This window comes from Ruminiclostridium papyrosolvens DSM 2782 (assembly GCF_029318685.1).
GTDB classification, from domain to species: Bacteria; Bacillota; Clostridia; order Acetivibrionales; family DSM-1351; genus Ruminiclostridium; species Ruminiclostridium papyrosolvens.
On sequence record NZ_CP119677.1, the window covers coordinates 1499456 to 1587500 of the forward strand.

At 37.1% G+C, this 88045-nt stretch carries 72 protein-coding genes, 4 tRNA genes, 1 CRISPR repeat array and 1 other annotated feature (2 of these 78 cut by a window edge); of the genes, 58 read left to right on the forward strand and 18 right to left on the reverse strand.

The window, feature by feature from the left end; translation table 11 throughout:
- A protein-coding gene (locus tag P0092_RS06690) for a hypothetical protein (protein ID WP_004617377.1) crosses the window boundary here: on the forward strand, nt 1-428 show its 3' portion. 178 nt of this gene lie to the left of the window's left edge; 428 of the gene's 606 nt are visible here — the last part of the coding sequence; its start codon lies off the left edge, out of view; the stop codon is at nt 426-428.
- A 62-nt stretch (nt 429-490) separates the two neighbouring features.
- On the opposite strand, the gene P0092_RS06695 is transcribed toward P0092_RS06690, so the two are convergent.
- Nucleotides 491-573 (reverse strand) — tRNA-Leu (locus P0092_RS06695).
- 198 nt (nt 574-771) lie between these two features.
- Between P0092_RS06695 and P0092_RS06700 the strand changes: the two genes are divergently transcribed.
- The 4 genes from P0092_RS06700 to P0092_RS06715 are packed head-to-tail and all read left to right on the forward strand — an operon-like array spanning nt 772 to nt 6029.
- Nucleotides 772-1137: a hypothetical protein gene (locus tag P0092_RS06700; RefSeq protein WP_004617379.1), complete on the forward strand. Its 366-nt coding sequence runs from the start codon at nt 772-774 to the stop codon at nt 1135-1137.
- Nucleotides 1138-1180: 43 nt separating this feature from the next.
- Nucleotides 1181-2581, forward strand: a complete 1401-nt coding sequence (locus tag P0092_RS06705; RefSeq protein ID WP_004617381.1) for a hypothetical protein — start codon at nt 1181-1183, stop codon at nt 2579-2581.
- Between the two features lie 39 nt (nt 2582-2620).
- Nucleotides 2621-5239, forward strand: coding sequence for a dynamin family protein (locus P0092_RS06710; RefSeq protein ID WP_004617383.1), 2619 nt, complete (start codon nt 2621-2623; stop codon nt 5237-5239).
- Nucleotide 5240: 1 nt separating this feature from the next.
- Nucleotides 5241-6029, forward strand: a complete 789-nt coding sequence (locus P0092_RS06715) for a hypothetical protein (protein ID WP_004617385.1) — start codon at nt 5241-5243, stop codon at nt 6027-6029.
- Nucleotides 6030-6059: 30 nt separating this feature from the next.
- On the opposite strand, the gene P0092_RS06720 is transcribed toward P0092_RS06715, so the two are convergent.
- From P0092_RS06720 to P0092_RS06735, 4 genes are all read right to left on the reverse strand, one after another.
- A complete protein-coding gene (locus P0092_RS06720; RefSeq protein ID WP_004617387.1) occupies nt 6060-7232 on the reverse strand; it encodes an MFS transporter in 1173 nt (390 codons plus the stop codon).
- Nucleotides 7233-7377: 145 nt separating this feature from the next.
- Nucleotides 7378-7833 carry a TM2 domain-containing protein gene (locus tag P0092_RS06725; protein WP_004617388.1) on the reverse strand — a complete coding sequence of 152 codons (456 nt, stop codon included), beginning with the start codon at nt 7831-7833 and terminating at the stop codon, nt 7378-7380.
- Between the two features lie 77 nt (nt 7834-7910).
- Nucleotides 7911-9041: an SPFH domain-containing protein gene (locus P0092_RS06730; RefSeq protein ID WP_004617389.1), complete on the reverse strand. Its 1131-nt coding sequence runs from the start codon at nt 9039-9041 to the stop codon at nt 7911-7913.
- A gap of 125 nt (nt 9042-9166) precedes the next feature.
- Nucleotides 9167-9712, reverse strand: coding sequence for a cyclic nucleotide-binding domain-containing protein (locus P0092_RS06735; protein WP_040758315.1), 546 nt, complete (start codon nt 9710-9712; stop codon nt 9167-9169).
- A gap of 77 nt (nt 9713-9789) precedes the next feature.
- On the opposite strand from P0092_RS06735, the gene hcp reads away from it, so the two are divergent.
- Both hcp and mscL read left to right on the forward strand, forming a co-directional pair.
- Complete coding sequence (hcp, locus tag P0092_RS06740; protein ID WP_276187220.1) at nt 9790-11043, forward strand: hydroxylamine reductase; 1254 nt, start codon at nt 9790-9792, stop codon at nt 11041-11043.
- A gap of 224 nt (nt 11044-11267) precedes the next feature.
- On the forward strand, nt 11268-11687 hold the full coding sequence (gene mscL / locus P0092_RS06745) for a large-conductance mechanosensitive channel protein MscL (protein ID WP_004617390.1): 420 nt from the start codon (nt 11268-11270) through the stop codon (nt 11685-11687).
- 493 nt (nt 11688-12180) lie between these two features.
- Here the strand turns inward: mscL and P0092_RS06750 are convergent, their stop codons facing one another.
- Nucleotides 12181-13149, reverse strand: coding sequence for a CAP domain-containing protein (locus tag P0092_RS06750; RefSeq protein WP_004617392.1), 969 nt, complete (start codon nt 13147-13149; stop codon nt 12181-12183).
- A 389-nt stretch (nt 13150-13538) separates the two neighbouring features.
- Here P0092_RS06750 and P0092_RS06755 point away from each other — a divergent pair, with 389 nt between their 5' ends.
- Complete coding sequence (locus P0092_RS06755) at nt 13539-14357, forward strand: ZIP family metal transporter (RefSeq protein ID WP_004617393.1); 819 nt, start codon at nt 13539-13541, stop codon at nt 14355-14357.
- Between the two features lie 7 nt (nt 14358-14364).
- On the opposite strand, the gene P0092_RS06760 is transcribed toward P0092_RS06755, so the two are convergent.
- Nucleotides 14365-15213 carry an AraC family transcriptional regulator gene (locus P0092_RS06760; protein ID WP_004617394.1) on the reverse strand — a complete coding sequence of 283 codons (849 nt, stop codon included), beginning with the start codon at nt 15211-15213 and terminating at the stop codon, nt 14365-14367.
- 211 nt (nt 15214-15424) lie between these two features.
- Here P0092_RS06760 and P0092_RS06765 point away from each other — a divergent pair, with 211 nt between their 5' ends.
- From P0092_RS06765 to P0092_RS06775, 3 genes are all read left to right on the forward strand, one after another.
- Complete coding sequence (locus P0092_RS06765) at nt 15425-17170, forward strand: ABC transporter ATP-binding protein (protein ID WP_004617396.1); 1746 nt, start codon at nt 15425-15427, stop codon at nt 17168-17170.
- Nucleotides 17171-18949, forward strand: a complete 1779-nt coding sequence (locus P0092_RS06770) for an ABC transporter ATP-binding protein (RefSeq protein ID WP_004617401.1) — start codon at nt 17171-17173, stop codon at nt 18947-18949. It abuts the gene before it with no gap.
- An 84-nt stretch (nt 18950-19033) separates the two neighbouring features.
- Nucleotides 19034-20098 (forward strand): aldose epimerase family protein, encoded by a 1065-nt coding sequence (locus P0092_RS06775; RefSeq protein WP_004617403.1) that lies wholly within the window; start codon nt 19034-19036, stop codon nt 20096-20098.
- A gap of 54 nt (nt 20099-20152) precedes the next feature.
- On the opposite strand, the gene P0092_RS06780 is transcribed toward P0092_RS06775, so the two are convergent.
- On the reverse strand, nt 20153-20329 hold the full coding sequence (locus P0092_RS06780) for a zinc-ribbon domain-containing protein (RefSeq protein ID WP_004617411.1): 177 nt from the start codon (nt 20327-20329) through the stop codon (nt 20153-20155).
- A 342-nt stretch (nt 20330-20671) separates the two neighbouring features.
- On the opposite strand from P0092_RS06780, the gene P0092_RS06785 reads away from it, so the two are divergent.
- Nucleotides 20672-20748 (forward strand) — tRNA-His (locus P0092_RS06785).
- 43 nt (nt 20749-20791) lie between these two features.
- Here the strand turns inward: P0092_RS06785 and P0092_RS06790 are convergent.
- The 4 genes from P0092_RS06790 to P0092_RS06805 all read right to left on the reverse strand — a co-directional run bounded on the left by P0092_RS06790 (nt 20792) and on the right by P0092_RS06805 (nt 25089).
- A complete protein-coding gene (locus P0092_RS06790) occupies nt 20792-22759 on the reverse strand; it encodes an endonuclease MutS2 (RefSeq protein ID WP_004617412.1) in 1968 nt (655 codons plus the stop codon).
- A gap of 484 nt (nt 22760-23243) precedes the next feature.
- Nucleotides 23244-23319 (reverse strand) — tRNA-Lys (locus P0092_RS06795).
- A gap of 3 nt (nt 23320-23322) precedes the next feature.
- Nucleotides 23323-23399: transfer RNA gene (locus P0092_RS06800), tRNA-Gln, on the reverse strand.
- A gap of 70 nt (nt 23400-23469) precedes the next feature.
- On the reverse strand, nt 23470-25089 hold the full coding sequence (locus P0092_RS06805; protein ID WP_004617413.1) for a peptide chain release factor 3: 1620 nt from the start codon (nt 25087-25089) through the stop codon (nt 23470-23472).
- A 244-nt stretch (nt 25090-25333) separates the two neighbouring features.
- Between P0092_RS06805 and P0092_RS06810 the strand changes: the two genes are divergently transcribed.
- The 5 genes from P0092_RS06810 to P0092_RS06830 all read left to right on the forward strand — a co-directional run bounded on the left by P0092_RS06810 (nt 25334) and on the right by P0092_RS06830 (nt 31784).
- Nucleotides 25334-26992 carry a nucleoside kinase gene (locus P0092_RS06810; protein WP_004617415.1) on the forward strand — a complete coding sequence of 553 codons (1659 nt, stop codon included), beginning with the start codon at nt 25334-25336 and terminating at the stop codon, nt 26990-26992.
- Nucleotides 26993-27093: 101 nt separating this feature from the next.
- Nucleotides 27094-27417: a DRTGG domain-containing protein gene (locus tag P0092_RS06815; protein WP_004617418.1), complete on the forward strand. Its 324-nt coding sequence runs from the start codon at nt 27094-27096 to the stop codon at nt 27415-27417.
- A gap of 30 nt (nt 27418-27447) precedes the next feature.
- A complete protein-coding gene (locus tag P0092_RS06820) occupies nt 27448-28245 on the forward strand; it encodes a TrmH family RNA methyltransferase (RefSeq protein WP_004617420.1) in 798 nt (265 codons plus the stop codon).
- 93 nt (nt 28246-28338) lie between these two features.
- Nucleotides 28339-29352, forward strand: a complete 1014-nt coding sequence (locus P0092_RS06825; RefSeq protein ID WP_004617422.1) for a LacI family DNA-binding transcriptional regulator — start codon at nt 28339-28341, stop codon at nt 29350-29352.
- A 77-nt stretch (nt 29353-29429) separates the two neighbouring features.
- Nucleotides 29430-31784: a glycoside hydrolase family 94 protein gene (locus P0092_RS06830; protein WP_004617424.1), complete on the forward strand. Its 2355-nt coding sequence runs from the start codon at nt 29430-29432 to the stop codon at nt 31782-31784.
- A 35-nt stretch (nt 31785-31819) separates the two neighbouring features.
- Here the strand turns inward: P0092_RS06830 and P0092_RS06835 are convergent, their stop codons facing one another.
- From P0092_RS06835 to P0092_RS06845, 3 genes are read right to left on the reverse strand one after another with little or no spacing between them, the layout of a single operon-like run.
- Nucleotides 31820-32167: a hypothetical protein gene (locus P0092_RS06835; protein ID WP_004617426.1), complete on the reverse strand. Its 348-nt coding sequence runs from the start codon at nt 32165-32167 to the stop codon at nt 31820-31822.
- A 21-nt stretch (nt 32168-32188) separates the two neighbouring features.
- Nucleotides 32189-33133, reverse strand: coding sequence for a V-type ATP synthase subunit I domain-containing protein (locus P0092_RS06840; protein WP_004617428.1), 945 nt, complete (start codon nt 33131-33133; stop codon nt 32189-32191).
- Nucleotides 33134-33189: 56 nt separating this feature from the next.
- Nucleotides 33190-33879, reverse strand: a complete 690-nt coding sequence (locus P0092_RS06845; protein WP_276187112.1) for a hypothetical protein — start codon at nt 33877-33879, stop codon at nt 33190-33192.
- Nucleotides 33880-34052: 173 nt separating this feature from the next.
- Nucleotides 34053-34286 (forward strand) — a binding site (T-box leader).
- Between the two features lie 55 nt (nt 34287-34341).
- Here P0092_RS06845 and pheS point away from each other — a divergent pair.
- Together pheS and pheT are read left to right on the forward strand one after the other, a co-directional pair.
- The gene (pheS, locus tag P0092_RS06850) at nt 34342-35373 is read left to right on the forward strand and encodes a phenylalanine--tRNA ligase subunit alpha (RefSeq protein ID WP_004617432.1); all 1032 of its coding nucleotides are present in this window, start codon (nt 34342-34344) and stop codon (nt 35371-35373) included.
- Between the two features lie 12 nt (nt 35374-35385).
- The gene (gene pheT / locus P0092_RS06855) at nt 35386-37767 is read left to right on the forward strand and encodes a phenylalanine--tRNA ligase subunit beta (protein ID WP_004617433.1); all 2382 of its coding nucleotides are present in this window, start codon (nt 35386-35388) and stop codon (nt 37765-37767) included.
- Between the two features lie 99 nt (nt 37768-37866).
- Here pheT and P0092_RS06860 read toward each other — a convergent pair whose 3' ends face one another.
- Complete coding sequence (locus tag P0092_RS06860) at nt 37867-38094, reverse strand: alpha/beta-type small acid-soluble spore protein (RefSeq protein ID WP_004617435.1); 228 nt, start codon at nt 38092-38094, stop codon at nt 37867-37869.
- Nucleotides 38095-38312: 218 nt separating this feature from the next.
- Here P0092_RS06860 and P0092_RS06865 point away from each other — a divergent pair, with 218 nt between their 5' ends.
- The 9 genes from P0092_RS06865 to P0092_RS06905 all read left to right on the forward strand — a co-directional run bounded on the left by P0092_RS06865 (nt 38313) and on the right by P0092_RS06905 (nt 48242).
- The gene (locus P0092_RS06865; RefSeq protein ID WP_004617437.1) at nt 38313-39665 is read left to right on the forward strand and encodes a glucose-6-phosphate isomerase; all 1353 of its coding nucleotides are present in this window, start codon (nt 38313-38315) and stop codon (nt 39663-39665) included.
- 150 nt (nt 39666-39815) lie between these two features.
- The gene (locus tag P0092_RS06870; protein WP_004617439.1) at nt 39816-40400 is read left to right on the forward strand and encodes a hypothetical protein; all 585 of its coding nucleotides are present in this window, start codon (nt 39816-39818) and stop codon (nt 40398-40400) included.
- Between the two features lie 102 nt (nt 40401-40502).
- On the forward strand, nt 40503-41777 hold the full coding sequence (locus P0092_RS06875; RefSeq protein WP_004617441.1) for a bifunctional folylpolyglutamate synthase/dihydrofolate synthase: 1275 nt from the start codon (nt 40503-40505) through the stop codon (nt 41775-41777).
- Between the two features lie 32 nt (nt 41778-41809).
- Nucleotides 41810-42925: a tetratricopeptide repeat protein gene (locus tag P0092_RS06880; RefSeq protein ID WP_004617443.1), complete on the forward strand. Its 1116-nt coding sequence runs from the start codon at nt 41810-41812 to the stop codon at nt 42923-42925.
- Between the two features lie 159 nt (nt 42926-43084).
- Complete coding sequence (locus tag P0092_RS06885; RefSeq protein WP_004617445.1) at nt 43085-44170, forward strand: patatin-like phospholipase family protein; 1086 nt, start codon at nt 43085-43087, stop codon at nt 44168-44170.
- A gap of 162 nt (nt 44171-44332) precedes the next feature.
- Complete coding sequence (gene thrC / locus P0092_RS06890) at nt 44333-45856, forward strand: threonine synthase (RefSeq protein WP_004617447.1); 1524 nt, start codon at nt 44333-44335, stop codon at nt 45854-45856.
- Nucleotides 45857-45982: 126 nt separating this feature from the next.
- Nucleotides 45983-46423 carry an ACT domain-containing protein gene (locus P0092_RS06895; protein WP_276187113.1) on the forward strand — a complete coding sequence of 147 codons (441 nt, stop codon included), beginning with the start codon at nt 45983-45985 and terminating at the stop codon, nt 46421-46423.
- Between the two features lie 34 nt (nt 46424-46457).
- Nucleotides 46458-47702, forward strand: coding sequence for a homoserine dehydrogenase (locus tag P0092_RS06900; protein WP_004617452.1), 1245 nt, complete (start codon nt 46458-46460; stop codon nt 47700-47702).
- The gene (locus P0092_RS06905; protein ID WP_004617454.1) at nt 47703-48242 is read left to right on the forward strand and encodes an ECF transporter S component; all 540 of its coding nucleotides are present in this window, start codon (nt 47703-47705) and stop codon (nt 48240-48242) included.
- Nucleotides 48243-48289: 47 nt separating this feature from the next.
- Here the strand turns inward: P0092_RS06905 and P0092_RS06910 are convergent, their stop codons facing one another.
- On the reverse strand, nt 48290-49687 hold the full coding sequence (locus P0092_RS06910; protein ID WP_004617455.1) for a hypothetical protein: 1398 nt from the start codon (nt 49685-49687) through the stop codon (nt 48290-48292).
- Between the two features lie 200 nt (nt 49688-49887).
- Between P0092_RS06910 and P0092_RS06915 the strand changes: the two genes are divergently transcribed.
- From P0092_RS06915 to secA, 3 genes are all read left to right on the forward strand, one after another.
- The gene (locus P0092_RS06915; RefSeq protein WP_004617456.1) at nt 49888-50196 is read left to right on the forward strand and encodes a YerC/YecD family TrpR-related protein; all 309 of its coding nucleotides are present in this window, start codon (nt 49888-49890) and stop codon (nt 50194-50196) included.
- A complete protein-coding gene (locus tag P0092_RS06920) occupies nt 50189-50596 on the forward strand; it encodes a hypothetical protein (protein WP_004617457.1) in 408 nt (135 codons plus the stop codon). Before P0092_RS06915 ends, P0092_RS06920 begins: the two co-directional genes overlap by 8 nt.
- Before the next feature lie 90 nt (nt 50597-50686).
- A complete protein-coding gene (gene secA / locus P0092_RS06925) occupies nt 50687-53425 on the forward strand; it encodes a preprotein translocase subunit SecA (RefSeq protein WP_004617458.1) in 2739 nt (912 codons plus the stop codon).
- Nucleotides 53426-53534: 109 nt separating this feature from the next.
- On the opposite strand, the gene P0092_RS06930 is transcribed toward secA, so the two are convergent.
- Complete coding sequence (locus P0092_RS06930; RefSeq protein ID WP_004617459.1) at nt 53535-54143, reverse strand: hypothetical protein; 609 nt, start codon at nt 54141-54143, stop codon at nt 53535-53537.
- A gap of 205 nt (nt 54144-54348) precedes the next feature.
- On the opposite strand from P0092_RS06930, the gene P0092_RS06935 reads away from it, so the two are divergent.
- The 27 genes from P0092_RS06935 to P0092_RS07065 all read left to right on the forward strand — a co-directional run.
- Nucleotides 54349-57825, forward strand: a complete 3477-nt coding sequence (locus P0092_RS06935) for a DNA polymerase III subunit alpha (RefSeq protein ID WP_004617460.1) — start codon at nt 54349-54351, stop codon at nt 57823-57825.
- Between the two features lie 67 nt (nt 57826-57892).
- Nucleotides 57893-58126, forward strand: coding sequence for a trp RNA-binding attenuation protein MtrB (gene mtrB, locus P0092_RS06940; RefSeq protein WP_004617461.1), 234 nt, complete (start codon nt 57893-57895; stop codon nt 58124-58126).
- Nucleotides 58127-58146: 20 nt separating this feature from the next.
- Nucleotides 58147-58350: an LAGLIDADG family homing endonuclease gene (locus P0092_RS06945; protein ID WP_004617462.1), complete on the forward strand. Its 204-nt coding sequence runs from the start codon at nt 58147-58149 to the stop codon at nt 58348-58350.
- 111 nt (nt 58351-58461) lie between these two features.
- A complete protein-coding gene (locus P0092_RS06950; protein ID WP_004617463.1) occupies nt 58462-58887 on the forward strand; it encodes an acyl-CoA thioesterase in 426 nt (141 codons plus the stop codon).
- Nucleotides 58888-58991: 104 nt separating this feature from the next.
- Entirely contained in the window at nt 58992-59555 is a 564-nt protein-coding gene (gene pgsA, locus P0092_RS06955; RefSeq protein WP_004617464.1) for a CDP-diacylglycerol--glycerol-3-phosphate 3-phosphatidyltransferase, read from the forward strand.
- A 96-nt stretch (nt 59556-59651) separates the two neighbouring features.
- Nucleotides 59652-60530, forward strand: a complete 879-nt coding sequence (locus P0092_RS06960; protein ID WP_004617465.1) for a DUF5685 family protein — start codon at nt 59652-59654, stop codon at nt 60528-60530.
- The gene (locus P0092_RS06965) at nt 60514-61155 is read left to right on the forward strand and encodes a J domain-containing protein (protein WP_004617466.1); all 642 of its coding nucleotides are present in this window, start codon (nt 60514-60516) and stop codon (nt 61153-61155) included. The genes P0092_RS06960 and P0092_RS06965 overlap by 17 nt, the downstream gene beginning before the upstream one ends.
- A gap of 34 nt (nt 61156-61189) precedes the next feature.
- Nucleotides 61190-61705 (forward strand): hypothetical protein, encoded by a 516-nt coding sequence (locus P0092_RS06970; RefSeq protein WP_004617467.1) that lies wholly within the window; start codon nt 61190-61192, stop codon nt 61703-61705.
- Between the two features lie 125 nt (nt 61706-61830).
- On the forward strand, nt 61831-62121 hold the full coding sequence (locus P0092_RS06975) for a hypothetical protein (protein ID WP_004617468.1): 291 nt from the start codon (nt 61831-61833) through the stop codon (nt 62119-62121).
- 111 nt (nt 62122-62232) lie between these two features.
- Entirely contained in the window at nt 62233-62781 is a 549-nt protein-coding gene (locus P0092_RS06980; protein WP_004617469.1) for a helix-turn-helix domain-containing protein, read from the forward strand.
- Nucleotides 62782-62816: 35 nt separating this feature from the next.
- Nucleotides 62817-64496, forward strand: a complete 1680-nt coding sequence (locus tag P0092_RS06985) for an AMP-binding protein (RefSeq protein WP_004617470.1) — start codon at nt 62817-62819, stop codon at nt 64494-64496.
- 59 nt (nt 64497-64555) lie between these two features.
- Nucleotides 64556-66934 (forward strand): endonuclease MutS2, encoded by a 2379-nt coding sequence (locus tag P0092_RS06990; protein WP_004617471.1) that lies wholly within the window; start codon nt 64556-64558, stop codon nt 66932-66934.
- 155 nt (nt 66935-67089) lie between these two features.
- Nucleotides 67090-68907, forward strand: a complete 1818-nt coding sequence (typA, locus tag P0092_RS06995; protein ID WP_004617472.1) for a translational GTPase TypA — start codon at nt 67090-67092, stop codon at nt 68905-68907.
- A gap of 88 nt (nt 68908-68995) precedes the next feature.
- Nucleotides 68996-70270 carry an endolytic transglycosylase MltG gene (mltG, locus tag P0092_RS07000; protein ID WP_004617473.1) on the forward strand — a complete coding sequence of 425 codons (1275 nt, stop codon included), beginning with the start codon at nt 68996-68998 and terminating at the stop codon, nt 70268-70270.
- Nucleotides 70271-70298: 28 nt separating this feature from the next.
- Nucleotides 70299-71015, forward strand: a complete 717-nt coding sequence (locus tag P0092_RS07005; protein WP_004617474.1) for an O-methyltransferase — start codon at nt 70299-70301, stop codon at nt 71013-71015.
- A gap of 20 nt (nt 71016-71035) precedes the next feature.
- Nucleotides 71036-72256: a peptidase U32 family protein gene (locus P0092_RS07010; RefSeq protein WP_004617475.1), complete on the forward strand. Its 1221-nt coding sequence runs from the start codon at nt 71036-71038 to the stop codon at nt 72254-72256.
- A gap of 336 nt (nt 72257-72592) precedes the next feature.
- Nucleotides 72593-75004: a CRISPR-associated helicase/endonuclease Cas3 gene (locus tag P0092_RS07015; RefSeq protein WP_004617476.1), complete on the forward strand. Its 2412-nt coding sequence runs from the start codon at nt 72593-72595 to the stop codon at nt 75002-75004.
- 10 nt (nt 75005-75014) lie between these two features.
- Nucleotides 75015-75752, forward strand: a complete 738-nt coding sequence (cas5c, locus tag P0092_RS07020) for a type I-C CRISPR-associated protein Cas5c (protein WP_004617477.1) — start codon at nt 75015-75017, stop codon at nt 75750-75752.
- On the forward strand, nt 75730-77679 hold the full coding sequence (gene cas8c / locus P0092_RS07025; protein WP_242831720.1) for a type I-C CRISPR-associated protein Cas8c/Csd1: 1950 nt from the start codon (nt 75730-75732) through the stop codon (nt 77677-77679). Before cas5c ends, cas8c begins: the two co-directional genes overlap by 23 nt.
- Nucleotides 77680-77692: 13 nt before the next feature.
- Nucleotides 77693-78550, forward strand: coding sequence for a type I-C CRISPR-associated protein Cas7/Csd2 (gene cas7c / locus P0092_RS07030; protein ID WP_004617479.1), 858 nt, complete (start codon nt 77693-77695; stop codon nt 78548-78550).
- Entirely contained in the window at nt 78537-79217 is a 681-nt protein-coding gene (cas4, locus tag P0092_RS07035; protein WP_004617480.1) for a CRISPR-associated protein Cas4, read from the forward strand. Before cas7c ends, cas4 begins: the two co-directional genes overlap by 14 nt.
- Nucleotides 79202-80233 carry a type I-C CRISPR-associated endonuclease Cas1c gene (gene cas1c, locus P0092_RS07040; protein WP_004617481.1) on the forward strand — a complete coding sequence of 344 codons (1032 nt, stop codon included), beginning with the start codon at nt 79202-79204 and terminating at the stop codon, nt 80231-80233. The genes cas4 and cas1c overlap by 16 nt, the downstream gene beginning before the upstream one ends.
- 9 nt (nt 80234-80242) lie before the next feature.
- A complete protein-coding gene (gene cas2, locus P0092_RS07045) occupies nt 80243-80533 on the forward strand; it encodes a CRISPR-associated endonuclease Cas2 (protein ID WP_004617482.1) in 291 nt (96 codons plus the stop codon).
- A gap of 172 nt (nt 80534-80705) precedes the next feature.
- Nucleotides 80706-84526: a CRISPR direct-repeat array (repeat unit 32 nt; unit sequence GTCGCTCCTCTCGTAGGAGCGTGGATTGAAAT).
- Between the two features lie 96 nt (nt 84527-84622).
- Complete coding sequence (locus P0092_RS07050) at nt 84623-85078, forward strand: GNAT family N-acetyltransferase (RefSeq protein ID WP_004617483.1); 456 nt, start codon at nt 84623-84625, stop codon at nt 85076-85078.
- A 92-nt stretch (nt 85079-85170) separates the two neighbouring features.
- A complete protein-coding gene (locus P0092_RS07055; protein ID WP_004617484.1) occupies nt 85171-86826 on the forward strand; it encodes a peptidoglycan D,D-transpeptidase FtsI family protein in 1656 nt (551 codons plus the stop codon).
- Nucleotides 86827-86980: 154 nt separating this feature from the next.
- The gene (locus P0092_RS07060; RefSeq protein WP_004617485.1) at nt 86981-87736 is read left to right on the forward strand and encodes a threonine/serine exporter family protein; all 756 of its coding nucleotides are present in this window, start codon (nt 86981-86983) and stop codon (nt 87734-87736) included.
- Nucleotides 87737-87741: 5 nt separating this feature from the next.
- Nucleotides 87742-88045, forward strand: the 5' portion of a protein-coding gene (locus tag P0092_RS07065) for a threonine/serine exporter family protein (protein ID WP_004617486.1). It continues 134 nt past the right edge of the window; the window shows 304 of its 438 coding nt (coding positions 1-304); its start codon is at nt 87742-87744; the stop codon falls past the right edge of the window.

An 88045-nucleotide genomic window follows, 5' to 3' on the forward strand; every position in this document is an offset into this window, starting at 1 on the left:
GTGATAACATTAAAACAGAGCTTTTTTATGATATTATTTTAGAAAGAAAATTTTTTGGGCTATTATATAAATACAAAAGTTCTAATTCTTATAATAAATCTTATGATGAGCCTTTTGTAATGACCGGATCAATAGATTATAAACATAAGCGAGGATATTTTGGGTTTAAAATTAATAATGTCAATATAAAATATATATCTATAGGTGTCGATGATTTACAACGTAATATGATTAGTAAAGAAAACTTGACTTTAAATTATATTAAGTCGAAGCCGGAACGTTTTAAATACTCACATATTAATTCAAATAAATATGTTACTTTTGTATATGATAATTATGTTCAAAAAAATTTTGTAATAAGAGCTTTTAATTCTACAGGTAAATTATATATTGAAAAGTACCTAGACAGTAAGATAATGTACTTTTAAACAAAAAAGTGATGAATTTATACATAGAAAAAGGATTTCACAAATTGTGAAATCCTTTTTCGTGGTGCGGATGAAGGGACTTGAACCCCCACGGTCGCCCACTGGAACCTAAATCCAGCGCGTCTGCCAATTCCGCCACATCCGCACGAGCAGTTTTTATTATAAAGACATTTGATGGTTTTGTCAACAAAATATTAAATAAATATTTATATTAAGTCATATTGACTGACAAAAATTTAACTAAGTTACATTTATTAAAAAAAATTGAAATACATGGTACATAAATCTATTTAATTAATATATAATTAGTCTAAATAATATTTATCGATGGGAGGTAATGCAAATGACTAACGGTTTTTGGGATGGTGATGATTACGAAGACCATGACCTTCAAAGTGACACTGATTATGACACAGATGATATAGAGGATGAAGATTCAGAAGATGATGACACTGAAGATTACGATGATGACGACAGAGATTACGGCGAACATGATGAAGATAAGGAAGAGGATGCCGAAGATAATGACATGGAAGAGAATTCAGACGTGCATTCTAATCAAAGCATAATAAAACAGAAATCTTCACATAGTCCAAGTTTCCACGGATATGGAAAATGTATGCGTTATCTTTGCAACTGTCAACATTTTGAGAGCATATCCGGTAATACTTGCAGTAATTGCGGACATAACTACAGTGACCACTGGTAATTGTAATGAAATTAAGAAACTTAATATACGAGGGGGGTAAAATATGGCGTTTGGAGTAGACGATATAATTGTGCTGGTTGTATCAAGACTGGTAACCAGAGCAATTTCCTCCGTAGCACAAAAGTCATACGACTTTTTTACAGGTAAGGAGCAAAAGGATATACAGAAGAAAAAGGACGAAGCAGCCATTAGCTTTGAGAACAAAAGCAAGATACAGCTCATTGATCATCAGTTCAGGCTAACGGAAGCAAGAACGCAATTTGAAATGCGCATGGAGGAGTGGAAGCAAAAAACCTTTTATTCCAACTGCTGGCCTTTAAGAGAACCTTTTGACATGCGCTTTGCCCTTAACACGCCTTTTGAAGGTTGCAGTATTGACGGTAAAGAAGTTATTCCATGCAGGATAATCACGTCATTAAAAGATAAAGACCATCCTATTGCAAGAAATATAAACGGAAATCTGTCTTCATTTCTTATAACACATTATAATAGCGTAAGTTCTCACCCTGTTATATCAGATATAGGAAGTTGGAGAGAGGATGCACCTTCTAATGATGCCTCAATAAATTATCTGTTTTCAGGGCTTCAAGGTCAGCCGGTTCTGGTTTTTTCACCGGAATTTGTTAATGACGGACAAACAATAATTCTTAAAATATGGTCATGGGGGTTGGGCGAAAAAGTAAATCTCCCTGTGGGAATTGAGTTTGGCAGTATTAATATAAAGCCCATGTATCTGAATGCTTTATATGAAGAAACTAAAAAGAGTATGGAGCTTATACAGGAGTTGGGAATAAAACCAGAGGGATTTTATTCTGAAAAACTAATTAATAACATAAAGATTATTAAAATGCTTGAAAAGCTTAGTGAAGAGGATGAGGATAAAAAGGAAATGATTCAGCATCTGTATTCACAATTATCAGAAACCGATGAAATAAGAGATGTTGTGAAAGAGAAGATATCTAAGCAGGTATCAGGTATATTTTCCTGTTGTGCAGGGATGTATGCCGACGCATATCATCTGGTGGAGTATGGAACTGTCCCAAAACTTCCTTTGCTGGTGGGAAGTATACCGGGAGCGAATATGATACGACGTTCCATAGCAGATTTTTACATATCGTTGCTTTCGGAAATTGAGCAAATCGAAAATTACAGCAAATTATTGCCTGCCATTTATGCAGATACGGCAAATGCGCTAGCCAATATGGGTGCAACTTACGAGGAAGTTAACAATTACGTAAAGCCTTTGTTGAGCCGTGGGATAAATCTGGTTACATATGGTGATTGCAGTAACTTGTCAAAGTCAAAAATCCAAAATATCAGCAGCCTTGATGAGAGCCTTGATAAACTCTTGAGGGACAATGCAGCAAGTTTGGACAAAAGCCTTTTGGATAAGATAAATTCGGTACTAAAGTCTATACACCACCCGGCCTATCCTATACAGTGACTTGTATAAGATTTGGAAAAGAGATAAGGAGGAGCGTTAATGTACAACAGTGATAAGTTAAAGGCAACCCAGAAACTCCTGGAGGATTTGGGCAACGGGATGATAGCCCTTTTTAATGAATACAAGGAAGATTTTTTAGGAGATGAGCTGGTTACTTCACAATTCAAAAGTTTTTTTGAAGAACACAAACGTGCAATGGAAAGGATAAAAAATCCCGTGCTTTCTATTGCTACAATCGGGACTACTTCGTCGGGAAAATCAACACTTACAAATGCATTGGCAGGAAAAATGGTAGCTCCCATAGATTCCGGTGAAAAAAGTGCCGGAATTCTGGTTTTGAGAAATTCTAATAAACGGTCTCTTTACATAGAAAAAACTAAAAATTCTAAGTGGAAGACAGGCCAGATTAAGCAGGATATTTCAGACGAGGAAACATATAACATTAACAGTGATACAATGAAAACATATTTTGATAACAGAAAGAACTCTGCTCCTCCGAGGATTTACTCAAAAGGGCCTTTGCTTATAGGTTCATCGCCTGAAATGCTTAACCTTCCCGAGGATATATGTGTTGAACTTGTAGACCTTCCGGGACTGAAAAACAGCGGAGACAAGGAAAATCTGAGCGTTATACAGGAGATGCTGACAAGGTCTCTGTGCCTTGTGGCTATGGACTATAGCCACACAGATGATGAAAACCGCAAAAAGCTTCTGGGAGAACTGAAGGATATAGTGAATTTTCTGGGAGGCAGACAAGATTCCATAATTTTTTTGCTTAACAGAGTAGATTTGAGAAATGAGACAGATGTAGAACTTGATTTAAATATATCTAACCTCAAAAAAGAGATTAAAGAAGTACTAGCTTTGAAAAACGAGCCTGAGATAATACCCTTTACCGCACTGCCCCTTTTCTATGCACAGTGTGCCTGGGGGCCTGTTTCACATAAAGATAAAAACAAGGAGCCTCAATATCCCAATGATGCTCTGAAATATAACTACAAATGGTTTCTCAAAAGCCTGATGAAGGATTGCTATGATATATATGACAGCAATGCAAATAATGCTGAACTTGAAAAGTGGCTTTCCGATTTGAGGATTAATGTAAAACACGGTGAAGATTTAAGTGAAGAGGATTTAAGAAAGCTTTTAGACTATACTTACCAATGCAGTAACGGCAATCTTCTGTTTAAGAGAATACAGGAGAGGCTTAACAACAGTTTTTCCCAGTTAATTATAATGCCTGCAATATGCGAATTATTCAAAATATTCTGTGCACTACACAGTACCTTGAAAACCCTTGGGAGTATCAGAGTTACAAAATCAAAGCTGAGACTTGTAAATTATTATCTTGGTACCGTAAGACTTAAAAACGAGCTTATAGGCTGTGATAGTGAAGAAGCAGCCAATAGTATTAAAAGGGACTTGAACTCAATATCAGATGAACTGTCAGGGTACGAAAGTAAGGATATACCTGAGGAGGAGAGAAAAAGAATTGAAAAAGTCAAGTCTGAGGTTTTGTCCTTAAAGGGGGAAATAGAAATATCACCCGGGAGAATAGGTGAAAAAAAGCAGGAATTTCAGGAAAATCTTCAGGAAATAACAAGGAAGATTAACGAGGGAAAAGGAACATATGATGCAGAACAGTTTGTTAATGACCATGAAGAAATATTTGGAAGCATTGAGGATTTTTCAAATATGTTTGACTCAGTTGCACACCTCACGGATGAGCTAAGGTTGGGAATAATAGAAATTATAGGGGATTCAATTATAAATAATGATACATACGACGAAGTAATGGAAAAAATGGATTTTCTTCCTGTTGAAGTGTCCTCCCGACTTGCAAGGGCATATGATTATGTCAGCAGAATTATGCTTGGCGGACTGAGGGACAAGGAGGTAGCTAACAATCACTTTGTTATAAAATCCGTAAATAAAACCGAAGAAATTCAGAAGTATATGGAGCGTTATGATTTTTTAGACGTGGCAATGAACAGGGCGCTTTCTGCAAGAGCGGGGCTGCTTCTCCAATCGTATTCAAATGAGTTGGTGCTTCCTCTAAGAAATATGATTCAGGGACATATAGACGAAATCGCAGAAATATGCCGAAGAAAGCTGGGGATTATCGACCTTGAATTAACTGAAACAATTGAGAATATTCTTCAAGCTGTGGATATTAACGAACTGTCTTTGCCAGACGGAGTTTTTGAGTTTGCTTCAAAACCTCCCGAGGAAGATATCAGTATAGGTAAAAAAACAGAATGGAAGACACGGGTAAAGCAAGGTTCATTTTGTGGAAGCGACACCACGGAAACCTATTTGGATTTTGTCGACGTAATGGGGAATGCATATTATTTTCCTAATGGTGTAGCCTTGAAACAAAAATGGGACTATGGCTTAACCAATGCTAAAGAATTGTTCTGGAAGTATATGTTTGAATGGATGGCTCAACAGCTGAACAGTTACTCTGATGCATTTTCAGTTTCAATAAATACTCTTATAACTACAGTAAACGCAACGATAAAATCGAAAATAACCATGAGTGAGCAAAAGCATGAAGAGGAAGTGGGCAGGTGGAATAAAATTTTACTTCAGGCCAATAATGCAGCTGCGGTATCAAATGGTATTAAGGACGTTGCTGTTGACGGGAACGGAGTTTGAGATGAAAGTAGGCGATAATATTAAAGCTTGGAAAAAAGATTTTGAGACAAAATGGGATTCTTGTGAAAAACAAAAAGACCCGTTAAAATGTGCCGTAAAAATATTATCAAGTATTATTCTCTCTGAAACCGCAACAGATAAGGACAATGGAAAAGTAATAGATGCATGCACAGATTACTTCTCTGAATCGTTTGAGCCTTTATATATAAATGAAAACAAGAAAAAAGGAGGATTAAGAATGAAGGGTCTTTTTATAGCAGGTCTGGCGATAGTAGGTATATCCATGATTTTTATTTACCAAAGAAAATATAACAATGACCAGAAGAAAAATCCCCCGGAAATAGAAAGAAATGAAAAAATAGAGAAAGTTGATAATGTTTATAAACCATCCCATACACCGAATCAAAATGTATTGATACTGGTACTTAGAGCAGGTAATGAAAGTTGTTTGAATACCTTGAAAGAGAACATGCGGCTTTCAGCTGAAGTTTATGATGAGCTGTACAAGGCAACCAGATACTTATGGGTAGGAAATGCTAATCAATTTAATAACTCAAAGATAATAAATTGGTTTGACGAAAGTAACAACCAGACACAAGCAAGTAGTTTGGATGTATATCTGATTAAATTAGCATTAGAAAAAAACTACAGTGGTTTGTTGCAGTCGGCAGACGGACAGGCCAGATTGAGTGCATTTAAACAGCTGTGTCAGGATGGAGCAAAGATTGAGGAGTTTTCTCCAAGAGTTTCAAATGCTGCCTATGGTACTACCGAGGTATATGAAAAATAGGGACTTGGTGGAGGGTGTATTATTTTATGCTTACATCCTCCATACTCTCATTTTTTTCAAAAAATACAGAGCTATGATTTGTGCACAGCCTATAAACAGCAAAAAATAGTTAAGGCTTCGGTCATATTTTACAAACCACAGCAAACCTATGAGTATCAGCAGACTTACTACTCTGCCCATATTTAGAATAATCTCTTTATTGATAATATATTCAAGCCGCAAATCCTCCTGATGCTGAAGACTTATAATGTTGAAGCCGGCAGAAGAAAAAGGAACCATAAAAAAGGGCAGAAATGCAGAGTCCATTATTATAAATAACAGCAGAGTTCCGTAACTGATATTGACAACCAATCCCCATACTGCCAAAAACATTAAACCGGCCCCTGCCAGCATTGACTTTAACCTTGATTTTGGCTTAACCAGCTTTTGCTCAATCACAAAAGCTACCGATGAAATAAGTGAGCCAATAAGTGAAAAAGTACCCACAGACCATTCACTGCCTGTAGTTTTAAAAACCAGTACAAATATTAGGAAACCTATAATAACATCTCTAAAGCCCCACGTGAACAGGCCCTTTCTTAAAAAGCTCCAATCGTGAGAGTTTGTACCGATTATCTTTTTAAAGTCCATCTTCCTTCCGTAATATTCTGCTTTTAATAAAAAGGATACCAATATCAGTACTACGAATAGCAGTAATGAGATAGAAAAGACAATAGTGTAGCCCATTCCCAGGACATTTTTATTAATTATATAGGCAGAAGATATTGGTGCAACAGCACCGCAGATTCCTGCAATAGAACCATTGTAACCATTAAAGGTATCCCTGTTTTCAGTTGATGTAAAATCAAAACTCAGAACATGAAATGCAAGCCAATAAAAACCTGCGGCTACCCCGAATAATATTCCAAATATCAGTACAAAATTTGAAATTTTGTCTTGAAATAGAAGAATAAGCCCGAATAAGATAATGAAAAAAAGTATTCCCAACCTTAGTGACCAGATACCATTTTTTCTTTTGGAAAGCCATCCGGCAAAAATGAAGGTGATGGGGAGGAACATATACTGCATGAGATTATATTCTGCTAAAACTATAAAGTTTTTTGATTCTTTCCACAATAAGATATTAAGAAAAACATTTGAAATGCCCATTGCAAGTGTGAAAAGGGCACTTACGGTTAACAACAGCTTAGCCTTTTTCGACATTCAAAACCTCCCAATCAGTATTTTGAATGTTTTTATTTTATACAAATAAATTAATATAATACCGTATATTTGTATAAAAAGAAAAACGGTAATAATCTCTTAATGAGTCATTACCGTTTTTGTATGTATTAACATTTAAATAAATTTATTGAAATCTTACACGATGTTTTACTTGGAAATTATGGTCATTGGAACACAAATAAACAATACCTTCGATAAAAGCAATAAAACTTGGAATAAAGGTCCAGCAGAACAACATATAAAGTATACCTTTACCTATTTTGCCCATGTAAAACTTGTGAATTCCAAGTCCACCTAAAAATATTGCCAAAAGTCCGGCAACAATTTTGTTTTTTATTGGCCAGGAAGGATCTATGCCATTATTTATATTCTGCTGCTGAGCATATTGCTGTTGTGCAACACGCTGTTGGTATAGCAGTGCCTCGGCTGCTTGGGGGTCAAACTCCTGCTGTTTAGGAACAGGTCTCTGAGCAGCTGATGGAGCAGAATTTTGTACGGTCAAAGCTTCACCGCAATATTTACATTCTCTATCACTAAGAGCAGTTGGTGCCCCGCATTGAGGACATTCATTTTGAGCCATTTTTATACCATCCTATCTTATTTATTTAATTATACTTTTAAAAAAAATGATATATTACAAAAATTTGATCACACTAATCACAGTTTTTTACCGCATTGTGGGCAAAATTTAGTGCCTATTGGGATTTCTGTACCGCATTCACAGATCCTGCTTCCCATAGGAGTTCCACATTCAGGACAGAATTTGGGATTGCCGGTTACTAATGCTCCACAGGAAATACATTTCTTCTTTGGAGTTTCCAACGGCTTTCCACATTCACAGCAAAATTTTGATTTTGCTGAATTTTCAGCACTACAGGAGGGACATGCTAAGGTTGCAGCATCTGTGGCTGCTTTTGTATTAATGGTGTTATGCATGTCGGAACCCAGAGATGCACCTATTCCAAAACCAACACCTCCTGAAGCAAACACACCTGCTACACCTGAATTATTGCCGGCAGCTTGGTCATATACATCAAAAGAACGTTTTGTTACATAACGGTTGTCTCCCATAATTTCGAATTCAGCCTTGCTTTTTAGAATCTTGTTAATTTCTTCAAAGTCTTCATCGGGGAAATTAATGGATTTTATAATTAAGTTGATTGCAATTAATCCATATTTGGAAAATTCAGGAGAAATCATTTCAAGGGTGTAATTTGCAATATCATCCAGTCTGGCAGTAATCTCCAATGCAGATATTTTTTGATTTACAATTACATTGGCGATTATGCTTTTTATCTTCTGAATCAAGATTCCTTTGAAGAAATCTATGACATTGTCAAATTTAATAAAGTCCGCCGGATTCATTACTCCAATCAGTTCACGAAAAAAGGTTTCATAGTTATCAAGTTTTAAGCCCATCTGGCCAAAAGCACGAACTCTGAGTCTGGTATAATATTTTGGGTCAATTATTTGTACCGGATCAGATGTTCCCCAGTTGATATCTAGTTTCGTAGTAGTGTTGATATAGAAAATTTCTGCACTGAAAGGGGTTTTTCCTCCAAAAGGCAGATTAACAAAGGCTTTAAGTATTGGAAGATTTTTAGCATCAAGAGTATAAGTTCCAGGAGAAAATAAATCACAAATCTCTCCGCCTTTAACAAAAACTGCAATTTGTCCTTCACCTACAATAAGCTGTGTTCCATATACAAGATCTTCGGCCGGATGTTTATAAACAATCCAATCACGGGATCTAAGCCCGTCAAATTTTACTCTATCAATGATAGCCATTTTGGACATCACCTCACAAAATATTAGTCTTAATTATAGCATAATATACCATACAAATCAAACCCTTGAGGCTGTTAATCTGCAGGGTATACTTCAAATTCATTCTTGTCAAAATCAAGTATGTTTTATTGTTTCATTTTTGATAATTCTCTTGATAAAGCACTTCGGTTTACACACAAAAAGTCTGCAAGTTCGTCACGTGAAAAAGGAATCCTGAATCTGTTTTTCCCTGTTCTCTGCACCTGCATATAGAAATAGGCCATGAGCTTTTCACGGGTCGACCTCTGAGAGAGAATCTCTATTTTGCTATTTAGAAAAATATTTTTTTGTGCAATAAGTGAAAGCATGTTTTCAATAAGCTTGGTGTGAAAGCTGCAGGAGGAGGAACAGGTGGTAACAATCCTGCTAAAGCCGATATACATTACGGTGCAACCGGTAGTAGTGAGAACTGTTACCGGGCTTTTCGCTAACTTTGCACATGAAAAAGCCTCTCCGAACATGTCTGCCGTACCGATTTCATATACTATATTTCTGTTGCCCATTATATCTTCTTTAACAATCTGGGCAGAACCGGATAAAATTATACCTACAGAGGATACCTTATCTCCTGCCAACAGCAGTATATCATTTTTAGTATAAACCTGTTCATAGGATTCAAGGCATTTTAACATATGAAGAATACTTTCATCGCTTATATTTTGAAAAATTGCAACTTGTTAATGGAGTTGCAGCACAGGATAACTACGATATGGAAAATCTCTGGAATGCACACGAGGACATCCGTTCACTGAAATCCCTTATTTTATTCGGAATCAGAGGAATGGCTGCTTATGCCTACCATGCATTGGTTCTGGGATATTCCGATGATGAGGTTAACGCATTCTTCTACAAGGCACTAAGAGCTGTAGGCAGCGACATGGCTATTGACGAACTGCTCTCAATTGTTATGGAAACAGGAGAAGTTAATTTAAAGTGTATGGCACTTCTTGATAAGGCAAATACAGAAACCTATGGAACTCCTGTACCGACTTCCGTACCAATGACTGTTGAAAAAGGTCCATTTATTGTAATTTCAGGTCACGATCTTTATGATTTATATCTTCTTCTGGAACAAACAAAGGATAAGGGAATAAACATTTACACTCATGGTGAAATGCTTCCTGCACATGCATATCCTAAGCTTAAGGCATACCCTCATTTAAAGGGCAACTTCGGTACAGCTTGGCAGAATCAACAGAAGGAATTTGACAATCTTCCGGCTCCCGTACTGTTTACAACAAACTGTCTTATGCCTGTAAAACCAAGCTATAGTGACAGAGTATTTACAACTGAAGTAGTTGCATATCCAGAAATGGTTCATATAGGAGACGAAAAGAACTTTACTCCTGTAATAAACAAGGCGCTTGAACTTGGAGGATATAAGGAAGATACAAGATTCACAGGCATCAACGGCGGGGATACATTAACCACCGGTTTTGCCAGAGGAACAGTTCTGTCAGTAGTAGATAAGGTAATTGATGCCGTTAAGGCAGGAGCAATAAAACACTTCTTCTTGGTAGGAGGATGTGACGGTGCAAAGGTTGGAAGAAATTACTACACAGAATTTGTTAATAAAACTCCAAAGGATACCGTAATACTGACACTTGCTTGCGGAAAATACCGTTTCAATGACCTTGATATCGGTGAAATAGGCGGACTTCCAAGAATTATGGATATGGGACAATGTAATGATGCCTACAGTGCAATACAGGTGGCAGCTGCTTTGTCAAACGCTTTTGAGTGTGAAATCAATGAGTTACCTCTCTCAATGGTGCTTTCCTGGTACGAACAGAAGGCTGTCTGCATACTGCTGACTCTGCTTTCCCTGGGAATTAAGAACATTTACCTTGGGCCTACACTGCCTGCATTTGTTTCACAAAATGTACTAAATATATTAGTAGAAAAATTCAACATCAGCCCGATTTCTACTCCTGATGAGGACTTGAAAAAAATTCTCGGATAAGCTTAAAGTAAATTTTCCCGGCCTTCCTGTAGGCTTAGTGCTATTAGCTGGCCGGGATTCTCCCAATATATATAATTCTGAGGTTCAATCATTTGTGCGCTTCCAAAAGCTCATAGATGATTGGACTTTTTCTTGCTGTTTGTTTTACATATCCCACTAATTTATGTATAATTTTTGTATATACTAATGAAACTAAAATATATAAAAATTAAAAGGATGCTTGTATGAGAAAATCGAAATTCATATCTGAATTTAAAGAGTTTATATCAAGAGGAAATGTAGTGGATTTGGCTGTGGGTGTCATAATTGGTTCTGCTTTTACAGCCATAGTTAATTCCCTTGTGAATCAAATTATTATGCCTGTTATCGGATATATAATAGGGGGCATAAACTTTTCTGACTTTAAATGGACTTTAGAAGAGGCAAAGGGAGATGCACCTGAAGTAGCCGTATATTTCGGCTCGTTTATTCAGCAGATAGTTAATTTTCTCATAATTGCTTTTGTAGTTTTTATGATGGTAAAGCTTATAAATGTGCTGAAACGTAAAAAGGAAGAAGCAGTAGAAGAAATAAAGGAAGAAAAAGCTTCAAAGGAAGAAATATTGCTTACGGAAATAAGGGATTTACTTAAAAAACAATTGTAGATTTATTTCATACACATAATGAAGATTTTGTTATACTAACGTCAAAATTTATAATTATTGTAACTTGAAAGAGCCATAAATAAGTATAATAGGAAAACGGTTAGAATAAAATAATTGCTTAACTCAACTTTTTTATTAGGGGAAAATTCAATAGAATATCAATTAGTGTATTAACAATACTTAAAACTAAACCTTTTACTTACTAAGGCACTTTTTATAGGTTCCCAAATATTTATTATAAAAAATACAAGACACCCAACTATTATAGTTGCAATATTAAAGTAATAATTGTTTTTCATAATTGCTGATAAAATAAAGAAAAACATTACACAAATCATAAATACATCTTTTATGCCAAACTTTTTATTCATATTAATCCCCATTTTTTACATATATTATAACGGAATTTACTTCATAAGTATATGATTTTTATATAAAAAGAGTGCAGCCCCATGACATGGGAATGCACTCTCTCCATACTAGCATTAAATTATTATCCTATAAACTGCTGAGTCCAGTACAATCTTCCGCTGGAGTTCTTTGCTACTCCTACACCAATCTGTGTAAAGGATGCTTTAAGGATGTTTGCCCTGTGTCCGGGTGAATTCATCCAACCCTTCATTACTTGTTCAGGTGTAGTCTGTCCCATTGCAATGTTTTCGCCTGCGGTTCTGTAGCTGATACCATATTTCTTCATCATATCAAAGGGTGAACCGTAAGTCGGTGAATTGTGGTCAAAGTAGCCCAGTTTAGCCATGTCCTGTGATTTGAGGGTTGCTGTTTTATTTACCTGAGCATTCATTGTTAAAGGTTTTAAACCATTTTTTGCTCTTTCTGCATTAACGAGTTCCACAACTCTTTTCTGGAAAGCTGCATAGTCACCGCTTACAGCAGGTGTTGCAGCAGGCTTTTGAGGAGCCGGCTTGGTAGCTGATGGTTTTGAAGCAGCAGGCTTAGCTGCTGATGACCCAGACTTCAAAAATGAATTCAATGCAGACTGAATATCTGAATAATTAGTGTTTTTGGCAGTTGAATTATTACAATTCTTTGTATATGCTATTGTTTGCAGCTTATCCATAATATCTGCTGATTCGATATTATTATTGGTAGCTGTAGTCGGCTGATTATAGTTGTTTGGGGCTGTAGTTGTATCAACATTATTTTTAGTTGGGCAATTTGTTGATTTTGAAGTATTGGCGTTCACGTTGTTAACTGCTGATTTGTTAACTGCCGCTGTATTGGAGTCATTTTTACTTTGCGCCGTATTTTGTGAAACTTTAGATATAATTGACTCTAGTGCATTGGATGGTGCTTTAGTTGATTGGCTGATATTTGTTTTATCTTGTGCAGCAATACTTTCTGCTTTTGTTTTTCCAATTGCAAAACCGTTAAAAGCAAAGGCTGATGCGAATATTGCACATGCAGCTACACTTGAAATGACAATAGATGATTTTTTATTCATATCTTACCTCCATTAGTTTAGATTAATTTTACGTTCTTTCCTTCTTCTTGCCTATAATCAGCGTTCTTGCGACGTTGCTTCTGCCAAAAGAATTATCAGCGTAATATTCATCAGCCTACCGGGGTATGGACATTATGTTAACACCAGTGTCCCAATGTAACAACCCCCCAATTTCTTACAGTTAGTATTCGCATATCTGTTCATCGTAGTGGTACTTAGTCGCAGGCCTTGCACGTAATGGGATTGCCAGACAATGACTCGAGATTGAAACATTTTCAGGTTAGTTAATATTGCTATTTTATTTATTGAAATTGGACAAGGTATTGTTTACTTTTAATAAATAAGGGTATTAATATATTCGAAAAATCCACATTGAAAGGTGAGACACTATGGAATGGTTAAATAATCAAAATCCTATATTATTGGCGCTTTTTGCTACATTAGGAACTTGGGCGCTAACAGCATTGGGAGCCGCAATGGTTTTCTTTTTCAAAGAAATAAACCAACGCCTGCTTAATACAATGCTTGGTTTTGCAGCGGGTGTAATGATTGCGGCAAGCTTTTGGTCACTGCTCGCACCTGCAATTGAAATGGCAGAGAAATCATCAAATATACCTGCTTGGCTTGTTGCCGCTCTGGGCTTTCTGGGAGGTGCGGTTTTTCTTTACATGGCCGATAAGATTATTCCTCATATGCATTTAAATTCTAAAGATGGGGAAAGCGAGGGAATATCAACAAAGCTCAGGCGAAGCATACTTCTTGTATTTTCAATAACTTTACATAATATACCTGAGGGACTAGCGGTAGGAGTGGCTTTCGGGGCTGCGGCAAATGGATTTAACAATATAACTTTATTGTCTGCAATTGCTGTTGCAATGGGAATTGGAATTCAAAATTTTCCTGAGGGTGCTGCTGTGTCAATTCCATTACGACGTGAGGGTTTATCACGTACAAAGAGCTTTCTATACGGTCAGGCTTCTGGTCTTGTTGAGCCAATTGCAGGTGTTTTGGGTGCAGCACTAGTAATGTATATTCAGCCTATTCTGCCGTACGCACTTGCTTTTGCGGCGGGAGCAATGATATTTGTTGTTGTGGAAGAACTCATTCCGGAAGCTCAGAGCGGAGGCCACAAAAGCACACATATGGCCACCGCAGGCTGTATTATAGGGTTTACCGTAATGATGATACTGGATGTTGCCCTTGGATAGGCATATATCAACCGGCATTCTTCCTTTTTTCCATTGAAGGAGGAATTCCGTAGTATTTCTTATAAAGTTTGCTGAAGTAAAAGGCATCATCATAACCTACATTTCTTGCAACGGTTTTAATAGGCATATCTCCTGATATCAGCAGTTCCCGTGCTTTTGTAAGGCGAATCCTTATCAGATGATTTATTGGAGATTCACCGGTCTCCTCCTTGAATATTTTAGAAATATAAACCGGGCTCAGGTACATATTGTGAGCTATTCTATACAGAGAAATCTGCTTCATATAATTTGAGCTCAGATATTCAAGAATGTCATTTACAATATAAGTCTTTTCCGAGGTTTGAATATCAAGCCTTGTTTTTTCAGTTCTTTCCTTACTGGCAGTCATCCCCCTGTGCAACAGTGCAGTCAGTTTCATTATGCTGCTTTTAATAAACAGGTCACAGTAAGGCTCGTTTTTTTCCTGTTCGCTTAGTGTTTCATTAATACACTTGATTATTTCAGGTTGATGAAGGGGCAAACTAAAAACGGGCTGGGAGGAGGGCTCAATAAGGAAATTTTCAGGAAGTTCCTTAAACTGTAAATTGCCCAAAGCATAATTAAACTCCTCAATATTAACTCCCTCAGGAATAATCTTTTTATGTTGTACACCGGGGTTTATAATTATAATATTCCCTTTGGTTACTTCATATAATTTATCATCTATTATATATGTAAAATATCCCGACAGGATTATTTTTACTTCCGTAAAGTCGTGGGTATGCAGTGTAATATGGCTTTCGGAATTAGCAAAATTAATAAAAGCATATAACAATGTTGGATTGAAATTTTCAGCACAGATTTGCGGCTTACACAAAAGAATCACCCCCTGTTATTTACAATATATATGTGTAAAGTAATCCTATCTTATCACAAACTAAATTTTATTCCAATCGGCAAACTATGAAAGTTTCTCTATTAATATTGATAAAAATGTACATTACCAGATAAAGAATATCCATTCCATAAGAAAACTTATCAATTATAATTAAAAAGGAAAATTACTGGCATTGTGAAAGGGATTTATTATGGAAAATGTAAAGTGGGTTTGGATGTATATACGAAAATATAAACTCCGAATGTGTATTGCCCTGATATTTGTTTTGGTAGCTTCGGCTCTTTGTATGGTACCCCCATATGTTTCCGGCATAATAATTGACAAGGTAATTAAGCAAAGTCAATATGACCTGCTTTTAAAGCTGTGTATGCTTATGCTAGGAGCTACGGTGATAAAATCTATAATCAGATTTTCGTATCAGATTATGTTTGAAACCATATCACAGGGAGCTTATATGAAAATCAGGGAGAGTATGTACCAAAAGCTTCAAAATATGGATTTCAAATTTTTTGACACTACCAGAACCGGTGACATAATGGCTAGAATGACAGGTGATATGGAGACAGTGCGCCATCTTATTGCGTGGGTAATCTACATGGTTTTTGAAAACGCTACAATATTTATTTTTGCAGTAACATTGTTATTCACAATTAACTGGCAGTTTACTCTGGTTATGCTTCTGGTTGTACCTTTTCTGGCATGGGCTGCTATAAGGCTGGCAGGTGAAGTCAGACCAACTTTCGCAGCAATAAGGGAACAATTCTCAAGACTCAATTCTGTTGTGCAGGAAAATATAAGCGGCAACAGAGTAATAAAGGCATTTGCAACAGAATACATAGAAATAAGCAAATTTGACAAGGAAAACGAAGCCTATCGTCAGAGAAACATGGCTTCTGCAAAAGTATGGTCAAAATATCTTCCTGTTATAGATGCTTTGGCGGGAACTCTTTCGCTGATTATACTGATAGCAGGGGGAATACTTACAATTAATAATAAAATAACCATAGGTGAGTTAGTAACCTTTAACTCTATAGTATGGGCACTGGGTAATCCCATGAGGAATTTCGGCTGGCTTATAAATGACATCCAAAGATTCAACGCATCTGCAGATAAAATACGTGAATATCTGAATAATGAATCTGAAATAAGCAATATAGAAAAACCTGCTAAAAAAGAAATAACGGGATTTGTTGAATTCAGAAATGTCAGCTTTGGTTATGATAATGACGAAGTATTGAAAAATGTCAGCCTCAATGCCAAACCGGGGGAAACGGTTGCAATAATTGGCCCCACAGGGTCTGGAAAATCCACTCTTGTAAACCTGATATGCAGATTTTATGATTGCAGCGAAGGAGAAGTACTGGTTGACAACGTGAATGTAAAAGAAATGGATTTAAGAACACTGCGTTCAAAAGTTTCAGTTGCAATGCAGGATGTATTTCTTTTTTCAGATACAATTGAAGGAAATATCGCCTATGGTGTGCCAGATGCTCCCTATGAGAGCATAAAACAGGCAGCAGGTATAGCAGATGCAGATGGTTTTATATCCTCCTTGCCGGAAGGCTATGATACCATCATAGGAGAACGTGGGGTAGGACTTTCCGGCGGTCAGAGACAGAGAATTGCTTTAGCAAGGGCAATACTCAAAGACCCGTCTATACTTATACTTGACGATACAACCTCCAGTGTTGACATGGAAACGGAATTTGAAATCCACAGGACGCTAAGGTCTTTTTACAATAATAAGACCACTTTTATTATCGCACACAGAATATCTTCCGTAAAAAATGCAGACAAAATTATTGTATTGAATGGCGGACAGATAATTGAGCAGGGAACACATAAGGAACTACTGAATTTAAAGGGTTATTACTACGATGTTTATCAAAGCCAGTACGGGGACTTTGATGGTCTTGATGAAAAGGAGGTGGGCTAAATGGCAAGAAACAAATATGATGTTGATGAAGAATTATTAACAAAATTTAAAATGAAAGACCTTATCCGGCTTTTAAGATACTTGAAACCATACAAGATGACAATGTTTGTAACGGTCTTATTAATGCTTACTGCAAGCGTGGCTAATCTTGTAGGTCCGCTTCTGGTACAGGATGCAATGGATTATAAGATACCAGCCGGCAATATAAAAGGACTGGTTTTTCTGTCAGGCATTTTTATAGTCACCTTGATAGTGAATGCAATATGTTTTAAGTTCAGGGTAATACTCATGTCCCAGCTTGGAAACAATGTAGTTAAAAAGATTAGGGAAGATATATTCTATAAGATTCAGAAGCTTCCTTTTTCCTATTATGACAGCCGTCCCCATGGTAAAATACTCGTAAGGGTTGTGAATTATGTAAACTCACTCAGCGACCTGCTTACAAACGGCTTTATAAACTTTATAACAGATATGTTCACCCTTGTATGTATAATAGTTTTCATGCTCTTTATAAATGTGAAGCTTACCTTAATCAGTATGATTGGACTTCCTCCATTATTTATTTGCATAATGCTTATAAAAAATATTCAGAGGAAAAATACACAGGCCTTGAGCATGAAGCAGTCAAACCTCAATGCGTATATACATGAAAGCATATGCGGTGTAAAGGTAACACAGTCCTTTGCAAGAGAAGAACAGAACCAAGGCATTTTTCATGAATTAAATAAGATTTACAGAAGGGCATGGATGAGATTTGTAAAAGCCAATTTCATACTGTGGCCAATAATAGAGACCATTTCCACAATAGGTATAATAATACTTTATTTTGGCGGGATATTTTGGGTAAAGGGAATAACCATAGGTGTCCTCATTGCTTTTACAAGCTATATTTCAAGGTTCTGGCAGCCCATAACCAATCTGGGAAATTTCTACAACGCAATGATAAATGCCATGGCATATCTGGAAAGAATATTTGAGACACTGGATGAGGAGGTTTCTATAGAAAATCTGCCGGGAGCCATTCCAATGCCGGAGGTAAAGGGAGCTGTGGAATTCAGAAATGTAAGCTTTAGTTATGAAGAAGGCAAAAAGATTCTTGATAATATAAACTTCACATTCCGGTTGGGAAGTACAATAGCATTGGTAGGCCCCACCGGAGCCGGTAAGAGTACCATAATTAATCTTCTGAGCAGGTTCTATGATGTCCAGGAGGGCGAGGTGCTGATAGACGGCATAAACATAAGAGATGTACAGCTTGAGACACTGAGAAAACAGATGGGAGTTATGCTGCAAGATACTTTTCTTTTCTCAGGCACTGTTATGAGTAACATAAAATATGCAAGACCCGATGCCACCGATGAAGAAGCCATCAGAGCTGCAAAAACAGTTTGCGCCCATGAATTTATTATGAATATGTCAAATGGCTATTACACTGAAATAAACGAAAGAGGTACAAGGCTGTCAATTGGCGAAAGGCAGCTTATATCCTTTGCAAGGGCACTTTTGGCAGACCCAAGAATACTGATACTGGATGAAGCAACCTCCAGTATTGACACAAGGACGGAGCTAGCACTGCAAAAAGGGTTACAGGGCCTTTTGGTTGGAAGAACCTCATTTATTATAGCTCACAGGCTATCAACAATAAAAAATGCTCATTGTATTATGTATGTTGATAACGGCTCAATTGTTGAGAGGGGAACACACGATGAGCTGATGGCTGCTAGAGGACACTATTACAATTTATACAATTCACAATTCAGTGTTATGGAAGCAGTATAAAAGTGTTTACATTATGTATTATATTGAATTATTATATAGTTGAATATATAGTAATATAGAATCAATTAACAGGAGGATATAACATTGTCAATAACTAAGAAGATTTTTGGAAAAATGCCGGATGGTACGCAAGTAGATATTTACACTTTGAAAAATTCAAACAATATGTCTGTAGATATATTAAACTACGGAGGAACTATTGTTTCTATACTTATGCCGGATAAAAATGGGAAGATTGCAGATATTGCTTTGGGATTTGACGATATTAAAAGATATATGGAAAATGATGCATATCTGGGAGCGTTAATAGGAAGACATGGAAATCGTATTGAGGCAGCAGAATTTGAATTAAACGGAAAAGTATATGAACTTGTAAAGAATGATGGAAATAACCATCTCCATGGCGGTAAAGTAGGTTTTCATAATGTAATTTGGAATGTTGAAATACATGAAGAAAATGGAGCAGAAAAATTAGTTCTGACTCATACAAGCCCTGACGGTGAAGAGAATTACCCCGGTAATCTCAATGTAAAGGTAGAATATTCACTTTCAGAAGACAATGAGCTGAAACTGGACTATAATGCAGTTTCTGATAAGGACACGGTTGTAAACCTTACAAACCACGCATACTTTAACTTGTCCGGACATGCTTCAGGTGATGTTTTGAAACATCAGATATACATTAATGCAGACAAGTTTACTCCTGTAAATGATGAATGTATTCCTACGGGAGAAATCAAAGATGTTAAAGGTACTGTAATGGACTTTACAAAAATGAGCAGTTTCGCAGAAGGCATTGCAAGCGGCGACGAGCAAATTGTATATGGTCTGGGTTACGACCATAACTGGGCATTGAATACAAATGGAAATATAAATGAAGTTGCCTGTGAGCTGTATGAACCGCAAAGCGGTCGTGCTATGCAGGTATTCACAACAAAACCCGGCATACAGTTCTATACAGGAAACCATTTAAATGAGAATGTGGAGCTGATTGGAAAGAATAATACTGTTTACAACAAGAGAACAGGACTTTGTCTTGAAACACAGTTTTTCCCTAATGCAATGAAGCATAAGAATTTTCCTTCACCTATTCTTAAAGCAAACGAAACCTATCATTATGTAACTATATATAAATTTTTAAATAAGTAAAATCAAAAAGCCCCTGATTCTTCAGGGGCTTCAATTTGCTCTAAGTTACGAAAATTACCTTCTGTTAAATCCGCCATTAAAGCTTTTCTGGGATGCCTTCTTAGCTCTTCTGCAGTCAGGGCATCTAGCTGGTTCATTAGTGAATCCTTTTTCGGCGTAGAATTGTTGCTCGCCAACCGTAAATGTAAAAGTTGCACCGCAATCTTTACAAGTAAGTGTTTTATCTTCCATGGGACTACCTCCTATAAAATTTTATTGCTGAGCGTATAAGAACTTAAACATTACGGACCAAAAAGGATGTTATGAATTAGTATAAGAAATTATAAGCTTTGCATCTTTATTATACACTTTGAAAAAACAATAATCAATAAATTTAAAGCAATTATTGTAAAAAAATTACATATAAGAATTTAAATGGATTGATAAATTGCAAAGAAATACTTAATTTACATTATTTTTATATAGAAAGGGCTATTTGATAAAAAATAGTGAAAAATAATTTAATTTCTATTGACAAAAGTAACATTGTACCGTAAAATATCAAATGTGTCTTGCGGGACATACTTATAGATGGTGGGTATAGCTCAGTCGGTTAGAGCGCCAGATTGTGGCTCTGGAGGCCGTGGATTCGAATTCCACTATTCACCCCATATTAAAAGAAAAGCCGATAAATTTGATTTATCGGCTCTTTTGCTATTTGTCAGTCTCATCATAGTTGTATTCTATAATCAAGTCAGGATTGTGTTTTTTTCCCATTTTATGTCTTGTTTTTCGGTTTTCCACAGTATCAAATATTATTGAAAAATCGTAGTCGGGCGGATAGAGCTCACTTGCAGGCACATGCAGCTTTATTCTTTTGTGGGAGATAAGCTTTTTTTGTCCTTTAATCTGAACACCTAATTCACCTTGCTCATTGGCTTTTTGGTATACCAGTCCCAATTCTTTCTGAGGAAAGACCATAACGCTGTCTCCTATGTTAAATTTGCTGCATCTGTTTTGAGGCACATCCTTTTTTGGGGTTTCTCTAATAAGTACAGGTGATTTCAAGTTCCGTTGAATTTCATACTGGTTTTCCTGACCAATAGAGCTTAAAAAAGATTCTTTATTTTCAGAAGCATTAACCTTGGCGCAGTGGTGCTCTTTATAGGCAGCCTCATGAGCAAGCCTGAGAAGATGAGCAGGAAAACCCAACCTTTTAGCAATATACAGGGCACAGCTTTCTCCGGCCTCACCAATTTCAAGTTGATACAAAGGTTTAAGGCTTTCCTTGTCAAAAGCCATTCTGGCGTTTACAAGACCTGCTGTATTTCTGGCATAGTCCTTTATTTCGGGGTAATGGGTGGTTGCCACGAAAAGGCAGCCCCTGTTTTTTAGCTCTTCAAGAATTGCCGTTGCTATACCCATACCTTCTGCCGGGTCTGTTCCTGAGCCGACCTCATCCAGCAGGACAAGGCTTTCTGCTGTTGACTGTTTTAGGATATCATTAATGGTTGTTATGTGTGCCGAAAAGGTTGATAAATTTTCGGTAATGCTTTGACCGTCGCCGATATCGCACAAAATCATATTGTGCATTGAAAATTCACTTCCCGAAGCCGCAGGAACATGAAGTCCGCTTTGAGCCATAATTGAAAGCAATCCTACAGTTTTAAGGGCAACTGTTTTACCTCCCGTATTGGGGCCTGTTATAACAACTCCTCTGATGCCATTACCAATTTCAAAGTCAAGAGGTACACATTCAGACTGGTTGAGAAGAGGGTGTCGTCCTGCTTTAATAACAATCCTACGGTTCATATGGATATCAGCTGCATTTGCCTTCATTTGAACAGAAAGCTTAGCCTTGGCAAAAAAGACATCTAAAGTTTCCATAATATCTGCATTGGTTTTAAAAACCTGCAATTGTTCATCTACCAATGAAGTCAGAGTATATAGTATTTTTCTTTCTTCATTTTCCTCTTCAACAGCAATAGTAGATATATCATCCTGAAGTCTGCGAACAACAGAAGGCTCAATAAAACATGTTCCTCCCGTGGAGGAGGTTTCTATCAGAGAACCGGCTACCATGTTCTTATATTCTCTTTTTACCGGCAGCACGAAATGCCCGTTCCTCATAGAAACAAAACTGTCTGCAAACCATAGCTTATTACCCCTTAAAATACTTTCAAGCTTTGAACGGATTTGCTGATGGGCATTTTCCTTTCTTCTGCGAATATCCCTCAGCTTTGGTGATGCTGCATCATCAACACGTCCGTTTCTTATTGAACGCTCAATTTCTTCGCAAAGGTCGTTAAGAGCGTCTATTGAGCTGCCATAGTAAGTAATTTCATTCTCTTGGCTTTCAGCCCTTTTTAGGTATGATTTCATGCGTCTGCAAGCCAGAAGGAACTGTGATACCTCTTCGAATTGTTCAGGAACAAGCATTGCTCCCTTTGCGCATAAATCAAGAATTTTATCAAGGTCATTCATTGAAGACAGCGGGGGAGTACCCAAGCTTTCAAGAAGCCTCTTTGAATCAGTAGTTTCCTTTATTCTTCTTTTGCATTCATTTTCCCTCAGGTATGGCTCAAGGAGTGCAAGCCTTTCTTTTGCTTTTGGTGATACTGCATTTTCTTTAAGCATTTCAATTATTTTATTAAACTCGAGTGTTATAGCATATTTATTCATGATTACCCTCCTGTTATCGGCAGGCAGAGAGGTGTGTCCAATCTGCGTGAAACTTTATTTTAATTATGCGGACACAAAGCTTGTACATACTTTCTCCAGAACGAATAAAAAAGCATAACAGGAACAAACCCGTTACGCTTTGCTAAAATCATTTGAATACGGCTAATGACTATATACTAATAAAAATGGTTTTGAAGCATATCTGTAATGTACTGAACGTACGAAGCAGGTGTCCGACGATACCAAAACACAGGTATCGTTAATAAAAAGGTACACTAAATAAACAGGATTACAACCTGTCTAAGAAAAGAACCTTTTTGCAACTATTTAGTTGTTAATCACCTTTACAGATAATACCGACATCAAAACCTTCCTTTCATGTTGAAATTTATTTCAGAATAGCATATGCAATTTGAAATTGTCAAGATAACAATTGATAATACAAAAATAAAACCCTTCAATCTATTTAAGATTAAAGGGTTTTTGGTGACCCATCGCAGATTCGAACTGCGGACACCTTGATTAAAAGTCAAGTGCTCTGCCAACTGAGCTAATGGGTCAAATGGCTGGGATGGCTGGACTCGAACCAACGAAATGCCAGAGTCAAAGTCTGGTGCCTTACCGGCTTGGCTACATCCCAACGTCAAGCGCAAAACCTATTATAAAGGGGTTTGCACTTTTTGTCAAGCTTTATCGAAGAATTTATTTTTTTATTTTTGAACTTTAAAATCCTGTGTTGCTATGTCAATAAGTTTAAGGTCTTTGTTTCTTTCTTCTGCCATACGAATAGACCATTCGTTTTCAAATAAAATGGAATTTCTTCCTTCTTTATCCTCAACAATAATTGATGTACTTGGCAGGTTTAATTTTCTGGGATCCAGACCTTCATTCTCAATCCATCTGGCGTGTCTGAAAGGAAGATTCTGTACACGAAGTGATACGCCATATTCATTCTTTAGTCTGTATTCAAGGACTTCAAACTGCAAGGCACCTACAACACCTATAATTAAGGCTTCTATACCTATATCAATCTGTTTAAATACCTGTATGGCACCTTCCTCGGATAATTGGTCTATGCCCTTAATAAATTGCTTTCTCTTCATTGTATCGGCAGGAGATACCCTTGCGAAAAATTCGGCAGGGAAGATAGGAATACCTTCAAACCTTACGTTGCCGTTTCCTTCATATAATGTATCACCCAGATTGAAAATGCCCGGATCAAACAAACCAATAATGTCACCGGGATACGCTTCTTCTACGATTGTTCTTTCCTGAGCCATAAACTGCTGAGGTTGTGAAAGTCGTACATCCTTGCCGGCATTTACATGTTTTACGGTCATACCTTTTGTAAACTTTCCGGAGCATATTCTTATAAAAGCAAGTCTGTCCCTGTGAGTGGGATTCATATTTGCCTGAATTTTAAATATAAAGCCGGAGAATTTGTCACTTTCCGGGTCAATTTCACCATTGGAAGTTGTCTTGATTCCCGGTGAAGGAGCTAATTCCAAAAATGACTCAAGAAATGGCTGCACACCGAAATTTGTCATGGCACTTCCGAAGAACATGGGAGTTAATTCACCGCTGCGAATTTTTTCCTTATCGAATTCGTCTCCTGCCATATCCAAAAGCTCTATATCCTCACAAAGCTTGTCATGGTAATGACTTCCTAAAAGGTCAGCAAATATAGTATCATCAACTTTACCAACTGTTGACGATACTTGAGTTTGTCCATGAGCACCGCCGTCAAAAAGCTCTATTTGTGAATGCTTTCTATTATATATACCTTTAAAATCCCCCTCTGTACCTATAGGCCAGTTCATGGGGTAGGAACGTATTCCCAGTACCTGTTCGATTTCTTCCATAAGCTCAAAGGGGTCTTTGCTGGCACGGTCCATTTTATTTACAAATGTGAATATGGGAATACCTCTCATTTTACAAACATGAAATAACTTTATTGTTTGTGCTTCCACACCTTTCGCACCGTCAATAAGCATGACTGCACTATCAGCGGCAACAAGAGTTCGGTAAGTATCCTCACTGAAGTCCTGATGGCCGGGTGTATCCAATATATTGATACAATAGTCGTTATATTCAAACTGCATTACACTGGAGGTAACTGATATTCCTCTTTGCTTCTCAATCTCCATCCAGTCGGACACAGCGTATTTATTGGCTTTTCTTGCCTTAACAGAACCTGCAAGTCGGATAGCTCCTCCATAAAGGAGCAGTTTCTCGGTCAAAGTGGTTTTTCCTGCGTCAGGATGAGAAATAATAGCAAAAGTTTTTCTGCGAGATACTTCTTTTTTTATTTCATTTTTTAAATCAGGCATCTTTTATAACCTCTCGAAATTCTATTTATAACCACGTTTCATTGTATATTATAGCCTTGTTACTGTCAAATAGTAATGAATTTAGAAAATGGTTTTACAATATTTAATATTGTGTGCTAGAATTTACCAAAGACTTTATAAAAACATCATATTTATTTGAAAGGGTATTTAAAAATTCTTATAGAATAGTATAATTAGGTAAATGTTATATAAGGTCATATATTAAAGCTTTCGGAGGTTTTGGATGAGCGATAGTCAAATATTTATTACTATAAAGAATCAAAAGTATGAATTGGAGGATAGCACTACTTTACTGGAGCTAAGTGAACGCTTCAAAAAGGAATATTTATCCACAATTGTTGCAGCAAGGGTTAATAATGATATTAAGGAACTTAGCTTCAGAATAAAAGAAGATGCTGAGATAGGTTTTATAGATTTAACCGATGAAGACGGAATGAGAATCTACAGGAGAAGCCTGTATTTTATATTTATAATGGCTGTACATGATGTTTTTCCCGATAGAAAAGCAGTGATAACCCATCCCATGAGTAACGGTGTTTACTGTGAAATAAATGGTGAAGATGAGCTTACTGAGGATGACATTGAGCTGGTAGATAAAAGAATGAGGGAGATAGTCTCAATGAAAATCCCCTTTGAAAAGAAGGAGATTTCAACAGAAAGTGCGAGAAGGCAGTATAAGGACAGCGGTAAACTTGACAAGTATGAGGTTTTAGAACACAGGCAGAAGCCTTATGTTACTTCTTACAATTGTGGAGGCTATGAAGATTACTATTATGGATACATGGTACCTGATACAGGGTATATTAATTGTTTTGCTCTGAAGTTCCACAAACCGGGAGTAGTCATTCAGTATCCGGCAAAGACAGACCCATGTAAACTTCAGACCTTTACTGAGCAGAAAAAGCTGTTTAACGTATTTATTGAGTATAAAAAATGGGTAAGGATATTAGATGTTGAAAACATTGGTTCACTTAATGAAATAGTAAAGGCGGGCGAAATAGGTGATCTTATAAGAGTAAGTGAAGCCCTCCATGAGAAAAAGATTGCTCAGATTGCAGATAAAATAACAAATAATGAAGAGGAAAAAAGAATTGTACTTATTTCAGGCCCATCGTCTTCAGGCAAAACTACCTTTGCTAACAGGCTGGGGATACAGCTTAGGGTAAACGGTTTTGTACCAAGAACCATTTCTCTTGACAACTACTTTGTAAACAGGGACAAAACTCCTATAGATGAAGATGGAGAATTTGATTATGAGGCACTTGAAGCTATTGACATTGAGTTGTTTAATGAACATCTTTCAGAATTGCTGAAGGGCAATGAAGTTGAAATACCTGTCTACAATTTTGAGACCGGCTCAAGAGAACTTAAAGGTAAGAAAATGATTATGAAGGATAATAATATCCTTGTAATAGAAGGAATTCACGGCTTGAATGACAAGCTTACCAAATCAGTGTCCTGTGAAGATAAGTATAAAATTTATGTAAGTGCATTAACATCGTTAAGCATTGATGACCATAATAGAATACCGTCAACTGATACCAGAATACTAAGAAGAATTGTAAGAGATAATCAATTCAGAGGGTGTTCTGCAATTAATACTATAAACAGGTGGCCTTCAGTGAGAAGGGGTGAGGAAAAAAACATATTCCCCTTTCAGGAGAATGCAGACATTATGTTTAATTCCTCCCTTGTTTACGAGCTGTGTCTGTTAAAAGTATATGCGGAGCCTTTGCTGCTAAAACTGGGGCCGGATAATGAGAGATATTCAGAAGTGAAAAGATTAATAGAGTTTTTAAGCTACTTCCTGCCAATAGATGCAAAAGATGTTCCTAATAATTCAATTGTAAAAGAGTTTATCGGAGGAAGCTGCTTCTTCTAAAAAAATTTAAAAGCGGTTTCAAGGGGCTGTTCTGCCGGAAGGAGAGTCACAATTATTCTAAAAAGCAGGGCAGCCGTGAACATCTTTTTTGGAGGCAAGGTATGACGCTGGAAAAGCTTTTGCAGAAAATTGACGGTAAAGTGATAACGGAAAATACAAAAGAGATTACTATTGACAACATTTACATATGTGATTTATTGAGTTGGGTTATGTCCCATGCAAAAAAAGGTGATGCGTGGATTACCGTACTAACAAATGTCAATGTACCTGCGGTTGCACTTCTTGCCGAAGTAGCCTGTGTTATTATTCCGGAAGATATTCCGGTGGAGGAACTGACATTAAGAAAAGCCAAGGAAAACGGCATCATAATAATAGGCACACAATATAGTGCTTTTGATATTTGTAAGAAGTTTATAGAGCAATAGTTGGTACAAATTACGGAGGAAAAATCTTATATGAATTATATACAAAGCAGCCAGAATTCAACTTTAAAGGAAATCAAGGCCCTGCACCTGAAAAAAAACAGGGATTCTCAGGGCTTATATTTCGTAGAGGGAATACGATTTGTCAACGATGCCATTGATAACGGACAGGTTATATCAAAAGTAATAGTTTCTGATAAGCTGGAAGGACTTAATGGTGGTAGTGAACTCATAGAAAAGGTTAAAGGTGTTTGCAGCGACATAAGTCTTGTTCCCGAAAAATTGTTCAAAGAAGTCTCAGATACTCAGACACCTCAAGGTATTCTTGCAGTACTTGAAAAGAATCAATTTGATTTTCAGGAGGTTATTGAGAAAGGCAATTCTGTGGTAATACTGGATTGTCTCCAAGACCCCGGCAACGCAGGGACAATCATAAGAACTGCGGATGCTGCCGGAATTTCAGCAGTTCTTATGTCAAAAGGCTGCGTTGATCTTTATTCTCCCAAAGTTCTCAGATCTACAATGGGTTCTGTTTTTCATGTTCCTATATTTGAAGGACTCAATATTACAGAAACTATCCAATTACTTAAACAAAAGGGTTACAAGGTAATAGCATCTCATTTGTCAGGCAAAAACAATTACTTTCAGGAGGACTTGACAGGCAGGAGCGCTATTATTGTAGGCAATGAAGCAAACGGCATTTCTGATGAAACAGCCAATATGGCAGACAGTTTGGTGAAAATACCCATGCCTGGCAAGGCTGAATCCTTGAATGCTTCTGTTGCAGCATCTATAATGATTTATGAAATAGTAAGACAAAAAGTCATGTAAATTTTTGCTATTAGTCCTTGTAGATATACCAAAACACATATATAATATTAATTAATGGGAACGTTCCCATTAATTAAGCTTCATGGAGGAATTTTGAACAATATTTTTGATATAGCTAGAATGGCAGGTGTATCAAAAACCACGGTTTCAAGGGTTATAAATAACCAGCCCGGTGTCCGGGAAGAAACACGTGAAAAGATACAGGAAGCCATAAAAAAGCTGAATTACATTCCTAATCATGCTGCCAGAAGTCTGGTTTCAAGAAAATCCGGTGTTATCGGAGTTGTTTTAAATGAGTTTAATGCTTCTGTGTATCTCAAACTTGCAAATTATCTGGAAAAATATGCTGCTCTGTATAACTACAATGTAGTTTTTTGCAGCTCAAACGACAATTTCGAGTCCAAATCCAGATATGTTCAGTATTTTACAGGAGGTGCGGCAGACGGTCTTATACTTTTTGGTAGTGACACAAGAGATAGGGAATTGGTTAAAAAAGTTCTTAAAACAGGATTTCCGTTAGTATTGATAGAAAATTACTTTGATAATATACAGGTAAATGATGTAATGATTGACAACTTCTCGGGAGCAGTAAATGCTGTCAACTATCTGGTAAAACTGGGACATCGTAAAATTGCACATATTACCGGAAATATAATCCATAAAGTTGCGCTGGAAAGGCTTAACGGTTATTTAAAAGCCTTAAACGAAAACGGTATGGTTTACAACAAGGAGTACGTCATTAACACGGATTCCGGTGAGCAAAGTGGATTTAAAGCTGCAGAGAAATTGCTGAAACTAAAGGAACCTCCCACTGCCATATTTACGTTTAACGATATGCAGGGATATGAGGTGATTCAAAGAGCGGCTGAGTTGGGAATAAGTGTTCCAACGGATTTATCGGTGGTTGGTTTTGATAATATTTACGATATACTCAGGTTTATACCGTCAAATATTAGGCTCACCTCTATGAAGCAGCCTATGGACAAAGTAGCTGAGGCAGCTATTAGTTTAATGATGAAGAATATTCATGACATTAATTCAAAGCCTCAGATTATTTCATTTGAAACAGAAATATTTCATGGTACATCTTGTTGTGAAAAGAAATAGCTGGGTGAAAGCTTTATAAAATAATATATTTTAGCATTAAGATGGGAACGTTCCCACTTAGTGCAGAGGAGGAAAATATGAGGTTTGGATATTTTGATCGACAGAACAGGGAGTATGTTGTTACAAGACCTGACACACCAACGCCATGGATTAATTACATAGGCAGCGGAAATTACGGTGGTATTGTTTCAAACACGGGAGGAGGGTACAGTTTTCATAAGGACCCTCAGAATCGCAGGGTAACAAGATACAGATACAACAATATCCCAATGGACAGACCCGGACGTTACATTTATATTAGAAATAAGGACACTGGGGAATACTGGAACCCCGGATACCAGCCTGTACAGAAGCAACTGGACGGATACAGCTGCCGTCACGGACTTGGATACACCGTTTTGACCGGAGAATATAAAGGGGTTATAGGAGAGGTTACATATTTTGTTCCTGACGATAAGAACTTTGAGCTGTGGTTTGTCAAAGTGTCCAATACCCGAAGCATAAAGCAGAATCTTCAGGTTTTCGCATACTCCGAATTCTGCTTCTGGGAAGCAATAATGGATCAGCAAAATGTTGACTGGGTTCAGCAGATTAATCAGGGCAGATATGACGACGGAATTATCACCTGGCATCCCCACCACATCAAAGACAATGCTGCTTTTTTTGCAACAGGTGAAGAAGTAAGCAGCTATGATACCAATCTGGAAACCTTTATAGGAAAATATAGATCCGAAGGCAATCCAATTGCAGTAGAACAGGGCGGTTGCAGCAATTCCGTATCTTACAGGACAAACGGAGTAGGAGCCTTTTGCATTGATTGTGAGCTTGGCCCAAATGAAGAACGTGAGTTGGTTTTTGTACTTGGTTTTGCAGAAGAAAAATCAGAAATTAAAAATGACATAAAGGATTATCTTATGCCGGAAAATGCCAAGGCAGCTTTCAGCAGACTACAGGGTTCATGGGGGGATTTTATATCCAAGCTGAATGTTGAAACGCCTGATGAGGATATGAATTTATTTGTAAATATATGGAACCAGTATCAGTGTAAAACCACCTTTAACTGGTCAAGATTCGTTTCACTGTATCAACTGGGTCTGGGAAGAGGTATGGGTATCAGAGACAGTGCACAGGATACACTGGGGGTAATGCATACCATACCTGAGGAGGCTAAGGAGCTTATTATAAAGCTTCTCAAATGTCAGTACACTGACGGAAGGGCATATCATCTGTTTTTCCCTCTTACAGGAGAAGGGGGACAGGGGGATGCACCAGTCCAGAAATTTGACTGGTACTCTGATGACCATTTATGGCTAATACTTGCCGTAAATGCTTACATAAAGGAAACGGGAGATTTTGATTTCCTTGATATGGAAGTTTTGTATAATGATAAGATTACCTCTCAGACTGTACTTCAGCACCTTGATATGGCCTTGGAATTTACAAATAATAATCGCGGTCCTCACAATATTGCTTTGGCAGGCCGAGCTGACTGGAATGACACACTTAACCTTGATACAGGTAAGGGTGTTGCTGAAAGTGTATTCACGGCTATGCTTTATTGCAGGGCATTAATAGAAATGATTGAAATACTTGAATTCTTAAAAAAGAAGGATATGATAGGGAAGTATTCCGGTATGTACGAGGATATGAAAAAAGCCATAAACAACACCTGCTGGGATGGAGAATGGTACAAGAGGGCTTTTGATGATAATAGTCAGCCTCTTGGCTCAAAGGAAAACAAGTTTGGTAAAATATTTATAAATTCCCAGTCCTGGGCAGTTTTAAGCAAAGTAGCGGACAAGGGAAGAGAAGAGATGTCAATGGAATCCGTTGAAAAGTATCTGAATTCTAAGTACGGCATTGTAACCATGTATCCTGCTTATACGGAGTATGACACCACAAAGGGCGGAGTAACGACATATCCACCGGGCACTAAGGAAAACGGAGGAATTTTCCTTCATACGAATCCTTGGGTTATGATTTCAGAGGTAATGCTTGGTCACGGAGACAAGGCTTTTATGTATTACAATCAGATTTTACCGGGTAAAAGGAATGATGATGCTGAGCTTTATGAGGTGGAGCCTTACGTTTATTGCCAGAATATACTGGGCAAAGAGCATCCCCAGTTCGGAATAGGCAGAAATTCATGGCTTTCGGGAACGGCTGCATGGAATATGGTTGCTTCCAGTCAGTACATACTTGGAATAAGAGCAAACTATGATTCTCTGACGGTAGACCCGTGTATTCCTTCAAACTGGAAAGGTTTTAAAGCTACAAGAGTATTCAGAGGTGCTACCTATAATATAGAAGTACAAAATCCAAACAGGGTTTGTGCAGGAATATCAAAGATAATTGTAGACGGTGTTGAAGGGGAAAAAATACCTGTATTTGACGCCGGAACAGAGCACAATGTAGTGGTTGTTATGAAATAAGATAGTAAAAAGGGAGTGCCATGGCACTCCCTTTGCTAATTCCTTTCTTTTGAGCATACCCCGTAAATTATAACGAATAGTGAAATAATGAATTGAATTCCAAGCAGGAGCTTTATAACCGGATTTATATCACTTATAATTCCTCCGTGACTTCCACCGTATGTCCTGCGGATTATGTTTGAATCACTCAGGGTTATTACTGTCATCATTTCAAATATATTTACAAACAGTAGTGCAATTCCAAATTTCAGCATAGATAATCCGGCTTGAGTTATTCTGTATACATGTTTATGAAGATTAGCTCGTTCCACAAGGTCTATATGACAGTCACTGCACTGAGTATAACCTTCTTCATATTCTGCTTTGCAATTTGGACAAATCATTATTGCAACCTCCTTAAGAGTTTATATTTCTATTGATGAGATTAGGTCTGCTTTTTTGCTTTCATTATCCGAAAGGTTTCTTTTTAGTTCTTTTCTGCCATTTTCAAGAGCTTTCAATACTTTATTTATTTTATTCATGAGGTTTCTTAGACTTTCAGCATCACTTCGAATCCTGTCTCTTACTTTTAAATCCGTGAAAATATTATCAAACCAGAAATCAACTGCTCTGGTAGTAGAATCTATTTCGGAATATAGGTATGGGGCTTGCAGATTCACATCCTGCAGTTCGTTTTCAAAGGCCTTAACTTGCGAGTTCAATATATTGAAATTTCTTTGGGCTTCTTCAATGTGATTATATTTTGCCGTATGAGTTAAAAGCCCTCCATCCAGCCATACATCAAGGGTAGCCAGATCTTCTGCCTTGTTGAGATGCTCCATGGCATTATTAGCTGTTCTTAATACATTGTTACCTGCCCTGATAGCTTCTTCTGTCTCAACCAGCTGTCCGGAAAGGAACTCATGTTCCTGACTTATTTCCATGTACGTTTTGTATGACTCGGCTGAAATATTGCTTTTTATTGATTCCTCACGTTTTGCCAATTCATCCTCTACAGTGCGTTTTAATTTGTAAAGTTCAGACAGCCTCAAATTTAGTTCTGATTCTTGCTTTAGCAATTCGCTAACATTTTCGGCAGCTCTGTCATATTCCATTTTTGCAGCGAACATTTCCTGAGTTTCCTTATTAACTTTTCCTTCATATTTTCCAAGGAGTTTTCTCAGAGAGTTTGCCAAAGAATCCTTTTTAATGTTTTCCACGTCCAGGGATTCAGCTTCAAATTTATGAAGAAGAGCATTTACATTGGCCTTTGCATCAGATATTTTTTCGCGAAGACTTTCCATTCTGTGTTCCAGTACGGGAAGCACTTCGAGACGATCTTTTATTTCCTGCAATTGATTATTGTCCATTTTAATCCCTCCGATTAATTAGTTAATACTAGTATAAAGAACCATATTCTATATTATCAAGTAATATGTATAGGCGGTGTATCAACAACATATATTATTTTCTTCAATACATCTTCGTTTTCCTTATAAGAATAACTGTCGTTTAAGATTCTAAGACTGGTTCCGTAGTCTATAAGTCCTCTTGAGATAATAGTACCTTTTTTGGTGAGAATATTGTCAACCTTTAATATGTTTTTCCAGAACTGCCTTGATGACCCCAAATCTATCTCCTTGTCGTTTTTAAACTTCAAAACATAGTGAAGCTGTACTTTTGAACTGGAACGTTTAGTGCTATAGGTACAGTAAACTTCGGCATTATTTATATCCTTCCAGCTATAATTCTGAGTTTTATGAATAAAACCGTTGCTAGAGGCTATTTCATTTTCATTTACCTTCGTATATGTTGAAAACATTTGAGTTACTATTATTAAGAAAATAACAGAAAGAATCAGAAGGACTTTAATTATACCCAGTCGTGTAATAATTTTGTATATTGTAGCAGGATAATAACCTGTTTCTTCACGAGACATAATAATAAAAAATACGGTAAAACCGTATAATGCAAATACCCATTTTAAAAAGCCCGAACTAACAAACAGTAAATCTCCCGTGGACATAAATGTTTTTTGCTGAATAAAAATAAAAAGATTGTAAAGTATAACTAGAACTATAGAAATAGGAGTTCCGGTAAATACAAATTTTAACATAAAGCTTATTTTTTCTGCATGATCCATGAAAACCTCATAAATTATAAAATATTTCCCAACCATTATATAATCTGGAAAAGCTGTAGTCAAATATAAAGATGCAAATTTCTGCCTTGATTGTTTTGTACTATGTTGCTATAATACCTTTATATATATGGGTTTGAAATTATACTCCAATAGCTATGATGGAGAAAAGTAAGCGAGAGAAGAATATTTTAGAGAGAAGGTATCATCGGCTGAAAGTACCTTTAATATACTACTTGCCCAAGTTCCCTCCGAAGCTGCAGCTTTGAACCGTTTATTTTTTGTAGAGGCTGCCGGTTAAAACCGTTATATTTGAAAAAAGAGTCCGGGTAAGTTTATCCGGAAATTCGGGTGGTACCGCGAAGATAACCTTCGTCCCTTTATTGGGGCGGGGGTTTTTTATTTTGTGAAAGTAAGTAATGAAAGGAGATAATAGAAGTGATTGACAAAATCAGTAATTTAAGAGATGCTGCCATAGGCAGGATCAAAGAAGCCGTCAACAGTGCGGAGGTAGAAGAACTCAGAGTAAAACTGCTGGGCAAAAAAGGTGAATTAACTGAAATGCTAAAAGACCTCAAGAACATGGATATTGAGGAAAGAAAGCAGTTCGGGCAGAAAGCAAATGCACTGAAAACCGAGTTAACTGAGATAATTGAAGGAAAATTCAAGGAGCTTAGTGTAAAAGATGTAAAGAAGTCTTTATCCAGCGGATCAAACTTCGATATATCTTTACCGGGTACTAACTTCAAGCTTGGTTCTTTGCACCCTGTAACGATTGTACAAAAGGAAATAGAAAGAATATTTACCGGAATGGGCTTCAATATAGTTGATGGTCCTGAGGCAGAGGAAGAGTTCTTCAATTTTGAAGCATTAAATATACCAAAGCACCATCCGGCAAGAGATATGCAGGACACATACTGGCTGGAAAACGGCTCTTTGCTGAGAACTCATACATCTCCATGTCAGGTTAGGGCAATGCAGAAGTACGGAGCACCTCTCAAGGTTATTGCTCCGGGAAGATGTTTCAGAAATGAAAGTACTGATGCTTCTCATGAAAATACATTCTTTCAGTTAGAAGGAATGATGATTGACAAAAACGTGTCAATTGCAAACCTCATTTATGTAATGAAGCTGCTTTTGTCCGAAGTTTTTCAAAGAGATGTTAAAATAAGACTAAGACCGGGGTTTTTCCCATTCGTTGAACCGGGTTTTGAGCTTGACTTGAACTGTATGATATGTGGTGGAAAAGGTTGTCCTACCTGTAAGCATTCAGGCTGGATAGAATTACTGCCTTGCGGAATGGTTCATCCAAATGTACTTCGCTACGGTGGTATAGACACTGAGGAATATACAGGCTTTGCATTCGGACTTGGACTTACAAGACTTGCAATGATGAAATATGGAATAAGTGATATCCGTGTTCTTAATTCAGGTGATTTAAGAGCTATGGAACAATTTTCTGTAAGATAGGAGGGAAAAGGATTGAAAATATCATTAAACTGGATTAAAGATTATGTTGATTTAGAAGGCATTGATATAAAGGAATTATGGTACAGGTTTACCATGTCCACAGCAGAAGTTGAGGATGTGGAATTTGTAGGACAGGACATTAAAAACGTAGTTGTAGCTAAGGTTTTAAGCGTAAATCCACATCCTGAATCAAAAAAGTTGAAAATTACACAGGTGGATTCAGGCGATGGTGTAATTCAGATTGTTTGCGGAGCTCCAAATGTAGCAGAGGGCATTCTTGTACCTTTGGTAAAAATCGGAGGTTCTGTCTGTAAAATACCAAAGATAGGAAAAGCAAAACTTGTAGGAGTTGAAAGCTTTGGTATGCTGTGTTCAGCTTCAGAGTTGGGAATCAGTGATGATCACAGCGGGCTTCTTGTTCTGGAGGGTGACTACGCACCCGGTACCGACATAAAATCAATAATTGATATTGATGATGTAATTATTGAGATAGACAATAAGTCCTTAACAAACAGACCTGACCTGTGGGGACATTATGGAATTGCCCGTGAAATTGCAGCCATATACGGAAGAGAACTGAAGCCAATGAACCTTGACAGTCTGGAAGGTTCGGAGGATAAGGCAAAACTTGATATAACTGTTGAAGATACGGAGAAATGTCTGAGATATTCAGGTCTTAAAATAGATGGTGTTAAGAAACTTGAAACTCCTATGAACATGAAGGTAAGGCTTTTCTACTGCGGAATGAGGTCAATATCTCCACTGGTAGATTTAACTAACTACCTCATGCTTGAAATGGGCCAGCCAATGCATGCGTTTGACTCAAGACAGGTGGAAAGTGGAATAGTTGTACGCTCTACAAAAGAAACTACCCCTTTCACAACTCTGGACGGTGTTGAAAGAAAACTCCCTGAAGATGCATTGCTTATTTGTACAAAGGAACGTCCTGTTGCAATAGCAGGTATAATGGGTGGCGAAAATTCAGAGGTACTGGAAGATACAACTTCAATATTACTGGAATCTGCTACTTTTGAGGGCTCTTCAACCAGAAAAAGCTCAACCAAAATAGGACTTCGTACAGAAGCAAGTGCAAGATACGAAAAAATGCTTGACCCCAATATGACAGTTCAGGCAATACAAAGGTTTGTAAAACTTCTTCGTGATATTCAGCCTGATATACAGTTTACATCAGCTTTGACAGACGTTTATTGTAATGAGCTTGAGCCAATTGATATAGAAATAACCAAACCGTATATCGACAAGTACATCGGAAACACCCTGACTACCGAAAAAATGGTTGAGATACTCAGGGCTCTGGAATTCAAGGTTGATGTAGACGGAGATACTTTCAGAATAAAAGTTCCTACCTTCAGAGCAACAAAGGATATAACTATGAAGGTAGATATAATAGAAGAAATAACAAGAGTTTTCGGTTATGATAATATTCAGCCTCAGACTCTTGATATTGCCTTAAAGCCATTGCAATATAATGAAGAAAGGCTTCTTGACCATAAAATAAAGGAATTGCTTTCAGAAAGATTCGGTGCCTCCGAGGTCAACAGCTATATATGGTATGATAATACTTTCAATTCTAGAGCAGGTATTGAAACGAATGCACAAGTAAAGGTTCTGAACCCACAGGCTCAGGATTCCAATACCCTGAGAGACAGCATGGTTCCGGGAATGCTTTCCTTTGCTGAAAAAAATGAAAAGACATATGACGATTTTTCATTGTTTGAAATTGGAAGTGTATTCAAAGCTGAAACTTCAAAAGAAAAGTGCGAACAGCACAAGAATATATGTATTTTGGTTGCAAGTAAAATTAAAAGTGAAGACGAGCTTTTCTATGAATTAAAAGGAATGCTCTCCTTTATTGCCAAAACTTTAAAAAATGTTGATTTTGAATATACAGCATGTACCAGCGGTTATAACTGGGTTCATCCTATGAAATCAGTTGACGTAAGCTATAACGGTAATATGATGGGATACATTGCAGCAGTTCACCCCATGATTAAGAAAAACATCGGCAAAAAGCTGAATATTGCAGTCCTCGAGATAAACAGGGATGTACTCCAGAGTATTGAACAAAAACTGTTTAAATACAAAGAGCCGTCCAAATATCCGGAAGTCCTGCTTGACTACAGCTTCCTTGTTGACAATAGTGTAACATTTGACAAACTGATGCAGGATATCAGAGGCTTCAAGTCAAAGGTACTAAACGGTTTTGAATTTGTCACAATATACAATGGAAAAGGCTTACCTGAAGGAAAGAAGAGTATGACTTTCAGATTTGTAATCGGGTCAGATGAAAAAACCCTCTCCAGTGAGGATATAAATGAATTTGCAAACAGTCTGCTAAACTATATGGCAGAGGTGGGTTATACCCTCAGATAAGGATTAAGCAGTTACTATTTCAATTAAAGATAAAAAGCACATTAGCGAAATGCCCTTTAACATTGGGTTTTAGCTAATGTGCTTTTGTTATTTACACATTTATTGATTTCTCAACTGATTTTCATAGGCTTCAATCATTCTCTTAACCATTTGTCCACCAATAGGACCGCCTTCAGAGCCATTCTGTTTTGAAGTTAAATCTCCCTTGTAGTGGTCATTGTTCTCTTTGGTGAATTGAGTTCTGCCAATTTCAGCAGCACACTCCATCTTAAACCTGGTAAGTGCTTCTCTGCTGTCTTCCACAAGTGGTGTTTTAGGTCTCGACATAATAATTCTCCTTTTTGCTTATATTATTAACGGAAACAATCCGTCTAAATGTATTTTTATCAACATTGCAGATTTTGTTACATGTAAATATTACGCAAATTGGTTTAAAGAATATATATTTTGTCACAAAAAAAGGAAATATAACTTTTATTTGCTAGTTCCAAATGTTATACTAGTAAAGATAAAATTAGCATAAAGAGCAATTTAGGAGGATACTTATGGAAAGAGTAACATTTGACAGCTCCAAAGCTTCCGGCTTTGTAAGCGATTACGAGATTAACTATTTCGAAGGCTACGCAGAACAGGCACATAAAATGCTTCATGAAAAAACCGGCCCCGGAAGTGATTTTTTAGGATGGGTTGATTTACCATTAAATTACGATAAAGATGAATTTGCACGTATAAAGAAGTCCGCTGAGAAAATCAAGTCCGATTCTGATGTACTGATAGTTATAGGAATCGGAGGTTCTTATCTTGGTGCGAGAGCAGCAATAGAAATGCTATCACATTCTTTTTACAATATGTTGCCAAAGGATAAGAGAAAAACCCCTGAAATCTACTTTGTAGGAAACAACATCAGTTCAACTTATCTTTCTGACCTTTTAGAATTAATAGAAGGCAAAGAAGTATCAGTTAACGTTATATCAAAATCAGGTACAACTACAGAACCAGCAGTGGCTTTCAGAATATTCAAGGAATACATGGAAAACAAGTACGGCAGGCAGGAGGCTCAAAAAAGAATATACGCAACTACAGACAAAGCAAGAGGAGCTTTAAAGAAACTTGCTGATGAAGAAGGCTATGAGTCTTTTGTAATTGCTGATGATATAGGTGGCAGATTTTCGGTTCTGACAGCTGTTGGACTTCTGCCAATTGCTGTTTGCGGTGCAGATATTGATATGATTATGAAGGGTGCTCTTGACGCATATAATCAGTACAAGGATTTCGATTTCAAAAACAATGACTGCTACAGATATGCAGCTGCAAGGAATGCACTCTATAACAAGAATAAGACTATTGAGATTATGGTTAACTATGAACCGTCACTTCATTTCTTTACTGAATGGTGGAAGCAGCTTTATGGAGAGAGTGAAGGAAAGGATCAGAAGGGCATTTTCCCTGCGGGAGTTGATTTTACAACCGACCTTCATTCCATGGGACAGTATGTACAGGATGGTTTAAGAAACCTTTTTGAAACTGTTATAAACATTGGTAAGGCTAAGAAAAGCATAACAATAAAAGAGGATAAGGACAACATTGACGGCCTTAACTTCCTTGCAGGAAAAGAAATGGCATTCGTTAACAATAAGGCTTTTGAAGGAACACTCCTTGCTCATACAGATGGAGGAGTACCTAATCTTATTGTTAATGTTCCTGAGCTTAATGAGTACTATTTCGGAAACCTTGTATACTTCTTTGAAAAGGCTTGTGGAATAAGCGGATATCTTCTTGCTGTAAATCCATTTAACCAGCCGGGTGTAGAGGCATACAAGAAAAATATGTTTGCACTCCTTGGTAAACCGGGATTTGAGGAGCAGAAGAAAGAATTGGAAGCAAGACTTGGTAAGTAAATTATATATATTTTAGTATTAAATCAGAAAATAAACATATGTCCGTGAAGGGCATATGTTTATTTTTTTCGATAAGTATCCCAAGTATATTCACAATGTTTAAAGCTAAGTATATAATTTAAGCAATAATAGGACATTAAGGAGATTACAATGGACAAATCAGTAAAGCTTAAAATATCGGAAAACAGAAAAGTAAAAGGTGCAATATCAGATTTTACAATATCGTACTCCTCCAAAAATCCGGATAACAAAAGTGCCAGTAACAAAATAATTTCAGCATTTAAAGGCAACCAAAATATTATTATTGAAATAGACAGCTCACTGATGACTTTGGATGAGGATAAAAAGAATCTCTTACTGGGACGTCTGACAGCTACTTTAGAGAAATTGAACCCCAAATATATAATAAATAAGGTTCATTATGACAAAAAACGTTCATTTTTATCAGTTCCCATTGAAAGTAAAAAAGTTGAGGGTTTGAAAATAAATATATTTGCCGACCATAACATTTGGGGAAAGGAAGAGTTCACAGATGTGATTCCTGAGTATGGAGTAAGGTACTATATTACAGAGGGATTTAGTGATTTGGAAACCTTTATGGAAGAGGATGAAGAAGAACGTGGTAACAAGTGCAGTATGGTTATTTTTGATCATATAGTGCTTGGAAGTATGGGAATAAATACAACAAAAAGTTTGACAGAATTAAAAAGTATGTTGGATAAAAACATGTTGTAGCAGGCGCCTGATGGTTTCTAATTGACTGTATATAAAAAAACTGCTATTGTTTACTTATATTATATATATTTGACAATAGGTAATAATTTTTGGAGGTTTACCATGAATTATGAAGCTGCATTGGAATATTTGCATGGTACCCTTAAGTTTGGCAGTATATTCGGACTTGACAGAATTACAAAACTTTTGGATTTAATGGGCAATCCCCAAAAAAAGCTAAAGTTTATTCATATTGCCGGAACAAATGGCAAGGGTTCTACAACAGCATTTATAAGCAACATTTTACTTGAAGCAGGATATAGGACAGGTATGTTTACTTCTCCTTATATTCAAAGATTTACAGAAAGGATTAAAGTTAACAACACTGAGATATCAAACAATGAACTTGCTGAACAAGTTTTGAAAATAAAGAAAAAAATAGAAGAAATGGTGAGTGATGGATTTGAACATCCTACAGAGTTTGAAATCATTACAGCCGCTGCTATGGAATATTTCTACACACAGAACTGTGATTTTGTTGTATTGGAAGTAGGCCTTGGAGGTATTGTAGATTCTACAAATGTAATAGATTTACCTGAAGTATCGGTTATTACCACAATCAGTATGGATCATATGGATAGATTGGGGGATACTCTCGGGGAGATTGCAGCTCACAAGGCGGGTATAATAAAACAAAACGGATTGGTTGTGCTTTATCCTCAGGAGCAGGAAGCTGAAGAAGTAATAAATAAGGTAGCCAAAGAGAAAAATGCAAAGATACATAAAGTAGATTTTTCAACTATATCGAAAAAATCTTTTGGCTTAGAAGGACAAATATTTGAATATAAAGACTTTGAAAATATAAAAATCGGTTTACTGGGCGATCATCAGATGAGAAATGCTGCCGTTGCAATTGATACCTGCGAACTTTTATGTAATAAAGGTGTTGCTATTACACATAGGAATATATTAGACGGGTTGGAAAACACTACATGGCCCGGCAGGTTGGAAATAATTAACGAAAACCCTTTAGTTATGATAGACGGAGCACATAATCTGGAGGGCGGTCAGGCTCTGAATTCCGCAATGGACAAGTATTTTATACAAAAGAAAAAGATTTTTATCGTAGGCTTTTTACGTGATAAGGATTTTAAAGGAATAATGGATATGTTGAGCAGTAAAGCAGATACTATTATTACCGTCACTCCCAATAATGATAGAGCTGTTCCTTCTGCTGAACTGGCCGAATTTTTAAAGATATATTCTTGTACCGTAATAGATGGAATAAGTATCCAAAACGGATTACGGATTGCAGTTGGCCTTGCAGATAAAGAAAGCGTTATCTGTGCTTTTGGTTCACTTTATATGATTGGAGAAATAAGAGGACATTATAAATAGAAAATCAAAACGCTTTGAAGGGAGCTTTTGTTATGGATTTAAAACAGGAAATTAGAAGTTTTACTCCTATCGACATAGAAAAACTATCCCAGGAAAAGAACGTGTCCGAAAAGGTAATAGATTCTGTAAAAGGGTATAATAAAGCCATAGAAAATCTGCGTACCGGCAGCGAAGATATAGCTATGATTGAACTGAAGAAGGTCATTTCAGTTAATCCGGATTTTTTTGAAGCAGTTAATTTACTTGGTTTATGCTATGCATATACAAATCAGATAGGTAAGGCGCAAGAACTTTTTGCAAGAGTTGCAGATTCAGAAGGCAATTCAGCTAAAGTTGAAGAATATTTAAATTATATAGGCAGGGAAAGCACTTCGGGAAAGGGTGCCGGTAATATAAGAACGGTAAAACCCGAGGTAAGCCCAAAGAACCCAAAGCAAAGAGCCGCAAAACCAAAGAAGCCTACTAACGAAGAAGTACAGCCTGAATATGTATTAATCAAAAATTTAGGCTCACAATTAAAGAAGCCTTCTGTTGCCGTAACCATAAACATATTAAGCGTTATTTGCCTTATAGCGGCAATTGCTGTTTTTATGGTAAATTATAAAAATACCCGCAGTAATGAAAGCAGCCCGGATACAACTGTAAATACAAATGAGAAATACAACAAGGTAGTATCTCAAAATGAAAAACTCAAGAAGGATTTGGATGCAGCCAATTTAAAACTAAAGCAAATACAGCTGTCTTCTCAGTTATCTCAAATATCAGGATTATATGGACAATACAAATATGTTGAAGCTGCAGATATGCTTTTAGCATTACCGGCAAAGGACTTATCTGCAGAGAATAAAAAGAAGTATGATTCCATAAAAGCCAATATACTTAATAGCGCTGCAAACCAATTAACGACAGAAGGAAACAGCTTATTTAACAAGAAAAAATATAAAGAAGCAATTCAAAAGCTTGAAAAGGTGTTTACTTATGGGGCAAAATGGCCTTTTGGAGATAAGGCCCTCTACGTACTGGGTAAAAGTTATGTGGCAAATAATGAACCTCAAAAGGGTGCAGAAACATATAATAAGCTTATAAATGACTATCCGGCTTCAACCTACTCGAGATACGCCAAAAGCAGGCTGGAGTCATTAAAATAATATGCACATGTATAAAAAAGCACTTTTACACCACTAAAGGTATAAGTGCTTTTTTTGTTACTGCAATTTGTACATGTAGTTAGGGGCTGTACAATATACTAATTAACTTCCTGCCATAATATATATACTTTAGATAGTTTTTTATCGAGGGATATATATATGTATAAAAGAAGCAGAACAGTAAATATTGTACTTAGCGGAGGCGGAATAAAAGGTATAGCCTTTGCAGGAGCCTATGAGGAAATTGAAAAAAAGTATAAAAGAACAGGCAATGTTGCCGGTGTTTCAGCGGGTGCACTGGTTGGGGCACTTATAGGAGCAGGGTATACTTCTGGTGAGTTAGGAAGGATTATGAAGGAGTTTGATTTTAGTTCATTTTCTGATATGGGGGAAATCCCAATGGATATTTCCATTGCTAACAGCATGAGAAGTATAGAGCGTGAAAAGAAGACTCTTAGTGAAAGTGATTTGGAAACATTACTTCACCGTCAGGATTATGCTGAACTAAATCTTGTCAGAAAATCCAAGGAAGATTTTGTTGGATCAAGAGGAAACTTTCTTGTAAATCTGATTGCATTCAGTAAAAAGAATGCGTTTTTGAATGGTGAGCTATTGGAAAGCTGGGTTTCTCAGCTCCTTGCCAATAAGGGAATACACACCTTTAGTGATTTCAGAGGTGGAATAGCAGATAAGGTTAATCCCAGAGGGTACAAAGTGAGAATGACTGCTGTTGATGCCAATACAGGCAAAGTAATTGTTCTTCCCGATGACATGGCACTGTATAATATTGACCCTGATAAACTGGAGGTTGCAAAGGCGGTAAGAATGAGTGCTTGTGTACCATTTGTTTTTGACCCGGTTACAATTGACTACAAAGACGCCGGAAACAAGTCTAAAACTCATTATATAATAGATGGTGGTGTTCTTGATAACTTTCCGGTCTGGCTCATTGACAGCACCGAAAACAATGTAATTATAGGACTAAAACTGGAAGGCAAGGAACCAAAGGGTCTGGGCTCAGCTGAACTTATACTGAAAAAATTACTCCATTCTTCCCATGACACGGGAGTTCCCAAAAACTCCTACAACATAGATAATATTGCTCATATAAATACCGGGGATATCTCATTTTTGGATTTTGACATATCAGAGAATGATTCACTTTATCTCTATAATCAAGGCAAACTGGCTGTTCAGAAGCTTTTTGTCAGTATGCAAAAGAAAACCAGAGGATGGAGATTTTAGAGTAAATAGCTTTATTTGCTATATTAATGTTAACTGCTTCGTTGCTTTTTTTCGGATTTTATTATATTATTAAATTTAATGAGAATAAGAAAGCTAAGGTACTAAAAAATAAAGAATATATCTCATAATAATATATAGTTGGGTATTTGGCAGGAGGTAAAAATGTTATATCGAAGCACAAGAGGAAGTTGCAGAAGCGTTAGTGCTGCTGAAGCTATAAAGAGAGGTATTGCAGCAGATGGAGGTTTGTTCGTACCTGAAAAGACAGTTCAGTTTAATCTTGAGCAAATAGCTCTTATGAGTGAATTGAGTTATCAGGAAAGAGCGGTTAAGATACTGGAAGGGTATTTGGATGATTATACTTTCGAGGAACTTTCAGAGTGTGTAAACAAGGCTTATACCGCTGAGAAATTTGAAAGCAATGATATTGCTCCTTTGCATAAGCTTTATGATTCGGTAAATGTACTGGAACTGTGGCACGGGCCTACAAGTGCATTCAAAGATATGGCTCTGCAAATACTTCCGCATTTTCTTGTTAAAGCGCTCAAGAAAACCGGGGAAAAAGAAGAGATAGTTATTCTTGTGGCAACGTCAGGAGATACAGGTAAAGCAGCTCTTGAAGGCTTTAAGGATGTAAAAGGTACAAAGATTATTGTATTTTTCCCAAGTGAAGGCGTAAGTCAGGTTCAGAAAATGCAAATGGTTACCCAAGAGGGTGGTAATGTCTACGCTATAGCTGTAAACGGTAATTTTGATGATGCTCAGAATGGTGTAAAAAGAATATTCGGTGATGAGGATGTATCTGTATTAATGGAAGAAAATGGATACAAATTCTCTTCTGCAAACTCCATAAACTGGGGCAGACTTGTTCCGCAAATTGTTTATTATTTTTCAGCATATGCTGATATGATAAAGAACGGTGAAATTAAAGCAGGTGAAAAGATTAATTTTGTAGTTCCTACAGGTAATTTCGGTAATATATTGGCAGCATATTATGCTATGCAGATGGGCTTACCTGTTAACAAGCTTATTTGTGCTTCAAATGACAATAATGTGCTTACAGATTTTATTAATACAGGTGAATACAATAAAAACAGAGAATTTAAAAAGACTTTGTCTCCTTCAATGGATATTCTCATTTCTAGCAATCTGGAACGACTTTTGTATCTTATAACTGATTATAATGCCGAAAAGGTTTGCGACTGGATGAACAAGCTTAAAATGGAAGGTTCATATACTGTAGACCAGGATACGAAAAAGAAAATCCAGAATATACTCTGGGCAGGTTATTCAAATGACAGTGATACTTTAAAAACAATTGAAAGTGTTTATCAGGAGACAGGATATGTAGTTGACACACATACTGCGGTTGCAGTGGATGTATATGACAAATATGTTATCTCCACAAGTGATGTTACAAAAGCAGTTATCGTTTCTACAGCTAGTCCTTTCAAGTTTAATGAAAGCGTTGTAAAAGCAATCGCAGGAGAAGAAACCATTAAAGGAAAGACTGAGTTCGAGCTGCTGTCTGTACTGTCTGAAAAGTCAGGCCTTAAGATCCCTGCTCCATTAAAGGAATTGGATAAAAAGCCTGTTCTTCACAAGGGTTTTTGTGAACCTATAAACATGATTGATAAGGTTAAGGATGCATTAAATATTCAAGAAAATATCAAAACAGAAAAATAAATATAAATATAAAAAAAGGCACTAATCTTGTATGATTAGTGCTTTTTTAGTTGCATAAAAAGAAGAAATATGCTAACATTACACCAAGGAAACACAATTGTACGTATCACACGGACAGGAGAAAATATGAAACAAGAATCTATATTTTTTTTAGTTGATTCATTTATTTTACCCGACATATTTTCAAAGGTTATAGAAGTTAAGAAGATTCTTAGTCTAGGTAAAATAAAAACTGTTAACGATGCCGTCAAAGAAGTAGGAATCAGCAGAAGCGCCTACTACAAATACAAAGATTATGTTTTCCCTTTTAATGAGACATCAAGGGGTAAGGTTATAACGTTATTTTTCGTTGTAGAAGACTTTTCGGGCATTCTATCGAGTATTATGAATAAAATTGCTTCAGCCAGTGCAAATATATTGACAATTAACCAGAACATACCTATAAACGGGTTGGCAGATGTGACAATTTCTATTGAAACTATGAATATGAAAATAGATATTCAAAATCTTTTAACAGAGATTAGCAAGGTTGAGGGTGTCAGAAAAAGTGAAATATTAGCTAGGTAATCAGCAAAATGTTATTTATCGCAGGAGGGTTTTTATGGTGAACGTGGCTATTTTAGGATACGGAGTTGTTGGCTCCGGTGTTGCAGAGGTTATTAAGAAAAATAGTGAAAGCATAAGACAGCGTGCAGGAACAGAGATAAAAGTAAAATGGATATTAGATATAAGAGATTTTCCGGGTAGTCCGGATAAAGATGTGCTTACTAAAAATGCAGATGATGTATTCAACGACAGTGAAGTTAGTATTGTAGTAGAAACCATAGGAGGGGCAAGGATTGCCCATGAATTTACAAAGAGAGCTCTTATGGCCGGAAAAAGTGTTGTAACCTCCAACAAGGAGCTAGTTGCAACCCATGGACCGGAGTTGCTGCAAATGGCAAAGGAAAATGGTGTCAGCTACCTGTTTGAAGCCAGCGTTGGAGGTGGTATTCCTATAATCCGTCCTTTAAACCAATGTCTGGCAGCTAATGAGATAAACGGTATAACAGGAATACTAAACGGAACTACAAATTATATACTGACTCAAATGAAAAAAGAAGGCAAAAGCTTTGAAGCTGCACTCAAAGAAGCTCAGCAGAACGGTTATGCGGAACAGAACCCAACAGCTGATGTTGAGGGACATGATGCTTGCAGGAAAATTGCTATTTTATCATCTATTGCGTACAACGAATTTGTCGATTGTGAGAATATTTATACTGAAGGTATAACAAAGATAACTGTAGATGATATGAAATATGCAGATGCAATAGATGGTGTTATAAAGTTGATTGCTGTTAGCAAAAAATCAGGCGGAAAGATATTTGCACGTGTTTCACCTGCAATTGTGCGCAATGAACATCCTCTTTCTAATGTGGAAGATGTTTTTAATGCTATTGTTGTTAATGGTGACGCCGTAGGAGATGCAATGTTCTATGGAAGAGGGGCAGGTAAATTGCCTACTGCAAGTGCTGTTGTAGCCGATGTTATAGACATAGCAAAGCATCCTGATTCTGGAACAGCAGGTGTGTGGGTGAGAACAGAGGAAAACAATATACTGCCCATCGAAGAAAGTACTGCCAGATTTTTGGTTAGGGTAAATGCAAAAAATATAGCTGATGCAAAGAAGGATATTCTATCAGTATTTGGTGAAACTGACTTTGTAGAATTACATTCCAAAGCAAACGATAATGAATTTGCTTTTATAAGTGGCAAAATAGCAGAAAGCGAATTTGCTGCAAAGCTTGATAAACTTGAATCTGTCCCTGACATTACAGTATTAAACAGAATAAGGATTGAAGAATAAATGAGAATTACCACAAAAAAATTAGTACTTTGTGCATTAATGACGGCGATAGTTTTTTTGATTACATTTACTCCGTTTTTGCAGATTCCCAGTCCGATGACTCAGGGTTACTATAATATAGGTGATGCAGCAATAATGATTGCTGCTATTCTTTTAGGACGAAAGGTAGGATTTATTGCAGGTGGAATCGGCTCCTTATTGGCCGATGTTGTGACAGGGTATTATATATATGCTCCAGCAACCTTGATAGTAAAGGGAATTGAGGGATATATAATAGGAGCAATTGCCAATAAGAAAAATGGTGTTCCGTCTCGCCTGAGACAGGCAGTAGCTGTTACAGCCGGTGGCTTGGAGATGGTTCTTGGTTACTTTATATATCAAGCGACTGTTATAAGAATGATTAACCCTACTTTGGGAATGGCAAGTATTATTGCCGACATTCCGGGAAATCTGATTCAGGGAGCAATTAGTGCAGTTCTTGCATTGGTTTTTCTTACTGTATTATACAGGACAAACACAGTTAAGAATTTATTACGTTGAATAAAGAAAGCCGGAAGATTAATAGATTTCCGGCTTTTTGCTACTCTTTAATTTTTCAATACGTCAGCATCAATTTCGCAGAGGTCTTTCGTAACCAGCCTGACTGCAAAATCAGTGTTTTTAGCCAAAGAAGCCTTAGGAATACTAATTATTTGTACTCCTTTTCTGCAAGGCGTGCCATTAATAATTATATTGTTTTCATACAAATGTACCGAATCAACAGAGAAATTTTTTATTAAGAAGCCGGCATTATTTTTGCTTATGGAAGGACTTTTTTCAAAAAAGCCCAGTTCGCCATACAAATCCTTAAGAACATCAATATCAGAAGGCAGTGCAAAAACTTCCTTCATATTAAGATATATTTTTCTTGGCAAATAGCACCATTCAAGATCATAGTTTTTCTTCCAGTCAGGATGGTAAACAGGGCTTTTGTAATTCAAGTTATTGTAAAGAAGTTTATGTCCAATAGGTTTAGAGCTGTTAAAGGCTTCTTCCAAATCTATGTTTGTATCAAGGACATCCGAGGTCTGATAGCCTCCATTTTGCTGAAAATAGATTTCCTGAGAGGAGTCTGAAATATAGTGTGTCAATTCCTGACGCAACTGGACATTTTGTTTAGTTAAATCGGCGTTGTTTTTTGAATATGTTAGTACAGTATCATCGTCAATACCGTAATCCTCATTTGTATTTCCGCTATTGCCCAAAGCTATATTTTGGTAATCCAGTTCATAGCCCGCCGGAGTGCAAAGCTGTACAGTTATATTGTTATAATCTTCATAGTTATTTATATCCTCTTTTTTTATTGCAACTATGTGAACACCCTTTTCTAAAGGTTTTCCAAAAAAGACAATCCTATTTCCATACTTAACTGCATTTTCAATATCATAATCATAAATAAGAAAGTTCAGGTAGTTTTCATTATCTATAGATATGTTAGGATAGAACCCCAATTCACCTTCTATATCTAAAACATTAGCTGAATTTCCGGTGTAAGCAAATAATTTATGTCTTGCATAGATTATTTTACGGGGAAGGTAGAGCCACCCGCGATAATAAGCCTGTTTCCATGAATTCACATAAATAGGTCTTAAATATTCCTCGTCGGAGTAAATTGTAGTATAAGAAAGAGTGTATCCAGAATTTTGTATGTTTACAGGCTTGGTATCTACAGCTCCGGAGGGATTGTTCACAATACTTGTTTTTCTGAAATTATCTTCATATAGGATTTTATTATCTCCGGGAACTATGGAAGATAAAATTTCTTTTAACCGTTTATTTTCACTTTGAGACTTGGATAGATTCTGTGGCTTTGCGGGAGTATCATTAACTGTAGTTTTTGGAAAATTAAGCATTGATATTAAGGCAGCAGATAGTATAATAAATATAACAGATATAGCCAGTATTAGAAGCTTTTGTTTATTAGTTATCATAATAAGCCGATTCATATATTCCTCCTTATAAACTTTGGTAATACGCTTGTCACAATATATAGTTATTCATTTATATGGGATTATAGAATTGGATTAATATAGAATACGTAGCTTTTGCAGAACCTTGACTGATTTATAAAAAGCTGTTATTGTATCTTTATAATAAATAATTTTATGCAGAATATTTTTGCTTTATAAGTTGAGGAGTTTTAACTATGAATTCCAAATTAAGGGATGAACATACAGACAGTTTATTTGATGCAATTTTACTTTTAAAGAATAGGGAAGAATGTTATAATTTTTTTGAAGATCTTTGTACTATTGCAGAATTGAAGGCTTTGGCACAAAGACTTCAAGTAGCAAAAATGTTAAGGGAAAAGAGAACCTATACGGAGATTTGTGAGCAAACCGGGGCCAGTACGGCTACCATAAGCAGAGTTAACAGATGTCTTGTATATGGTGCTGACGGGTATAATATCGTACTTGATAGATTGCAAGAGAAAGATGGGCAAATGAATGTTTAAGAAGCTTTTTTTAAGTATAATCATATTATCTGCTTTAGCCTCTGAGAATGGGGTTTATAATGCTGCCGATTTATTTGACTTATACTTGGTAAATCTTACACATCTTGATATGATTCAGGAAAGCAGAAGTGCTGTTTCTGTTTTGGAATCCCAGAAAGAGGCTTCTGTAAGCAGAAAAGGAAGGCCACTTTCATTTTTCAAGGCAATTTCCGCAGAAGCTTTAAATAAGGAAATGCCAAATAATAATAGACATGGGGAACTTGCGTTGCTGATGTCTATTTCTATTGTAATTCTAAGTCTTTTGGTATTAGCTTATCTTAATTCAAATACAAACAGGGCTTTTTCTACTAAAAGGCTTTTGTTCAGCCAATCTGATTCTTCACCGCCTGTCTGCTGCTAATTTTAAAATTATCCCACAAATGATGGGTTATTTTCGTGCAGCCAGATTTATTAAAAAATTATCCCGTTGCGGGTCATGGAGGATTATGTTATGGTTAAAAATTTTATAGAAAAAATTATTGGGTCATATAGCGACAGAGAATTAAAAAGGATTTATCCGATTATAGATAAAATCGAGGCATTTGAGCCGGAGATACAGAAATTAACAGATACAGAGCTTAAAGCTAAAACACCTGAATTTAAAGGGCGTCTTGCCAATGGTGAGACCTTGGATGATATTTTACCGGAAGCTTTTGCTGTTGTTCGTGAGGCTTCAAAAAGAGTATTGGGTATGAGACACTTCAGAGTTCAGCTCATTGGTGGTCTTGTATTGCATCAGGGTAGAATTTCAGAAATGAAAACAGGTGAAGGTAAGACCCTTGTTGCTACATTACCTGTATATCTCAATGCCCTATCTGGAAAAGGAGTTCATGTAGTAACCGTAAATGATTACCTTGCAAGACGTGACAGCGAGTGGATGGGAAAAATATATAACTTCTTGGGATTGACTGTAGGTCTTATCGTACATGATATGGAAAATGAGGATAGGCGTGCGGCATATAACTGTGATATAACTTACTGTACAAATAACGAACTGGGTTTTGATTATTTGAGAGATAACATGGTTATATACAAGGAAGACAGAGTACAGAGAGACTTGAACTATGCCATAGTGGATGAGGTTGACTCCATCCTCATAGATGAAGCCAGAACACCTCTTATAATTTCAGGTATGGGTGATAAGTCCACCGATTTATACAAAAGAGCAAATTCCTTTGCTTCAAAACTGAGAGCAAAAGTAATTACACAAATGGACGACAAGGTTGACGCCGATGAAGTATTTGACGAGGACTACATTGTAGATGAAAAAGCACATACAACGGTAATTACGTCAAATGGTATAAAGAAGGCGGAGCAGTATTTCGGAATAGAAAACCTCTCCGACCCTGAAAATATGACAATTTCACACCATGTTAATCAGGCATTGAAGGCACATGGTCTTATGAAAAGAGATAAGGACTACGTTGTTAATAACGGAGAAGTCACTATTGTTGATGAGTTTACAGGAAGACTTATGTACGGAAGACGTTACAGCGACGGTCTCCATCAGGCAATAGAAGCAAAAGAAGGCGTAAAGGTAGAAAGAGAAAGTAAGACACTTGCAACCATTACATTCCAGAACTATTTCAGAATGTACAGCAAGCTGGCAGGTATGACAGGTACTGCTCAGACAGAAGAAGATGAATTCAACACAATATACAAACTGGATGTTATCATAATTCCTACAAATAGGGAAATGGCAAGAAAAGACCATCCGGATGTTGTTTATAAAAACGAAATTGGTAAATTTAATGCAGTTATAGAAGATGTTGTACAGTGTCATGAAAAAGGTCAGCCGGTATTGATTGGTACAATATCAATTGAAAAATCAGAATTCTTAAGTACTATGCTTAAGAGAAAAGGTATTCCTCATCAGGTATTGAATGCAAAATACCATGACAAGGAAGCTGAGATTATTGCTCAGGCAGGTAAATTTGGAGCAGTAACCATTGCAACTAACATGGCAGGTAGAGGTACCGATATAGTTCTTGGCGGTAATGCTGAGTATATGTCAAAACAGGAAATGCGTAAGATGGGTTATGACGAGGAACTTATAAATGCGTCAACCAGCTACAACGAAACAACTGACGAACTGATTATTGAAGCAAGAGAGCAGTTCACAAAACTAAATAACAAGTTTAAGGATATTATAAATAAAGAGAGAGAAAAAGTTGTTGAAGCCGGCGGATTGCATATTATAGGTACTGAGAGACATGAATCCAGACGTATAGACAATCAGTTGAGAGGACGTGCAGGTCGTCAGGGAGACGCCGGTTCATCTAGATTTTTCATTTCACTTGAAGACGATTTAATGAGACTTTTCGGCTCAGAGAGATTAACCAATATTGTTAATGCACTCGGTCTTGAAGATGATCAGCCTATAGAGCATAGAATGCTGTCCAATGCAATTGAGAATGCTCAAAAGAAGGTTGAAGGAAGAAACTTTGACGTACGTAAGAGAGTTCTGCAATATGATGATGTTATGAACAAGCAGAGGGAAATTATATACGCTCAGAGAAAGACAGTTTTAGATGGAGATAATCTTAAGGATTACTTCATAAAAATGTTTGAAAGCGTTATAGACGGTGTCATAGCAAACTATTGTACAGAAAGTGAATATGCCGATGCATGGGATTGGTCAAGTATAATAGCTTATCTTGAGAGTGTATTTATTCCGCAGGGTGCTTTCGTTCTGACTGATGAAGAAAAGAAATCTATGGACAATATAGACCTTAAAGAAAGACTCATGGAAATTGTTAATAAGATATATGAGTTCAAGGAAATGGAAAACACTCCTGAATTAATGAGAGAGTTGGAAAGAGTAGTACTTCTCAGAGTTGTTGATGAAAAGTGGATGGATCACATTGATGCAATGGATCAATTGAGGTCAGGAATAGGGTTGAGAGCATACGGACAGAGAGATCCTGTTGTTGAATATAAGTTTGAAGGATTCCAGATGTTTGAAGAGATGATTAAGAGTATTCAGGAGGATTCTATCAGACTTCTGGTTAGGGCAAGGATTGACAGAGAACATGCTCCTCAACGTGAAAAGGTTGCAGAGCCTGTTGCTGCAAGTCATGGGGACGAACCTAAGAAACCTGTTGTAAACAAGTCGAAGGTCGGAAGAAATGATATGTGCCCATGTGGAAGCGGAAAGAAGTATAAATTCTGCTGTGGTCAAGGAGAATAATAAACACGTATAATTATATAAATAAAATAACTCAACTTCTTTAACAGAAGCTGAGTTATTTTATTTTAAGCACTAATAGGGGTTAGGCGTAAAAAGTAGACTGAGGAATTCAGGAAACATTGGTTACGGAAGAGTCGTTATTTGTGTAATATTCTTTGAGATTATCATAAATAATACTGCATCGGCCTGTTTCCTTTGCTCGTGAGGCATATCGGCATCCCGTATAAGCATCTTTATTTACTAAGGCACATATATGACAGGGAATTTCACCATAGCATTTGCCTGTCAGTATACCTTCCAGAGTTTCCAACTTTATAATACTGCTTGACATATTCAGTGATAGAAAATTCCTATAGTAATGCTTGGGCTCTAATACGTCAAAATTAAGACATGGGTTCTTAAAAAGCCAAGGTACTTGAAAGGCTTCTTCGCTATATGTTTTAACCAACTTTGAATATGAGTCGGGAATAATACATGGAACAAGAGAACTACTGGCTTCATATTCCTTATATGAGCAAACGTATTTTTTTATGGTTTTATCGTAGTTCAGATTACGGCAAAAGACACAGGATCTGAAGGATGAAATTCTATGCCTGTAGTACAGGTTTGAACCAAATAATAGTTTATAGTTTATTCTATAAATCAAATCAACAGACAATAACCCTGCTTTTTTAAGTACGCCGGTTAATGTATTTATTTTATCTTCTGTAAATTCCACTTATTACCACCTCGCAGATACATTGTATCACTAAAAGCAATTTAGGTCGCTATATTTCCCGAAACCCGTTTGTACCAAGCTGTTTGGAGGAATAATCAGACATATTGTGACTGATTAAAACATAAAAATTGTTTTATCTATTGTGGTATAATTAATATAGTTAGCTTGAATAAAATGTTTTCATATACAGTTTGGAGAGAATAAAATGGGGAATTTTGTACACCTGCATGTACATACTGAATATAGTCTTCTTGATGGGGCAAATAGAATTAAAGACCTTATACAAAGGGTTAAAGAGCTGGGAATGGATAGCATAGCTATTACTGACCACGGTGTAATGTACGGAGTTGTAGATTTTTATAAAGAAGCCGTAAAAAATGGGATTAAGCCTATACTTGGTTGTGAGGTATATACTGCAAAAAGAAACATGAAGGATAAGCAGCCGGGAATTGATTCAAATTATGGTCATCTTGTTTTACTTGCAAAAAATCAGATAGGGTACAAAAATCTTATGAAAATAGTCTCCCTTGGGTTTACCGAAGGGTATTACTATAAACCCAGAGTTGACTATGAAACCTTGGAGAAATACTCAGAAGGGATTATAGCCCTGAGTGCATGTTTGTCAGGGGATATTCCGTCCGCAATACTAAATAACGATTACGAAAGAGCAGTGGAACTATCTAATAATTTGAACCGTATATTTGGACAAGGGAACTTTTACCTTGAGCTTCAACATAATGGAATTAGCGAGCAAAATCTGGTTAACCAACAGCTCATTAAGCTGTCAGGGGAGTTGGGAATACCTTTGGTTGCCACAAATGATGCACATTACCTCACAAAGGAAAATGCTAAATCCCATGAGATTCTTTTATGTATCCAAACGGGCAAAACAATAAACGATGATAACAGAATGCGGTTTAATACGGATGAAGTTTACGTAAAATCACCGGAGGAAATGTATGATAACTTTAAAAATGTTAAACAGGCTCTGGAGAATACAGTAAAAATTGCTGAAATGTGTAATGTGGAACTGGAATTCGGAAAGCTGCATCTGCCAAGCTTTGAGGTGGAGGAGGGTTATACTCCTTATGAATATCTGAGAGAACAGTGTTATAAAGGACTCAAGTCAAGGTATGGTGACAATTGCTCGGAAGAAATAATTCACAGACTTGAATATGAGCTTTCAGTTATATCACAGATGGGTTATGTAGACTACTTCCTTATTGTATGGGATTTTATTAAATATGCAAGAGAACAGGGTATAATGGTAGGGCCGGGAAGAGGTTCCGCAGCGGGAAGTATAGTATCCTATGCACTGGGGATAACCAGTATTGACCCTCTCAAATATAACCTTTTGTTTGAAAGGTTTTTAAATCCTGAGAGAATCAGCATGCCTGATATAGATATTGATTTCTGTTATGAGCGCAGACAGGAAGTAATTGATTATGTAATAAGAAAGTATGGCAAGGATAGGGTATCTCAAATAATTACCTTTGGAACCATGGCTGCAAGGGCTGTTATAAGAGATGTTGGAAGAGCGTTGGATATTTCTTACGGGGATGTTGATGCCATAGCCAAAATGATACCTTTTCAAATAGGTATGAACATAGATAAAGCTCTGGAGATGAATCAGGAACTGAAAAAGAGATATGAAACCGACGAGGAGACACAAGTACTTATTGACACAGCAAGAACTCTTGAAGGCCTTCCGCGTCATGCCTCCACACATGCTGCCGGAGTTGTTATCTCAAAAGAACCAATAGTAGAATATGTACCACTTCAATTAAACGATAACAGTGTGACAACCCAGGTAACAGCAGTACCCCTTGAAGAGTTGGGACTTCTCAAAATGGACTTTCTTGGACTGAGAACTCTTACTGTAATACGTGATGCAGTAGATTTGGCAGAACAAGTTCATGGGAAGAAAATAGACATTCAGCAAATTGATTTTGATGATAAAGACGTTTATAAAATGATAGGGGATGGCAGAACAGCAGGTGTATTTCAGCTGGAAAGTGCGGGAATGACTCAGTTTATGAAGGATCTCCAGCCAAACTCACTGGAAGATATCATAGCGGGTATTTCTCTCTATAGACCGGGTCCTATGGATCAGATACCAAGATACATCAGAAATAAAAACAACCCGAAGTTAATAAAGTATCATCATCCGATGCTGGAAAGTATTCTTGATGTTACGTATGGCTGCATGGTGTATCAGGAGCAGGTAATGCAGATAGTAAGGGAACTTGGAGGCTACTCACTGGGCAGGTCTGACCTTGTAAGACGTGCTATGTCCAAAAAGAAGATATCTGTAATGGAGCAGGAGCGCAAAAACTTTGTATACGGAATAACGGATGAGGAAGGTAACGAGGTTGTAAAGGGTGCGGTAAATAACGGTGTAGATGAGATTACAGCCAATAAGATATTTGATGAAATGATGGACTTTGCAAGCTACGCCTTTAACAAGTCCCATGCTGCTGCATATGCTGTAGTGGCTTATCAGACAGCATGGCTGAAACACTATTATCCCGTAGAGTTTATGGCAGCTTCCATAAACAGCTTTTTGGGCAGCAGTGATAAAGTATCCCAGTATGTCAATGAATGTAAAAGCCTCAATATACAGGTACTTCCACCGGATATTAACGAAAGCAACGTAAAATTTACAGTTGTAAATAAAAATATACGTTTTGGATTGGCTGCAATTAAAAATGTTGGAGAGAATGCAATAAAATCTGTTATTGCAGAAAGACAGCAGAATGGAGAATTTAGTTCATTTCTGGACTTCTGTCAAAGAATAGAGGGGCGTGATATTAATAAAAGGTGTGTCGAAAGCCTTATAAAAAGCGGAGCATTTGACTCCCTTAAAGTATTCAGATCAAAGCTGATGGCGGTATATGAGAGGCTGCTGGACGGAATTTCGCAAAACCGTAAAAAGAATATGGACGGTCAGCTGTCAATATTTGATATGATGAGCGAGCCACAGGAGCTTTTGCAGGAGGATTTTCCTGATATAAAGGAATACCCTGCAAATGCACTTCTTTCGATGGAAAAGGAGATGCTGGGCTTGTATGTATCAGGTCATCCGTTAAGCGAATATCAGAGCATATTGGAGCGAAATGTAAATCTTTACAGCAGTGATTTGTTTGTTGACGATGAAAACTCAACTGATATGGAGGTAAGCGGTAAAAAACTTCAGGATTCCATGAGAGTAACGGTAGGAGGCATAGTAGCATACAAAAAAACCAAGGCGACAAAGAATAACAATTTGATGGCTTTTATATACCTTGAAGATTTGTTCGGAACTATGGAACTAATAGTTTTTCCCACAGTATACGAGAAATTCTCCCAGCTTTTACAGCAGGAGAGTTTAATCATTGTAAACGGCAGACTGAGTGTGAGAGAGGATGAACAACCTAAAATAATTGTAGAGGAAGTTCTGCCTATAAAAAGTCTTCAGGAGAAGGGGTTGTATTTAACCTTACCTGAACAGCTTCCAAAAGAGGATGGCGCTGCTTTAAGAGCACTTTTGAGATATTTCTCAGGTGCTACACCAACTTATGTTGCAAAAAAAAATGAAAATTTTTTCAAGAAACTTGACAGGCAATACTGGATATATGTCAATAATGTAATAATGGAAGAATTAGTAAACAGGCTTGGCGAAGAAAATGTAGTAATAAAATAACGAATAAGTAGCCAAATATTGATTTTTTGTACAAAATAATATAATATAAGTGTCGAGGTGGTTATATATGGACAACCTGGAGGATAAGTTATCTGGTGAGTACGTTGCTATTAAGGCTGGGGAAAACGGGGTTACAATTATCGGGTTAACGCGTGGAAGGGATACAAAATTTCATCATACCGAGAAGTTGGATAAGGGCGAAGTTCTTTTGGCGCAATTTACAGAGAATACCTCTGCGATAAAAATAAGAGGCAAGGCCACTGTTTATTGCAGATATGGTACTATTCAAAGCGGTGAATAACAATTTGAAAGGTAGTGTAGATGATAATGTGGACAGTGGTATATATGGCCCAAAGCAAAGATGTTGCTAATCAGCTTCAGGAGCTTTTGTCCAATGAGGGTATTCTTGTGAAACTGAGACCCATAAGTAAAAATCATGAAAATAACGACAATTATTATGAAGTTCTCGTTCCTGAAGCCGAGGTTGAAGAAGCACATAGCGTAATCATTGAAACGGGTTATTAATAAAAATGAATGATAGTAGCTCCGGGGCTTTTGCCCGGGGCTACTACTGCTTATTAGGCAAAAATACCTATTTGTAATATAATTATCATACTTTTTAAGGAGAATAATCGTATGCTATATATAGATGTACCGTTAACAGTCAGGTATGCTGAAACAGATAGAATGGGCATTGTTCACCATTCAAATTATCCGGTGTGGTTTGAAGTGGGTAGAACAGAATTTATCAAACAATGCGGAATATCTTATTCGCGTGTGGAATCAAAGGGCATAATGCTGCCTCTTTTGGAGGTGCATTGTAAATTTATCAGCTCATCTACATATGAGGATAAAATAATAGTCAGGACAAGTATCAAAAGTTTTTCAAAAACCCGACTGAATTTTAAATATGAGGTATTTAAATCGGATAATATGGATAATCCTATTACAAGGGGAGAAACTTCTCATGTTTGGACTACCTGCGATTTAAAGCCTATAAATCTGCAAAAACATTATCCCGAGCTTTATGAAATTATTGAAAAATCAGCAAGGGATGTTTAAAGTCATGTAAGTTGAAGAAATAAGAAGTTATTGCAATTAAATGACACATTATGATAAACTATGTGTGCTATTTACTCTAATATTGGTAATCAGGTGGTGTACTGGTGAGAAGATATATTCCGAATGCGTTAACATTATTAAGACTCATAATAGTGCCTTTTCTAGGTTACTATATTTACTGTGAAAAATATACAACAGCCATTATTCTTTTTGCTTTTGGCGGATTTACGGATGTTCTTGATGGTTATATAGCCAGAAAGTATAATTTAATTACAAAATGGGGCAAATTTTTTGACCCTTTGGCGGATAAGCTTATGCAGATAACAGCATTAGTTTTCCTTGTACTACATAGATTTATACCTTTAATCGTTTTGATTATTGTTGTAATTAAGGAATCCTTAATGCTTGCAGGCGGAATAATGTTGTATAAAAAGGGGAAAACGGTCATAGGGGCCAATTGGTACGGTAAATTGGCTACAGTAATATTTTATTTTGCAATACTGGCAACCATTATAATTAAGATTGTAGCAGGCAATAACGGTTATGCGTTAAATGCTATTTATGTTGCAATAGGTTTGGCTGTAGTATGTACATTGTTTGCACTTTCAAGGTATATAATTATTTATTTTAGATTATCCAAGGATTATAATGAGAAAAAAAACAAGTAAATTGCAGTTGTATGTAAAGGTACACATTTTGTGTACCTTTTTAAATAAAAGTGGTTTGCCTAAGATTCGCAGCACTGTTTATCAACGGAGGATACAATGTTCGGTTATATAACCCCGGAAAAACCGGAATTAAAAATAAAAGAATTTGACATATACAGGGCATATTATTGTGGTGTGTGTAAATCAATAGGAAAAAGGCATGGGCAGATTAAAAGAATGACGCTGACTTATGATGCCGCTTTTCTGGCACTTCTTTTGGGCTCTGTGCTTAATATTAAAACAGGTCTTACAAAGGAAAGGTGTATTGTCCATCCATTAAAAAAATCTTTTGTGACCCGTAATGAAATTATTGATTATTCTTCCGACATAAATATTATTTTAGCGTATAATAATATGAAAGATAAGTGGAATGATGATAAATCAAAAATAGCATTGGTGGGTATGGCAGCTTTTAAAAGAGCATACGGAAAGTTAGTTGTGGAATATCCAAAAAAGTGTGCTATAATTAACCAAAGACTAGGGGACTTGTCCAAATTAGAAAAGGAAAAATGTAACTCTATAGACGCTGCTTCCGAGCCATTTGCAAAGCTTATGGAAGAGGTTTTGGACTATGAAGGCTTAGATGATAAAATCAGGCAAATTTTAAGATGGATGGGTTATAATATCGGGAAATGGATATATTTAGTAGACGCTTTTGATGATATGGAAGACGATATAAAAAACTCCAGCTACAACCCGTTCCTTACTCAGTTTAACTATACGGGGCAAGAGTTGGCGGTTTTCAAGAATGATATTAAGAGTCATGCGGAATTTACTGTATTATATTGTTTGCAGGAAGCATCCAAGGCGTTTGAGTTACTTAGTTTAAAAGAAAATAGAGGAATATTGGAGAACATATTATATATAGGTATGTTAAGTAAAACGGATAAAATATTGTGCCAGAGGAGTTGTGGTAAAGGTGAAAAATCCATATGAAGTACTAGGAATAAGTGATGGAGCATCAGAAGAAGAAATAAAGAAAGCTTACAGAGAACAGGTAAAGAAATATCATCCGGATCAATACCAGGATAATCCTCTTTCCAAACTTGCAGAAGATAAACTCAGAGAAGTAAATGAAGCTTACGAGTATCTCACCGGAAAAGGGCAGACTGCAAAAACCAGCAATGGCTGGAGCGGAAGAAGCGCAGCATCAGGGGCTTCCGGTTTTGGTGGTGCAGCGGGAGGAAATGCAGGAGGAGAAAACTTCCGACAGGTAAGAATGTATATAAATTCTGGAAACATTGCCGCTGCGGAAGCACTACTTGAAAGTATTCAGAACAGAAACGCCGAATGGTTCTATCTTCGTGGGCTGGTCTTTATGAAAAAGGGCTGGTACAATGAAGCTATAATGAATATCAAGCAAGCTGTAAATATGGACCCTTCCAACTACGAATACAGGGACGCCCTTAACAGAATAAATGTAAATAACAACATGTACAGGGGCAATGCTGCTAACCGTGGGTATGGTGCAGGGCCAAGCTTCTGTGATATGTGTACATGTCTGTGGTGTTCGGATTCATTATGTGAGTGCTGCGGAGGAGATTTAATATCTTGCTGCTAATGCTCCTGATTTAAACTAAATTTATGAGGTAGATATGAATAACGCAACAAGAGCTAAAAAAATTACATTAAGCGGAATTCTCCTTGGGTTTACCGTCATATGTGTATTTCTTGCATCTGTTTTGCCTACCAGCAGGCTTTCGTTATATGCAGTAAGTTCGCTTTTTACTTCAATAATAATCATTGAATTCGGTTTGAAAGCCGGATGGACTTTTTATGCGGCATCTGCTGTTTTGTCAGCAATTTTGATACCAAGGCTTGAAGTACTCCCTTATATAGTGTTTTTCGGAGTCTACGGCTTGTTAAAACTGTATTTTGAGAGGTTGCAAAGCAGGGTTTTGGACTATATATTAAAACTGGTTTTTTTTAATATATGTTTGCTGCTGGGGTTTGTTTTTCTGAAGGAATTTATAATGGTAGGTATTAAATTAGCTGCCCCTGTGTATATAGTTGCAGCTTTGATGGAAATAGTTTTTTTAGTGTATGACTATGTGTACACTTTGTTTATAAGGTTTTATTCATCAACATTAAAACCAAAGCTTAAAATCTAAATTAGTGATTTAGTCTTAATTTCCTTTAACTGAGAAATAATTTGTATAAAGACACTGAGTATATTACAATATTTGTAAAGTATTCAGTGCTTTTTAATGTGCGCAAAAACAAATGGAGGTTATTTATGTCAACGGCTTTTTCATATTCAATAGCAGTTTTTATTATAATATTTATTGCGGGTTTTGCAGTTAATCTTCTGAAACAGCATTATATATTTCAGTTGCTGGGAATAGCCTTCTTTTTTACGTACATTATAATCAATAGCGCTGTTTACATGGAAAGAACCTCCGAAACAACATTTAAAACTCTTTTTTTCAGGTCAATGCCATCTCTTTTCGGCATATCTGCCTGTCTTATAACTATGACTCTGGGATTTTGGCTGTATCCCGTTCTGAGGAAAAAAATCAGACAATGAAATAGATAAAATATAATTAAACCTCCCTGCCTAAATATGCTATAATAAGAATATTGTTGTTATTTTTTAGGTAATATTTACATTGTTATAACACTCATGGAGGTTTTAAATATGAATGAGAAAGTCAAGGACATTGCTGTCAGAATAAAGGGACTCAGACTTCTAGCCGGGTCTACCGAGGAAGAAGTTGCGGAGCAGCTGGGAGTTATGCTTGCACAATATAAATCGTACGAAAATGCCGAAGACGATATTCCTGTCAGCCTTTTATATGAGCTTGCAGAGATTTATAAGGTCAACATTACTGAAATTTTAACAGGAACATCACCTAAGCTTCATGATATATGCCACGTCAAAAAAGGTGAAGGTCTCAAAGTTGAAAGATTTGACCAGTACAGCTTTGAAAGTCTTGCTTACAAATATTCCAACAGAAAAATAGAGCCTATGCTTGTTGTACTTGATCCCGGAAACAGCCCTGAAATGGTTTCTCATAAAGGACAGGAATTCAATTACTGTCTTGAAGGGAAAATGCAGGTGCAAATAGGGAAAGAAAAATTTGATTTGGAACCAGGGGATTCTTTATATTTCAACTCTTCAATTCCTCACAAACAGATTGCCTTGGATGGTAAGGAAGCCAGATTCCTTACAATAATTTTACTTTAAAAAATATGGTTTAAATGTATTGGGAGGATATACAAATGAGTCTGGAAACACGATATTTGAATAAAACTGATTTTGAGTCCTATGAGGATTTTAGAGAGAACTTTAAGCTGAACGTTCCAGCTAACTTCAACTTTGCTTATGACATTATAGATGAGTATGCGAAACAAGAACCTGACAGACTTGCTTTGGTTTGGTGTGATGACAACGGAAACGAAAAGAAGTTTACTTTCGGAGAACTGAAGTACTGGTCTGACAAGACTGCCAATTACCTGATTGCCAACGGATTGGGCAAAGGCGACAAGGTAATGTTTATATTGAGAAGAAGATATGAATTTTACTTCTTTGCATTTGCGGCCATGAAAATAGGCGTTACCTTTATTCCATCTACAAATCAACTGATGAAGAAAGATATAGTGTACAGAAATAATGCAGCTGAAGTAAAGGCTATTATAGCATATAATGATGCGGCAATTATAGAACATGTTGAAAATTCTATGGAAGATTCACCTACAGTTAAAAAGTACATAATGGTTGGAGGCAACAAGGATAAATGGCAGGATTATGATAAGGAAATAGACGAATGTTCCCATAACTGGATTAGGCCTGCGGGTGAAAAGGATACTCTAAATAAGGATTATATGATAATATACTTTACTTCGGGTACCACAAGCATGCCAAAAATGGCAATACATGATTTTACATATCCTCTTGGACATATTGTTACTGCCAAGTACTGGCACAGAGTTGTTGATAATGGACTGCATCTGACAGTTGCGGATTCAGGTTGGGCAAAGTTTGCATGGGGCAAGCTTTTTGGACAATGGATATGCGGTGCAGTACAATTTTTATACGATATGGATAGATTTGATCCTTGCAAATTGCTCGAAAAAATAGAAAAATATCAAATAAAGACTTTTTGTGCTCCACCTACAATTTACAGGTTTATGCTTCAGCATGATATTACAAAGTATGATTTATCATCACTGACTCACTGCTCAACAGCAGGGGAACCTTTGAATCCTGAGATTTTCAACAGATTCAAAAAACTGACGGGACATGAAATACTGAACGGATTCGGACAGACTGAAACAACTGTAATTGTAGCAAACTACGAATGGTTGCCGGTAGATCCCGGTGCTATGGGGATGCCGAATCCTGCTTACAACATAGATGTAGTGGATGAGGATGGAAATTCCTGTCCTGTTGGAGTGGAAGGTGAATTGGTAATAAGAGATGTTGATACCAACAAGCCAGCAGGCTTGTTTTGCGGATATTATAAAGATTCTGAATCAACGGGGAGAGTGTGGTATAATAACACATACCATACTGGCGATGTTGTTTACAAGGACGAGCATGGCTATCTGTGGTTTGTAGGAAGAAATGATGATGTTATAAAAGCATCCGGCTACAGGATAAGTCCTTTTGAAGTAGAAAGTGCTGTAATTGAGCATCCGTCAGTAGTTGAATGTGCTGTTACGGGAGCACCTGACAGTATCAGGGGTACGGTTGTAAAGGCAACAATTGTTCTTGCAAAAGGTTATCAGCCTTCGGATGAGTTGAAAAAGGAAATTCAGAATTATGTAAAGAAAGTTACGGCACCATATAAATACCCAAGAATAATAGAGTTTGTTGATGAATTACCAAAAACAATTAGTGGAAAAATAAAAAGAGCACAGCTTCGACAGGATGATCATAAAAAGTTTGAATCTTCATGATTCAAACATCCAAATCATCATAGAAGCTAATGTTTCATATGAATTGGAAGGATTATCTTATGAATGATAAAACTCAAAGAGTACTTGAATTTTATAAAATTATTGATAAATTAAAAGGCTTGACCGCATCTGAATTGGGGAGGGAGCTTGTTTTAGAGCTAACTCCTCAAACTGATTTCATGACGGTTGAAAAAATGCTGTCAGAGACAAATGACGGAGTAAGTTGTGTGTTAAAAAGGGGCTCACCGCCCCTCGGAGGAATAACTGATATCAGGTTAACTCTAAAAAGACTTGATATGGGAGGAGTCTTAAACCCCGGAGAATTACTACGCCTTGCAGGTGTACTTAGAGCTGCCAGAAGGCTAAAAGGATATATCAACGATAGACTGGATGATAATAAAACTAATGTGGTCCATGAACTGATATCCTGTCTTGAGTCAAATCAAAGGTTGGAACAGAAGATTGATAGCTGCATATTAAGTGAAGATGAAATTGCTGATAGTGCAAGCCCTGCACTAAGCAGTATCAGACGACAGATTAAAGAACAGCAGGCGTCTATTAAGGATAGGTTAAACTCAATTATTCGTTCCACAAAATACCAGAAGTTTATTCAAGAATCTGTTGTAACCATGAGGGGGGACAGGTATGTAATCCCTGTAAAACAGGAGCATAAGGGAGATATACCCGGATTGGTACATGATTCTTCTGCCAGTGGGGCTACGTTATTTATTGAACCAATGGCAGTAGTTGAAGCAAACAACAGTATTAAACAGCTTAGGGTCAAGGAACAAACGGAGATAGACAGGATACTTGCAGAGCTGTCTCAGGATGCTTCTCTAATATTGCCGCAACTAAATGCAAATATGAGTATAATGGCAAGACTTGATTTCATTTTTGCAAAGGCGAAACTGGCTGTAGATTATAAATGTATTTGTCCTGTAATTAATGATACCGGCAAAATTATTATTAAAAAAGGAAGACATCCTCTCCTTGATCCTCAAAAAGTAATACCTATTGATTTCTGGATTGGTGATAAATTCAGTTCATTGATTGTTACCGGGCCTAATACAGGGGGTAAAACTGTTTCCCTTAAAACAGTGGGACTGTTTACATTAATGGTACAGTCGGGGCTTCTGATTCCTGCAAACGAAGGAACGGAGATGAGTGTTTTCGAAAAGATTTATGCAGATATCGGGGACGAGCAGAGCATTGAACAAAGCCTTAGTACATTTTCATCCCATATGAAGAATATTGTGGATATACTTGACGGTGTCAACAACAAGTCGTTGATATTGCTGGATGAACTGGGGGCGGGAACAGACCCTACAGAAGGGGCTGCTCTGGCTATGTCAATTCTTGAATCTCTGCATCGTATGGGTGCTACGACTCTGGCAACCACACACTATAGCGAACTCAAGGTTTATGCTATTTCTACTGCCGGAGTTGAAAATGCATCCTGCGAATTTGACGTGGAAACGCTGAGGCCTACCTACAGACTTCTTATAGGTGTGCCGGGAAAGAGTAATGCTTTTGCCATTTCAAAAAGGCTTGGTCTGACAGATGACATAATAGAAAGGTCAAAGGAATTTCTGTCTCAGGAGGATATAAGGTTTGAGGATATACTCTTAAGTATAGAAAAGAACCGAAGCGAGGCCGAAAAAGAGAAAATGCGTGCCGAAAGCTACAGACAGGAGGCAGAACGACTTAAAAAGGATTTGGAGGATCAAAAAAGAAGATTAGCAACCCAGAAGGAAAGCGAACTTCGAAAGGCTCGTGAAGAAGCACGACGGATTCTGACAGATTCAAAACATCAGGCAGACGAGTTGGTTTCTGAAATGAAAAGACTGGCAAAGGAGCAGGAAGAGGCTGAAGTACGAAGACAAACAGAGGAGCTTCGTCAAAGACTTAACAAGAGTATAAACAAATTAGATGATTCTCTGGTTGAGTCCATAATGCCAAGACAGGGGCTTGTGAAACCGCCTAAAAATCTCAAACCTGGTGATACTGTATTAATAGTTAACCTTAATCAAAAGGGGACAATTCTGGCAATACCTGATAAGAACGGGGAAGCACAGGTTCAGGCTGGGATTATGAAAATAAATGTTCATATTTCAAACCTTAAATTGGTAGATGAGCAAAAACAGCAGATACAAAGAACCGGGATGGGTAAAATAGGTGTTTCTAAAGCACAAAATATGTCAACTGATATTGATTTGCGTGGGATGATGCTCAGCGAGGCCGTTGACGTTGTTGATAAATATTTAGATGATGCAAGTATAGCAGGTATGGGGGAAGTAACTCTTATACACGGAAAAGGCACAGGAGCTTTGAGAGCCGGACTTCATCAACACCTGAAGCATAATCCTCATATTAAAAGCTTCAGAATAGGCAAGCTTGGTGAGGGCGAAAATGGTGTTACAGTTGTGGAACTTAAATAACTTATGCCCGAAACCTCCAAAAGGTTGACAATTTAGACACGGTAAATTAGAATAATTAGTGGCTTTTTACTTTATATTAGATATATTGTTTAATATGGCTTAAAAAGAAGGTTAATTATAGATAATAAATTAGGAAGTAGTGAAGGAGAGTTTTTGTGGATATCAGACAAGATATAAAGAACATAGCAATAATAGCACACGTTGACCATGGAAAGACCACTCTGGTTGATGCTATGCTCAGACAGAGCGGTATTTTCAGAGAAAACGAGGCTGTTGCTGAAAGAGTAATGGATTCCAATGACCTTGAAAAGGAAAGAGGAATAACAATACTTGCAAAAAATACTGCTGTCAACTATAACGGAACAAAAATAAATATCGTTGATACTCCGGGCCATGCTGACTTCGGTGGAGAAGTTGAACGTGTACTGAAAATGGTTGATGGTGTTTTACTATTAGTTGATGCTTTTGAAGGTGCAATGCCGCAGACAAGGTTTGTACTTAAAAAAGCATTGCAACTGAACTTAAAACCAATTGTTGTTGTAAATAAAATTGACAGACCTGAAGCAAGACCGGAGGAAGTAGTAGACGAAGTTCTGGAATTGTTTATAGAATTGGGAGCTGATGATGATCAGTTGGAATTCCCGGTTATTTATGCTTCTTCAAGAGAAGGTTTTGCAGTTTGTGACCTTGGCGGGGAAAGAAGAGATTTAAAGCCCCTGTTTGATGTAATTATAGACAAGGTGCCTTCACCTCAGGGCGAACTGGACGGAACTCTTCAGCTGTTGGTTTCAAACATTGACTATGATGAATATGTGGGAAGAATAGCTATAGGAAGAGTTGAGAGAGGCTCAGTAAAACTTGGACAGCCTGCAATAATTTGTAAAAAAGAAGGAAATCAGCTTAACGCCAGAATAACTAAGCTGTATTGCTATGAAGGTCTAAAGAGAATTGAAACTGCAGAAGCAAAGCTGGGTGATATAGTTGCGGTTTCCGGTGTAGGTGATGTTACTATCGGAGACACAATATGTGAAATGGGTGCACCGGATCCGTTACCTTTTGTTGCTATTGACGAACCAACTTTGTCAATGACATTCAGTGTAAATAACAGTCCTTTTGCAGGAAGAGAAGGTACATTTGTAACTTCAAGACATTTGAGAGATAGACTTTTTAAAGAGCTGGAAACAAATGTAAGTTTAAAGGTTGAAGAAACTGATTCTGCTGATGCTTTTGTTGTATCAGGAAGAGGAGAACTTCATCTATCAATATTGGTTGAAACTATGAGAAGACAGGGATATGAATTTCAGGTTTCAAAGCCTTCGGTTATTAACAAAGAAATAGACGGCGTATTAATGGAGCCTATAGAATACCTGATGATAGACGTTCCTGAAGAATTCATGGGAACAGTAATGGAAAAACTAGGACAAAGAAAATCCGATATGGTTAATATGACATCTGCAAACCAAGGTTATATGAGACTTGAATTCAAGATTCCTGCAAGAGGATTGATTGGATACAGGTCTGAATTGCTTACCGATACAAAAGGAAATGGAATAATGAACCACGTATTCCACGGATATGAACCATATAGGGGCGAAATTCCTACAAGGTCAAGAGGCTCACTGATTGCCTGGGAGGATGGAGAAGCTGTTACTTACGGCTTGTACAATGCTCAGGAAAGAGGAACTCTTTTCATAACACCCGGAACAAAGGTTTATGAAGGCATGATTGTAGGTGAGAATGCCAGATATGACGATTTGGTTGTTAATGTATGTAAGAAGAAGCATGTTACAAATATGAGAGCTTCCGGGTCAGATGATTCCTTGAGGTTGACACCTCCTACAAATTTAAGCTTGGAGCAGGCACTGGAATTTATTGCTGAAGATGAGCTTGTAGAGATGACTCCAAAGAGTATCCGTTTAAGAAAAAAAGTACTGGATACTGAATCAAGAGCGAAAATGAGAAGCAAAATGTAATTGCCGGGAATATGGACAAAATTTAAAAAGAATATTATAGTATTTATTATACGAGCTTTTGAATTTTTAGAATGGAGTCACATATTTGATGGATAGAAGATTAAAAGTATCATTGACAGGGATACTGACTGTGATTGTCGGGGTATTACTATCAATCCCCAACATCATGAATTATTTCGGAACTCTGTTAAAAGGCTTTGATGCTAAGTTTGGTTTGCTTAATGCATTGTTAACGGCAGTAGGCCTTACATTGGTTGTTTTTGGCTTGTTTATAATATCAGCCGGATTAAGGAAAATGTCCTTCTGGCTGACCATTTTTATTGTTTTTGTGTTTATTTTCACTGTGGGAGCCGTTATAACATTTAGAAGTACGGTTTCCACCGATACATCCGAAACAGTAACTAAAGAAGTCAAAATAAAGGCTGATTCCAAAGGTGCGAAGATGGTTGATATACCTATGGGTTCAGATACAAAAACTATTGCTGGGATACTTTCAAAAGATGGCATTATCAGTAAACCGCAGATTTTTACACTAGTGTCAAAAATTAACGGCTTTGACGGTAAGTATCAGGCGGGAACTCACATTTTGAAACCCGGACTGGAATTCAATACTATAATGACAATTCTTACCGGAAAGCCTGAAAGTAAAAAAGTAACCATACCTGAAGGCTTGAGCTACAGGCAGATTGTGAATACCTTTGTTAAAAAGGAACTTGCAACTGTAGACAAATTTGATTATGCAATGAAGTATCAAAAGTATGACTATGATTTCATAAAGGATATAAAAGACAGTAACAATCGTGAATTCAAGTTAGAAGGATATTTATTTCCCGATACATATGAATTTGCAATGAATGCCAGCGAGAAGACAATAATAAACGTAATGCTTGAAAACTTCAAAAACAAGATAACAAAAGAGCATTATAAGCGTGCCAAAGAAATAGGTATGTCAATGGACGAAGTTATTACTCTTGCTTCAATTATTGAAAGAGAGGCAAGTAATACTAAGGACAGAAGGCTGGTATCGGCAGTATTTCATAGACGTTTGAAAAGTAAGGATTTGAATAAATTGCAGTCCTGTGCTACCATACAGTATATTTTCCTGAACAAAGAAGGAAAAGTGCATGAGAAGCTTACCTATGAGGATACTAAAATTTCAAGTTCATACAATACGTACATTCATGCGGGTCTTCCACCGGGACCTATCTGTTCACCGGGTATAGATTCCATAAATGCGGCATTATACCCTGATGAAGATACTGACTACATGTTCTTTATAGCAGGGCCTGATGGTTCTACTAAGTTCTCCAAGACATATGCCGAACATTTAAAGGCCATGAAGCAATACGGATTGGCAAAGTAATTACAAAAAATTAATTAGGCTGGCTTAAATGCCAGAAATGTATAAAATAAAGATGGCAGCAGCCATCTTTATTTTTAACGTTGTAGGTGATTGGAGCTATAAAATGATTAATTACGAATACATTACTGAATATATAAGAGAGACAATTAAACCCAATATCGGTTTGCTAGCGGAGCTTGAAGAGTATGCTTCAATAAATCATGTGCCAATAATTCAGCCTGAGGTTGCAGCACTTATGAAGGTTATTGGAAGTATGAAGCAGCCTGCAAGAATTCTGGAAGTTGGGACAGCCATAGGATATTCCTCTATATTGTTTTCGGGATTTTTACAGCAAAAGGGTATAATAGATACCATAGAGCGAAATGAAGAAATGATTGAGTTGGCAAGAGCAAATATAAAGCGTGCCGGACTTCAGGGCACTATAAATGTTATTGCAGGAGATGCTTTGGAGGTTCTCACCTGTCTTGACAAAAGCTATGATATGATTTTTATTGATGCAGCAAAAGGACAGTACGGTGAGTTTTTTGAACACTGTAAGAGGATGCTTGCTCCAGGCGGAATTATTGTTTCAGACAATGTTCTATATAAGGGTATGACTGCAAGCGACGAGCTTGTGGTAAGAAGAAAGAGAACCATAGTAAACAGAATGAGAAGTTTCCTAAAGGAGCTTTGTCAGGATGAGGCTTTTGAAACAGCCATAATTCCTATTGGAGACGGAGTAGCACTTAGCTATAACAAACAGTAAACAATGTCGTGGGAGGATTTATGAATAAAGTTGAGCTTCTGGCTCCGGCCGGAAATCTTGAAAAACTTAAAATGGCAATTATGTACGGGGCAGATGCAGTATACATCGGAGGACAGAAGTTCGGGTTAAGGGCATCGGCTGACAATTTCTCACTTGAGGATATCAAGGAGGGACTTGAGTTTGCACATCAGAGAGAATGTAAGGTTTATGTGACTGTTAACATAATTCCTCATAATGAAGACCTTGAAGGATTGCCTGAATATATAAAGCAACTTGATGAACTGGGAATAGATGCTGTTATAGTATCTGATCCAGGCATTTTTGATATTGTACGTGAGAACGCCCCTGACATGGAAATTCATATAAGTACTCAGGCTAACAATACCAATTACTCCAGTGCTATGTTCTGGTACAGGCATGGGGCTAAAAGAATTGTTACTGCAAGAGAGCTTTCCCTTGAGGAAATAAGTGAAATCAGGGCTAAAACACCTGAAGACTTGGATTTAGAAGCATTTGTTCATGGTGCAATGTGCATTTCCTACTCGGGAAGATGCTTGCTCAGTAACTATATGGCAGGACGGGATTCCAACAGGGGAGCGTGTTCACACCCTTGCAGATGGAAGTACCATCTGGTGGAAGAAAAGCGTCCTGGAGAGTATTATCCGGTTTATGAGGATGAAAAGGGAACATATATATATAATTCAAAGGATTTATGCATGATTGAGCATATCCCTGAATTGGTTAAGGCAGGTATTTACAGCTTCAAGATTGAAGGCAGAATGAAAAGCTCTTTTTATGTATCTACAGTTGTAAGTGCTTACAGACAGGCTATTGATGCGTATTTGGCTGACCCAGACAATTACTGCTTTGATCCTGAATGGCTGAAGGAACTTTCAAAAGCCAGTCACAGGGAGTACACCAAAGGGTTTTATTTTAATAAGACCACAGGTGCCGACCAGATATACCATACCAGTTCTTATATAAGAGAATACGACTTTGTAGGAATGGTACTGGATTATGACAAAACAACGGGTATTGCGAAGATTGAGCAGAGAAACCGCATGATTGTGGGCGACGAAATAGAAGTGGTAAGCCCAAGAAAAGGCTATTTTACACAAACTATAAAAGAGATGAAAAATGAGGATGGAGAAAGCATCAGAACTGCACCACATGCACAGATGATTGTTTACATGCCAATTGATGAGGAAGTTGGGCCTTATACGATTTTGAGAAGAAAGTAGATATAATCTTTAAAATTAACAGTACTATATAAAAAAGAAGAATGCCATTTGGTATTCTTCTTTTTTATATAGTACATTATCTTATTTCAATCCACAAACATTTGACCTTTAAACAAAAAATAAATCAAATATTTGACTATATAAAGTATATCAACAGAAAAAAAATAAGTCAAAAGCTATTGACAAATACTAACAAAGACATTATATTCAAGATAATGTAATATATGCAATAAATTGTAAATATAGCTATTTTGATTTTGAGGTTGATAATACTATTATCTGATTTTATTTATAAAAGTTCAACATTTAGGTTAGCAAAAGAAAAGGAGAAATCATATGTTCATCGCTCATATAAGAGAAGACGGGACAGAACAAAGTGTAAGGGAGCATTTGGAGAATGTATCCTTACTGTGTGCAGAAGCTTGCAAAAAAATATCACTGGAGAATATGGGAAGATTAATCGGACTTCTCCATGATATGGGAAAGGAAACTGAAGAGTTCAAATCTTATATCATATATAGTTTTCTACATCCAGAAGATAAATCTCAAAGAGGAACTGTTGACCACTCTACTGCAGGTGCTAAATTTATTTACAAAACTTATTATTGCTCAAAAAATCCTTATGAAAAGCTTACCGCACAAATTATCTGTCTTGTAATTTGCTCACATCACGGAGGTTTAATTGATTGTATTGATTTAGAGTTGAGAGATAAATTTACATTAAGAATGAATACGGACGATTTACAAAAAAATTATGATGAAGCTATAAATAATTTTTTCGAGGATTGCTGTGAAATGAATGAAATCCATAGGTTGTTCCTGGAATCCGTTCGGGAGATAAAAAATATTTTATCTAGAATTAGACTAGTATACGATAAAAAGCATTTTGTTAAATTTGCAATGGCTATATTGGTTAAATTTCTACTCAGCTGTCTTATTGATGCTGATAGATATGACACATATAGTTTTATGGAATCAAAAGACATACTGGATAGAGAAAACGATATATTTAAGAATTGTCTGTGGACAGGACTTTCAGAACATTTAAATAAAAAGCTTGATGATTTGCCGAAAATATCTAAAATTTATTTGCTGCGAAATGAGATTTCACAATCATGTAAGAGTTTTGCAAAAAATAAAACAGGCATATATAAGCTTTTAGTACCTACAGGTGGAGGAAAAACACTTTCGAGCCTGAGGTATGCCTTGGAACATGCCAGGGAATTTAAGAAAGACAGAATTGCTTACATAATACCTTTCACCACAATAATAGACCAGAATTCTAAAGAAATTAAGGATTTTCTGGATAGAGAAGACATTATTTTAGAGCACCATTCTAACCTAATAATGGATAATGATAGTGAAGATTATAAGCTTTTGACGGAAAGATGGGACAGCCCTATAATTCTGTCAACAATGGTACAGTTTCTAAATACTCTTTTCATCGGGGGGACTCAAAGTGTTAGAAGATTGCACAATCTTGTGAACTCAATAATTATCTTTGATGAAATACAAGCTATTCCAATTAAATGTATTAATATGTTTAACTATGCTATAAATTTCTTGTCTAAAATTTGCAATACAACGGTAATTCTATGTACAGCGACTCAACCATTGCTTTCTAAGACTGAAATGCCTGTATTTATTGAGGAAAATGCAAATATTATCTCCAATGCAGATGAAAAATTTAGATACTTTAAGAGAACTAAGGTTATACCGAAAATTCAAGCCGGAGGTTACAGTATACAAGACCTAAAAGAGCTTATATCAGGGTTAATGGATCAGGTAAACAGTACTTTAATTATTCTTAATACAAAAAAAGCCGCCAAAGAATTATTTAAAGCTATTGATAAGGAGAATTTATTGTTGCCTGAGGATAAAAAAGCAATTGTATTTCATTTAAGTACAAATATGTGTCCTACCCACAGAATAGAATTACTGAATAAAATCAGAGAAGTCCTTGGCAAGCAGAAAGTGATATGTGTAAGTACTCAGCTGATTGAAGCTGGAGTAAACATTTCATTTGAGTGCGTTGTACGTTCTTTGGCAGGATTGGACAGTATTGCTCAGGCAGCCGGAAGGTGCAATCGGCACGCCGAAAGCAGTTGCGGAAATGTTTATGTTATAAATATGGATGCTAACAGTGAAAATGTCAGCAGGCTTTTAGAGATAAAAACGGGACAGGATAAAACATTGCGTATTTTTGAAGAATATAATCAGAATCCCGAAGCATTTGATTGTGATTTACTCTCGCCAAAAGCTATTGATAAATATTTTGAGTACTATTTTAATGATTTGAAATTGTTGATGAATTATACTCTTCCAAAGCCATATGCTGATAAAACTATGTTTGATTTACTTTCTGAGAATAAGCAAGTTGTACAAGATTACATTGATAGAAACCAAGAAAAACCTGACCTAATGCTTTACAATTCTTTCAAAACAGCAGGTGATTATTTCAGTGTTATAGACCAAAATACAGTTGGTGTAATTGTCCCTTACCAAAAAGGAGAAGAGTTGATAATAAATATTAACGGTAAATGTAGTATTAAAAATTTAAAAAAATATCTAAAGGAGGCTCAGCAGTACTCGGTTAATTTATACGACCAGGAATATAGAAATTTGAATGACTTGGGAGCTTTTATGCAGTTGAACAACGGAGGGCTGATTGCACTGAAAAAGGAATTTTATGATGAAAGTACAGGAATTACTACTGATAACCAACAACATGAATTTTTAAATTATTGAGGTGATAGTGATGGAAAGAGCAAACAACGTGGAATTTAAGGTTAGTGGAAGGTATGCACTTTTCAGTGACCCAATAAACAGAATGGGAGGTGAGAAAGTTTCATACCAAATACCTACATATCAAGCTATAAAAGGTATTTTAGAGAGTATTTACTGGAAACCCACTTTAATTTGGTATATTGATGAACTTAGGGTTATGAAATACATTAAAACCCAGTCACAGGGTATAAGACCAATTAATTATACAGGAGGAAATACACTATCAATATATTCTTATCTTACTGATGTGGAATATCAGGTTAAAGCTCATTTTGAGTGGAACTATAACCGTAGGGATTTAGATAAGGACAGAAATGAAAATAAACATTTCATAGTAGCTAACAGAATGATTGAAAAAGGTGGAAGACGTGACATTTTCCTAGGCACACGAGAATGTCAAGGGTATGTGGAGCCATGCACTTTTGGCGAGGTGAAAGGAGATTATGATAATTACGGAGAGATATCTTTTGGGATAATGTTTCACGGTTTTGATTATCCTGATGAGGCATATGATGAATCAGGCAAGGACAAGCTTGTGGCGAGGCTGTGGTATCCGAAAATGAAAGACGGATATATAAAATTCATAAGACCTGATAAGTGTGATATAAAACGTGAGATAAAAACTATGAGAATGAAAGAATTTAATAATAGTAATTTTATCGGTCTTAAAGAATTTGATGAGGGAGGTGAAATACTTGGGTTGGATTAATAAACTTTATGATACTTATGAAAATTGTATAAGTGAAGTAGGAAAACCCCGAACTGATGGAAAAACTCCTTTGCTGCCGGTTGCACATTCTACACAAAATGCACAAATTGAGGTTGTAATAGATATTAAAGGAATTTTTCGCCGTGCCAGAATTTTGGAAAAGGAAGAGCAGGTTACAATAATTCCCGTAACAGAAGATTCTGCAACACGAAGTGGAAAATATCCTCCACCACATCCACTATGCGATAAACTTCAGTACGTAGCCGGAGATTTTTCGGAAAATGTAGAAAAAGAAAAGGGTGAAGATTTTTTTAATAAATATATTGAGCAGCTTGAAGATTGGTGTAGTTCAGTGCATAAAAACAAAAAAGTTTGTGCTGTTTTTGAATACTTAAAAAAGAAGAAACTTATTAAAGACTTAGCTGAACACAAAGTATTGTCCTGCGATGATAGCGGTAATTTAACAAAAGACATAAAGCTTGGAACAGTTTCTCAAATTGATGCATTTATAAGATTCAGGGTTGAGGATACAGAAAATCCTAGTAGTGAAACAGCCGTTTGGCTGGATAATGAGATATACAAAAGCTATATAGAATACTACCTAAACAAGGAGAAAAGTACGGATTTATGCTATGTAAAAGGGGAGGGCATTCCCTATTCTGAAAAGCATCCTTCAAAAGTAAGAAACTCAGGAGATAAGGCAAAGCTGATATCGGCTAATGATGAAAGTGGGTTTACATACAGAGGAAGGTTTGGTGACAAAAAACAGGCGGTAATTGTTAGTTATGAAGTTTCTCAAAAAGCACACAATGCAATTCGATGGCTTATTGACATACAAGGTTACAGGTTTGGAAATCCCAAGGATGGTGAAGAGGTAATTGTTGCATGGGGTACTAATAAACAAAAGGTTCCTCCTTTATTAGTGGATACGGATGATATTTTTGGAGAAGAAGAGGATTCACTGCCGATAGTATCTACCCATAAGGAATATGCTCAAAGGCTTAACAAGGCAATTGCAGGATATGGGTGTGAAATTGACAGTAATACAGATATCGTAATAATTGGACTTAATTCTGCCACAACCGGAAGACTGTCCATAACATACTACAAAGAGCTAAATGGATTGGACTTTTTGAACAGAATTGAAAAGTGGCACAACACGTGCAGCTGGAGACACAGCTATAAAAGAATTCAGGATGGCACTGACGAAAAAGGAAAAAACAAGTATAAAACAATAGATTTTATTGGTGCTCCGGCTCCAAAAGAAATTATCAGGATTGCATTTGGTGTTGAAAGAAATGAAAGGCTTGAGGTTGATGACAAATTAATGAAATCGACAATAGAAAGGTTGCTTCCATGTATTATTGATGGTGCAAGGTTACCTTACAATATTGTTAATTCAGCTGTGAACAGGGCATCTAATCCAATTTCCATGAACTCGTTCAATTGGGAAAAGACATTAAGCATAGCATGTTCACTGGTTAAAAAATATAGAAATGATAAATATGAAAAGGAGGAATGGGACATGGCACTTGATGAAAATCAAAATGACAGAAGTTACCTTTTTGGAAGATTATTAGCAATTGCTCAGGAAATTGAATCGTGGGCTATTAGTACTACAGGGGAAAAAAGAGATACCAATGCGGAACGGCTTATGCATCAATTCAAACTCCACCCTTATAAAACTTGGGGGATAATAACTAACAAGCTTAGACCATATATTACAAGGCTGGGGGATAAAGGGAAAAAAAATATAGAGCTGATGACAAAAGTTAACTCTATGATTCCATACGAAGATTTTATAAGTTCTGAATCTTTAAAGGACAGCTATATATTAGGTTATTACTGTCAGAGACAGGTATTTATTGATGAAATGAATAGAAGAGTTGCAGAGAAAAAAGAAAAGAAACTTGAAAATATAAATTAAAGGAGTTGTTAATATGAGTATTTTAAAGAACAAGATTGATTTTGCAGTGATAATTTCTGTGAAAAACGCCAATCCAAACGGTGACCCACTAAATGGAAACCGTCCAAGAGAAAATTATGACGGATACGGAGAAATATCAGATGTGTGTATCAAAAGGAAAATTAGAAATCGTCTACAGGACATGAATAAAGAGATTTTTGTTCAATCGGACGAAAGAAGAACAGATGGCTTCAGAAGTTTGAAGGACAGAGCTGACGGTTGTCAGGAATTAAAAAAATTAATTAAGGATAAAGAGAAATATGCTGAGTATGCATGTTCAAAATGGATTGATGTAAGGAGCTTTGGTCAGGTATTTGCATTTAAAGCAGGTGAGGATAATTCTGTTTCTATAGGAATAAGGGGTCCTGTATCAGTACACTCAGGAGTAAGTGCTTCACCAATTGAAATATCAAGTATGCAGATAACAAAAAGCGTAAATGGAGAGACTGGAAAAGACCCTGATAAAAAGAGCGCAGATACAATGGGTATGAAGCATAGAGTTGATTTTGGTGTATATGTGATTTATGGGAGCATAAATACACAATTAGCTTCTAAAACAGGGTTTAGTGAAGAGGATAGTGAACTTATTAAAGAAGCGCTAAAAACGTTATTTGAGAATGATTGCTCGTCTGCAAGACCTGACGGAAGTATGGAAGTATATAAGCTTTATTGGTGGAAGCATAATTGTGAAATAGGGCAATACTCTTCAGCAAAGATACATAGAAGCCTTAAAATCAAGGCAAAAGTTGATGTGCCAAAATGTATTAATGATTATTCTATTTATACTGACGATTTAGATGGATTGGAACCGAAAGTTTATGAAGGAATATAACGAAGAAGACTTCCTACTATTATCAGGAATTCAGCACTTTGCTTTTTGCAGGAGGCAATGGGCGTTAATACATATTGAACAGCAGTGGCAGGAAAATCTCAGGACGGTTGAAGGGAATATACTGCATGAAAAGGCTCATGACGACGGATTCTCAGAAAAGCGAGGAGACGTAATTATTTCAAGAGGTATGGCTGTTTTTTCAAGAACTCTTGGAGTAAGTGGTGTATGCGATATCGTAGAACTGCATAAATGTGCAGAGGGCGTGAGTATTTTTGGTAGAGAAGGGAGGTATAGGCCTGTTCCTATAGAATACAAGAGGGGTAAGCCAAAGGAAAATGATGCTGATATTCTTCAATTATGCGGACAGGCTATGTGCCTTGAAGAAATGCTTTTGTGTGAAATCAAGGAAGCATACATGTTCTATGGAGAGACTAAACGTAGACTGAAAATTACACTTGATAATGCTTTACGTGATAGGGTCAGAGACGTTATTCAAGAAATGCATCAGTTGTTTGAACGGAAATATACCCCGAAGGTGAAACCCTCCAAAAGTTGCAAAGCCTGTTCTTTGGCGGATATTTGTATGCCAAGACTATGCAAAAATACTTCTGTGTCAAAATATATTAGAGATAGTTTAAAGGAGGCAGAGCGATGCGAAAACTCTTAAATACTGCTTATATTACCTCTCCTGACAGCTATCTGTCTCTGGATGGAGAAAACCTTGTCGTACAAAAAGTGGATACTGAGGCTGTAAGGCTGCCGCTTCATAATCTGGAAAGTATTATTGCTTTTGGATATACCGGAGCAAGTCCGGCACTAATGGGAGCATGTGCAAAACGTAATATTTCTCTTAGCTTTATGACTCAAAGCGGAAAATTTTTGTCAAGAATCGTGGGAGAGGTAAGGGGAAATGTAACTTTAAGAAAAACACAGTACAGATTATCAGATAATTTGGAGGAAAGCACACGGATAGCCAGAAACTTTATATTTGGAAAGATTTATAATGGCAGGTGGGTAATTGAACGTGCTACAAGAGACTATTCCGAGAGGCTTGACGTTATTAAACTTAAAAGGGTGTCGGAAGGATTGGCAAAAGCCTTGAATCTTGTATTGAACTGTGAAAATTTGGATGAACTCCGAGGATATGAGGGGGAGTCGGCAACACAGTATTTTAGTGTGTTTGACGATTTAATCCTGCAACAAAAAGACAATTTTTTCTTTCACGGAAGAAACAAACGTCCTCCTCTTGACAATGTGAATGCTATGCTGTCATTTGTGTACACATTACTGGCACATGATACGTCTGCTGCACTGGAAACTGTTGGGCTTGACCCTTATGTAGGCTTTATGCACAGGGACAGACCCGGAAGAATATCTCTGGCATTGGATTTAATGGAGGAACTGAGATGCGTGTATGCTGACAGATTTGTAATTTCTCTTATCAACAAAAGGGTAGTCAATTTCAATGGTTTTACGCAGAAAGAAGACGGTGCAGTAATAATGGATGATGATACCCGAAAAACAATTTTGCAAGCGTGGCAGAACAGAAAACAAGAGAAAATAACCCATCCCTTTTTACAGGAAAAACTGGAATGGGGACTTGTACCCTATGCTCAGGCAATGCTTTTAGCAAGGTTCATCCGAGGAGATTTGGACGAGTATCCTCCGTTTTTGTGGAAGTAGGTGAATTGTATGATGGTACTTATTACATATGATGTTAATACTGAATCTGAGGGCGGAAAAAAGAGATTAAGACGTGTTGCAAAGCAGTGTGTCAACTATGGTCAACGGGTTCAGAATTCTGTTTTTGAATGTGTTATGGATGCTGCGAAGTGCAGAGAAGTTAAAAACAAATTGGAAAAAATTATTGACAAGGAAAAGGACAGCTTGAGATTCTATTACTTAGGTAATAACTATAAAAGCAAAGTTGAGCATATTGGAACAAAAGAATCTTTCGACGTTGAAGGCACATTAATTATATAGTGTGCGAATGTAAAGCAAACATTAAAACTCAGGAACATTCGCACCTGAAAAACAGTACTTTATTTAAATTATTTATTTAGTTATTTTAATATTCATTTGAGAATTGATTTTTAAGGCTAAGTTTTTGTGAAAAATAAACAAGTGGATTTTGAGTTTTTTGTTTATTTTTGCTGTCGCTCCTCTCGTAGGAGCGTGGATTGAAATCTGTTCTTCAAAATCTATACCCCATGGTCGGTCTTGTCGCTCCTCTCGTAGGAGCGTGGATTGAAATTTTCTGATTATGAAAAAACCCATCAAGCAATGAGAATGTCGCTCCTCTCGTAGGAGCGTGGATTGAAATAGAGAAAATTAAAGGAGAGGGCAAAAACGAAAGACGTCGCTCCTCTCGTAGGAGCGTGGATTGAAATCATATTATCACCTATTCCTTTCAGAACGCTGTCTGTCGCTCCTCTCGTAGGAGCGTGGATTGAAATGGCTCCTGTATCAGCAAACAGTATTAAGTCAACTGGTCGCTCCTCTCGTAGGAGCGTGGATTGAAATTTAAATAATATATAAAAAGCATTGACTTGTTATCGTCGCTCCTCTCGTAGGAGCGTGGATTGAAATTGTTAATGCTTTAAGCCGTCTATGCCCTATTGATGTCGCTCCTCTCGTAGGAGCGTGGATTGAAATCTATACCCGTCCATTTGGGAAACTGGACACTTGGGTCGCTCCTCTCGTAGGAGCGTGGATTGAAATAAGGGTTAATTTATCTTTTACCCAAGGCTGACCGTCGCTCCTCTCGTAGGAGCGTGGATTGAAATACAATCCAGATACCTGTACCCGGGGTATGCCTTTTGTCGCTCCTCTCGTAGGAGCGTGGATTGAAATAACGAGGCATATCCAACAAAATACGGTATTTTTAGTCGCTCCTCTCGTAGGAGCGTGGATTGAAATAATAAAAGTCCCGAGGTTGCCGGATATCCTGAGCGGTCGCTCCTCTCGTAGGAGCGTGGATTGAAATCGATAAATCTAAGCTACTTACTACTACTTTATTAGTCGCTCCTCTCGTAGGAGCGTGGATTGAAATTTGACATCATTGTTACAGCATCTATATATTTAAATGTCGCTCCTCTCGTAGGAGCGTGGATTGAAATATCAAATTTACAAATAACAGCCCAACAGTAGAAAGTCGCTCCTCTCGTAGGAGCGTGGATTGAAATCTGGTGGTATCCCGTGGTTATGGGATGGTTGTGTAGTCGCTCCTCTCGTAGGAGCGTGGATTGAAATTTTGCATCTACTTCAAGTGCAAAGTCAACTGTTGCGTCGCTCCTCTCGTAGGAGCGTGGATTGAAATTTCCAGAGTAGGATTATTATTGACATCGTATCCCGTCGCTCCTCTCGTAGGAGCGTGGATTGAAATATTTGTAATGCATTTATATTTTGATAGTATCTGGTCGCTCCTCTCGTAGGAGCGTGGATTGAAATAAACAAGCCTGATATTTCTGTAATCATTTCGTCAGTCGCTCCTCTCGTAGGAGCGTGGATTGAAATCGGCACTCCTGAATGCATCTGCAGTTTTGCTCCAGTCGCTCCTCTCGTAGGAGCGTGGATTGAAATTTCAGTTGCTACGCTCATAGGCTCATTTGTGTTCAGTCGCTCCTCTCGTAGGAGCGTGGATTGAAATAACGGAAGTAACTGAAGCTAAAGAAGAACAATATGTCGCTCCTCTCGTAGGAGCGTGGATTGAAATCTGCCGATATGGAGCCGTTTTGTGTGCTGGACGGTCGCTCCTCTCGTAGGAGCGTGGATTGAAATTTTTGTGTAAACTTTATAGCATCCATTAATTTACTGTCGCTCCTCTCGTAGGAGCGTGGATTGAAATCTATCAGCAAAGAAAATTGAAGGATTGAGTAAAGTCGCTCCTCTCGTAGGAGCGTGGATTGAAATTTTGAAGAGATTAATAGATGGTCAAATAGGAGAATGTCGCTCCTCTCGTAGGAGCGTGGATTGAAATATTCCTGATGTTACATCTGGCGGTGTTGGAAGAGTCGCTCCTCTCGTAGGAGCGTGGATTGAAATAATGTATCAATTGATTACATGGTAGGACATGACCATGGTCGCTCCTCTCGTAGGAGCGTGGATTGAAATAATCACATTGCCTGTTCCCGAAGCCAGCTGATTTAGTCGCTCCTCTCGTAGGAGCGTGGATTGAAATTTTACTTTAAAAAGCTATCCCAAACAACAATGCCTGGTCGCTCCTCTCGTAGGAGCGTGGATTGAAATTTTGCGGAAATACCTTTTTTGTTGGAGCTGCAGGTCGCTCCTCTCGTAGGAGCGTGGATTGAAATCCGTTACTGTCCTTGGGAAGTCCTTTAAGCTTGCCGGTCGCTCCTCTCGTAGGAGCGTGGATTGAAATTAATTTGGGCCCTAAAATCTAATATTTCTTAAACGTCGCTCCTCTCGTAGGAGCGTGGATTGAAATTATAGCATTTGCCTATGGAGAAACAAATAAACTTGTCGCTCCTCTCGTAGGAGCGTGGATTGAAATTATAGAATCATTTTTTTTGATACCCTTTTGTCCACGTCGCTCCTCTCGTAGGAGCGTGGATTGAAATATGGGACTACCTCCAAACTTATTATTTTATTAAGTCGCTCCTCTCGTAGGAGCGTGGATTGAAATTATTACCTACTTGGCATTTATATTTTAGTCCAGCAGGTCGCTCCTCTCGTAGGAGCGTGGATTGAAATGTAATACTCCGGTATAGCTCCGTAAAATGGTTCTGTCGCTCCTCTCGTAGGAGCGTGGATTGAAATTACAACTCCACTATCTGATTAACATTTGCCCAGTTGTCGCTCCTCTCGTAGGAGCGTGGATTGAAATTTACTATAGTGATTGGTTTCGCAATAAATGTAGACGTCGCTCCTCTCGTAGGAGCGTGGATTGAAATTCCTTATGTATCAAGAGCATTTCATCTTTACGTTGTCGCTCCTCTCGTAGGAGCGTGGATTGAAATTGTTCCCGGCAAGACTGAAAGGCTGGCAAGGGAATGTCGCTCCTCTCGTAGGAGCGTGGATTGAAATATCGTTACCACTATAAGCACAACATACATATACGTCGCTCCTCTCGTAGGAGCGTGGATTGAAATCTTTCCTTCCTCATTAAAAAGGACTACCCATTTCTGTCGCTCCTCTCGTAGGAGCGTGGATTGAAATTTGCCCTTGTAGTCTCTTACATTTTTAGCATTACCGTCGCTCCTCTCGTAGGAGCGTGGATTGAAATCCGTTTTCTGCCCGGTCGTTTAATTTAGTAGGTAGGTCGCTCCTCTCGTAGGAGCGTGGATTGAAATAAGGATTGACAATAATCTTACTTGCTGCTGTTCATGTCGCTCCTCTCGTAGGAGCGTGGATTGAAATCCTACGTAAAATGTTTTTGTTATGTATCTCCCTTCGTCGCTCCTCTCGTAGGAGCGTGGATTGAAATTTTCTACGTTTAAAACCGATAAAGTTCAAAGTAGGTCGCTCCTCTCGTAGGAGCGTGGATTGAAATTCCTTTTGGGAATACCCTGTTTGGTAAGTCTGTGTCGCTCCTCTCGTAGGAGCGTGGATTGAAATGCTCCTATACGAACCAGATGATTATTTACTTATTGTCGCTCCTCTCGTAGGAGCGTGGATTGAAATTATATAAAAGCATGGCTACCAAAAGCAGTAGACAAGTCGCTCCTCTCGTAGGAGCGTGGATTGAAATAATAAAATACGCGGTTCATCCTTGCAAATTTATGTCGCTCCTCTCGTAGGAGCGTGGATTGAAATCAAGGTTTGTTTTTATCTCTCTTGGTTGACAAGATGTCGCTCCTCTCGTAGGAGCGTGGATTGAAATCAAATGCCAGTGTAGGTTTACAGTGTTCACACCCATGTCGCTCCTCTGGTAGGAGCGTGGATTGAAATTCAAACTCGCCCATGAAAAAGAATCAAATGATCAGTCGCTCCTCTGGTAGGAGCGTGGATTGAAATAGCAAAGTCATGTTTAACGGAGATACAAGTGCAGCGTCGCTCCTCTCATAGGAGCAATAAAAATGAAATTATTAGTAGAAAGGAGATATATGACCGTTGACATATAGTATCATTAAATTACAACCCGAGGATTACTATAAATGCGGCAACATATGGGATATGAATCGTAATTGCGAAAATTCCAAGAAGTGGTATGAAGAATTAGTAAAAGGAACAAGAATGATTTTTGTTTATATTGAAAATGGCGAATTTATCGGGGAGGGGGCCTTGGTCTTACATAACAGTGATCCGGACTATACTATTGCAGGTAAAAGAGTATATCTTTCCCGCATGATAGTCAAAACTGAATACCGTAATAGAGGTATTGGGAGTATTATACTTGATTTCCTTATAATTTATGCCAAAACGCTTGGGTTTGAGGAAATATCTGTTGGAGTTGACATTGATAATATAGTTGCCAGACATCTTTATGAAAAAAAGGGCTTTACAAATATAATCTTTGAAGGAGAAGATGACCTCGGCAAATATATAAAAATTCTTAAAAAGATATAAATCCATTTAAGGAATATCCATGAGTTGTATAACCTTCCCTTTAATATGGAAATAATTAGTGTAACTAATCATTTTCAATTAAGGGGTTTATTATGACAAAAAGAATTAAAACAATACTATTTATATTTATGACAGCATTTGCTTTACTGGTGACCAGACTATTTTATGTACAGGTTATCATCGGTCCCGGTTATTCAAAGGAAGCATCCAGCCAAAGAGTGAACAATGTTAATATAGAAAATTCCAGAGGTGATTTTTTAGATAAGAACGGAATAAAGCTTACAGGAAGAACACCAAAAGTAACTGTAGTACTGAAGCCTTCTCTGCTTCGGGGACAGAATGAAGCAGTTGATAATATATGCCGGATATTGGGGCTTGATCCGGGAAAAACAAAAGAAGCTTTGCAAAGAAAAAATACTCCCATAGTAATGGATGTTGACGGTGAAACAAAGGATGTACTTTCTCAACTTAAATATGACGGAATATCTTTTGTAAATACATTAAGCAGATACAACACGGATACCAAGGCAAAACATTTACTTGGTTATTTGAACAAGGCTGACCAGGTGGGAAGTTTCGGATTAGAAAAAATATATGAAAAGACATTGAATTATGGCAAAACAGATTCAATAGGTGTAATAACCGATGGAGGTAATAATTTACTGGGTGGCCTCGGATATAGAATAATTGAGGAAAACAGTGATAATAAAAAGTTGGATATCAGGCTTACCTTAGATTACCATATACAAAGTATTATTGAAAAAGTTCTGGAAGAAAAGGGATTGACAGGGGCTATTGTAGTAGAGGATGTTGCAACAGGAGATATTGTAGGAATGTGCAGTAAACCTGATTTTGATCCCAATGATATTGAAAACTATTTACTAAACAACAAAAAACCTTTGTTTAATAGAGCTGTTGCCCAGTACAATATCGGTTCGGTTTTCAAGCTGATTGATTTGGCTGCCGTATTTGAAAAAGATCAGGATTATAACATGGTATTCAACTGTCCGGGATATATACAGGTAGGGGATACCGAGTTTAAATGCTCTTCATATAACACCGGAGGCCATGGGACAATAGATATAAACAGTGCTCTTGCAAAATCATGCAATGCATATTTTATAAATATGTCCTTGGAGCTTGGAGCTGAGCCAATAATCACTATGTGTGATAAACTAGGTCTCGGAAAACCTACAGGATTGTCCAAACAAGGCATAGAAGAAGCCAAGGGGGTAATTCCGACCATAGAAGATCTTAAAAATCCCGGTGATGTTGCAAATATATCTATCGGACAGGGACAAACTATGGCAACTCCGGTTCAGATAGCTGATATTATAGCTACTATCGCTAACGGAGGAATAAAAAACAATGTTAATGTAGTTGATTGTATAGTAAACGAAGAAGGTAACAAAGTTAGGGATTTAAAGGAGACAGAACAAAAAAGAGTTATGTCAAAATCCACAAGTGACAGGATTAAAAACCTGATGGAAGGCGTTGTAAACACCGGGACAGGAAAAAAGGCCAGTATTGATGAGTTTGGAGGCGCAGGAGGAAAAACGGGAAGCGCTGAAACAGGTCAATATATAGAAGGTCAAAAAATTGTTCAGGCGTGGTTCGCAGGATATTTTCCGGCAAAATCCCCCAAATACTCTGTTGCTGTTTTTATCGAAGATGGCAGGAGTGGGGGAGAATCAGCAGCTCCTATATTTGCGGAAATTGGTAAAGAGATTATGAAAAAAGGATTATAATAAATCACATGATTGCCATTTTTTGCTCCTCACATATGAAATAATACGTAGACTCCTCATAAATACAATAATTAATGTAGACATAAATTGAACAAGTGTTATATCATGGTCATGTTGGATATATTAAGAATATACAAAACTTATTGAGGTATTTATGGAGACAAAAAAGGTTGCTGAAATAGCGGTAACAGCAGGAGAAATATTATTAAGCAATGGAGCAGAAGCTTACAGAGTTGAAGAGACCATATCAAAAATATGCAATTCATACGGTTTTAGCGGAGAATGTATTTCTACTCTTACAGGGATATTTATTTCAATAACAGGTCCGGATGGTGAAATGGTTACATCAATAAGAAGGATACGTCAAAGGCGTGTGGATTTATACAGAGTTGAGCTCATAAATTCTTTTTCAAGAGGACTGATGGAAAACCCTGTGGCATATGAGGAAGCAAAGAGAATACTCGGGGATATAACCAATGCTCCAAGCTTTAACCTCGGAATAAGACTAATGGCAGCTGGTATGACTTCATTTGTATATACACTATTTTTTAAAGGGACCATACCTGATGCAATAATAGCTTTGATAATCAATCTTGGCATTTATTTTATTCTTCAAAAAATAGAGGAAGTGGGCTTTTTTCAGTTTCTACAATACTTCCTATCGGGCCTAATAATAGGAGCTCTAAGTGTTTCAATACAGCACTTGTTTCCGGTTATTCACAAGGATAATGTAATAACCGGAGCAATAATAGTACTACTGCCCGGAGTATCTCTTACCAACGGTATTAAGGACATACTTTACGGAGACTATGTTTCGGGACTTGCGCAATTTGGCGAAGCAATGCTTATAATTATTGCAATGGGTGCCGGGATAGTAACTGCACTTTCATTATTTATGAAATGGATGTGATTAAAATGCTTCAACAAACTGTGCTGGCTTTTTTTGGAAGTATATTTCCGGTCATACTATTTAATATTGATAGAAGAAAAATACTCTGGGCAGGTTTTTGTGGAGCTCTTGGTTGGATTATATACAGCCTTGTACTTGTAAATACAAACAGTCCAATACTTTCATCCTTTTTTGGTGCGCTTACTGTAGGTATTTATAGTGAATCCATGGCAAGAATACTTAAAACACCTACCTTTGAATTTTTGATACCGGGAATATTTCCACTTGTACCGGGAGTCATGGCATATAAAACGCTGCAATATATAGTAG

What these genes read in the sequence shown, in the direction of transcription:
- P0092_RS06805 (WP_004617413.1), bottom strand. Translation starts at nt 25,089, where the DNA reads ATGCCTGATTTAAAAAATGAAATAAAAAAAGAAGTATCTCGCAGAAAA.
- cas7c (WP_004617479.1), top strand. Translation starts at nt 77,693, where the DNA reads ATGAGTATTTTAAAGAACAAGATTGATTTTGCAGTGATAATTTCTGTG.
- cas4 (WP_004617480.1), top strand. Translation starts at nt 78,537, where the DNA reads ATGAAGGAATATAACGAAGAAGACTTCCTACTATTATCAGGAATTCAG.
- P0092_RS06900 (WP_004617452.1), top strand. Translation starts at nt 46,458, where the DNA reads ATGGTGAACGTGGCTATTTTAGGATACGGAGTTGTTGGCTCCGGTGTT.
- P0092_RS06980 (WP_004617469.1), top strand. Translation starts at nt 62,233, where the DNA reads ATGAATGAGAAAGTCAAGGACATTGCTGTCAGAATAAAGGGACTCAGA.
- P0092_RS06755 (WP_004617393.1), top strand. Translation starts at nt 13,539, where the DNA reads ATGGAATGGTTAAATAATCAAAATCCTATATTATTGGCGCTTTTTGCT.
- P0092_RS06835 (WP_004617426.1), bottom strand. Translation starts at nt 32,167, where the DNA reads ATGATTTGTCCAAATTGCAAAGCAGAATATGAAGAAGGTTATACTCAG.
- P0092_RS06735 (WP_040758315.1), bottom strand. Translation starts at nt 9,712, where the DNA reads ATGTTAAAATGCCTTGAATCCTATGAACAGGTTTATACTAAAAATGAT.
- P0092_RS06875 (WP_004617441.1), top strand. Translation starts at nt 40,503, where the DNA reads ATGAATTATGAAGCTGCATTGGAATATTTGCATGGTACCCTTAAGTTT.
- P0092_RS06820 (WP_004617420.1), top strand. Translation starts at nt 27,448, where the DNA reads ATGAATTATATACAAAGCAGCCAGAATTCAACTTTAAAGGAAATCAAG.
- P0092_RS07060 (WP_004617485.1), top strand. Translation starts at nt 86,981, where the DNA reads ATGGAGACAAAAAAGGTTGCTGAAATAGCGGTAACAGCAGGAGAAATA.
- P0092_RS06720 (WP_004617387.1), bottom strand. Translation starts at nt 7,232, where the DNA reads ATGTCGAAAAAGGCTAAGCTGTTGTTAACCGTAAGTGCCCTTTTCACA.
- P0092_RS06815 (WP_004617418.1), top strand. Translation starts at nt 27,094, where the DNA reads ATGACGCTGGAAAAGCTTTTGCAGAAAATTGACGGTAAAGTGATAACG.
- P0092_RS06910 (WP_004617455.1), bottom strand. Translation starts at nt 49,687, where the DNA reads ATGAATCGGCTTATTATGATAACTAATAAACAAAAGCTTCTAATACTG.
- P0092_RS06705 (WP_004617381.1), top strand. Translation starts at nt 1,181, where the DNA reads ATGGCGTTTGGAGTAGACGATATAATTGTGCTGGTTGTATCAAGACTG.
- P0092_RS06880 (WP_004617443.1), top strand. Translation starts at nt 41,810, where the DNA reads ATGGATTTAAAACAGGAAATTAGAAGTTTTACTCCTATCGACATAGAA.
- P0092_RS06960 (WP_004617465.1), top strand. Translation starts at nt 59,652, where the DNA reads ATGTTCGGTTATATAACCCCGGAAAAACCGGAATTAAAAATAAAAGAA.
- mtrB (WP_004617461.1), top strand. Translation starts at nt 57,893, where the DNA reads ATGGACAACCTGGAGGATAAGTTATCTGGTGAGTACGTTGCTATTAAG.
- P0092_RS06810 (WP_004617415.1), top strand. Translation starts at nt 25,334, where the DNA reads ATGAGCGATAGTCAAATATTTATTACTATAAAGAATCAAAAGTATGAA.
- P0092_RS06750 (WP_004617392.1), bottom strand. Translation starts at nt 13,149, where the DNA reads ATGAATAAAAAATCATCTATTGTCATTTCAAGTGTAGCTGCATGTGCA.
- thrC (WP_004617447.1), top strand. Translation starts at nt 44,333, where the DNA reads ATGTTATATCGAAGCACAAGAGGAAGTTGCAGAAGCGTTAGTGCTGCT.
- P0092_RS06915 (WP_004617456.1), top strand. Translation starts at nt 49,888, where the DNA reads ATGAATTCCAAATTAAGGGATGAACATACAGACAGTTTATTTGATGCA.
- P0092_RS06920 (WP_004617457.1), top strand. Translation starts at nt 50,189, where the DNA reads ATGTTTAAGAAGCTTTTTTTAAGTATAATCATATTATCTGCTTTAGCC.
- P0092_RS06710 (WP_004617383.1), top strand. Translation starts at nt 2,621, where the DNA reads ATGTACAACAGTGATAAGTTAAAGGCAACCCAGAAACTCCTGGAGGAT.
- secA (WP_004617458.1), top strand. Translation starts at nt 50,687, where the DNA reads ATGGTTAAAAATTTTATAGAAAAAATTATTGGGTCATATAGCGACAGA.
- P0092_RS06830 (WP_004617424.1), top strand. Translation starts at nt 29,430, where the DNA reads ATGAGGTTTGGATATTTTGATCGACAGAACAGGGAGTATGTTGTTACA.
- P0092_RS07005 (WP_004617474.1), top strand. Translation starts at nt 70,299, where the DNA reads ATGCCAGAAATGTATAAAATAAAGATGGCAGCAGCCATCTTTATTTTT.
- P0092_RS06975 (WP_004617468.1), top strand. Translation starts at nt 61,831, where the DNA reads ATGTCAACGGCTTTTTCATATTCAATAGCAGTTTTTATTATAATATTT.
- P0092_RS06700 (WP_004617379.1), top strand. Translation starts at nt 772, where the DNA reads ATGACTAACGGTTTTTGGGATGGTGATGATTACGAAGACCATGACCTT.
- P0092_RS06860 (WP_004617435.1), bottom strand. Translation starts at nt 38,094, where the DNA reads ATGTCGAGACCTAAAACACCACTTGTGGAAGACAGCAGAGAAGCACTT.
- cas2 (WP_004617482.1), top strand. Translation starts at nt 80,243, where the DNA reads ATGATGGTACTTATTACATATGATGTTAATACTGAATCTGAGGGCGGA.
- P0092_RS06985 (WP_004617470.1), top strand. Translation starts at nt 62,817, where the DNA reads ATGAGTCTGGAAACACGATATTTGAATAAAACTGATTTTGAGTCCTAT.
- P0092_RS06715 (WP_004617385.1), top strand. Translation starts at nt 5,241, where the DNA reads ATGAAAGTAGGCGATAATATTAAAGCTTGGAAAAAAGATTTTGAGACA.
- P0092_RS06990 (WP_004617471.1), top strand. Translation starts at nt 64,556, where the DNA reads ATGAATGATAAAACTCAAAGAGTACTTGAATTTTATAAAATTATTGAT.
- P0092_RS06935 (WP_004617460.1), top strand. Translation starts at nt 54,349, where the DNA reads ATGGGGAATTTTGTACACCTGCATGTACATACTGAATATAGTCTTCTT.
- P0092_RS06970 (WP_004617467.1), top strand. Translation starts at nt 61,190, where the DNA reads ATGAATAACGCAACAAGAGCTAAAAAAATTACATTAAGCGGAATTCTC.
- P0092_RS06950 (WP_004617463.1), top strand. Translation starts at nt 58,462, where the DNA reads ATGCTATATATAGATGTACCGTTAACAGTCAGGTATGCTGAAACAGAT.
- P0092_RS06885 (WP_004617445.1), top strand. Translation starts at nt 43,085, where the DNA reads ATGTATAAAAGAAGCAGAACAGTAAATATTGTACTTAGCGGAGGCGGA.
- mscL (WP_004617390.1), top strand. Translation starts at nt 11,268, where the DNA reads ATGAGAAAATCGAAATTCATATCTGAATTTAAAGAGTTTATATCAAGA.
- hcp (WP_276187220.1), top strand. Translation starts at nt 9,790, where the DNA reads ATGGAAAATCTCTGGAATGCACACGAGGACATCCGTTCACTGAAATCC.
- P0092_RS06730 (WP_004617389.1), bottom strand. Translation starts at nt 9,041, where the DNA reads ATGGCTATCATTGATAGAGTAAAATTTGACGGGCTTAGATCCCGTGAT.
- P0092_RS07015 (WP_004617476.1), top strand. Translation starts at nt 72,593, where the DNA reads ATGTTCATCGCTCATATAAGAGAAGACGGGACAGAACAAAGTGTAAGG.
- cas5c (WP_004617477.1), top strand. Translation starts at nt 75,015, where the DNA reads ATGGAAAGAGCAAACAACGTGGAATTTAAGGTTAGTGGAAGGTATGCA.
- P0092_RS07010 (WP_004617475.1), top strand. Translation starts at nt 71,036, where the DNA reads ATGAATAAAGTTGAGCTTCTGGCTCCGGCCGGAAATCTTGAAAAACTT.
- P0092_RS06840 (WP_004617428.1), bottom strand. Translation starts at nt 33,133, where the DNA reads ATGGACAATAATCAATTGCAGGAAATAAAAGATCGTCTCGAAGTGCTT.
- P0092_RS06865 (WP_004617437.1), top strand. Translation starts at nt 38,313, where the DNA reads ATGGAAAGAGTAACATTTGACAGCTCCAAAGCTTCCGGCTTTGTAAGC.
- P0092_RS06905 (WP_004617454.1), top strand. Translation starts at nt 47,703, where the DNA reads ATGAGAATTACCACAAAAAAATTAGTACTTTGTGCATTAATGACGGCG.
- P0092_RS06725 (WP_004617388.1), bottom strand. Translation starts at nt 7,833, where the DNA reads ATGGCTCAAAATGAATGTCCTCAATGCGGGGCACCAACTGCTCTTAGT.
- P0092_RS07055 (WP_004617484.1), top strand. Translation starts at nt 85,171, where the DNA reads ATGACAAAAAGAATTAAAACAATACTATTTATATTTATGACAGCATTT.
- P0092_RS06870 (WP_004617439.1), top strand. Translation starts at nt 39,816, where the DNA reads ATGGACAAATCAGTAAAGCTTAAAATATCGGAAAACAGAAAAGTAAAA.
- P0092_RS06945 (WP_004617462.1), top strand. Translation starts at nt 58,147, where the DNA reads ATGATAATGTGGACAGTGGTATATATGGCCCAAAGCAAAGATGTTGCT.
- mltG (WP_004617473.1), top strand. Translation starts at nt 68,996, where the DNA reads ATGGATAGAAGATTAAAAGTATCATTGACAGGGATACTGACTGTGATT.
- P0092_RS06845 (WP_276187112.1), bottom strand. Translation starts at nt 33,879, where the DNA reads ATGTTAAAATTTGTATTTACCGGAACTCCTATTTCTATAGTTCTAGTT.
- P0092_RS06895 (WP_276187113.1), top strand. Translation starts at nt 45,983, where the DNA reads ATGAAACAAGAATCTATATTTTTTTTAGTTGATTCATTTATTTTACCC.
- P0092_RS06765 (WP_004617396.1), top strand. Translation starts at nt 15,425, where the DNA reads ATGGAAAATGTAAAGTGGGTTTGGATGTATATACGAAAATATAAACTC.
- P0092_RS06790 (WP_004617412.1), bottom strand. Translation starts at nt 22,759, where the DNA reads ATGAATAAATATGCTATAACACTCGAGTTTAATAAAATAATTGAAATG.
- cas1c (WP_004617481.1), top strand. Translation starts at nt 79,202, where the DNA reads ATGCGAAAACTCTTAAATACTGCTTATATTACCTCTCCTGACAGCTAT.
- P0092_RS06770 (WP_004617401.1), top strand. Translation starts at nt 17,171, where the DNA reads ATGGCAAGAAACAAATATGATGTTGATGAAGAATTATTAACAAAATTT.
- P0092_RS06780 (WP_004617411.1), bottom strand. Translation starts at nt 20,329, where the DNA reads ATGGAAGATAAAACACTTACTTGTAAAGATTGCGGTGCAACTTTTACA.